The sequence below is a fragment of the Micrococcus sp. UYEF5 genome (assembly GCF_040546065.1).
GTDB classification, from domain to species: domain Bacteria; phylum Actinomycetota; class Actinomycetes; order Actinomycetales; family Micrococcaceae; genus Micrococcus; species Micrococcus luteus.
Map to the genome: position 1 here is coordinate 1 of NZ_JBEPNB010000005.1, position 114,025 is coordinate 114,025.

The following is a 114,025-nucleotide window of genomic DNA, read 5'->3' on the forward strand; positions in this document are numbered from 1 at the left end:
GACCAGCAGGGCCACCGCAGACGGCGCGGTGCCCGCGGCGGGCGCCCCGTCAGCCTCGACGCGGACGCCTACAAGGGCCGCAACGTCATCGAGCGCCAGTACGCGCACCTGAAGCAGTGGCGGGGTCTGGCGACCCGGTATGACAAGTACGCGATCATCTACAGGGCCGCTGTGGTCCTGAATGCTGTGATCGCATGGTCAAAACGATTGTCAGACATGCCCTAGGCGCTCGTGCACAGCGCGGACCGTCGGATTGCGCCATGCCTCGACCGTGACCATGAGCCAGTACTCCATCCGGTGGTGGAAGACGTTCGGCAGGATGGGGACCAGGTCGGGGTCATCGCCTGCGCAGAAGTCGGGCAGCAGCCCGATGCCGGCCCCGGCCCGGGTCGCCGCCACTTGGGCCATGACACTGGTCGAGCTGGCACCGGTCCGCATGTGTCGAAGCGACTCGCGCGCGGCGTCCAGGGATTCGGTGCTCAGTTCCGTCTCCACGTAGTAGACGAGCGGGTGGTCGCCTAGGTCGGCCAGGTCCTGTGGAGCACCGTGCCGTCGGACGTAGTCCTCGGACGCGTAGAGCCGGAGTTCGTAGTCGCGGAGGAAGCGGGTCAGGGCACGGGACTGCCCGGGGTGGCCGACGGTGACCACCATGTCCAGGTCCGTGTGTGACGTGCGGCCCCGCGCCGGGTTTGTCCGGATCTGGACCTGCAGGCGGGGATGAGCGGTTTGGAGCTCGGCGATGCTCGGCGCCGCGAATGCCACGGCGAAGGCCTCTGGAACTCCGAGACGGATGACCCCGTGAAGGTCGCCTCGGTGCCGACCCGTCAGAGGCTCCACGGCGGCTTCGAGCGCGCGCGCGGCAGCGAGCGCTTTTTCGCCCAGTGGCGTCACCTCCATCCCTGCAGGACCCCGGACGACGACCCGGCCGCCCAGGGCCGCCTCGAGCGCCTTCAAGCGGCGTGTGACCGTCGTCCGATTCACCTGCAATTCCTCTGCAGCTGCATCGAGGCGACCCTCTCGGACAACGAGGAGGAGGGTGACCAGCCCTTCCATCTGGGTGACGGCTTTCCAGCGCTCCATCGGCTGATGATGCACGAACGCACATCATCTGTGCAATTTCCCCTCTCGCAGATGCATTGATACCCACACACACCCCCCTTAGTGTGAGCTGCACCACAGCATGGCAACGCAGGAGGCTGGATTGAGATGACTCGTTTCGCGTGGATCGGACTCGGGAACATGGGTGCACCCATGGCTGGCAACCTGGTCGCGTCCGGCCATCCAGTCAGGGGTTACGACCTGAGTGACGCGGCGCGGGAGGACGCGCGGAGGGTGGGCGTGGACGTCGTCGGCTCCATTGCGGAGGCGGTCGCCGACGCCGACGTGGTGGTGACGATGCTTCCGAAGGGCCAGCACGTGCGCGACGTGCTCTCCCAGGACGGCGGGGTGTTCAGCAACGCCCGTCCGGGGACGCTCATCATGGACTCGTCCACCGTGGACATCGAGACGTCCCGCTGGTGTCACGAGGAAGCGCCCAAGCATGGCGTGCGCTTCGTCGATGCCCCGGTGAGCGGGGGCACGTCCGGGGCCGCTGCCGCGACCCTCGCGTTCATGATCGGCGGACGCGAGGCCGATGTCGCCGAAGCCCTGGAGCACGTGAAGCCGATGTCGGGCAAGGCGTTCGCCGCGGGCGGGCCGACGGCGGGCATCGCCGCCAAAATCGCCAACAACATGATGCTGTTCATCACGCAGATGGCGGCGTCCGAAGGGTCCCAGCTCGCGAAACACCTGGGACTGGACCCGAAGACCTTTTGGGAGATCACGACGGCCTCATCCGGCATGTCCTGGTCGCAGCAGACGTGGTATCCCGTCGCGGGGGTCGTTCCGAGTGCCGCCGCCAACAACAACTTCGAGGCCAGCTTCCGAGCGGACCTGGCCATCAAGGACGTCACCTTGGCGGTGGATGCGGGTAAGGCCGCTGGCCTTCACCTCGAGGCGGCGTCTCTCGCCCAAGAGCAACTGCACCGGCTGCGTGACGAAGGTCTGGGTGACAAGGACTGCACCCTCGTCGTGAAGTACGTGACGCCTGGCAAGAGCCAGGCCGAGATCTGAACGATTCCCCGCATACACGCAGGAGCTGAGCATGACCACCATGTCCGCAGGAAAGACCACCGTCATCGAACACTTCATCGGGGGGAAGGCTCGGGGCGGCGACCGCACCACCCCCGTTTACAACCCGGCGACGGGCCAGCAGATCGCTGAGCTCGTCCAGGCGCCGTCGTCCCGGGTCGACGAAGCCGTACGGGACGCGGTGCGTGCACAGCGGGAGTGGCGGCGCGTCGGGTTGGTGAAGCGTTCGAAGATCATGTTTCGGGCCGGGGAGATCATCAACGCGCGGAAGGACGAGCTGGCTCGGATCATCACGAGAGAACACGGCAAGGTCCACTCCGACGCACTCGGCGAGATCGCGCGGGGGATGGAGAACGTCGAGTTCTGCGCCGGGCTCCTGCATCACATGAAGGGAGAGTTCGCCGAGCAGGTGGCCGACGGTGTCGACGTCAAGCAGATCCGGCAGCCGGTGGGGGTGGTTGCGTGCATCACGCCCTTCAACTTCCCTGCCATGGTGCCGCTCTGGATGTTCACCACGGCGATCGCTGCCGGCAACGCCGTCGTCCTCAAGCCGAGCGAGCGCGACCCTTCAGCCGCCAACTGGCTGGCTGAGGTCTTTCTGGAGGCGGGCCTGCCTGAGGGCATCCTGAATGTCGTCCACGGCGACAAGGAGGCGGTGGACGCGCTCCTCAGCCACCCGCAGGTCAAGGCTGTCTCCTTTGTGGGTTCAACGCCGGTGGCCCATCACATCTACACGACGGCCGCGAACGAGGGGAAGCGCGTTCAGGCTTTGGGCGGGGCCAAGAACCACATGGTCGTCATGCCGGACGCCGACCTCGAGAGCGCGGCCGCCGCGGCTGTCTCGGCCGCCTTCGGTTCTGCCGGCGAGCGCTGCATGGCGATCTCGGTGGCGGTGGTGGTGGGCGACATCGCCGACCAGTTCGTCGACCGGGTCACGGAACTGGCCCGGGCACTCGTCGTCCGTCCGGGCGACCAGCCCGAAGCCGAGATGGGCCCGCTCATCACCCGCGACGCGCTGGAGCGGGTCACGTCCTATGTGGACGGCGCCGCGCAGGAGGGTGGAACGCTCGTGCTGGACGGGAGGACCCACGACGTGCCGACCGAGGGCTTCTTCATTGGGCCCAGCATCGTCGACCATGTCCGGCCGGGCATGAAGGTCTACGACGACGAGATCTTCGGCCCCGTGCTGGCGGTCGTGCGCGTTGACACGTATGAGGACGCGGTCGACCTGATCAATGAGAACCGGTTCGCGAACGGCACGTCGGTGTTCACCCGCGATGGGAAGACCGTGCGCTCGTTCGAGTACGACATCGAAGTCGGCATGGTCGGGGTGAACATCCCGATCCCCGTCCCGGTGGGCTCGTTCAGTTTCGGAGGCTGGAAGGACTCGCTGTTCGGGGACACGCACATGTACGGCCCCGAGGGGTTCAACTTCTACACCCGGCGAAAGGTCGTCTCCTCACGTTGGCCCGAGGCCAGCGAGTCCCAAGTCGACCTCGGGTTCCCCTCCCACTGAGCCGTCGGCTCACTGACAACCTCGTGAGATGAACACTCCATGATCATCGGATTCCTGGGCATCATCCTCTCCTTGCTCCTCCTCATCACCATGGCCTACCGGGGGACCTCGGTGGTCATCGCGGCCCCGGTGTGCGCCGCCGTGGCGATGGTCTTCTCGGGGGCGCCGTTCCTGGCGACATACACGGACATCTTCATGCCCGCGCTGGGCAAGTTCATCACCAGCTACTTCCCGATCTTCGTGACCGGAGCGATCTTCGGACGGCTGATGTCGATCACCGGGTACGCCCGCGCCGTCGCCCAGGTCATCACCCGGTGGCTGCGCCCTCAGCGGGCCATCCTGGCGACGGTGTTCACCGCCGCCATCCTGACGTATGGCGGCGTAAGTGTGTTCGTGGCCGTGTTCGTGATGTTCCCCCTCGCGAAGGAACTCTTCCGGATGGCTGACCTGCCGCGGCGGATGATCCCCGCCACGATCGCGCTGGGCATCCTGACCTTCACGATGACGGCCCTCCCGGGGACGCCGCAGATCCAGAACATCATCCCGGGGCAGTTCTTCGGCACAGGCACGTTTGCCGCGCCGATCATCGGCGTGGTGGGAAGTGTCCTGATGCTCGGCCTCGGCATGGTGTGGCTGCACTTCCGGGTCGGACGGCTCGTCGCGGCCGGGGAACGGTTCGGCCACCTGACCGACCTGGAGCGGGCGGCGGGTGTGGGTGAGGCGAACGCGGGGAAGGCCGCCGGCCCGACCGGTGACGCCGCCGTCGGCACTCTGGTGAAAGAGTCCGAGGCCGGGGAGGTGCTCCTTCCCGAGCCACGGAACGCGCTGCTGCCCTTCCTGCCGATCCTGGCGGTCTTCGTGGTCAACCTGCTGGCGACGACGGTTGTCTTCCCGGCCATGGACTGGGGGTATCTCCAGGAGGAGAAGTACGGTGGGGCCACTCTGGCCGGCCGGTCTGCGGTCTGGGCCGTCCTCTCGGCACTGCTGGCCGCCGTGGCGATCATCGTCCTGCTCAACGTCCGCCACCTGCGTGTGATCTGGGAGAACTTCATCGTCGGCGCCCAGCGGTCACTGGTGCCCATCTTCAGCACCGCGTCGGAGGTAGGCTACGGAGCGGTCATCGCCTCTCTGGCGGCCTTCGCCATCGTCAAAAATGGCATCCTAGCCCCCGGTATGAACGCCCTGGCGGCGACGGCGATCTCCACTTCGGTCATCGCCGGCATCACGGGTTCGGCTTCGGGCGGTATGACGATCGCGTTGAACGCCATCGGGGAGGACCTCCGATCTCTGGCGGTCGAGCAGGGCTACAGCCTCGAATTGCTCCACCGAGTCACCGCGATGGCATCCGGGGGGCTCGACTCGATGCCCCACAACGGGGCAGTGATCACTCTGCTCCTCGTGTGTGGCATGACGCACCGCGAGTCGTACAAGGACGTGGCGATGATCACGCTCGTGATCCCCGTACTGGCCGTCGCCGTGATCATCCTGGGGGCACTCGCCGTCGGCTGACGCCGACCCGATCCCTGCCCGGCGCCGCGCATCGTGACGGGCGGCTGAACCTCTCCGATCAGCCGCCCGTCACCGGCTGTTCACCGGACGGGCCGGCTGTGGCCGGAGGGGGGCCACCCGGCCGACACCCGGATCTGGCCCACTGGAGCGGTCATCCCCCCCCGGAAAGGACCGTTCCATGACCTCCGTCCGTCGTCACGCCGCCCGCGGCCTCGTGGCCCTCGCCGCCGCCGTCGCCGTCAGCGCCCCGCTGGCCGCCCCGGCCGTCGCCGCCCCCGCCGCAACGGAGACCCCGGCCGCCGCGCAGTCCGTCACGGGCAAGCCCGTAGTGCGTCCCGACGTCGTGGGTCATCGTGGTGCCTCCGGCTACCGCCCCGAGCACACCCTGGCCGCCTACGAGCTGGCCGCCGCCCAGGGCGCGGATGTGATCGAGCCGGACCTGGTCTCCACCAAGGACGGCGTGCTCGTGGTCCGCCACGAGAACCTGATCGACGGCACCACGGACGTCGCCCAGCGACCCGAGTTCGCGGACCGCAGGACCACCAAGGTCGTCGACGGCGTGGCCCTCACCGGCTGGTTCACCGAGGACTTCACCCTCGCCGAGCTCAAGACCCTGCGCGCCAAGGAGCGCCTGCCGCAGGTCCGCCCCGAGTCCGCGTCCTACGACGGCCGGTACCAGGTGCCCACCTTCGAGGAGGTGCTCGAGCTGCGGGAGCGCCTCTCGGCCCGGCACGGCCGCGAGATCGGCGTCATCCCCGAGATCAAGCACCCCACCTACTTCGACTCCATCGGCCTGTCCATGGAGGAGCGCGTCGTCGAGCTGCTCGACGAGCACGGCCTGAACAAGCGCAACGCCCCCGCCACCGTGCAGTCCTTCGAACTCGCCAACCTGCGCGATCTCAACGAGAACCTCGGCCTCAAGGCCGAGACGGTGTTCCTCTCCAGCGTCACCGGCGCACCCTATGACTCCGTGGCCGCCGGCGACGAACTCCGCGACTACGACTTCTACGAGACCGCCGCGGGCATGCGCGAGATCCGCGCGGCCGGCGTCGACACGCTCGGCCCGGCCTTCGCGCAGATCATCACCAAGGAGAAGGACGGCTCGATGGGCGAGGAGACCGCGTTCGTCTCCCTCGCCCACCGCGCGGGCCTCGAGGTGGTGCCGTACACCTTCCGCGCCGAGAACCAGTTCCTCTACACGGAGTTCCGCTCCTCCACGGACCGGAACGCACAGGGCGACATGGTCGGCATGATCCAGCCGTTCCTCGACGCCGGCATCGACGGCTTCTTCACCGACCACCCCGACCTCGGCGTGCAGGCCGTGGACGTCTGGATGCAGGGCAAGAAGGAGCACCCGGGCCGGGGCGTCGGCAAGACCGCCCAGCGGGGCCTGAAGGTGCGCTGACCCCGTCCCGACCGGAGACGACGCCGTCGCGCCGCCCGGCCCGGTGGGGGGCGCGGCGGCACGCGTGTTGCGTCGACCGATCCCGGCGGACCCGAGGTCTTCCGGCAGGGTCCCTGCGGTGCTTACCTTGGCGCTCAAGACCGGTGGACCCGGTGACGTGGACGGCCAGAAGGGCCGGCCATGAGGGACGCCGACCCGGACGAAGGAAGGCACAGCATGACGACGAACACGCCGAAGAACGCCCACGGCTCCTCAGCCGAGGGCCGTGACGCCAAGGACCAGGCGAAGGGCAAGGCCCAGCAGGCCGCGGGCGAGGCCCAGGGCCAGGCGAAGGCCGTGGCCCACGACGCCAAGGACAAGGCCCAGGACCTCGCGGCCACCGCCAAGCACGAGGCCGGCCAGGTGAAGGACGAGGCCGCTGACCAGGTGCAGTCGCTGGTCGGCTCCGCCCAGGAGCAGGTCGGCGCGCAGGTGCAGACCCAGCAGGAGCGGCTCGCGGGCCAGGTGCGCAGCTACACCGACGACCTGCACCGCGTGGTCTCCGGTGAGCAGCCGCAGACCGATTTGGTGCGCCAGGGCGTCGCCTCGGTGGCGGACCGTGCCGAGGCCCTGACCCAGCGCCTGGAGACCGCTTCCCCGCAGGACCTGCTGCAGGACGTGCGCGGCTTCGCCGCTCGCCGTCCGGGCACGTTCCTGGCCCTCGCCCTGGGCGCCGGGCTGGTGGCCGGTCGACTGACGCGCGGCATCCGCGACGCCGCCCAGCCCGACTCCACCGCCTCCACCTCGCCGCGCCGTCACGAGACCCGTCCGGACGCGGTGCACGCGGACGTGACTCCGCACCACCTGGACTCGCAGGCCCCGGCCTACTCGAGCGATTCGCTCTCCCAGGCCGACGGCCGCGTCGCGGACGGCGCCGGGCCCCGCCGCGCGGCCGGCGTCGGGGACGTCCCGTACGGCACGCAGGCACCGGTCCAGCAGGGCCTGACCGCCGAGCGGCCGTTCGACCAGACCCGGCCCGGGGGTGACGCATGAGCACCGCCCACGAGCCGTTCCGCGACGCGACGCCGCACTCCGGCGCGCACACCCCGCCGCCCACGCAGGCGGAGTCCCGCGCCGAGCACGAGAGCCTCGGCGAGATGTTCCAGAGCCTGTCGGCCAAGCTGTCGACGCTGGTCAGCCAGGAGATCGCCCTGGCCAAGGCCGAGGCCACCGAGTCCGCGAAGAAGGCCGGCAAGGGGGCGGGGCTGCTGGCCGGCGCCGCCGTCGGCGGCTTCTTCCTGCTGATGTTCCTGTCCCTCGCCCTGATGTACCTGCTCGACGTGTTCCTGCCGATCGGCTGGGCCGCGCTGATCGTGGCCGTGCTGTGGGGCATCGTGGCGGCCGTGCTGGCCGTGCAGGGCAAGAAGGACATCGAGAAGATCAAGGGTCTGCCGCAGACCCAGGAGACGCTTCAGGAGATCCCCGAGACCCTGAACCCCGCGAAGGAGACGCGATGACCACGAGCAACAACCCCGATGAGATCCGCGCCGACATCGAGCGCACGCGCCGCGAGCTCGGCCAGGACGTGGACGCCCTCGCCGAGAAGGTGAGCCCCACGAAGGCCGTGTCCCGGCAGACCAACCGCATCAAGGACGGCTTCATCCACGCGAAGGAGAACATCATGGGCTCCCCGGAGCAGCACCGCCACGAGCCCTCGCTGGGCGATCGCGCCCACGGGGTGATCGACGACGCCCGGGCCTCCGCGTACGACGCTGCCGGCCAGGCCCAGGACCGCCTGGGCGATGCCGGCGACCGCGTGTCCGAGTGGGCCGACGACGCCCAGCTCGCCCTGCAGCAGGCCCCGGCTCAGCTGCGCGGCCGCACCGCGGGCAACCCGCTGGCCGCCGGGCTGATCGCCTTCGGCGCCGGCCTGCTGCTCAGCTCGCTGATCCCCGCCTCACGCGTGGAGCAGCGCGCCGCGGAGGGCCTCAAGGAGCAGGCCGCCCCGCTGGTGGACGAGGCCAAGCAGGCCGCCCAGCAGCTGCGCGAGGACCTCGAGCCCGCCGCCCGCGAGGCCGCCGGGAGCGTGAAGGAGTCGGCTGCCGAGGCCGCGTCCCACCTCAAGGAGCAGGGCACGGACACGGCGCAGGACCTCAAGGCGGAGTCCCAGGACGCCGCCCGCCAGGTGAAGGACACCGCGAAGGACGCCTGAGCCCGACCCGAGCACGACGCCGGCCGGTCCCGTTGACGGGACTGGCCGGCGTCGCGCGTGGTGGGGCCGAATCCGGCCCGCGGCTCAGGCCTTGGACCAGATGCGCGTGGTGAGGCGGAAGTCCTCCCCGAGGCCCCGTGCCTAGACTCGGAGGGTGACCCCTCTCGACCGCGTCCCCGACCAGCGCCCCGTCCCCGCCGGCACCGGCCTGACCCTCGAGGACGCCCTCCCCGCTCCCGTGACGGCCGAGGCCGACGGCGTCTCCGCGCGCCCGCGTCTGGCCCGGACCGTCGCCGAGATGCGCTCCGCTCTCCGTGAGCTCGTCGCCCACGCCACGGACGACGGCGACGCCGAGCCCGTCACCGTCGGCCTGATCCCCACGATGGGCGCCCTCCACGGCGGCCACGCGGCCCTGGTGCGGCGGGCCCGCGCCGAGAACGACGTCGTCGCGGTCAGCATCTTCGTGAACCCGCTCCAGTTCGGCGATCCGGCCGACCTGGAGCACTACCCGCGCACCCTCGACGCGGACCTGGACCTGCTGGCGGCGGCGGGCGCCGACGTCGTGTTCGCCCCGGACGTGCAGGAGATGTACCCGGGTTACCCGGACGCGCCGATCGTCACCGTCTCCGCCGGCCGCATGGGGGAGGTCCTCGAGGGCGCCTCCCGCCCGGGCCACTTCGACGGCGTGGCCACCGTCGTGGCGAAGCTGTGGAACATCGTGCGCCCGGCGGCGCCGGTCCTGCGCAGCTACTTCGGCCAGAAGGACGCGCAGCAGCTCACCGTCCTGCGCCGCCTGGCCACGGACCTCGACATCGACGTCGACGTCCGCGCCGTGCCCATCGTCCGCTCGCCCGAGGGCCTCGCGCTCTCCAGCCGCAACACCCGCCTGGACGCCGCGGGCCTGGAGCACGCGCTCGTCCTCAGCCGCGCCCTGCGCTCCCTGGCCGACGCCGCGGCGGCCGGTGAGCCCGTCGACGTCCAGGCCGCGCGCCGGATGGTCGAGGACGAGCCGGGCGTCGAGCTGGACCACCTCGTGGTGGTGGACCGGGACACCTTCGCCGAGCTCGGTCCGGAGCTGCTGTGCCAGCCGCTGCGCCGCGAGGCCCTCGCCCTCGTGGCCGCGCACGTGCCGCCCGTCCGGCTGATCGACACCATGGTGCTGCCCGCCGCGGGGCCGCTGCCGTGACCCCGGAGCGTCTCGCCGCCGCCTTCGACGGCCCCTCGCCCGCGCTCGCCGCGACGCTGCTGGGGTGCCGGCTGACCGTCGTCGCCCCGGACGGCGCCGTCACCGTGCGGCTGACCGAGACCGAGGCGTACGGGAACGCGGGCGCAGACCCCGGCGCCCACTCGTTCCGCGGTCGCACCGAGCGCAATGCCGCGCTGTTCGGGCCGCCGCGGCGCACGTACGTGTACCTGAACTACGGCATCCACCGCTGCCTGAACCTGGTCGGCCACCCCGAGGGGGAGGCCGGCGGTGTGCTGCTGCGTGCGGCCGAGGTGCTCGCGGGAGGGGACCTCGCGGTGGCCCGCCGTGGCCGGGACACCGGCCCCAAGCTGCTCTCCGGCCCGGGCAACCTCGGCCAGGGCCTCGGCATCACCCTGGAGATGGGCCACGCGCCCGTGGAGATCGTCGCCGCGCCGCCGGAGGTGGCCGACGACGGTGGCACCTCGGCCCGCCTCGCCGCGCCGGCCGCGCCCGCCCGGTTCCTCCTGGCTCCGCCCGCGCCCCGCGATCCGGCCGAGCCGCCGACCGAGGTCGTGACGGGCCCGCGCGTCGGCGTCTCGGGGGAGGGCGGCTCCGTGCGCTTCCCGTGGCGGTTCAGCGTGGCCGGCCACCGCAGCGTGTCCGCGTTCCGGCGTGGGCGCAACGTGCCGGACTGACCCCCAGACCTTGTCGGCCGCCCCGGCCCCGTGCCTAGGTTGATGCCATGACCGAGATGAACAAGACCGCCCACGGCGAGACCCAGCAGACCGTCACCCGCACCATCGACGCCTCTGCCAAGGACGTGTTCGACTTCCTGACCCTGCCCGCGAACCACGCGAAGTTCGACGGCTCGGGCATGGTGCAGTCGGACGACAAGACCCAGCGCATCCAGAAGGTCGGCGACGTGTTCACCATGAACATGCACGCGGAGCACATGGGTGGCGACTACCAGACGGACAACCACGTGGTCGCCTACGACCCGAACAAGCTGGTCGGTTGGAAGACCGCCCCCGCCGGCACCGAGCCCAAGGGCTGGCAGTGGGTCTACCGGCTCGAGGACAACGGCTCCGGCAGCACGGACGTGTCCCTCACCTACGACTGGACCGACGTGACCGACCCGGAGCTGCTGGAGAAGAACCTCTTCCCGATGGTCTCCGAGGAGCAGATGGAGGAGTCGCTCGCGAAGCTGGCCGCCGAGGTCGGCTGACCCCCCGCTTCACGACGGCGGCCCCCGGGCCGGCCGTCCCCACGACGACGGGCACGCACCCGACCAGGGTGCGTGCCCGTCGTCGTGTCCGGTGTCACGGCTAGAGTGCCGTGCGAGACCGTCCCACCCCCCACGTCCAGGAGGATCCGCCGTGACCGCCACCGCCGAGCCCGAAGTCCCGTCGCCGCGCGAGGACCTGTACCGCCACGTCAACGCCGGGTGGCTGGACACCCACGAGATCCCCGCGGACCAGGGTGCCTACGGCGCGTTCCTCGAGCTGCGGGACGCGGCCGAGCTCGCCGTCCGGCACCTGTGCGAGGACGCCGTGCGCGAGGTCGGCGCGGGCTTCGACCCCGCCCAGGCGCGCGTGCAGGCCACGGCCGCGGCCGGCGCGCACCGGGACGCCCCGCTCGCGCCGCTGGATGCGGAGGACACGGAGGGCATGGAGCATCCGGAGCTCAAGCGCCGGATCGCCGCGCTGTACGCCTCCTTCATGGACGACGAGACCGTGGAGGCCCGCGGCCTCGAGCCGATCGCCTCGGACCTGGCGGCGGTGGCCACCGTGTCCACCCCCGCGGAGCTGCTCGCCCTGTCCGGGCGACTGCAGCGCCAGGGCGTCTCCGGCCTCATCAACACCGGCGCACTCAACGACGCCGGGAACCCGGACCGCATGCTCCTGCACCTGCTCCAGGGCGGCCTGGGCCTGCCGGACGAGTCCTACTACCGGGACGAGGCCTACGCCGAGATCCTCGCGCAGTACACCGAGCACACCGGCCGCCTGCTGACGCTGGCCGGGATCGGCGCGGACCGGGACGAGGCCGCCGCGCTGGGCGTCCGGGTGGTGGAGCTGGAGAAGCGCATCGCCGCCCTGCACTGGGACCTGGTCCGCACCCGGGACGCCGTGGCCCGCTACAACCCCATGACCCACGACCGGCTGACGGAGCTCTTCCCCCTGGCCGACGCGTGGCTCGAGGGCGTGGACGCCGCCGGCGAGCGCGCCGCGGAGGTCGTGGTGTGGCAGCCGGACTTCCTCTCCGGTGTGCAGGGGCTGCTCGAGGGACCCGAGGCCGCCGACCTCGAGGACTGGCGTCACTGGCTGATCCTGCAGGTGCTGCGCTCCTTCGCCGGCTTCCTGCCGGACGCGTTCGTGCAGGAGAACTTCTCCTTCTACGGCCGCCGCCTGGCCGGCACCGAGGAGGTCCGCCCCCGCTGGAAGCGCGCGGTCGCGTTCGTCAACGGGGCGGCCGGCGAGGACGTGGCGCAGCTCTACGTGGCCCGCCATTTCCCGCAGGGCCACGTGGCCGCGATGGACGAGCTCGTGGGCCTGCTCCAGGAGGCCTATCGCCGGTCCATCGAGGAGCTCGAGTGGATGGGCGAGGAGACCCGTCAGCGGGCGCTCGAGAAGCTGGCGATGTTCCGCCCCATGGTGGGCTACCCCTCGAAGTGGCTGGACTACTCCGCCCTCGAGGTCCACGCCGGCGACCTGCTGGGCAACGCCCGCTCCTCCTCGGAGCTCGAGTGGGAGCGGGACCTGCGCAAGATCGCGGACGGGCCGGACCCGGAGGAGTGGCACATCACGCCGCAGACGGTGAACGCGTACTACTCCCCGCTCGAGAACGCCATCGTCTTCCCGGCCGCCATCCTGCAGCCCCCGTTCTTCGACCCCGAGGCCTCGATGGCCGCGAACCTGGGGGCGATCGGCGCCGTGATCGGCCACGAGATCGGCCACGGCTTCGACGACCAGGGCTCGCGGTACGACGGCGCCGGCCGGCTCGAGGACTGGTGGACCGAGGAGGACCGCGCGGCGTTCACCGAGCGCACCTCCCGGCTGGTGGCCCAGTACAACGCGCTCTCCCCGGCCGAGGCCCCGGACCACCGCGTCAACGGCGAGTTCACCCTCGGGGAGAACATCGGCGACCTCGGCGGCCTGGGCATCGCCCACCGCGCCTTGGAGATCTGGCGGGACGAGGGCGACGGCGCCTCCCTCGACGCCGCGGCGGGGGACCGCGAGTTCTTCACCGCCTGGGCCACCGTGTGGCGTCAGCTCACGCGACCGGAGGCCATGGTCACCCGCATCGCCTCGGACCCGCACTCGCCCAACGAGTTCCGCTGCAACCAGGTGGTCAAGAACATCGACGCCTTCCACGAGGCGTTCGGCACGCGCGAGGGGGATCCCATGTGGCTGGCCCCGGAGGAGCGCGTCACCATCTGGTGATCCCGCCCGCCGGCCGGGCCCCGCGGGTCCGGCCGGCGGCTCACTCGGACTCGGCGGGGTCCTGCATCCGGGTCTGACGCTCGGCGGCCAGCCGGTCCAACAGGCGCGTCAGCGTCCGGATGTCCTCGCGGTCCCAGCGCGCCAGGTCGTCGCGCAGCCCGCGACCCGCCGGGCCGCCACGCACCGCGTCGAGGCGGGCGAGCCCCTCGGGGCTGGCGCTCAGGAGGGCGGAGCGGCGGTCCCGCGGGTCCGACTCTCGGGTGATCAGCCCGGCGGCCTCGAGGTCGCGGACCATGCGGGAGACCTGGGCGCGGTCCACCAGCAGGCCCTCGGCCACGGCCGAGGGCGTCATGGTCCCCTCGTTGGCCAGCATCATGAACGCCTTCATCGCCCCGACGGACAGGGCCGGGCTGAGGGCCGCCGCGTAGCGGGCCATCACCTGGCGGTGCTGCAGGACCAGACGCGAGAACGCCTGCTCGAGCCCCTGGACGGCGGCCTCGAAGCCCGCGTCGTCGCCGCCTCCGCCCGAGTCCGGGGCGCCGTCAGCCACGGCGGGCCCGGACCAGCGCGGTGACGACGGCCGCCAGCAGGGCCGTCCCCGCCACGGCCAGCGCCGCGGGGACGACGGGCCGGCCGGCCACCGGCGACGCCGTCGCCGGGCGCTCGGCCGCCACCGCCCGGGACTCCTCCGGGTCCTCGGCCGGATGCTGCCCCTGCGCCGCGGTCACCACGGGGATCGGACCGGTCGCGGGCAGCGTCTGCATGGCCTCGGCCGTGGAGTGGGTGGCCAGGTCGGCGCGGGTGGCGTGGAGGCGCTCGGAGGTGGTCATGCGACCCAGCGGGATGTTCGGCAGGAACAGGATCGCGATCAGCGCGACGATCGCGAGGGGCACGCCCACGAGGAACGCGTGGGAGATGCCGGTGGCGTAGACGTCCTCGAAGATCGAGCGCAGGCCGTCGGGCATCTCCGCCACGCGTGGCAGGGTGCTGGACTGCAGGCTCTCGGACCACTCGGCGGCGTCCGGGCCCAGGCTGCGCAGGGCCGCGGCGAGGTCCGCGCGGCGCTCCTCGATGCGGTCCGGGACCACGTTGGACACCACGGCGCCCATCACGGCGACACCGATGCTGCCGCCCAGGGTGCGGAAGAAGGTGACGCCGGAGCTGGCGACGCCCATCTGCCGCGGGTCCGTGGTGTTCTGCACCACGAGCACGAGGTTCTGCATGGTCATGCCGACGCCGGCGCCGAGCAGGAACATGTAGAGGGACACCAGCCAGAAGGAGGTGTCGTAGTGCAGGGTGCCGAGCAGGGCGGTGCCGGCGATCAGCAGGACGGCGCCGATCACGAGCCAGCGCTTCCACACGCCGGTGCGGGTGATGAGGCCGCCGATCACCGTGGAGGACACGAGCAGGCCGAGGATCATCGGGATGGTCATGAGGCCGGCCTGGGTCGGCGTCGCGCCGCGGGCCAGCTGCATGTACTGGGCCAGGTAGACGGAGGAGCCGAACATGGCCAGGCCCGTGGCGATCGAGGCGATCGTCGCGAGGGTGAAGGTGCGGTCGCGGAAGAGGGTGAGCGGGATGAGCGGCTCGGCGACGCGCAGCTCGGTCACGACGAACAGGACGGTGGCGACGGCGGCGCCGCCGAGCATCCACGCGGTGGTGGTGCTGGCCCAGTCGAAGTCGCGACCGGCGCTGGTGACCCAGATCAGCAGCAGCGCGGTGGCCGCGGTCAGGAACACGATGCCGAGGTAGTCGATGGACACCTTCTGGCGCTCGCGGTGCGGGAGGTGGAGGGTGCGCTGCACCATCACCAGGGCGACGACGGCGAAGGGCACCGCCACGAAGAAGTTCCAGCGCCAGCCCCACAGGTCGGTGATCACGCCGCCGGCGAGCGGGCCGCCCACCGTGGCCACGGCCATCACGGCGCCGAACAGGCCCATGTAGCGGCCGCGCTCACGCGGGCTGATGATGTCCGCCATGATCACCTGGCTGAGCGCGACGAGGCCGCCGCCGCCCAGGCCCTGCACGGTGCGGCAGACGATCAGGAAGGTCGGATCGTGGGTGAACCCGGCCGCCGCGGAGGCGGCGACGAAGATCGCCAGGGCGACCTGGAAGAGGACCTTGCGGTTGACGAGGTCGGCCAGCTTGCCCCAGATCGGGGTGGCGATGGCCGTGGCGAGCAGGGCCGAGGTGATGACCCAGGTGTAGGCGGTCTGGTCGCCGCCGATGTCGTGGATGATCACCGGCATCGAGGTCGAGACCACCGTGTTGGCGATCATCGAGACGAACATGCCCAGCAGGAGGCCGGTCAGGGCCTGGAGCACGGAGCGGTGGCGCGCGGCGTCGGCGGCGGCGCGCTCGAGCGAGGGGGCGCCGGCCGGCGCGACGGCCTCGGGGGCGGGGGAGGTTGGGGTCATGGGGTCCTTCGGCGGGAGGGGCGGCGCGGTGATTGACATGAGTCAATGATTGACGAGAGTCAATCATAGGGGGCGTCGCCCCGGGCTGCACCCGCCATCCGCGGTTAGCCTGGTCACGCCGGACGACGCCGCGTCCTCCCCCCGATCCGAGAGTGAGGCCCCGCCGTGACCCCCCGTTTCCTGCTCATGACCCGCCTCCCTGAGCCCGGGCTCGGGATGCTGCGCGAGGCCGGAGAGGTGGTGGACGGCGCCGACGTCGGAGGGGACGCCGCGCTCGCGCGGCTGGTGGCCTCGGGGGACTACGACGTCGTCGTCGCGGCCCTGGACCAGAAGTTCACCGCCGACGTGCTCGCCGACGCGCGGATCAGGGGCATCGCCAACTACGCGGTCGGCTACAACAACGTGGACGTGGCCGCCGCGACGCGGCGGGGGATCGCCGTCGGCAACACCCCGGACGTGCTCACGGACGCCACCGCGGACATCGCGATGCTCCTGATTCTCGGTGTGACCCGCCGCGCCCCCGAGGGTGAGCGGATGGTGCGCGAGGGGCGGTTCCACGGCTGGGCGCCGGACCTGCTCGTGGGCCGGGACGTGCGCGGCGCGACCCTGGGCCTGGCCGGTTTCGGGCGGATCGGCAAGGCGGTGGCCGAGCGTGCGCTCGCCTTCGGCATGGACGTCGTGTTCGCGCCGCGGCCGCCCGCGCACCGGGAGGTCGCGGCCGCGGAGCTCGGCGACCTCGCCGGCCGCGTCCGTCAGGTCCGCTGGGAGGAGCTCGTCGAGGCCGCGGACGTCCTGTCCCTCCACGTGCCCCTGACGGACGACACCCACCACCTCGTGGATGCGGACGTGATCGCGAAGATGAAGGACGACGCCGTCCTCGTCAACACGGCCCGCGGCCCCGTGGTGGACGAGGCGGCCCTCGTCACGGCCCTGCGCGAGGGGCGGCTCTTCGGCGCCGGTCTGGACGTCTACGAGGACGAGCCCGCCCTCGCCCCGGGCCTGGCCGAGCTGGGGAACGTGATGCTCCTGCCGCACCTGGGCTCCGCCACCCGGGACACCCGCGCCGCGATGGCCGAGCTGGCCGCGCGCAACGCGATCGCCATGGCCACGGGCGCGGAGGTCCCGGCCCTCGTCAACCCCGGGGTGCGCGGCTGACCGGCGGGGCGCCGTCGGTAGACTCGGGGACCGTGACCACCCAGAACTCCGCCTCCGCCGCCGTCGACCACCACGATCAGCAGGCCGTCCGCGCCGCCAAGCGTGAGCAGCTGCTCGCCTCGGGCCGCGAGGCCTACCCCGTGCAGGTGCCGCGCACCCACGCGCTGGCCGAGGTGCGTGAGCGGTTCGACGGCCACGAGCCTGACTGGGCCTCGGGCGAGACCGTGTCGGTGACCGGGCGCGTCGTCTTCCTCCGCAACACCGGCAAGCTCTGCTTCGCCACCCTGCAGGAGTCCGGCGCGGACGGGGAGGCCGTCCGCCTCCAGGTCATGGTGTCCCTGGCCGCCGTCGGTGAGGAGTCCCTGGCCGACTGGAAGAAGGTCGTGGACCTGGGCGACTTCCTCTCCGTCACCGGCGAGGTGATCGTCTCGCGCCGCGGCGAGCTGTCCATCATGGCCTCGGCATGGGAGATGGCCTCCAAGGCGCTGCGCCCCCTGCCCGTGCTGCACGCGGACCTGAACGAGGAGACCCGCGTCCGCCAGCGCTACGCGGACCTGATCGTGCGCGAGGAGGCCCGCCGCATGGTCTACACCCGCGCCAAGGTCACCTCGGCGGTGCGGCGCACCCTCGAGGGCCACGGCTACGTGGAGGTGGAGACCCCGATGCTCCAGCTCGTCCACGGCGGCGCCCTCGCGCGTCCCTTCGAGACGCACCTCAACGCGTTCGACCAGCCGATGACCCTGCGCATCGCCACCGAGCTGTACCTCAAGCGCGCCGTCGTCGGCGGCATCGACCGCGTGTTCGAGATCGGCCGCGTGTTCCGCAACGAGGGCGTGGACTCGACCCACTCGCCCGAGTTCACCACCCTCGAGTCCTATGAGGCGTGGGCGGACATGCACGTCATGGCCGAGCGCATGCAGGAGATCATCCTCAACGCCGCGGACGCGGTGGGCGCCGGGCGTCGGCTCGAGACCGCGAAGGGCGTCATCGACCTCGACGGCGAGTGGGCCTGGGTCGCCGTGTACCCGGGGCTGTCCGAGGCCGTGGGCCGCGAGATCACCCCGGAGACGGACGCCGAGACGCTGCGGGCGATCGCCGCGGAGCACGAGGTCAAGGTGGACCCCGCGTGGGACGCGGAGAAGCTCGTGATCGAGCTGTTCGGCGAGATCGTGGAGCCCACCCTGATGAACCCCACGTTCGTGTACGACTACCCGCCGGCCGCCCAGCCGCTCGCGCGCCCGCACCGCTCGGACGACCGGGTCATCGAGGCCTGGGACCTGATCATCGGCGGCATGGAGCGCGGCACCGCGTTCTCCGAGCTGATCGACCCCGTCATCCAGCGCGAGCGCCTGACCGCCCAGTCGGCGATGGCGGCCGCCGGCGACGACGAGGCGATGCAGCTGGACGAGGACTTCCTGCGCGCCCTCGAGTACGGCGCCCCGCCCATGGGCGGCATCGGCCTGGGCATCGACCGCCTGGTGATGCTGTTCACGGACGCCGGCATCCGCGAGACCATCCTCTTCCCGCTGCTCAAGCCGGAGGCCTGACATGGCCGACTTCTGGGACTACTTCTCCGTCCTCGCCCCCTCGATCGGCCTCGGGCTCATCTTCTGGCTGGTGATGCGCTCCCTGCTGCGTTCGGACACGGGCGAGCGCGAGAGTCAGGCCCGCCGGCTCTCGGGCGCGGACGCGCGGGCGGCCCGCGAGGAGGCCGAGGCCCGTGAGTGGGCGGCCCGACGCCGAGCCGAGGGAGGGCCGGGGGCTGATCCGGAGGACCGCGCCCGGTGAGATTCCTTCCCCGGCGTTGAAGAGTCCTTCTGCCCGGCTTTGTTGCGGTATTCTTGAATCACCACAAGTGCACGGCCGGAATCGTGAGCACGCGGGAAGAAGCCCGAGAGCGAAGACCGGAACCCAGGGACACGCGCACGAGAGAAGAAAGTGGGAATCACCGTTGGCACAGAAGGTAGAAGTGGTCCTCGTGGATGATCTTGACGGTTCGCCTGCAGATGAGACCGTGAACTTCGCATTGGACGGTCGCAATTACGAGATCGACCTGTCGAAGGAGCACGCCGCGGAACTCCGTGAGTTCCTGAAGCCCTACATGAAGAAGGGCCGCGCCGTGGCACCGCCGTCGCCCAAGGTCGAGGCCGCCCAGATCCGCAAGTGGGCGGCCGAGAACGGCTACGAGGTCTCGAGCCGGGGCCGTCTGCACCGCGACGTGGTGGAGGCCTACCGCAACGCGAAGCGCAAGTGAGCGTCCCGCCCGGGTGCTTCGAGGAATCGGCGTCCCCGGGCCTCGTTCCGGCCCCTCCCGACGACGGCCGGGCCGCTTCTCCCGCTGGCGAACAGCCGCGCGGCACGCGGTCCGGGTGCGTAGTGTCGACCACGACCGTACGCAAGGAGTGTGCCCATGTTCGAGAGATTCACCGACCGCGCCCGTCGGGTGGTCGTGCTCGCCCAGGAAGAGGCGCGCATGCTCAACCACAGCTACATCGGCACCGAGCACATCCTGCTCGGACTGATCCACGAGGGTGAGGGCGTCGCAGCCAAGGCACTGGAGTCCATGGACATCTCCCTGGGCGCCGTGCGAGAGAAGGTGCAGGAGGACATCGGCCAGGGCCAGCAGAACCCGCCCGGCCACATCCCCTTCACGCCGCGCGCCAAGAAGGTGCTCGAGCTGTCCCTGCGCGAGGCGCTGCAGCTCGGCCACAACTACATCGGCACCGAGCACATCCTGCTCGGCCTGATCCGCGAGGGCGAGGGCGTGGCCGCCCAGGTCCTCGTGCAGCTCGGCGCGGACCTGAACCGCGTCCGTCAGACGGTCATCCAGCTGCTCTCCGGCTACCAGGGCGGCGCCCAGGGCGGCAAGGAGACCGCGGGTGCCGGGGTGGGCCAGGGCGGCGAGGCCGGCCAGAACGCCGGCTCCGTGGTGCTGGACCAGTTCGGACGCAACCTCACCGCGGCCGCGCACGACGGCAAGCTGGATCCCGTCATCGGGCGTGCGGGTGAGATGGAGCGCGTCATGCAGGTGCTCTCCCGCCGCACCAAGAACAACCCCGTGCTCATCGGCGAGCCCGGCGTCGGCAAGACCGCCGTCGTCGAGGGCCTGGCCCAGGCGATCGACCGCGGCGACGTCCCGGAGACGCTCAGGGGCAAGCAGCTCTACTCGCTGGACCTCGGCTCCCTCGTGGCCGGCTCCCGCTATCGCGGCGACTTCGAGGAGCGCCTGAAGAAGGTGCTCAAGGAGATCCGCACCCGCGGGGACATCATCCTGTTCATCGACGAGATCCACACCCTCGTCGGGGCGGGCGCGGCCGAGGGCGCGATCGACGCCGCCAGCATCCTCAAGCCGATGCTGGCCCGCGGTGAGCTGCAGACCATCGGCGCCACCACGCTGGACGAGTACCGCAAGCACATCGAGAAGGACGCCGCGCTCGAGCGCCGCTTCCAGCCGATCCAGGTCGCCGAGCCGTCCGTCGAGGACGCCACGGAGATCCTGCGCGGCCTGCGGGACCGCTACGAGGCGCACCACAAGGTCTCCATCACCGACGGCGCGCTCAAGGCCGCCGCCGGCCTGGCGGACCGCTACGTCTCCGACCGGCACCTGCCGGACAAGGCCATCGACCTGATCGACGAGGCCGGCGCGCGTCTGCGCATCCGTCGCATGACCGTGCCGCCGGAGATCAAGGCCTACGAGTCCCGGATCGCGGAGGTGCGCACCCAGAAGGAGGCCGCCATCGACGGCCAGGACTTCGAGGGCGCCGCCCGCCTGCGGGACCAGGAGCAGCAGCTCGGGGACGAGCGCCGCGAGAAGGAGCAGGCGTGGCGCACCGGCGCGGACGCCGACGTCGCCACGGTGGACGAGGACCTCATCGCCGAGGTGCTCTCCAAGTCCACCGGCATCCCGGTGTTCAAGCTCACCGAGGAGGAGACGGACCGCCTGCGCAACATGGAGGAGGAGCTCCACCGCCGCGTGATCGGCCAGGACGAGGCGATCAAGTCCCTGTCCCGCGCCATCCGCCGCACCCGCGCGGGCCTGAAGGACCCGAACCGCCCCTCGGGGTCGTTCATCTTCGCCGGCCCCACCGGCGTCGGCAAGACGGAGCTGGCCAAGTCCCTCGCGGAGTTCCTCTTCGGGGACGAGGACGCGCTCATCACGCTGGACATGTCCGAGTTCCAGGAGAAGCACACCGTCTCGCGTCTGTTCGGTGCCCCTCCCGGCTACGTGGGCTACGAGGAGGGCGGCCAGCTCACCGAGAAGGTCCGCCGCCGTCCGTTCTCCGTGGTGCTGTTCGACGAGGTGGAGAAGGCCCATCAGGACCTCTTCAACTCCCTGCTGCAGATCCTCGAGGACGGTCGCCTGACCGACTCGCAGGGCCGTGTGGTGGACTTCAAGAACACCGTGATCATCATGACCACGAACCTCGGCACCCGGGACATCTCCAAGGGCGTCATGACCGGCTTCCAGTCGGCCACGGACACCACCACCGGGTACGAGCGGATGAAGGGCAAGGTCAAGGAGGAGCTGCGCCAGCACTTCCGCCCCGAGTTCCTCAACCGTGTGGACGACGTGATCGTGTTCCCGCAGCTGCAGAAGCACGAGATCGTGCAGATCGTGGACCTGTTCGTCTCCCGTCTCGGCAAGCGCCTGGCGGAGCAGGACCTGTCCATCGAGCTCACCCAGTCCGCCAAGGAGCTGCTCGCGGACCGCGGCTACGATCCGGCCATGGGTGCCCGCCCGCTGCGCCGCACCATCCAGCAGATGGTGGAGGACCAGCTCTCGGAGAAGATCCTCTTCGGCGAGATCCCGGCCGGCTCCCTCATCACCGTGGACGCCACGGGCGAGGGGGAGGGCGCCGAGCTGACGTTCGCGTTCTCCGGCGGCCGGGAGGCCCTGGAGGGTGCGGACCTGGCCGAGCTCGAGTCCGGTGCCGGCGATCCGGTGGACGCCGACCGCTCCGTGTGACCTGCGGGGTCTGACCCACGACGTCGGACCGCGCGTCCGGTGCCCACGGCCCGCCGCCTCCTCCCCTCGGGGAGGAGGCGGCGGGCCGTCGTCGTGCCCCCGCGGGACGCCGGGGCCGAGGTCCGCGACACCGCCGCCGGCATCAAGGACGGCCTCTCGACGGACCGCTGAACCGGCCCGCCTCCCCGCAGGCACGAGAGGGGTTCCCTCGCGGCGGGATCGGTGCCACTGTGGTCTGTGACCGCTCGACGGTGGTCCTGTCTCCGCCTCGACCCGGCGCTCGCCGGGACGGCCGCGGAACAGCCCCGAGAAGAAGGAGGCCGCCCATGGGTATCGGTGACCTGAACAACCTCGCAAACCAGCACTCGGACAAGATCGACGAGGCCGTGGACAACGCTCAGGAGCAGCACGGCGATAAGCTCGGCGAGCACGGCGACACCGTGAACAAGGGTGTCGACGGCGCGCAGGAGAAGTTCCTGTCCGGGGACGAGGGCGAGCAGCAGGCCTGAGCCTGCCGTCGACGCCGCGGGAGCCCTCGCCCGGTCCGCCGGGACGGGGGCTCCCGTCTGTCCGGGGTCGGGATGTCCGTGCCTAGACTGGACCCCATGCCTGCCGACCGCCCCCTCACCCTCCGCTCGGCGCGGACCCAGGACGTCCCGGTCATCCAGGCGCTCGTGGAGCCGCTGGCGCGGGAGCGCGTGCTGCTCCAGAAGGAGGCGGTGGCCTACTACGAGGCCATCCAGGAGTTCGTGGTCGCCGAGGAGGCGGACGGGACCCTGGCCGGCTTCGGCGCCCTCCACGTGATGTGGCAGGACATCGCCGAGGTCCGCACCCTCGCCGTCTCGGAGGCCCACCGGGGGACCGGCGTCGGGCACCTGATCATCGAGGAGCTGCTGGACCGTGCGCGGGCCGTGGGCGTCGAGCGGGTCTTCTGCCTGACCTTCGAGGTCGAGTTCTTCCGCCGGCACGGTTTCGAGGTGATGGCGGACCAGTCCGCCGTGGACCCGGAGGTCTACGCGGAACTGCTGCGCTCCACGGACGAGGGCGTCGCCGAGTTCCTGGACCTCGCCCGGGTCAAGCCGAACACGCTCGGCAACACGCGGATGATCCGCCGCCTCTGAGCCGCCGCACCGCGGGCCGCCCCAGGCCCCGGCGAGGTCAGGCCGGGAAGGTGAGGCCGCCGTCGGCGCCCCGGGCCAGCAGCCCGTCCGACACGAGCCCGGCCACGCACCGCGCCCACTGCGCGTCCTCGGGGCGGTGCGACCCGAGCCGCCCCCCGGCCACGACGACGGCGGGCACCTCCGCCTCGGCCACGCGCCCGTGCTCGCGGACGGCGGCCATCACGGCCCCGCGCACCTGACGGTCCGTGCCGGCCCAGGCCTGGCCGCGCGGCACCTCCACCGGCGGCGGGGAGCCCGCCGCGACCCACGCGCACGTCTCCGCCAGGGGGCAGCGCTCGCAGGCGGGGGAGCGGGCGGTGCAGACGAGGGCCCCGAGCTCCATGACGGCCGCGTTCCACGCGTTGGCGCGGGTGGGGTCCTCGGGCATGAGGGCCTGGGCGCGGCGCATCTCGGCGCGGGTCAGCGACCTGCCGGGCAGGGCCTCACCCGCGACCGCGCGCGCGATCACCCGGCGCACGTTGGTGTCCACGACGGTCTCGGGGATGCCGAACGCGAAGCTCGCGACCGCCGCGGCCGTGTACTCGCCGATGCCGGGCAGGGCGCGCAGGGCGGCGGGGTCGGCCGGCACCCGGCCGTCGTGGCGCTCGACGACGGCCCGGGCGGCCTCCTGGAGGCGCAGGGCCCGGCGCGGGTAGCCGAGCCGGTCCCAGGCCGTGAGCACGTCTGCGGTGGGGGCGGCGGCCAGGTCCGCGGGGGTGGGCCAGCGCTCCAGCCACTCCCGCCAGCGGGGCAGCACCCGCACGACCGGGGTCTGCTGGAGCATGATCTCCGAGACGAGCACGCCCCACGGGGAGCAGTCCGGGCTGCGCCAGGGCAGGTCCCGGGCGTGGACGGCGAACCAGCCCAGCATCGCGTCGTGCAGGTGCGGCACGTCCACCGTGGGCGGGACGAGGGGGGCGGGCGCGGGCATGGCGTCCACTGTAGGGTGCGCCGCCGCCTACCCTGGATCGCATGCCGTCTCGTCCGACTTCCCCCGGGTCGAAGCCGTCCCCCGCCGTCTACCGCCGCCGGCGGCTCGTGGCCGCCCTGCTCGCCCTCGTGCTCCTGCTCCTGGTGGGGTGGGCCGTCGTGGCGCTCGTCCGAGCCGGGATCGGCGCCTTCTCCTCCGAGGACGCCGACCCCTCCGCCGCCCCGACGCCGGTGCACTCCCCGTCGCCCGCCCCGGCCACGGACGCCGAGTCCAGTTCCGCCTCGCCTACCGTGGCCCTCGAGGACGCCGCCGAGTGCCAGCCCTCGGATCTGCGGATCGCCGCCTCCGCGGACCGGTCCGAGTACCAGCGGGGCGAGGAGGCCGAGCTGCGCCTGGGCATCACGAACCTCTCCTCGACCCCGTGCCGCACGGATGTGGGCACGGCCCGGCAGGAGTTCACGATCCGCACGGCCGAGGGCGACGACGTCTTCTCCACCCGCATCTGCCAGGCGGACCCCGCGGAGGCCCAGCGGGTGCTGTACCCGCACGAGGAGCTCACCGCCGTGTACCGCTGGTCCGGCCGCGCCTCGAGCCAGGACTGCGGCCGCCTCGGCGCTCTCGCGGAGCCCGGGCCCCATCTGCTGACGGTCAGCCTCGGCGACGTCACCTCCCGCCCCGTCGCGCTGAAGATCCTCGAGGAGCTCGCCCCGGGGGCCCAGGACGGCGGCTCCTCGGCCGCCCCCTCCTCGGCCACCCCCTCCTCGGCCACCCCCTCCTCGAGCGGCAGCGCCTCCCCGTCGGGGTCCGCCTCCGACCCGGCGTCGGCCTCGACCACCGACCCGTCGCCGTCATCGTCCCGCTGAGCCGGCCGCGCCGTCAGCGGCCGGGGCCGGCCTCCGGATGCGCGGCCGGGCCGCCGCCGGTCCACGTGGGGATCGTGGCGAGGGCCTCGCCGATCGAGCCGACCTCCGCCACCGTGAAGCCCGCGGGGACGTCCCCGAGCGGCTCGGGGGAGCGGGGGACCAGGGCGCGGGTGAAGCCCAGGCGGGCGGCCTCGCGCACCCGTCGCCCGATGCCGGGCACGGGGCGCACCTCCCCGGCCAGCCCGAGCTCACCGACGGCGATCATCCCCTGCGGGACGGGGGCCGAGAGCTTCGCCGAGGCCACGGCGACGGCCACGGCCAGGTCCGAGGCGGGCTCCGAGAGTCGCACGCCGCCCACGGTGGCCACGTAGCAGTCGTCCTGGGCGACGGCGAAACGGGCCCGGCGCTGGAGCACGGCCAGGAGCATGTTCACGCGCGCCGCGTCCACGCCGGAGACGGTGCGGCGCGGGCTGCCGCCGGCGGAGGGGGTGAGCAGGGACTGCACCTCGGCCACGAGCGGGCGCCGGCCCTCGAGCGTCACCGTCACGCACGTGCCCTCGACCGGCTCCGAGACGCCCGAGAGGAACAGACCGGAGGGGTCGTCCAGGGACTCGATGCCGTCCTCCCGCAGGTCGAAGCAGCCGACCTCGTCCGTGGGCCCGAAGCGGTTCTTCACCGCACGCACCAGGCGCAGCCGTGAGTGGCGGTCCCCCTCGAACTGGCAGACCACGTCCACGAGGTGCTCGAGCAGCCGCGGGCCGGCGATGGTCCCGTCCTTCGTCACGTGGCCCACCAGGACCGTGGTGATCCCCTTCTCCTTGGCCGTGCGGATGAGGCTGGCCGCCACCTCGCGCACCTGGCTGACGCCCCCGGCGATCCCGTCCACCTCGGTGGACTGCAGGGTCTGCACGGAGTCCACGATCACCAGCTCCGGGTCCGTCCGCTCGATCTGCCCCAGTGCCCGGCCCAGGTCCGTCTCCGCCGTCAGACGCAGGGTGTCCGCGATCGCCCCGATCCGGTCTGCGCGGGAGCGCACCTGCGCCGCCGACTCCTCGCCCGTCAGGTACAGCACCGAGCGCGGACCGCCGCCGCCCGCGCCGCGCGCCGTCTGGGCGGCCACGTCCAACAGCAGCGTGGACTTGCCGATGCCCGGCTCGCCGGCCAGCAGGATCACCGCGCCCGGCACGAGGCCGCCGCCGAGCACGCGGTCCAGCTCACGCACCCCCGTGGAGCGGAACGAGGCCAGCGTGGCGTCCACGTCCGCGATGCGCGGCGCGACCTCCGCGACCGTGGCCGCGCGCGTGCGACCGGTGGTCGACGTCAGCCCGATCTCCTCGACCGTGCCCCACGACTGGCACTCCCCGCAGCGGCCGACCCACTTCACGGTGGTCCAGCCGCACTCGGTGCAGCGGTATCCGGGGGCACGCTTCGGGGCGGTCTTGGTGGCCATGCGCCCACTCTAGGAGCCGAGGCGGACGCGTTAGCCGGCACCGCGCGCGGTCCGACGTCGGCCGCCGGGGCCGTGCGCCGCCGTCGGGCTCAGACGCGGGGCAGGTAGCCGCGCGCCTCGTCGTGCTCGGCGCCCGTGGCCTCGATGAGGTCCACCATCATGGGCCGCAGCAGCATCACGAGCGCCTCGCCGTGCACGGACCCGCCGCCCAGCTGGTGCGGGTCCAGCGCGGACGCGGACGCCCCCAGGGCGTCCCGCGCCACGGACAGCGAGCGATGGCGGCCCTCGGCCTGCGGCTCCACGAGGGAGCGGTGCAGGATCTCGACGGCGTCCGCGGCGTCGTCGAACCAGGCGGCCAGGCGCTCGCGGTCGTCGTCGTCGAACACACCCTCGTCCAGGACCGAGACCACCCGCCGGGCCACGATCCGCAGGGAGCGCACCGCCAGGTCCGAGCGGTCCGCCGCGTTCACCGCGTCCTCCACGAAGGAGCGCGAGGAGCGGTGCAGCGGGTTGAACACGGTCTGCTCATGCGTGACGCGCAGCTCCTTGCGCAGCGCCTCCAGCGTGGTGTGCGTGCCGCGGCTGGCCACGAGCGCCATCCAGGCGGTGCGGGAGTCGTTCTCCCGCAGGGCCCGGGAGAGGTCGCGCAGCACCGTGGCGATCGAGTCGTAGAGTCCACCCAGCTGACGCACCGCGGGACGGCGCACGTCCTGGGGCGAGAGGAACGTGACGAGCAGGGCCAGGACGCCGCCCACGATCGCGTCCTGGCTGCGGACGAACGGCCCTCCCGTGCCGGTGGGCAGGAGGACCACGAGGACGGACTGCAGGGACATCTGCATCGTGAATGTGGCGCCGGAGTCCAGGAACCGGGCCACCATCACGGACACGAACAGGACCACCGAGGCCTGCCACAGGCCGCGGCCGAGCCCGACCATGAGCAGGTCCCCGATCAGGATGCCGACGGTGCAGCCGACGGCGACCTCGGCCACCTTGCGCAGCTTCGGCTCCCGTTGGAAGCCGAGGGCGATCAGCAGGGAGGTGGAGGCGAACAGGGGCTGCTGGTGGCCCAGGATGGTCTCCGCGAACCAATAGGCGCCCACCGCGCAGACCGCGACGAGGGCGGCCTGGCCCACGGAGGAGCGGACGCGGGACCAACCCGCACGGGCGCGCCGACGCAGGAAGCGGCCGAGGCGCTCCCCGCGGGTCTGGGGGTCGACCATCGGCACCGTGCCCGTGGCGGTGGCGAAGCGGTCCGTCATGCGGCCAGCCTAGTCCGACGCCGGGGAGCCCTCGCCGTGCGAGGCTCAACCAAGCATTGTGGTCCACGGCACAGATCATTCCTGCGAATGCCGCTCCCGTTCACCATCTGTTCACCCCGGCCGAGCACTCGATTCACCTCTGGACCGTACGGTCGGGTGCGGTGCAGAACCGGGCCAGCCGGACGCTCTGCCCTCACCGTCGTCATCCGATTGAAAGAGGCTCTTCGTGAAGGCTCACCGCTTCGGCCGCTCCGCCGCCCTCCTGTCCGTGGCCGCCATCGCCCTGACCGCCTGCTCCTCCGCGGACAGCGGCAACGGCGGCTCCGATGCCTCCGGCTCCGCCGGGGGCGAGCAGGGCACCACCTCCGAGGTCCAGGGCAACCTGGTCGGCGCCGGCGCCTCCTCGCAGGAGGCGGCCATGACCGCCTGGACCCAGGGCGTCACCGAGACCGCTCCGAACCTGACCGTGCAGTACTCCCCGGACGGCTCCGGTGCCGGTCGTGAGAAGTTCCTCGCCGGCGCCACCTCCTTCGCCGGCTCCGACGCGGCCCTCAAGGAGGAGGAGGCTGAGTCCGCCAAGGAGAACTGCGGCGACGAGGGCGCGTTCCACGTGCCGGCCTACATCTCCCCGATCGCCGTGGCCTACAACCTGCCGGGCGTCGATGAGGTCAAGATGGACGCCGAGACCATCGCCAAGGTGTTCTCCGGCGAGATCAAGAACTGGAACGACGAGGCCATCGCCGCGCAGAACGAGGGCGTCGAGCTGCCCGACACCCCGATCACCGTCGTGCACCGTTCCGACGACTCGGGCACCACCGAGAACTTCACCGCCTACCTCACCGAGGCCGCCGGCGATGCCTGGTCCTATGACGAGGTCGAGACCTGGCCGTCCGACATCACCGCCGAGTCCGCCCAGGGCACCAAGGGTGTCGTGGGCCTGGCCTCCCAGACCGAGGGCGCCATCACCTACGCCGACGCCTCCGCCGTGGGCGAGCTGGGCACCGTGTCCGTGAAGGTCGGCGAGGAGTATGTGAAGTACTCCGCCGAGGCCGCGGCCGCGACCGTCGAGAAGTCCGAGGCCAAGGAGGACGGCTCGATCGAGCTCGACCGCGCCACCGACGAGTCCGGCGTGTACCCCGTCGTGTTGGTCTCCTACCACATCTACTGCAACCAGTACGAGTCGCAGGAGACCGTGGACCAGGTCAAGGCCTTCGCCGAGTACGTCGTGTCCGAGGACGGTCAGAAGACCGCCGAGGAGTCCGCGGGCAACGCCCCGATCTCCGAGGACACCCGCAAGAAGGCCATGGAGCGCATCGAGGCCATCTCGGTCAAGGGCTGATGTCGCTTCTTGTCGGCTGACCCGCCGCCGCTTCGGCCGCCGGGCCCCACGGGCCCGGCGGCTGAAGCCGCGTCAGGGCTCTCGTTCGTCGCGGCCCGTCCATCACCACGCACGTCGATCTGAGGGAAGGCACTGTGTCCTCAACCACCAACGAGGCGGCACCGAAGCCGTCCAGCCTGCGCGGCCCCCGCCGCGGAGCCGCCGGAGACAAGCTCCTCTCCGGCGGGGCCCTGGCGGCCGCCGTCCTGATCCTGCTCGTGCTCGCCTTCGTGGCGGTCTTCCTCCTGACGGAGGCATGGCCTGCCCTGCAGCCGGGTGCGGAGCTCGTGTCCGCGGACTCCTTCTTCCAGTACGTGTGGCCGCTCATGGCCGGCACCGTGATGGTGTCGATCATCGCTCTGCTCATCGCCACCCCGGTCGCGATCGGTGTCGCCCTGTTCATCTCGCACTATGCGCCCCCGCGCATCGCGCAGTCGGTGGGCTTCGTGATCGATCTGCTGGCCGCGATCCCCTCCGTGGTCTACGGCGTGTGGGGCTGGCTGACGCTCGCTCCGCTGATGGTGCCGATCTACGGCTGGCTCAACGAGAACCTGGGCTTCATCCCGTTCTTCGGCGGCTCGGCCACCACCACGGGCCGTACCCTGCTGACCTCGGGCGTCGTGCTGGCCGTGATGGTCCTGCCGATCATCACCGCGCTCTGCCGTGAGATCTTCACCCAGACCCCGAAGCTCCACGAGGAGGCCGCGCTCGGCCTCGGCGCCACGCGCTGGGAGATGATCAAGATGACCGTGTTCCCGTTCGCCCGGGCCGGCATCATCTCCTCGATCATGCTCGGCCTCGGCCGCGCGCTCGGCGAGACCATGGCGGTCACCATGGTGCTCTCCGGCGGTGTCTTCTCCTGGTCGCTCGTGGAGTCCGGCAGGAACCAGACGATCCCGTCGGAGATCGCGCTCAACTTCCCCGAGGCGTTCAACATGCGCCTGCACGAGCTGATCGCTGCCGGTCTCATGCTCTTCATCATCACCCTGGCGGTGAACATGATCGCCCGCGCGATCGTGAACAAGCACAAGGAATTCTCGGGAGCCAACTGACATGAGCACTGTCTCGACTTCTCCCCGGGCCACCGAGGACAGCGTGACGCCGCGGCGTCATTCCCTGACCGAGGGTCAGAAGCCCGGCTGGACCTGGATGGCCGTCGCAGCTGCCGCGGCCGTCGTCGCCGCCGGCCTGACCGTGCTGCTCAGCGGCGCCTTCAACGTGGTCGGTTTCGTGATCATCGCCGCCATCCTCTACATCGCGGGGCTCTACGTGGCCACCCGCGTGATGGAGAACCGGCGCCGCGCCGCAGACGGCCTGTGTCGCAACCTCGTGTGGCTGGCGTTCCTCGTGGCCCTGGTGCCGCTGGTCTCCGTGCTGTGGTCGGTCCTCTCCGCCGGTCTGCCGACCCTGATCGCCAACCCGCAGATCATGGCGTACGACATGAAGGGCATCACCGGCATCGACGACTCGGCGTGGGTGGAGGACGGCAAGCCCGCCGGCGGGCTCGCGGGCGGTTTCGGCCACGCCCTGATCGGCACCGTCGTGATCACGATCATCGCGACCCTGATCTCCGTGCCGATCGGCATGCTCACCTCCATCTACCTGGTGGAGTACAGCCGCGGCGGCTGGTTCTCCCGCGCCATCGTGTTCTTCGTGGACGTCATGACCGGCATCCCCTCGATCGTGGCCGGCCTCTTCGCCTACGCCGCGATCACGTGGGTCCTGACCCTGGTCACCGGCAGCAAGTCCACCGCACTGCAGTCCGTGCAGATGGGTCTCACGGCCGCGATCGCGCTCTCGGTGCTCATGATCCCCGTGGTCGTGCGATCCACGGAGGAGATGCTCCGTGTGGTGCCCAACGAGCTGCGCGAGGGCGCCTACGCCCTCGGCGTGCGCAAGTGGCAGACCATCGCCAAGGTGGTCCTGCCCACCGCGATCTCCGGCATCGCCTCCGGCGTCACCCTGGCCATCGCCCGCGTGGCGGGTGAGACCGCGCCGATCCTCGTGACGGCCGGCTTCGCCACCAGCATCAACTGGAACCCGTTCGACAACTGGATGACCGCGCTGCCGGTGTACATCTACCGCCAGCTGGTCGCCCCGACCTCGCCTACGGCGGCGGACCCCTCGACCGCCCGCGCCTGGGCAGCCGCCCTGCTGCTCGTGACCATCGTCATGCTGCTCAACCTGGCGGCACGGTTCATCGCCAAGGCGTTCGCCCCCAAGAAGGGCCGGTGAGGCCCGGCCGCCCGGAATCCCCCGGGCGGCCGGCCCCGACCCCGTCGCACCCCCCCAGAGACTTCCACGAAGGAACAGAACCACTCATGTCCAAGCGCATCCAGGCCGTCGACGTCGATGTCTTCTACGGCAAGTTCAAGGCCGTCGAGGGCGTCAACATCGACATCGCCCCCCGCTCCGTCACTGCCTTCATCGGCCCCTCCGGCTGCGGCAAGACCACTTTCCTGCGCAGCATCAACCGCATGCACGAGGTGCTCCCCGGCGCCACCGTGGACGGCAAGCTCCTGCTCGACGGCGAGGACATCTATGGGCCCGGTGTGGACCCGGTCCGCGTCCGTTCCCAGATCGGCATGGTCTTCCAGCGTCCGAACCCGTTCCCCACGATGTCCATCCGCGACAACGTGCTGGCCGGCTACAAGCTCAACGGCACCCGCCTGAACAAGTCCCGTGCGGACGAGCTCGTGGAGAAGTCCCTGCGCGGCGCCAACCTGTGGAACGAGGTCAAGGACCGCCTCGACAAGCCCGGCTCCGGCCTCTCCGGCGGTCAGCAGCAGCGTCTGTGCATCGCCCGCTCCATCGCGGTGCAGCCCGACGTGATCCTCATGGACGAGCCCTGCTCCGCGCTCGACCCGATCTCCACCCTCGCCGTCGAGGACCTGATCAACGAGCTCAAGGAGGAGTACACGGTCATCATCGTCACGCACAACATGCAGCAGGCCGCGCGCGTGGCGGACAAGACCGCGTTCTTCAACATCCAGGGCGTCGGCAAGCCCGGCAAGCTGATCGAGTACGACGACACCGACGTCATCTTCAACAACCCCTCGAGCCAGCAGACCGAGGACTACGTCTCCGGCCGCTTCGGCTGAGCCGTCCCGCGCTCCGTCCCCGACCCCGTCCGGCCGCACGCCGGGCGGGGTCGCGGCGTCTGCGGGGCCGGGCGTCGTCGTCGGGCGCGGCCTCAGGCCAGCGGGACGAGGGCCAGCGTGCCGAGGAGGCCGAGAAGGGCGCAGGCCACCGGCGTGAGCACCCACCAGCCGACCACGCGCAGCACGGTGGGCCAGCGCACGGACGCGTAGGTCTGCGTCTGGCCGGCGCCCACGATGGCCGCCGTCGCCGTGTGGGTGGAGGACAGGGGCAGGTGGAACACCAGGGATCCGACGAACAGCAGGCCCGCGGGGATGACGGCGGCCACGGACGCCCGCAGGGGGTCGAGGCGCACGAGACGCTCGGTGAGGGTCCAGGCGATCCGCCAGGCGCCGCCCAGCGTGCCGAGCCCGACCGCGAGGGCGAACAGGAACGCGCCCCCCACGAACTCGGCCGTCAGGGCGTCCGGCGCCAGGACGGACCCGGACCCCACCAGCACGGCGGCCCACAGCACCCCCATGCGCTGACCGGCCTGCAGGCCGTGGCCCATGGCCATGGCGCTGGCGGAGATGCCCAACGCGACGCGGGCCCGGTGCTGGACGTTGACCGTGGTGCCCCGGGTGGCGAGCCGCATGGCGGGGGCGGTGAGCAGGCGGGCGAGCGCCCACGCGATCAGGGGCGAGAGCAGCAGGCTGAGCAGCACCTCGGCGCGGACGAGGTCGAAGATGGTGAGGGCGACGTCGATGTCCAGACTCAGGCGCACGGCGAGGTGGCTGCCCGCCAGCGCGGAGATCAGCGCGTGCGTGCTGGAGCCGGGCAGGCGCCGCCACCACAGCAGCAGACCCCACACGAGGGTCACCACGCAGGACACGCCCACGGCCAGGGGGCCGATCTCGCTGCGCACCGCGGGCGAGGTGAAGTAGTGCACGCTCAGCGTGATGAGCCCGATGCCCAGCAGCGCGCCCACGGTGTTGACCGCTCCGGTCAGGAGGAGGGCCCCGCGCGGTGTCAGCGCCCGGTACCGGACAGGCAGCGCCGCGGCGTTGGGGGCGTCGCGGAACCCCATCAGCGCGCCGACGGCGCACAGCAGCACGAGGACGACGGCGAGCCCCGCGGTCACGGCGCCTCCACCGGCTCAGGACTCACGGACGAGCACCATGCCCAGGTCCATGTTCACGCGGGAGAGGGCCTCGAGCGCCGCGTGCAGCGCCCAGGCGACCTCGCGCTGGCGGTTGTAGTCGCGCTGCAGCAGGTCCATGCCGAGGTCGGCGAGCCACTCGACCATGATCCGCTCCGTGCGGCGGGAGGCGCGCAGCAGCTGCATCCACGTGGCCTCCAGGGCGTCGAGGTCGCGCATCTCGGCGGCGCCGCGGGCGAGCAGCTCGGCCTGCCGCCCCACGGTCTCGAGGACGTCGAGGGCGTGCGTCGGCAGCTCCTCGAGGTCGGCCCGCTGGATCAGCACGCCCGCCGACACGACGCGCCGGGTGGTCGCGTGCACGCCGCTGGCCAGCCGGTAGAGGTCCTGACGGGGCAGCGGAGTCACGTAGGCGCTGCGCAGCGCGGTGAGGAAGGCCATGAGGGTGGCGCTCGAGGACGAGTCGAGCTCCTCGAGCTCACGGGCGGCACGGTCCGCCTCGGGTCCGCGGGTCCCCGCGACCTGGGCCACCAGATGCACGGACCGGTGCAGGGCCTCGGCGAGGTCCGCCATGTGGCGCAGCGCCGGGGTGTCGCGCGTGAAGAGCCAGGGCATGCGGGGGGACATGGGCAGCGGTCGCTCTCTCGTCGACGGGTGGCGAAGGGGTCGACGACGACGCCGGACCGGGAACGCCTCTCGGCGGAAGGCCGCTCGCAGCGGCTATGTGTTGGAGCCCGGGGTTACCAGCGGCCCGGCGCCGTCCCCATCAGTCTAGCGATCCGTCCCGAAACGCTCGACCCGCCGCCTCCAGGGCGTCGGCGGTGCTGACCAGGCGCGCGGCCCGGCGGGTGAGGGCGGCGGCGCGGTCCGGGGCGGCGGCCTCGGAGCCCTCGGCGTGCTCGACCTGGCCCAGGGCCACGACGCGGGCGTAGGCGGCGGCGCGCTCGAACGCGACGTCGATCTCGGAGCGGTAGGCGCCCGTGAGGATCGTGTCCGTGAGGCGGCGCAGCTCGGCCGGCCCCGGCGGCTCGACGGCGCCCGCCACGACGCGCGAGGCGTAGGCGGCATGCCCGGCGCGGTACCAGGCGGCCCAGCGCTCGCCGTCGCGGGTCGTCGCCTCCTGGAGTGCGTACAGGCGCCACAGGGCGCCGGCGAGCGAGACGGGCGGGGCGTCCGCCCACAGCTCGGCGAGCGTCTCGACGCCGAGCTCGCGGACCAGCCCGACCAGCCGCTCGACGACGGCCGGGTCCTCCTCCGCGCGGCCGCCGGCCACGAGGGCGTGGGCCAGGCGCGAGGCCGCCGCGGCCACTTCCTGCGGGTCTTCGCCGCCGGCGAAGTGCGTGAGCTCCTGCGGCTCCGAGAGGCGGGGCCGGTGCGGGCGCAGCACGCCCGCGGCGCTCGAGCTGGCGCCGCGGCCGGCGGGCAGGCGGTGACGTGCCATGGGCGGGCTCCCTTCGAGGGCGCATCGGGGTGGGGATGTGGTCGCCGGAGGCGGCGGCCCCGTCCACGGTAGTGCCCCGGGCGCCTGGGCTACCATCGGAGGGCACCCGTGAGGGTCGCCGTCGTCGGCCGCGCGCCGTCGTCGTCGGCCGCGGGTGAGGGCCTTTAGCTCAGCTGGCAGAGCATCGGACTTTTAATCCGCCGGTCGCGGGTTCGATCCCCGCAGGGCCCACCCGAGAGCGGCCCCTGACCAGGCATGACGCCCGGTCAGGGGCCTCTCCCTAGGATGGAGCCATGAGCCCCACGCCCACACCAGTCACCGAGACGATCAGTTCCGGCCACAGCGTGGTGTGGTCGCGCCCGCCGGCGGAGCGCGCGGGCACGGACCTGGTGCTCGTGTTCCACGGCTACGGCTCCAACGAGGTCCGCGCGGCGCGCCGCCACTTCCCGATGCTCCCGGAGCGGTGCACCGGCCTGGCGGTGCGCGGCGGCTTCGAGATCGACGAGACGGCGTCCGAAGGCCCGGGCGACCCCGGCGCGCACGGCTGGTTCCTGCTCGACCTGCTGCTGCAGTCCGACTTCGCCCAGGTGCTCGCCGCCGCCCACCGCGTGTTCGACGTGCTCTCCGCCGAGGAGGTCGTGGCGGCCGGCTTCCGCACGGTCTCGGTGCTCGGCTTCTCCCAGGGCATGGCCATGGCGACGACGGTCCTGCGTCTGCGCCCCGAGGCGTTCACCTGCGGTGTGGGCCTGAGCGGCTTCGCCGTCGACAACGAGCTGCTGGCCATGCTCGACTCCCCGGCCGAGGGACCGGGCCCGCGCCCGTTCTTCTGGGGCCGGGACGCCGAGGATCCCGTGATCCATCCGGACGCCGTCGCCCACACCCGCGCGTGGGCCGAGGAGCACACCCGCCTGACCGTGCGCACCTACCCCGGGATCTTGCACGGGACCGGCCCCGACGAGGTCCGTGACGTGCGCATCTTCCTCGAGCACTCCCTGCGCGCGGCGACGCCCGGGTCCTGACCGCGGGGGTCGCGCGCCGATACTGTGGCGCGCATGGCAAAGAACTCGACGATCGGCCGGTACGCGTCCGGGAAGGTGAAGGACTTCGGGCTGAAGTCGGCACTCGATGAGAACGGCGAGCCCACGGAGGGCTTCGAGAAGGCCCTCTCCACGGTGTTGGCGGTCCAGCGCCCCCTGGTCCTGAAGAACATCCAGCGCATGGCGGCGAAGCACCCGGGGGAGAGCCCGGAGCGTCTCGCCGAGCGGCTCGGGCAGCAGTACCTGACCACCGTCACGGGGGCCGGTGCCGCCGTGGGCGGCACCGCGATCGTCCCGGGCATCGGCACCGTGGCCGCGCTCGGCCTGTCCGGTGTCGCGGTCGCCGGCTTCATGGAGGCCACCGCCCTCTACGCGCAGTCCCTCGCCGAGCTGCACGGCATCACCACGCAGGACCCGCAGCGCGCCCAGGCCCTCGTCATGGGCCTCATGCTCGGCGACGACGCCAAGGAGCTGCTCCGCGAGGCCGCCGCCAAGGCCGGCCGTCCCTACGACCCGCAGTCCAGCCTCAACGCGCTCGCGGGCACCGCATCGGGCACCGGCATCAGCGCGTTCGTGGTGGATCGCCTCAAGAGGACGTTCATGCGCAAGATGCGCCTGCGGCAGGGTGCCGGCTTCGTGGGCCGCGCCGTGCCGTTCGGCGTGGGCGCCGTGATCGGCGGCGTGGGCAACCGCGCCATGGGCAAGGCCGTGATGGAGAACGCCGCGGAGCTCTTCAGCCCCCTGCCGATGGTGATCCCCGGCGAGATCCGCGAGGGCGCCGCACAGGGGCGCGCCGAGGGGGAGTCGGCGGGCGCCAAGGACGACGGCGGCGTCTTCGGCGCGATCCGTCGCGCCCTGCCCGGCGGCAAGGACGAGAAGGACGACAGGCAGAAGAAGGGCAAGCCCGCCGCCTGACGGCCCCGCCCCCGCGCGTCCGTCGCCCCCGCCCCCGCGCTTTCGAACGTGAGAGAGGCCCTATCTCACGTTCGAAAGCGCCCATTCGCCCCATGTCACGTTCGAAAGTGCGGGGCAGCGGGTCCGTCTCAGAGGAACAGTGTCGCCACCCCGTGGATCGCCAGGCCCGCGAGCGCGCCGACGACCGAGCCGTTGATGCGGATGAACTGCAGGTCCTTGCCCACGAACAGCTCGAGGGTGCGCGCGGTCTGCTCGCCGTCCCAGCGGGCGACCGTCTCCTCGATCACCCCGGTGAGCGCCGGGCCGTAGGAGCTCAGCGCATACGCCGCGGCGCGGCGGGCGTGGCCGTCCACGCGGTCGCGCAGCTCGGGGTCCTCCTGCAGGCGGGCGCCGAGGTCGCGCAGGGCGGCCACGAGCGCGCGATGCAGGTCGGAGGACGGGTCCTCGAGCGCGTCCAGGAGCGAGTCCCGCAGGGAGACCCAGGCCCGCCCGGCCCACGCACGCAGCCGTTCGTCCGCGAACAGGTTCCGCTTGAACCGCTCCACCGAGGCGCGGGTGGCCGGCTCGTTCCGCATCTCGTCGGCGAGGCGGTCGAGCCAGTCGTCGACGGCGCGGCGGGCCTCGTGCTCCCGGTCGCGGCGGATGCCGGCGAGATACTTGAGGGTCTCGGCGTGCAGTCGCTCGGCGAGGAGGCGGTCCACGAGGTCCGGGCTCCACTCGGGGGAGCGACGGCGCACCGTCTCGACGAACAGCTCGGGGTGGGCGGCCACCCAGTCCCCGGTGTGGGCGACCACGAGGTCCACCACGCGCTCGTGGTGCCGTCCGGCCACCACGTCCTCCAGCACGCCCGCGAGCGTGGGGGACCAGTCCGGGGCCACCATGTGGCGTTCCATCAGCTGGCGCAGCAGCTCCTGGACGGCGTCGTCGTCGGCCGCGGCCATGGCGCCCCGGGCCGCCGTGGCGATCTCCCGGGCGGTGCGGGCCGCGTTCTCCTCACGTCGCAGCCAGCCGCCGGCGACCTCGGCCACCTTCAGTCCGTCGACCTTCTCGTGGGCGACCTCCGAGTCCAGGAAGTTCTCCTGCACGAACTCGGTCAGCGCGGCGCCGAGCTGGTCCTTCTTCCGCGGGATCAGGGCGGTGTGCGGCACGGGCACCCCCATCGGGTGGCGGAACAGCGCCGTGACCGCGAACCAGTCCGCCAGCGCGCCGACCATGCCGCCCTCCGCGGCGGCGCGCACGTAGCCCCACACCGGGTGGGTGTCCTGCAACGGGAACGCGACCACGAACACCACGGCCAGCAGGATGAGCAGCCCCAGGGCGACGGCCTTCATGCGCCGCAGGCCCGCCGCGCGTTCGAGGGCGCCGGCGCTGAGCAGCTGCTGGGCGGGGTCGGGGGAGAGGGACACGGGAGGCTCCTGATCGCGCGCACCGAATGGTCCCCACCAGTTAACCAGCCGGGCACCCTGCGGTGACGTGGCCGGCACTCGCGCTCCCTAGCCTGGCCGCGTGCCCGCTCTCGTGATCGCACACCGCGGTGCCTCCGCCGCCTTCCCCGAGCACACCCGCGCCGCCATGCTCCACGCCCTCGCCGTGGGCGCGGACGGTCTCGAATGCGACGTCCAGCTCACGCGGGACCGCGAGGTCGTCTGCTGGCATGACCCCACCGTGGACCGCACCTCGGACGGGCGCGGCGCCGTCGCGGACCACACGCTGGATCGTCTGCGCGGCCTCGACGTCCTCTCGTGGCACGCCCGGCGTCCGGGGGCCGAGCCCGCCACGACGACGGCGCCGCCCGCCGTGTACGGCGGCGCGGGGGAGCAGGTGCTCACCCTGGCCGACCTCCTGGCGATCGCGACGGCCGCGGGCCGGCCGCTGCACCTGGCCGTGGAGCTCAAGCACCCCTCCCCGTTCGGGCACGAGCTCGAGGAGCGGGTGCTGCGGGAGCTGCTGCGGGCCGGCTGGGACCCGGAGACCGGCCGGGTGGGTCAGGTGCAGGTGTCCCTCATGAGCTTCCACCCGGACGCGCTGCGCCACGTGGCGCCGCTGGCCGGCACGGACCCCCTCTGCCCCCTGATGGACCTCATGCCGACGGAGCTGCCGACCCGGCTCGCGCGGGGGCCGCTGAGCCGGGCGGCGGTGCGTGCGGCGGCGCGTCAGTCGCTGGCCGGGTCCGAGGCGCTCGTCTGGCGCGGCCGGGCCGGGCTGGCGGGGCCCTCCGTGGCCTACGTGCGGGAGCACCTGGCGGACGTGAAGGCGTGGCTGGCGGCGGGGCGGCGGCTGCGGGTGTGGACCGTCGACGAGCGCGAGGACGCCGATTTCCTCCTCGCCCAGGGGGTGCAGGAGCTCACCACCAACCGTCCGGAGGACGTGCTGCGCTGGGTCCGCGAGCGGGCCGCCGCGCGTCGGGAGTGGGTGCCCACCGGGGCCTGAGGGCGCCGTGCCGCACGCGCAGACGCGGCCTGCGTTGCGTTCCTGCCCGCGCTTGTGGCTATAGTCACGTCCAGGAGCGTGCCCGAGGTCACACCCGACGGCGCGGTCCCCTCGCACCCGCGTCTCGGCTGAGACCTCTCCCGGAGGAGCCCCCATGGCCACCCGTCTGCGTCACCGACTCCTGTCCGCCGCCGCGCTCACCGCGGCCGGCGCCCTGCTCGTCACCGGCTGCGCCCAGAGCCAGCGCGACGGCGGCGGCTCCGGCGGCTCGGGCGGGGGCGACGCCGCCCAAGTGGACGGCTCGTTCATCTTCGCCGCCTCCTCCGACCCGAAGACCCTGGACCCGGCCTTCGCCTCCGACGGCGAGACCTTCCGGGTCTCCCGTCAGATCTTCGAGGGCCTCGTGGGCACGAAGCCGGGCACCGCGGACCCCGCGCCGCTGCTGGCCGAGTCCTGGGAGTCCTCGGAGGACGGCCTGACCCACACGTTCCAGCTGAAGGAGGGCGTGACCTTCCACGACGGCGAGCCGTTCAACGGGGAGGCCGTGTGCGCCAACTTCGACCGCTGGTACAACTTCACGGGCATCCAGCAGTCGGAGACCCTCTCGTACTACTACGGCAAGCTGTTCCGCGGCTTCGCGGACAAGCCCGAGGACGCCGTCTACAAGGAGTGCGAGGCCACCGGCGAGCACGAGGCGAAGATCACGCTGGCGCAGCCGTTCGCGGGCTTCATCTCCTCCCTGTCCCTGCCGGCCTTCGCCATGCAGTCGCCGAAGGCGCTCGAGGAGTACAAGGCGGACGAGGTCGGCGGCACCGCCGAGTCGCCCCAGATGTCCGAGTACGCCCGGGCACACCCCACCGGCACCGGCCCCTACAAGTTCGAGTCCTGGAGCGTGGGCGAGGACGTCAAGCTCACCGCCAACGAGGACTACTGGGGCGAGGGCGGCGAGGTCACGGACATCACCTTCCGCGTGATCGACGACCCGGTGGCCCGCCGTCAGGCGCTCGAGGCCGGGGACATCGACGGCTACGACCTCGTGGCCCCCGCGGACACCGCGGCCCTGTCCGAGGCCGGCTTCAACGTGGTGGCCCGAGACCCGTTCACCATCCTCTACCTGGGCCTGAACCAGGAGAAGGAGGAGCTCCAGGACGTCCGGGTGCGCCAGGCGATCGCCCACGCGATCGACAAGGACGCCCTCATCGCGCAGACCCTTCCCGAGGGCACGGAGCCCGCCACCCAGTTCATCCCGAAGTCGGTGAACGGCTACAGCGAGGACGTCACCACGTACGAGCACGACCCCGCCAAGGCCAAGGCGCTGCTCGCCGAGGCCGGCTACCCGGACGGCTTCACGATCGACTTCAACTACCCCACCGGCGTCTCGCGCCCGTACATGCCGACCCCCGAGCAGGCGTTCTCCAACCTCTCGAGCCAGCTGGCCGAGGTGGGCATCACGGTGAACGCGAAGCCGGCCAAGTGGAGCCCGGACTACCTCGACCAGGTGCAGGGCACCGCGGACCACGGCATCCACCTGCTGGGCTGGACCGGCGACTACAACGACACGGACAACTTCGTGGGCGTGTTCTTCGGCCAGGAGAAGCCCGAGTTCGGCTTCACCGACGAGGAGCTGTTCTCCGCCCTCGAGGAGGCCCGCCAGATCCCGACGCTCGAGGAGCAGACGCCGAAGTACCAGGAGATCAACGAGCAGATCTCCGAGATCGTCCCGGCGGTCCCGCTCGCCCACCCGGCCCCGTCGCTGGCCTTCGACAAGCGCGTGGCCTCCTACCCGGCGAGCCCGGTCAACGACGAGGTCTTCAACGAGATCGACCTGACCGAGTGAGCCCGGCGGGCCGGGGACGACCCGCCCCACCGGCGACGACGGCGCCGCGCCCCGGCGCCGTCGTCGCGGGCCCGCCCGCCACCGCCCGTCCCTCGCACCGACCGGCCCGGCCCCCGCGCCGGCATGGAGGCCCCTCGTGCTCAGACTCATCGGCAAGCGCCTGCTGCTGCTGATCCCCACCCTGTTCGGACTGTCCGTCCTGCTGTTCGTGTGGGTCCGCAGCCTGCCCGGCGGCCCCGCCACCGCCCTGCTCGGCGACCGCGCCACCCCCGAGGCCGTGGCCCGGGTGAACGCGGCGTACGGCTTCGACAAGCCCCTGCTCGAGCAGTACGTCACCTACATGGGGCGGCTGCTGCGCGGCGACTTCGGCACGTCGACCATGACGAATCGGTCCGTGGTCGAGGAGTTCGCGGACCGCTTCCCGGCCACGCTGGAGCTCTCGATCTTCGCGATCGTGTTCGCGGTGGCCATCGGCATCCCGCTCGGCTACTGGGCCGCCCGCCATGTGGGCCGGTGGCAGGACGACGTCGCCGTCGTGCTGTCCCTGATCGGCGTGGTGGTGCCCGTGTTCTTCCTGGCGTTCATCCTCAAGTGGGTGTTCGCGGTGAAGCTGGGCTGGCTGCCCACGGACGGCCGGCAGGACCCGCGGATCGACGCCACCCACTACACGAACTTCTACGTGTGGGACGGCATCATCACCGCCGAGTGGGACGCGGCCCTGAATGCGCTGACCCACCTGGTGCTGCCCGGCATCGCGCTGGGCACCATCCCGCTGGCGATCATCGCGCGCATCACCCGCGCCTCCGTGCTGGACGTGCAGGACGCGGACTTCGTGCGCACGGCCCGCGCCAAGGGCCTGGCCCCGCGCCTGATCCGGGACCGGTTCATCATGCGCAACGCCCTGCTGCCGGTGAGCACCACGCTCGGCCTGCAGCTGGGCCTGCTGATCTCCGGGGCGGTGCTCACCGAGACGGTGTTCGCGTTCAACGGGATCGGCCGGTTCCTCGCCCAGGCGATCTTCCAGCTCGACTTCCCGGTGCTGCAGGGCTTCATCATCTTCATCGCCCTGCTCTACTCGCTGATCAACCTGGTCGTGGACGTCTCCTACGGCCTCATCGACCCGAGGGTGCGTGTCTCATGAGCGTGAACCTGCCCCCCAGCCCCGGCGGCGGACCCACCGAGCACGCCGTCGACCACGCGCTGGCGCCCGTCGAGGCCGGGGCCACCCAGGCGTCCACCGAGGCCGCCGCGGACGCCCGCGGCACCTCCGTGTGGGGCGCCGCGTTCCAGCGGCTGCGCCGCAACCCGGCCGCGATCGCCGGCACCGTGATCGTGCTGCTCTTCGTGCTCGTGGCCGTCCTCGCCCCGGTGCTGGCCCCGTACGCGGGCACGGCCACACCCGGCATGCGCGAGATTCGCCCCACCCACGTGCCCGGCCCCGGCGAGGTGGCCGGCTACCCGCTGGGCCTGGACCGCTTCGGCGGGGACGTGCTCTCCAAGCTGATCTGGGGCGCGCAGGCCTCGCTGCTCATCGGCGTCATCTCGACGGCGTTCGGCCTGGCCGGCGGCATGCTGCTCGGCCTGCTGGCCGGCACGTTCGGCGGCTGGGTGGACTCCGTGGTGATGCGCGTCGTGGACATCCTGCTCTCGGTGCCCAACCTGCTGCTGGCGGTGTCCATCGCGGCGATCCTCGGGCAGACCCCGTTCGCGGTGATGATCGCGATCGGGGTGGCGCAGGTGCCCGTGTTCGCGCGGCTGCTGCGTTCCTCGATGCTCACGCAGAAGGGGTCGGACTACGTGCTCGCGGCGCAGACCCTCGGCCTCTCGCGCGGGCGGATCACGATGTCCCACGTGCTGCCGAACTCGCTGGGCCCCGTGATCGTGCAGGCCACGCTCACCCTGGCCACGGCCGTGATCGACGCGGCCGCCCTGTCCTTCCTCGGCCTCGGCGGCGGCCGCCCCGAGACCGCCGAGTGGGGCCGCATGCTCACCTACGCGCAGGCCGAGCTGGGCATCAACCCGTGGCTCGCGTTCCTGCCCGGCCTGTGCATCGCCATCACCGCGCTCGGCTTCACCCTGCTGGGCGAGTCCCTGCGCGAGGCCCTCGACCCGACCTCCCGGAGGCGCTGACCATGGACCCCAAGCACGACGACGGCGCGCCCGGCCCCGGTGCGACGCCCGCGGTCCCCGCGGTCGGCGCCCCGCTGCTGGAGATCCGCGACCTGGATGTGGAGTTCACCACCCAGCAGGGCACCGTGCAGGCCGTGGAGGGCGCGTCCCTGACGCTGCCCGCCGGCGGGACGCTGGCGATCGTGGGCGAGTCCGGCTCGGGCAAGTCCACCACCGCGATGGCCGCGATCGGCCTGCTGCCGGGCAACGGCCGGGTCACCGGCGGGTCCGTGCGGTTCGCGGGCGAGGAGCTCGTGGGCCTGTCCGACGCGAAGATGCGGCGCATCCGCGGTCGGCGCATCGGCCTGGTGCCGCAGGACCCCATGTCCAACCTCAACCCGGTGACGCGCGTGGGCCAGCAGATCGGCGAGACCCTGCTGACCCACGGGCTGGCCACCAAGAAGGACGTGGCCGGCAAGGTCGTGGAGGTCATGGAGCGCGCCGGCATCCCCGAGCCGGCGCGGCGGGCCAAGCAGTACCCACACGAGCTCTCGGGCGGCCTGCGCCAGCGCGTGCTGATCGCCATCGGCCTGGCGTGCCGTCCGCAGCTGCTGATCGCGGACGAGCCGACGTCGGCCCTGGACGTGACCGTGCAGCAGGTGATCCTCGACCAGATCGGCGAGATGACCCGGGAGCTGGGCAGCTCGGTGCTGCTGATCACCCATGACCTCGGTCTCGCGGCGGAGCGCGCCCAGCAGCTCGTGGTGATGCACCGCGGGCGCGTGGTGGAGTCCGGCGACGCGCGGGCCATCCTCGAGGACCCGCAGCACGCGTACACCCGGTCCCTCGTGGCCGCGGCGCCGTCCGTGGCGGCGGCCCGGCTGCTGCCGGAGGCGTTCGACCCCGCGCCGGCGGCGCTGAAGGAGGACGACACGGCGGCGCTGTCCACCGTGGCCCTGGCCAAGAAGGACCTCACGCCGCTCGTGGAGATCCGCGACCTGACGAAGGTCTACCCGGTGCGCGGGCACGAGGACTTCACGGCCGCCAAGGACGTGTCCCTGAAGATCCCGCGCGGGAAGACCGTCTCGATCGTCGGCGAGTCCGGCTCCGGCAAGACGACGACGGCGCGCATGCTGCTCAAGCTGATCGAGCCGACCTCGGGCGAGATCAGCTTCGAGGGCAAGGACGTGCTGGCGCTGAAGGGGGAGGGGCTCAAGGACTTCCGGCAGCGCGTGCAGGCCGTGTTCCAGGACCCCTTCTCCTCGCTCAACCCCTCGTTCACGGTGGGCCGGATCATCGAGGAGCCGCTGCAGACGTACCGGCGGGGCAACGCCAGGCAGCGGCGGGCGCGCGTGCTCGAGCTCATGGACCAGGTGGCCCTGCCCTCGCACTTCCACCGCCGGTACCCGGCCGAGCTCTCGGGCGGGCAGCGCCAGCGCGTGGCGATCGCCCGTGCGCTCGCGCTGAACCCCGAGCTGATCGTGTGCGACGAGCCGGTCTCCGCGCTGGACGTGCTCGTGCAGGACCAGATCCTCACGCTGCTGCGCCGCCTGCAGGACGAGCTGGGGCTGAGCTACCTGTTCATCTCGCACGACCTCGCGGTGGTGCGCCTCATCTCGGACTACGTGTGCGTGATGAAGGACGGCGAGGTGGTGGAGGCGGCCAGCTCGGAGGAGGTCTTCACCAACCCCCGGCACCCGTACACCCGCCGCCTGCTCGCCTCGATCCCGGGCAACGAGCTGGGCATCGCCGTCGAGGCGGACGGCACCCACGTCTGAGCGCTGACCGGGCCGGACGGTCGGGTGCAGAAGCGCCCCGTTCGTGTCGACCGAGCCGCAGCGACATCACCGCCGGGCGGACCGGCGGTGATGTCGCTGGGCGTCGGTCGGACGGTCGGGCGCGGTGCTCAGCGGGCGAGCTCCCACGTCAAGCGGGCGATCGCCTGCTCCTCGTCCGTGGGGACCACGAGCACCGGGATCGCCGACTCCGGCGCGGAGATCGTGTGGGGCCCGGCCACGCGGGCGCGGTTGGCCTCGGCCTCGTAGGCCACCCCGAGCGCCTCGAGCCGGTCGAGCACGCGCGCCCGGAACGGAGCCGAGTTCTCGCCGATCCCGGCGGTGAACACGATCGCCTGCGCCCCGCCCACGGCCACGTGGTAGCCGCCCACGTACTTGGCCAGCCGGTAGGAGGCCACGTCCAGGGCGTTGCGGGCGCGGCCGTCCCCGGAGGCGGCGTTCTCCAGCACCTGGCGCATGTCCGCCTCCCCGGCCAGGCCCAGCAGGCCGGAGCGCCTGTTCATGAGGGTGTCCAGCTCCTCGGCGTCGTAGCCGTGGTTCCGCATGAGGTGGGTGACCACGGAGGGGTCCAGGTCGCCGGAGCGGGTGCCCATCACCAGGCCGGCCAGCGGGGTGTAGCCCATGGAGGTGTCCACGGAGACGCCGTCGCGGATGGCGGTGGCGGAGGCGCCGTTGCCCAGGTGCAGCACCACGGCCCGGAACTCCCCCCGCGGGATGCCCAGATGCTCCGCGGCGAGGCCGGTGACGAGGTCGTGGCTCGTGCCGTGGAAGCCGTAGCGGCGGATGCCGTGCTCCGTGTAGACCTCGTCCGGCAGGGCGTACTGCCAGGCCTCGCGGGGCATGGTCTGGTGGAACGAGGTGTCGAACACGACCACCTGGGGCATGTCCGGCCAGCGCTCGGCCATGGCGCGCAGCCCCTGGGCGGCGGCGGGGTTGTGCAGCGGGGCCAGCGGGGCGAGGCGCTCGATCGCGCGGATCACCTCGTTGGTCACCCGGGCCGGGGCGGTGAACCGCTCGCCGCCGTGGACCACGCGGTGGCCGGCGGCGTCGATGGTGCGCCCGCCGGTCGCCTCGGCCAGCTCGGCCTCCACCTGCTCGAGGGCGGCGGCGTGGTCCGGCACGCCGGAGCCGGGGACGCCGATGCGCTCCACCAGGCCCTGGGCGAGGACGGGCACCGGGGCGTCCGTGCCGTCGTCGGCCAGCTCACGGAGCTGGTACTTCAGGGACGACGAGCCGGAGTTGATGACGAGGACGAGCACGGGGGACTCCTTCCGGGGCGTCAGCCCTGGGCCTGGGCCTGGATGGCGGTGATGGCGACGGTGTTGACGATGTCCTCCACGGTGGTGCCGCGGGAGAGGTCGTTGACGGGCTTGTTCAGGCCCTGCAGCACGGGCCCGACGGCGACCGCCCCGGAGGACTGCTGGACGGCCTTGTAGGTGTTGTTGCCGGTGTTCAGGTCCGGGAACACGAACACGGTGGCCTGGCCGGCCACCTCGGAGCCGGGCATCTTCGAGGCCGCGACGGAGGCGTTGACGGCGGCGTCGTACTGCAGCGGGCCCTCCACCTTCAGCTCGGGGGCGCGCTCCCTCACGAGCTCCGTGGCGGCGCGGACCTTGTCCACGGACTGCCCGGAGCCGGAGGCGCCCGTGGAGTAGGAGAGCATGGCGACGCGCGGGTCCACCCCGAACTGGGCGGCGGTGGCCGCGGACGCCACGGCGATGTCCGCGAGCTGCTGCGCGTCCGGGTCCGGGTTCACGGCGCAGTCGCCGTACACGAGGGCGCGGTCCGGCAGCAGCATGAAGAACACCGAGGAGACGATCGAGACGCCCGGCTTCGTCTTCACGAACTCCAGCGCGGGGCGGATGGTGTTGGCGGTGGTGTGGGCGGCGCCGGAGACCATGCCGTCCACGTCGCCCAGGTGGACCATCATCGTGCCGAAGTAGGCGCCCTCCTGCATGACCTCGCGGGCGCGCTCGGCGTCCACGCCCTTGTGGGCGCGCAGCCGGGCGTACTCCTGCGCGTAGCGCTCCAGGTCCGGGGAGTCGGCGGGGTCCACGAGCTCGATCCCGCTCAGGTCCACGCCCTCGCGGGAGGCCAGCTCCCGCACGGCGGCGGCCGGGCCGAGCACCACGAGGTCGCAGACGTCGCGGCGCTGGAGGATCTCGGCGGCGCGCAGCACGCGGGCATCCTCGCCCTCGGGCAGCACGATCCGGCGGCGGTCCGCGCGGGCGCGGGAGACCAGCTCGTGCAGGAAGCGCAGAGGGGTGACGACGTCGGTGCGTGGCAGGTCGAAGCGGGCCAGCAGCTCGTCCCCGTCCACGCGCTGGTGCCAGGTGCCCAGGGCGGCGGCGGTCTTGCGGGGCTGGGCGCTGGAGAGCTCGGAGCGCACCCGGGAGACCTTCGCGGCGGTGGTGAACGTGTCGTCGTGGGTGACGAACACGGGGAAGGCCGCGCCCAGGTAGAGCCGCTGGAGCTGGCGGTTCGGGAGGATGCCGTTGGTGAGGATCATGCCGGAGGGGGTGGGGAAGTCCGGGGTCAGCGAGGAGGCCACGGTGGCCAGGATCGCGTCGGAGCGGTCGCCGGAGACGATCACGAGCGCGCCCTCGCGCAGGACCTCGAGGAAGTTGCCGCCCTCCATGGAGACGGCCTTGACCTCGGCGACGTCGCGGTCCAGCGTCTCCTGCCCGGCCATCTGCTCGAGCCCGAGCGCGTCCGCCACCTCGGCCACCGAGGGGTGCGCGAGCTCGGTCAGCTCGGGCAGCACGTACACGGGCCAGGCGTGGCGGCCGGGGCGCACGGCCGCGCCGACGGCGTCGAGGTCACGGGGGTCCGCGCGGTTGACCATGACGGCCAGCAGCTCGACGCCGGCGTCGTCGAGGGTGCGCCGGGCCAGGTCCACGACGTCGGCCGCCTGCTCGGGTGTCAGGTCCGCGCCGGAGACCACGGCGACCACGGGGGTGCCGAGGTTGCGGGCGAGCTGGGCGTTGAGGTCGAGGTCGGCGGCCGGGTCCGGGCTGATCAGGTCGGTGCCCTCCACCACCACGACGCCGCCCGCCGCCCGCATGGCGTCGTACTGCTCCACGCAGCGCTGCTGGACCTCGTCGCCGCGGCCCTCGGCCATGAGGGTGCGGGCCTCGGCCGCGGTGAGGCCGCCGCGGGCCTGCTCCGGGGAGAGGCCGTACTGCTCGCGCATCAGCAGCACCATGGGGTCGGTCTCCACGTCGTCGCCGGGCACCACGGGGCGGAAGTAGCCCACCGTGCCGGAGCGCCGGTACAGCGAGTCGGCCAGGCCCAGGCTGACGAGGGACTTGCCGGCGCCGGTGGACGTGGTGGAGACGAAGATTCCCTGGGGCATGGCGGACCTTCCGGTGGAGGACGGGGCTCGTCGTTCACGGTACCGAGGCCGCGGCGTCGGGGCCCGTCCCGGCCGACGCGGATCGACGTGAGTGAGGCGTGTCTCTCACGCGCGTGACACACATGACTGCACTCGCCCCGTCAAGCATCAAGGACCCTCCCATGGCAACGAGAGCCGACCGCGGCCGCCCCGTGCACAACCCCGACATCATCGGGTTCACGGACGCCGAGCTCAACGAGACCCCCATCCGGCCGAAGTGGAACTCGCTGGGACCCGGCATCGTGGCGGCCGCCACGGGCGTGGGCGCCGCGGACCTCGTGGCCACCCTCACCGCCGGCTCCCGCTACGGCTACATGCTCCTGTGGGCCGTGATCCTGGGCGTGATCTTCAAGATCGTGCTCGTGGAGGGCGTGGGCCGCTGGTACCTGTCCACCGGCAAGACGATCTTCCAGGGCTGGCGCACCCTCGGGGCCTGGACGTCCTGGTACTTCGGCCCGTACATCCTCATCTGGGGCATCGTGTACGGGGCGACGGCGATGTCCTCCACCGCCCTGCCGCTCGCGGCGCTGTTCCCCGGTGTGGACAGCAAGGTGTTCGCGATCGCCGCGGGCCTGATCGGCCTGGGACTGGTCTGGCTGGACAAGTACCGGCTCATCGAGTGGCTCATGACGGTGCTGATCGGCGTCATGTTCGTGACCGTGCTGCTCTCCGCGGCGCTGACGGCCCCGAACCTGGGCGAGATCCTGGCCGGTCTCGTGCCGCGCCTGCCCTCCGGCGACCCGGACGTCATGTTCTACGTGCTCGGCCTCGCCGGCGGCGTCGGCGGCACCATCACGCTCGCGGCCTACGGCTACTGGCTGCGCGAGAAGGGCTGGAACGTCCCGAAGTACCTGAAGGTCATGCGGTTCGACAACGCGACCTCGTACATCCTCACGGGCATCTTCGTGATCGCCACCATGATCATGGGCGTGGAGCTGCTGCACTCGGCGGGGCTGGCGATCTCCTCGGGCGACAAGGGCCTGCTCGACCTCGGCGGCGTGCTGGCCGAGCGCTACGGCTCGGTGTGGTCCACGGTGTTCCTCATCGGATTCTTCGCCGCGTCCTTCTCCTCCCTGCTGGGCGTGTGGCACGGCGTCTCGCTGATGTTCGCGGACTTCTGGACGAACTTCCGCCGGCCCGCCGCGGAGCTGGACCAGGACGACGCGCCGTCGCTGTCCTCGAAGCCCGGCCGCTTCTTCCTGCTGTGGCTGACCCTGCCGCCCATGGCGCTGCTGTTCCTGGACCGGCCGATCTTCCTGATCCTGCTCTACGGCACGCTCGGCGCCCTGTTCATGCCGTTCCTGGCCGTGACCCTGCTGTTCCTCAACAACACGAAGGACGTGCCGCGGCAGTTCCGCAACGGCTGGGTCCGCAACACCCTGCTGGGCCTGAACGCGGCCGTGTTCGTGGCGATCGGCGTGAACGAGCTGATCAAGGCCCTGCAGCCGGTGCTCGGGGGGTGAGCCGGCGGCGGGGGCGGGGCACACTGGTGCCATGATCGTCGCCTTCTCCGTCGCCCCCTCCGGCCAACCCGCCGACGCCGAGCACCTGCCCGGCGACGCGGACACCGCGTCCGTGCACCGGGCGGTCGCGGCCGCCGTCGCCGTGGTGCGCGCCTCCGGCCTGCCGCACCGCACCTCCTCGATGTTCACCGAGATCGAGGGGGAGTGGGACGAGGTGATGGAGGTCGTGCGCGCCGCCGTGGACGCCGTGTCCCCGTACGGCACACGCGTCTCGCTCGTGCTGAAGGCGGACATCCGCCCCGGCCACACCGGCGAGCTGGACGGCAAGCTCGAGCGTCTCGAGTCGGCCCTCGCCGAGGACGAGGAACGGCGCGCCGCCCCGGCCCCGCACGACGGCGACGCCGGGTGACCCCCCTCCCCGCTGCCCCCCGGACGCTTTCGTTCGAGAAACGGCGGCGTGTCGAGGCGCTTTCGTTCGAGACATGGCCGCCGCGCCGGCGGCCCGGAGGAGCAGTCCGTGCCTGAGCCCGTGGCCGTGCGCCCCGCCGCACCCGGGGACGTCGAGGCGCTGCTGCGCGTCAAGGCGCGGTCGTGGCGGGAGGCCTACGGCGCGCTCCTGCCGTCCGCGTACCTGGACGCGATCGAGGCCCGGATCCCGGAGGACGTACCCGCGTGGACCGCGCTGATCGGACCGGACCGAGACCTCTGGGTCGCCGACGACGGCGGCCGGCTGCTCGGCGTGGCGCTCGCGGGCCCGCGTCGCTCGGCGGCGGAGACGGGCCGGACGGGCGCAGACGACGCGGCCGCATCGCCCGCCGACCTGCCCGATGTGGAGCTCATGGTGCTCTACGTCCTGGCCGAGGCGTACGGGACCGGCCTGGGAGCGCGCCTGCTGGACGCCGTCGTCGGGGAGCGTCCCGCGATGCTGCGCGTCCTCGCCGAGAATCCGCGGGCCGTGGCGTTCTACGCCAAGCACGGGTTCGCGGCCGTGGGGGCGCCGGAGCCGATGACCGGCCCGTGGGCCGGCCTGCACGAGCAGCTGATGGTGCGCCGTCGCCCGCACGACGGCGGTGCGGCGTGAGCCGCCGGTCGTCGGCGCGCCGGGGCCGGGCCGCGGGCGGATCCGCCGGCCCCGCCGGGATCGAGCCGGGCGTCCACGCGATCACCCACGGCACCGCCGAGATCCGCGAGGACGCCTTCGAGCCGGACGCGTTCATCCTCTACGTCAACGGCGTCGAGTCCTCGCCGCTGGACCCCGAGCGCCCCGAACGCATGGCCTTCGAGTACATGCGCTGGGCCGCCGCGGCCGTCCGGGCGCACTGGCCGGAGCCCACGCCGCTGCGGGCCCTGCACCTGGGCGGCGCGGGCTGCGCGCTCGCCCGCTGGGTGGACCACGCGTACCCGGGCTCCCACCAGACCGCGGTGGAGATCGACGCCGGCCTGGCCGCCCTCGCCCGCGAGCGCTTCGGCCTGCCCCGCGCCCCGGCCCTGCGCATCCGCGTGGCAGACGCCGCCGAGGTCCTGGCCACGGCCCACCCGGCCAGCCGCGACCTGATCATCCGCGACGTCTTCGCCCCGGACCCCACGGACCTGACCGGTGCCCGCCACATCACCCCGCCGGGCCTCACCGGCCTGGACGCGGCCCGCGCCGCCGCGCGGGTCCTCGCCCCGGGCGGGCTGTACGTGCTCAACGTGGGCGGCGGGCCGGACCTGACGTCGGTGCGGGCGGACGTGGCTGCCGTCGTCGCCGCGTTCGAGCACGTTGAGGTGATCGCGGATCCGCCCATGCTCAAGGGGCGGCGCCGCGGCAACGTCATCGTGGCGGCCTCGGACGCCCCCGTGGCCCGCCCCGCCGCGGACGCCCCGCCCGGCTCCGACCCCCGCGACCGCCTGGCCCGTGCCCTGCGCATGGACGCCTTCCCAGCCCGGCTCGCGGAGGATCCACGCGGCTTCCCCGCGGGCGTCGCGCCCGGGATCACGGGACTCGTCCCGGGCCCCGAGGCGTAGACTGGAGGCACTCGGCCGGGTCCGCCCGGGGCCCGTCGAGCCTGACTCGAGGAGGTCGCCATGTCCGCCCAGACCCAGCCCGCCGCCACCCGCCGTGAGGACGCACCGCTCGGCGTCCTGGTGGGTGTGGACGGCTCCGACCAGTCCGTCTCCGCCGCCCGCTGGGCCCAGCGCGAGGCCGGCCTGCGCGGCGAGCCGCTGACCCTCGTCACCGCCTACTCGATCCCCGCGTACTGGGGTTACGGCGCGGACGCCGGCGGCGCCGTCCTGGACGACTCCCGCCTCCGTGAGGGCGTGCAGGCCCTCCTGGAGGAGGTCGCCGGCAAGCTCGACGCCGACGGGGTGCGTCCGGAGCTGCGTGTGGAGATCGGGGACGCGGCCGGCGTCCTCGTGGAGCTCTCCGCCGAGGCCTCCCTGCTCGTCTCGGGCGCGCGCGGCCGCGGCGGCTTCATGGGCCGCCTGCTCGGCTCGGTGGCCGCCGCGCTGCCCGGCCATGCGCACTGCCCGGTCGCCCTCATCCCCGCCGGGGTCGAGGCCAGCCGCGCGGGGGACAGGACCGCCGTCGTGGTGGGCGTCGACGGTTCCGAGCAGGGCCGTGCCGCCGCTCTCGAGGCCGCTGAGGAGGCCCGCCTCCGCCAGGCGCCGCTGAAGCTCGTGTGCGCCGTCCCGCCCCTGGGCGCGAACGCCGCGTGGCTGGCCGTCAGCCTGGACGAGGAGGCCCGCGAGCGGGAGCTGCGCGAGCGCCTCGACGCCGGCGCCGCGTGGATCAGCTCCGAGTTCCCCGGCCTCGAGGTCCTCACCGAGCTCGTGGACGGCACCCCCGTGGACGTGATGGTGGACCAGACCGCCACCGCCCGCCTCACCGTGGTGGGCACGCGCGGTCTGGGCGGCTTCGCCGGTGCGATCGTCGGCTCCACGAGCCGCGGCGTCGCGGACCACGCGAAGGGCCCGGTGCTCGTTGTCCCGTTCCGCGAGGACGTCCGCCTCGGCCGCCGCGCCTCGTTCGGCCCGGTCCAGGACCAGCCGGAGTCCTGACCGGCGTTCAGCCCCAGCCGAGCTCGTGGAGGCGCTCCTCGGAGATGCCGAAGAAATGCCCCACCTCGTGCATGACGGTGACGGTGATCTCGTCCTCGAGCTCGGCGCGGGAGGTGCAGTGGCGGGTGAGTGGACCGCGGAACACCACGATCCGGTCCGGCAGCTGCCACGCGAGCTCGGCGCGCTCGGTCAGCGGCACGCCCTCGTAGAGGCCGAACAGCTCGGTGGCCGGGTCCTCCCAGCGCTGCGGCTCGTACTCGTCCTCCACCACCACGACGACGTTCGTCAGCAGCCGTGCCAGCTCGTCCGGGATGCGGGTGAGGGCCGCGGAGACGGCGTCGTCGAACTCCTGCTCGCTCATCCACGTGGCGGCGGGCTGCTCGGGCGACGGGCGGTGGTCCACGGCGGCTCCTGGGGGTGCGGGGCTCCGCGGTGCGGAGGGCGGCCGGCCGGCGGCCGGACTTGCCGGAGGGTGTGCGGCCACCATAGACTCCCAGGGTCCACCTCGGGAATCTCGACATCGGACCTGCCCCTATCGTCTAGAGGCCTAGGACACCGCCCTTTCACGGCGGCGACACGGGTTCGAATCCCGTTGGGGGTACGCAGAACGGCCGCCCTCGGCGGCCGGAACGGCACGTGGAGCGTGGATTTGCACGACGCTCGGAGGCTCTGCTAGAGTTTCCACTCGTTGCGAAAGCGGCGAGAACAACAGAACATGGCCCTGTAGCGCAGTTGGTTAGCGCGCCGCCCTGTCACGGCGGAGGTCGCGGGTTCAAGTCCCGTCAGGGTCGCTCGGATCGTCCGATCACCGGCATTCGGAAACGGAGTCCGGTGACGCATGGTCCTGGTGACGAAGGTCGCCGGGCTCTGTAGCTCAGTTGGTAGAGCGTACGACTGAAAATCGTAAGGTCACCGGATCGACGCCGGTCGGAGCCACCACTTCGAGAAGGCCCCCCGCAGACGCGGGGGGCCTTCGTCGTCCGGGGCGACGGGCCGCTGACAGGCGGCGACGCGGTGGGCACACTGGGTCGATGCCCGATTCCCCCTCCCCCCGCGCGACCGGCGGCGAGACCGCGCTGGTGGTGATCGACGTCCAGCACAGCTACTTCGAGCATCCCGCGCTGGCCGCCCATCAGGCCGAGCTGACGGCGGCGGTCGTGGAACTGCTCCGGACCGCGCACGAGGCCGGCCGTCCCGTCTTCCTGGTGCGGACCGAGCACGCGCGGGACCGCTCCACGTGGACGTTGAACATGCTGGCCGACGGCGAGGGCTTCGCCTTCCCGGGCACCCGGCAGGCCGCTCTGCTCGACGGGGTCGCGGCGGCCGCCCCGGACGCCGTCGAGGTCGTGAAGACCCGGGACTCCGCCTTCCACGGCACCGGACTGGCGGCCGAGCTGCGGGGCCGCGGGGTGGATCGGCTCCTGCTGTGCGGCGTCTCCACCCACAGCTGCATCGCCGAGACCGCCACGGCCGCGTTCGCCCTCGACTTCCACGCCGCGATCGCGACGGACGCGATCGCCTCCGAAGAGCCGGCGCTGGCCGCCGCGATGCTCGACTTCCTCCGCGCCGAGATGCGTCAGCCGCTCCTCGGGCAGGACGAGGCGCTCACCCTCCTGCGCACCGGCCTCGTCCCCGACCGGGGCTGAGGGGCGGTCACAGGATCTCGACGTCGCCCTCGTCCGCACGCGTGCGGTCCTGGGCGTCCTCCTCGATGTGCATGGCGGCGGACTCCGCATTGCGCAGGGAGTCCGGGGCACGTCCCTCCCCGGCCCAGTGCTGCGGGTCGTCCGAGCCGCCGCGCACGGGCTGGCCGTCGCGGCCGTCCTGCGGCGCGGGGTCGCCGGCGGCGTTGGGATCGGCGAGCAGGTCCGTCTCGAGCTCTCGTTCGTCCTCGCGGTCCTCGAAGGGGACGTCGGTCATGGTGCGGTCCTTCCTCTCGCGGGCGGGCCCGTCCGGCGCCGCCGTCGTCGTGGTGTCCCACACCCTAGTGAGGCCGCCCACGCCTCACCAGGGGATGCCCGCGCCGGGGCCGTGGGCGCGGTCACCCCGCCGGGTGAGACCGTCCACTCGGCCGCGTCTCAGGCAGGGAGCCGGCGTGCGGGACCACGTAAGGTCGGGAGGATGAGCGATCCGACACCGCCCTCGACCGAGCCCATGATCCCCGAGCAACCCGGGAACCATCCGTCCTCGGCGACCGCCCCCGACGCCGGCGTCGCCCCTGCCACCTCCGCCGCGGCCGCCCGCGACCGCGTCCTGCTGCCGTGGGTGTTCTGGCCCTCCGCGGTCATCGTGCTCTCCTTCGTGGGGGCCACGCTGCTCGCCCCCGACCAGATGACCGTGGGCATCGGCCTGGTCCAGCAGGCCATCATCACGAACTTCTCGTGGTGGTACGCGCTCGTCGCTCTGTTCTTCGTGCTGTTCTGCGGCTACCTCGCGTTCTCCCGCAAGGGCGGGATCACGCTGGGCAAGCCCGATGAGAAGCCCGAGTTCTCTACGCTGTCCTGGTTCTCCCTGCTCTTCGCGGCGGGCATGGGCATCGGCCTCGTGTTCTTCGGCATGACCGAGCCGCTCATGCACTTCACCGATCCGCGGCCCGACGTGGCGGCCGCCAACCCCACCCAGGCGGAGGCCGCCCAGTCGGCGCTGGCCACCACGTTCCTGCACTGGGGCCTGCAGCCCTGGGCGATCTACGCGGTGGTGGGCGTGGCGGTCGCGCTGGCCATCCACCGGCGTGGCCGTCCCCTCGCGCTGCGCTGGGCCTTCGAGCCGCTGATCGGCGAGCGCCGCGTGCGCGGCGGCTGGGGCCACCTGATCGACAACATCGCCCTCATCGGCACCGTCTTCGGCGTGGCCACCTCGCTGGGCCTCGGGGTCACCCAGATGTCCGCGGGCCTGCGCGCGCTGGGCATCGTGCCCGAGGACAGCCCCTGGCTCGAGTACGCCATGATCGGCGCGGTCACCTGCGTGGTGCTCTACACCGTGGTCTCCGGCGTGGAGCGCGGCATGAAGTGGCTGTCCAACACCAACCTGATCCTGGCCGCCGGCCTGCTGCTGTTCATCGCGATCGTGGGACCCACCGCGTTCCTGTTCAAGGAGATGGTGCAGTCCCTCGGCTCCTACATGCAGTACTTCTTCGCGAACTCGCTCAACGTCTCCGCGTTCTACGGCGCCGAGGGCGACGCGTGGCAGGCCGGCTGGAGCGCGTACTACTGGGGCTGGTGGATGTCCTGGACGCCGTTCGTCGGCATCTTCATCGCCCGCATCTCGCGCGGTCGCACCGTGCGCGAGTTCATCGCCGGCGTGCTGCTGGTGCCCACCATGGTGGGCGTGGTCTGGTTCGGCATCCTGGGCGGCACCGCGATCTTCCTCGAGACCACCCGCCCGGCCGGGTACACCTCCGTGGTGGGCGCGGACGGCGCCATCGACTCGAACACCGCGCTCTTCCAGGTGCTCGAGCAGCTGCCCGCGGGCACGATGCTCGTGGTCGGCGCCATCATCCTCTCGGGCATCTTCTTCATCACCTCCGCCGACTCGGGCTCGCTCGTGATGGGCATGCTCGCCACGGGCGGCGACGTGAACCCGAAGGCCACGGTGAAGATCTTCTTCGCCATCGCCACCTCGCTCATGGCCGCGGCCCTGCTGGCCGCCGGCGGCCTGTCCGCGATCCAGGTCCTGGCCATCACCATCGGCCTGCCGTTCTCCGTGATGATGCTGCTGATCTGCCTGGCCACGTTCCGCTCGCTCGGCTACTCCGTGGCGCGGGTGGAGGCGGTGCGCCGCCAGGCCATGCTGGCCTCCATCAAGGACCGCCTGGGCCTCGAGTCCGACGACGACGAGGTGGTCGACTCCGGCCCCGTGGCGGCCTCGCAGTGGTGGGCCTCGCTCAGCCGCGACCACCAGCAGCGGATCGCCGATGCGGCCGCCGGCGTCCCGGCCTCGGAGGGGCCTCGCCGCACCCGGCTGCGCCGCCACGAGCACTGACGTCCGCCCCCGGGCGCCCTCCCGGCCCCGACGAGAACGGCCCCTGTCCCGCGCGGGACAGGGGCCGTCGTCGTCGTGGGGGTCAGTCCTCGTGGGACTGGCGGGTGCGGACCACCGGCAGGGTGCCGGTGCGGCTGTGGGCCGCGGCCGACGTGCGGGTGCCCGTGACGAACCAGGCGAGGGTCAGGACCGCGACCCACACGAGACCGATGATGAGCGCGCGGCGCGAATCCGGGATGGTAGCCATGGTGATCACCACGGTGGCCACAAACGCCAGGCCCAGGTAGGTGCCGACGTTGCCCAGCGGCATGGGGAAGGGGGACGGCTCCGCGCCCTGCTCCGCGACGCGCCTGCGCATGGCGCGGTGGGACAGGAAGATCATGGCCCAGGTCAGCACCACGGCGAACGAGGCGACGCCGGCCACCAGGCTGAAGGCGTTCGGGTCCACGGTGATCAGCACCGCGCCGAGCACCATCACGCCCAGCGTCACGGCCACGGACAGCCACGGCACGCCGCCGCGGTTGGTGTGGGTGAAGGCCCGGGGCGCCTGGCCGTCATGGGCCATCGCGTAGAGCAGGCGACCGGACGCGTAGATGCAGGCGTTGATCGCGGAGACGGCGGCCGTGAGCACCACGAAGTTCAGCAGGTGCGGGGCGAAGGGGACGCCGAGGCCCTCGAAGATCTGCACGAACGGGCTGGCCTTGCCGTCCACCTGGTTCCAGGGGACGAGGGCCATGATGACCGCCATCGTCAGCACGTAGAACAACAGGATGCGGATCGGCACCGTGTTGATGGCCTTGGGCAGCACCTTCTCCGGGTTCTTGGCCTCGCCCGCGGCCACGCCGAGGGTCTCGATGCCGCCGAAGGAGAACGTCACGATGGTGAGCGCGGTCAGCACGCCCAGGATGCCGTGCGGCAGGAATCCGCCGTGGTCCACGAGGTTCGCCAGGCTGGCTTGGGTGCCGTCCGCGGTGGAGGCGCCGGTGAAGAGCAGGATCACACCGCCGAAGATCATCGCCACGATGGCCCCGACCTTCACGAGCGTCAGCCAGAACTCGGCCTCGCCGAAGTTCCCGACGTGCGTGAAGTTGATCAGGCCGACCACGAGGATCGTGGCGGCGACCCAGGCCCAGGCCGGGACCCCCGGGAACCAGAACGCCATGTACGTGGTGATGGCGGCGGTGTCCGCGATGATCACGACGGCCAGCTCGAAGACGAAGGTCCAGCCGGTCACGTAGCCGGCGAAGGGGCCGAGATAACGGGAGGCATAGGCGGCGAAGGAGCCGGAGACGGGCTCACGGAGCGTCATCTCGCCGAGGGCGCGCATCACGAGGAACACGGCGGCGCCGGCGACGAGGAAGGACAGGATCACGCCCGGCCCGGCGGCCTGGATGCCGCCGGCCGAGCCGTAGAAGAGGCCGGTGCCCACCGCCGTGCCCAGGGCGATGAACATGATGTGCCGCTGGCTCAGGCCGCGGTGCAGCTGCCCGCGGTCCGTGGTGGCCGCGTCGGGCTCGGCGACGCGGGAGCCGGAGGGGGAGGTGCTCACGTGAAGTCTCCGCTCGAAGGGGGTGGATCAGGACACGCCATGGTGACTCGTGACACAGCGTTCATGCCACTTTGTCCGGTGTGATGCGAGTCATCGTGGACGTTACGTCGAGTTCATCCGACCGTGCCGGATGATGTGGCCTCGGCCACCGCTGATTCCTCGCGGAAGATCTGTGGCGCCCCGGCGGGTCCCGGGGCGTGCCCGGCTCAGTCCATGAGCAGCCACGCGGCGGCGTCGTGCGCGAGCTGCCCGTCCTGCACGGCCTCTGCCTCCTCGAGGGAGAACAGGGCCCGGGAATGGCCCGCGGGCAGGTCGACGGGATCGGTCGACAGGTTCGCCATCACGAGCACGGTGCGCGCCGGGATCGGCTCGCCCGAGCCCAGGTGCCGGCCACCGCCCGAGGTGACCGTGAACGCCAGCACCCCGCGTGCGGGGTCGTGGTGCTCGGACCACGCGAACGTGCCCGTGCCCAGGTCGAGCTCGCCGCGGATCTGCAGCAGACGCCGGTACAGCTCGAACACGGAGCCCTCGACGCCGACCTGCCGGTCCGCCGCCAGCGCCCGGAAGGACGCGGGCTGGGGCAGCCACGGCGCGGCGACGCCCTCGGCGGCGGACGCGGGGCCGTCGTCGTCCGCGGGGGTCGAGAAGCCGTAGGACGTCTCGTCCGCGGCCCACGGCAGAGGGATGCGGCAGCCGTCGCGGCCGGGCTCCTTGCCGTCCGTGCGGAAGAAGTACGGGTCCTGGCGATGCTCGGCGGCGAGGGTGGTGTGCTCGGGCAGGCCCAGCTCGTCGCCCTGGTAGATGTACGCGGAGCCGGGCAGGCCCAGCTCCACCATCGCGGCGGCGCGGGCCCGACGGCGACCGACCGCCTCGTCTGGCTGCTCGTCCTCGGCCGTGATGCCGGCGGGGTAGGAGCTCGGGTCGGCGAGGCCGTAGCGGGAGGCGTGGCGCACCGTGTCGTGGTTCGAGAGCACCCAGGTGTTCGGGGCGCCGACCCGGCCGGCCTGCTCGAAGGACCGGTCGATCGCGTGGGTCAGCGAGGCGGCGTCCCAGCCGGCCATGAGGTAGGTGAAGTTGAAGGTCTGGTGCATCTCGCCGGGGCGGACGTACCGGAACATCCGCGAGAGCGGGGCCACCCACGCCTCGGCCACCATCATCGGCTCGTGGTCGTAGGAGTCCAGGACCCGCCGCCAGTCCCGGTAGACCTCGTGGACGCGGTCCTGGTCCATGAACGGGGTGAGCGGCTCGAAGGTGTCCGGGTCGAACGTGGGGTCGGCGTCCTCGCCCGCGTCCGTGACCATGCCCATGCGGGAGTGCTCGGCGTCCGGGTAGCCGGGCTGCTTGATGAGCCCGTGGGCCACGTCCACCCGGAAGCCGTCCACGCCGCGGTCCAGCCAGAACCGCAGGATGGAGCGGAACTCCTCGCGCACCTCCTCGTTCTCCCAGTTCAGGTCCGGCTGCGTGGTGTCGAACAGGTGCAGGTACCACTGGCCCGGGGTGCCGTCCGCCTCGGTCACACGGGTCCAGGCCCCGCCGCCGAACGTGGACTCCCAGTTGTTGGGGGGCAGCTCGCCGTGCTCGCCGCGGCCCTCGGCGAAGTGGTAGCGGGCGCGCTCGGGGGAGCCGGGGGCGGCGGCCAGGGCGGCCTGGAACCACGCGTGCTCGGACGAGGTGTGGTTCGGCACGAGGTCCACGACCACGCGGATGCCGGCCTCGTGCGCGGCGGCGATCATCTCGTCCGCGTCCGCGAGCGTGCCGAACCGCGGGTCCACGGCGCGGTAGTCCGCGACGTCGTAGCCGGCGTCGTGCTGCGGGGAGAGGTAGAAGGGTGAGAGCCAGATCGCGTCCACGCCGAGCTGGGCCAGGTAGTCGAGGCGCGAGGTGACGCCGCGCAGGTCGCCCATGCCGTCCCCGTCCGCGTCCGCGAAGGAGCGCGGGTACACCTGGTAGATCACGGCGTCCACCCACCACGGGGTGACGGGCCGGTTCCGGGCTTCCGAGGGCGGGGTGCTCAGGCGCTGCGTGGTCATGGGATCCACCCTAGGCCCGACGCCGGGGCGCGCGCCCCGCGTGAGCGGCGTCGGCGGCGTGGTGTGCGTCTCGAGCACCCGGGTCGGCCCCACCCCGGTGCGCCGGCGGCCGGCTCAGGTCAGCCGGGCCAGCATCCCGACGGCGGCCCAGCGACGGTTCAGCCGTTCCTGCGCGACGCCGGCGGTCGCCTCGTCGCCCTCCTCGAGGGCGTCGATGAGCGTCCACAGGTCGAAGACGGAGTCGTCCGGCCACACGTGCCGCGTGAGGCCGCCGTAGTCCAGCTCGACCCACGAGTCGGGGTGGAACGCGCCGAGCCACTCCACCATCACCGTGAGCTCGCCGATCAGCTCCGCATCCGGGGCGTGCCGCGCGAGCACCGCGGCCGCGTGCCCGGCCCGCTCCCGGGCGGCCACGATCGGGGCGCGCCGGTACGCCGTGCGCTCGCTGTCCACGAGGCGCTGCACGGGCTCCTCGGGGTCGAACACCGTGAGCCAGCCGTGCGGCACACCCCACGTGGCCGTGCGCGTCTGCACGCGGTGGTGCTCCGGCGCACCGTCCTCGTCCTGCGGGTCCTCGACCGCCGCGTCCGGGTCGGGGGAGAGGCCCCACTCGTCCTCGAGCGCCACGAGCGCGCGGCCGCGGTTCATGGCGCGCGCCGCCGGCGGGATGGCGGCCTCGTGCAGCCGCGGCAGCATCGTCTCCTCGAGCATGGCTGCGGCCATCTCGGCGCGCAGGCCCCGCTCGTCCGGGCAGTAGAAGGCGGAGCGGTGCTCGTCCTGGAGGACCCGCACGAGGTCGTCCTCACCGGGCTCCGGGAACGGGTCGGCCACGGGCCGGGCCAGGCGACGCCGGGCCCGCTCCGCCGCCTCGGCCTCCACCTCGGCACGGGTGCGGTGGCCGCCGGCGATCAGCCGCGCCTGGACCGCGTCCGGGAACGCGGCCAGCGGCTGGAAGACGCGCAGGTGCGCGGTGCCGCGCGCGACACCCGGGGGCGGGCCGCCGTCGTCGTGGGTCATCGCGGGCTCGTCCGTGGTTCAGCCCAGCTCGACGACCACGGGCGCGTGGTCCGAGGCGCCCTTGCCCTTGCGCTCCTCGCGGTCGATCCAGGCGTCCGTGACCGTCCGTGCGAGGGCGGGGGAGCACAGCTGGAAGTCGATGCGCATGCCCTTCTTCTTGGGGAAGGCCAGGCCCGTGTAGTCCCAGTACGTGTACACGCCGGGGCCGGGGTGGCGCGGGCGCACCACGTCCACCAGCCCGGCGTCCTCGAACGCGCGGAACGCCGCGCGCTCGGGCGGGGAGACGTGCGTGTAGCCCTCGCGCTGGAACAGCTCGATGTCCCACACGTCCTCGTCCTGCGGAGCGATGTTCCAGTCGCCGGTCAGGGCGAGCCGGGTGTCCGGGTCCTCGGCGAGGCGAGCGGCCGCGTGCTCCTGGAGCACGCGCAGCCACTCGAGCTTGTAGCCCATGTGCTCGTTCTCCAGGCCGCGCCCGTTGGGCACGTACAGGCTCCACAGGCGGACCGGGGCGACGCCGTCGGCCGCCTCGGCGCCCACAGTCGCCCCGATGGCGCGGGACTCCTCCTGCGGGTCCACGCCGCCCTTGCCGAAGTGCGGCTGGCCGGGGAAGCCGCGCTGCACGTCGCTCAGGCCGACGCGGGAGGCGATGGCCACGCCGTTCCACTGCGAGGTGCCGTTGTGCACCACCTCGTAGCCGGCGCGCTCGAAGAGCTCCCACGGGAAGTTCTCGTCCCGGCACTTGGTCTCCTGGATGGCCAGGACGTCGATGTCATGGCGCTCGAGGAAGGCCTCGACGCGGTCGGCGCGGGCACGGAGGGAGTTGACGTTCCAGGTGGCGATCTTCACCCGGCCAGGCTATCGAAGGGCGCGGACACCGTGGGATCGGCGCCTCAGCGCCACCAGTCGTCGTGGATCGTCACCGGCGTGGTGCGCTTGTGGCGGCTGCGGAGCCAGATGCCCTCGAGCTTCTCCGCGACCTCGGTCGGGACGTCCTTGCCCTCGAGGTAGTCGTCGATGTCCTCGTACGTCATCCCGAGTTCGGCCTCGTCCGTCTGGCCCGGCGTGCCGTCCAGCAGGTCCGCGGTGGGCACCTTGTTCCACAGGGGCTCGGGGGCTCCGAGTTCGCGGCCCAGCGCCCGCACCTGCCGCTTGTTCAGGCCGGCCAGCGGCAGGACGTCCGCGCCGCCGTCGCCGAACTTCGTGTAGAACCCGGTGACGGCCTCGGCCGCGTGGTCCGTGCCGATCACCAGCTGCCCGTGGGCGCCGGCCACCGCGTACTGGGCCGTCATGCGGATGCGGGCCTTCACGTTGCCCTGGTTGTAGTCCGAGATCGGCTCCCCCACGGCCTCAGCGAAGGCGGCGGCCAGACCCTGCACGGCCTCCGCGATGTTCAGGGTGACGTCCTGATCCGCACCCACGAAGTCCATGGCCGCCCGGGCATCCGCCTCGTCGTGCTGCACCTTGTAGGGCAGGCGCACGGCGGTGAACCGGGGGTTCTCGCGGGAGGGCACGACGTCGGCGCCCACCCCCGCCTCACCCGGCGGAGTGGTGTCGGGGCCGCCCAGGGCGACGGCGTCCGTGACGCCGAGCTGGGCGCGGCGACGCTCGACGGCGAGCTGGGCCAGCCGGCCGCCCACGGTGGAGTCCACGCCGCCGGAGATGCCCAGGACGAAGCCGGACGCGCCCGTGGCCGCGAGGTAGTCGGCGAGGAAGGCCACGCGCCGTTCGACTTCGGCCGCGGGGTCGATCTCAGGGAGGACGCACTGCTCGGCGATGATCCGCTGCTGGAGTTCACGCATGCCGGTCAGCGTAGGACCGGCGCCGCGCACGGGGACAGGGGCGACCGGCGACGGCGGCTCACGCGTCCGGGTGCCCCAGGTTGCGGGCGGTGCGGCGCAGGACGCGGACGGCGTCGTCGATCTGGTCCCGCGGGACGTCCGCCGTCGCCTCGGCACGCAGGGCCTCGACCGCCTCGCCGACGCGGGCGCCCGCGGTGCGGCCCGTGGCGGTGAGGGTGTAGAGGTCGCCCTCGACCGTCACCCAGTGGGACTCGACCAGCTCCTCGATCTGACCGGACACCGCGCCGCGCTGCTCCTCCTCGAAGCCGGCCTCGAGCTCGGCACGGGACTGCGGGGCCACCGTGAGGGTGTTCAGCAGCTGCCACTGGGCGCGGGTCAGGCCGTGCTCCTCGAGGCTCTCGGCCACGCGCGCCGCGATCAGGCCCTCGGTGAGGGTGAGCCAGTGCGCCAGGGGCAGGCCGGAGGGGTGCTGGACGGCGGTGTCATCGTGCGGAATCTCGCTCATAACCCGAGCCTAGCCAGGCCGGGACGGAAGCGGCAGGGGTGGCCGGGCCCGCACTAGCATGGGCGGCATGACCGACGCGCAGACCCCCACCGTCCCCACGCCCCAGCAGGACCGCGAGCGGCTCAAGCAGCTCATCCAGGAGCTGGCCGTGGTGCACGGCCGGGTGACCCTGTCCTCCGGCAAGGAGGCGGACTACTACGTGGACCTGCGTCGTGTCACCCTGCACCACGAGGCCGCCCCGCTGATCGGCCGCGTGATGCTGCGCCTGCTCGAGGAGAACGGGATCGGGTGCGACGCGGTGGGCGGGCTGACCATGGGTGCGGACCCCGTGGCCACCGCGATGATGCACCAGGCCGGCGCCGCGGGCCGCGCGCTCGACGCGTTCGTGGTGCGCAAGGCGCAGAAGTCGTACGGCATGGGCCGGCAGGTGGAGGGCCCGGGCGTGGACGGGCGCCGCGTCGTCGTGCTGGAGGACACCTCGACGACGGGCGGCTCCGCGCTCACCGCCGTCGAGGGCGTGCGCAACGCGGGCGGCGACGTCCAGGCCGTGGCTGTGATCGTGGACCGTGCGACCGGCGCCGCCGAGCGCGTGGCCGAGGAGGCGGGGGTGCCGTACCTGTACGCGTTCGGCAAGGACGAGCTCGGCCTCGACTGAGCCTCGGCCGGCCCCGCGCCGCCCGCCTAGAGCCAGTCCGCGCGCTTGAACAGCACGAACAGCGTGAGGGCCACCGCCAGCATGAGTCCCAGGGCGAACGGATAGCCGAACGTCCAGTGCAGCTCGGGCATGCCGTCGAAGTTCATGCCGTAGACCGAGCCCACCAGCTGCGGCGCGAAGATGATCGCCGCCCAGGACGAGATCTGCTTGACCTGTTCGTTCTGGGCGATCGACTGCTCGGCCAGCCGCTTCGACGCCAGCGTCGAGTCCAGCTCGAGGGCGTTGTTGAGCATCTGGCGCATGGTCGTCACGCGCTCGTTGATCTGGACGGCGTGGTCGTGGACGTCGCGCAGGCGGCGCAGGTTCTCCACCTCGAGGCGCGCCTGATCGCTGAGCTCCTCGTCCTCCCAGGCGTGGGCGTCGTCGCGCGGGGGCAGGCCGTCGGCGTCGAGGCGGCGGGTGTCCTCGTGCAGGCGGGTGCGCACCTCCTCCTGGAGCTGCTCCACGATGGACGGCAGCGCGCGGATGGCGTGCTGGAAGTTCAGCACCTCGCGGGAGAGCTCGTAGATGCGCCGGGAGACGTGCCCGTCGCCGGCGAAGACCTGGTCCTCGATCTCCGCGATGTCCTGTTCGAGGCCGTCGGCCACCGGGAAGTAGTCGTCCACGACACGGTCCAGGATCTCCAGGGTGACCTGCCACGGCCCCATCGCGAGGCGCTCGCGGCCCTCCGTCTCCAGGGACCGTCGCACGGCGGCCAGGTCCGGCTCCTCCGCGTGACGCACCGTCACCACGTAGTGCTCACCGGTGAAGACGCTCAGCTCGCCGAACTCCACGGTCTCGGTGCGGTCGACGTAGCGGGCCGGGTGCAGGACCATGAACGAGTCCTCGCCGTAGCGGTCCAGCTTGGCGCGCTCGCCTCCGGCGAGGGCGTCCTCGACGGCGAGCGGGTGCAGGCGCAGCTCCTCCGCGACCGCTTGGAGCTCGGCCACGTCCGGGCGGTACAGGCCCAGCCAGGCCATGCCGCCGGTGCGCTCGCACTCCTCCCAGGTGTCCTCGAGGGTGGAGGGGGCGTGGACGCGCCGCCCGTCCACGTACACGGCGTTGTCGATCATGCTCACCCGGACATTCTCCCCGACGGCGGCCCCCGGCGGATTCCAGGATGCGCGCGCTACGGTGGCGCCATGAAGACTCCGCGTCATGCCCCGCCCGTCGTCCGCGACGGCAAGACCCTCCTCCCCGCCCACGCCGTCTCCACGGCCCCGGTCACCGCGTTCGGTCTGATCGGCGGCTACCTGACCGCCCGTGAGACCGGCATCCGCCCGCTCGGCGGCGTCGTGCTGGCCGCCGCCGGCCTGTACGCCGGGCGCACGTGGCTGGCCAAGCGTGGGCCCGCCGTCGCCGGTGGCCTGGCCGCCCTGTACCTCGGCGGCTTCGGCGCCTCCCACCCGCTGGCCAAGAAGATCGGTGCGTGGCCGGCGGTGCTCTCCGTGGCCGCGGTGTCCGCCGGGGCCGCCTGGGCCGCCGTCGACCGGTCCGAGGCCGGCCGCTGAGCGAGCCCGCGCCGGCCGAGGACGGCGCCGCGCCCCGCGAGGTCGGCGTCGGCCCGTGGACCGGCCCGTGGCCGGAGGACCCCCGCTACGACCCGGAGCTGCTCGCGCACGGCGACCGCCGCAACGTCCTCGACCGCTACCGCTATTGGCGCCTCGAGGCGATCGTCGCGGACCTCGACGCGCGGCGGCACCCGTTCCACGTCGCCATCGAGAACTGGCAGCACGACCTGAACATCGGCACCGTCGTGCGCACCGCCAACGCGTTCAACGCCGCCGGGGTGCACATCATCGGGCGGCGCCGCTGGAACCGGCGCGGCGCCATGGTCACCGACCGCTACCTGCACGTGCGCCACCACGAGACGGTGGCGGCGTTCACGGAGTGGGCGGCGGGGGAGGGGCTGCCCGTGCTCGGCGTGGACCTGTTCCCCGAGTCGGTGCCGGTGGAGACCTTCGACTTCCCGCGTGCCTGCGTGCTCGTCTTCGGGCAGGAGGGGCCGGGGCTCTCGGCGGAGGTGCGGGCGGCGTCGAGCGCGGTGTTGTCCATCGCGCAGTACGGCTCCACCCGTTCGATCAACGCGGGCGTGGCCGCCGGCATCGCGATGCACGCGTGGATCCGGCAGCACGCGGCCGTCCCCTGAGTCCGGCGCGAGCCAGACGATTCCGCGCTGAAAGGAGCCTCTGGACCGCAGATTCGTCTGGCTCGCGGCGCAGGATGGCGCAGGACCGCGCAGGACCGCGCCGACGACGTGCGGCGTGACGGCCTCAGCCCGCGAAGGGCCGGGCCGGCAGGCCCGTCACCCCCGGGCGGACGGCGAACAGGGCCCCGGCCAGCGGGTCCTCGCCGCGCTCCAGGTTCTCCCAGGAGGTGGTGATGTAGAGGGTGCCGAGGTCGTCGCCGCCGAAGGTGCACGCCGTCGTCTTCTGCACGGGCACCTCGACCACCTCGTCGAGCGTCCCCTCGGGCGTGTACCGGTGGATCTGCCCGTGGCTGATCACGGCCACCCAGATCCCGCCCTCGGCGTCCACGGTGAGTCCGTCCGGCTTGCCCTCCCCGTCGAGCACGTCCACGAGCACGCGGCGGTTCGTCAGGCCCTCCTCGCGGGAGTAGTCGAACACGGCCACCTGCCGTGTGGGGGTGTCGTTGTAGTAGGCCCGCGTGCCGTCGGGGCTCCACTCCAGGCCGTTGGACGTCGTCGCGCCGGTCAGCACGACGTCCACCTCGCCGGCGCCGCCGTCGGGTCCGGGGGCGAGCCGGTAGAGGTTCGCGGCGCCGGGGGTCTTGGCGTACGCCATGGTGCCGCAGTGGAACCGGCCGTCCGGGTCGCAGCCGCCCTCGTTCATCCGGATCCCGGCGTCCGCGCCCCACAGCTCGGGCAGCGTCGTCAGCTCGCCCTCGGGCGAGATCAGGGCGAAGCCCCGCTCCACCGCGACGACGGCGCCACCCCCCGCACGCGGGCGCAGCGCGGCGGCCACGTCGCCGACGTGCGTGCGGTCCACCGTCCCGTCGGTGCGCAGGGACAGGACGTCCCCGGCGAGCATGTCCACCCAGCGCAGGCCGCCGCCGGCGGTCACGCCCTCGGCGGCGCTGCCCCACGAGGCGGCCCAGACGGGGCCCTCGCCGTGGTAGGCGATGGGATCGGTGACCTGCTCGGCGCGCATGACTGCTCCTTCGGTGGGCGGGACGGTCCTGGCCCCGACGCTAGCCGAGGCTCAGAACCACCCGCACGAGTCGGCGGTCCAGCGGTCGGCGAGGGTCGCGTCCAGGAACGCCCCCATCCGCGGCAGCGAGGCCACGTGGCCGCCCACGTGGGTCGGGGTGAGGAGCGGGTCGAAACGCACCCGCGCGCCCTCCGCGCACCAGCGGCGGCCCAGGTCGCGGCCGGTGCGGTACGGGATGACGTCGTCCGTGACGGAGTGCGCGATCATCACCGGCACGTCCGGACGGCGGCCCGGTGCGCCGATCCGCTGCTCGGCGAGGATCCCGGCCAGCTCGGCATCGGAGCGGACGAGCTCAGGGAAGTCCTGCCCCGTGTGGGTCAGTGTGGCGGAGTCGAGGTGCGCGTAGGCGAGGCTGCCCACCATGCAGGTCTCGGCCGCGCCGGCGAGGGCCGTCAGGCCGGTCTCGTTGAGGTGCGTGGCCGGGTCCACGTCGTACGCGGCGAGCTGCCCGGCCATCGCGTAGAGCAGGAAGGCCGCGTACAGGCCGCCGTCGATCCGGTCCGCGACCTGCACGAGGTCGGCCGGCGGGGCGCCCACGTAGGCGCCCTTGAGGTCCAGCTCCGGGGCGTAGTCGGACGCGAGCTCGGCGGCGGCCGCGGCCGCCCCGCCGCCCTGCGAGTAGCCCGCGAGCGCGACCGGCGCGGTCGCGGTGACGCCCGACCCCGACACCTGGGCGGCCGCGCGCACCGCGTCGAGGACGGCGTGCGCCTGGGCCTCCCGGACCATGTAGGTGTGCGTGCCCGGGGTGCCCAGGCCCTCGTAGTCGGTGACGACCACGGCGTGGCCGCGACTCAGCAGGGAGGTGATCCCCACGCCTTCGTACTGTTCGCCGGTCGAGAGGGTCCGCGAGGGGGCGCAGCGGTCCGCCGCCCCCTGGGTCCCCACCGCGTAGCTGATCACGGGACGCTCGCCGCTGCCCGTCCAGGGCGCGGTGGGGGTCAGCACGGTGCCGGTCACGGCGATGGGTCGGCCCTGGGCATCCTGCGAGGCGTACATGATGCGCGTGGCGTGCGCCGGCACCTGCACCAGCCGCACCGGGTCCAGGTAGAAGGCGGTGGGCTCGGTGCGGATCAGGGCGCCGGGGGTCGCGGGCACGGTGGCGGGCGGCAGGTAGAAGGGGTCGTCGGCCGAGGCCGCCGCCAGGGTGTCCCGGGCCGCGTTCCAGCGGGCGTCCTCGGCCGTCGTGGCCGGCTGCGAGAGGTCCGCGACGGCGGAGCTCACCTCCGGTGCGTCCGGGGCCGGGGCGGACTCCTGGGCCAGGGCCGCGTGTGGCGCGCCGAACCCGGCGACGACAGCCAGGGCGGCGGCCAGGGCGAGGGGGCGGGAGGGGCGGTGGGCGGGGGCCATGGCGGTCTCCGGTCTCTCGGATGCGAATGTGACGCCGCTCACCCTAGGCAAACGGCGGGGTCGTGCCCAGGCCGGCGTCGCCGTCGGGTCCGGGACCCTGGGGCGGGTCCGGCCGCGCGGATAGGATGTGCCCGAGGGTGTCGCGCTCGCCGCGCTCCCCCGCCTGCCCGAGTCGACGACGCCTAGGAGCTGCAGCATGCCCATCGCATCCCCGGAGAAGTACGCCGAGATGATCGACGCCGCCAAGAACGGCGCCTTCGCCTTCCCGGCGATCAACGTCACCAGCTCCCAGACCCTGAACGCCGCCATCCGCGGCTTCGCCGAGGCCGGCTCGGACGGCATCGTCCAGGTCTCCACCGGCGGCGCCGCCTACTTCTCCGGCTCCTCCGTGAAGGACATGGTCGCCGGCTCGCTGGCCTTCGCCGCGTTCGCGCGCGAGGTCGCCAAGAAGTACTCCGTGAACATCGCCCTGCACACGGACCACTGCCCCCAGGACAAGCTCGAGGGCTTCGTCCTGCCCCTGCTGGACGCCTCGGAGGCCGAGGTGAAGGCCGGGCGCGACCCGATCTTCAACTCCCACATGTGGGACGGCTCCGCCGAGACCCTCGAGGAGAACCTGCGGATCGGCCGCGAGCTGCTCGCGCGCACCCACGCCAACAAGCAGATCCTCGAGGTGGAGATCGGCGTCGTGGGCGGCGAGGAGGACGGCGTGGCCCACGAGATCAACGAGAAGCTCTACACCACCGTCCAGGACGGCATCGCCACGGTGGAGGCCCTCGGCCTCGGCGAGCACGGTCGCTACCTCACCGCGCTGACCTTCGGCAACGTGCACGGCGTCTACAAGCCGGGCAACGTGAAGCTGCGCCCGGAGATCCTGCAGGAGATCCAGCAGGCCGTGGGCGAGAAGTTCGGCAAGGAGCGCCCGTTCGACCTCGTGTTCCACGGCGGCTCCGGCTCCGCCGCCCAGGAGATCGCCGACTCGGTGGAGTACGGCGTCGTGAAGATGAACGTGGACACGGACACCCAGTACGCGTTCACCCGCCCGGTGGCCGGGCACATGTTCGAGAACTACGACGGCGTCCTGAAGGTCGACGGCGAGGTCGGCGACAAGAAGCAGTACGACCCCCGCGTGTGGGGCGCCAAGGCCGAGGAGGCCATGGCCGCCCGCGTGGTCCAGGCCTGCACCGAGCTGAACTCGGCCGGCAAGAGCATCGGCTGACCCCGCCGTCCGCCGCGCCGGCCCGCACCCTCGCGTGAGGGTGCGGGCCGGCGTCGTCCTCAGCCCTCCCGCTCCTCCTGGGCCTGGAGGAACTCGAAGACCTCGCGCTCGTCCACACCGGGGAAGGTCTGCGTGGGCATGGCCGCCAGCAGATGCGCGTGCATGCGGGCCGCGGGCCACACGTGCCCGCCCCACGCGGCCTCGAGCTCGGGGTCGGGGCGGCGGCAGCAGCGCGGATCCGGGCACGTGGAGGTGACCCGGTGGCGGGTGTCCGCGCCGCGGAAGTACCGGGCATGCTCGAACGGGGTGCCCACGGAGAGGGCGAACAGTCCGTCGGGGCCGTTCTCGATCATCGAGGTGCACCAGAACGTCCCGTTGGGCGAGTCCGTGTACTGGGCGTGGGCGCGGAACCGGTCGTTGCGGGAGAACGCCTGCCGTGCGCCCCACTTCCGGCACGCCTGCTGGCCCTCGATCGCACCGGTGTGGTCGGCGGGGAACACGATCCCGTCATTCTCGTAGGCCTTGTGGATCACCCCGGTCTCGTGGACCTTCTGGAAGTGGCAGCGGATGCCCAGGTCCACGGTGGCCAGGTTGGTGAACCGGTGCGCGGCGGCCTCGTAGGAGACGCCGAACGCGTCCTTCAGGTCGTCCACGGACAGGTCCCGGCGCTTCTGGGCGGCCCGCAGCAGCGACGACGCCGCCCGCTGCGGCATGAGCAGCGCGCCCGCCAGGTAGTTCACCGCCACACGCTGGGCGAGGAAGTCCTCGTAGTCCCGCGGCTCGCCGTGGCCCAGGACGGCGGCGGCGAGGGCCTGGAGCACCACGGTGCGGCGGTCATGGTCTGAGGAGCGGGAGCCGCTGATGTGAATGCGCCCGTGCTTGAGGTCCGTGACGGAGCGCGTGGAGTGCGGCAGGTCCGGGACGAAGCGCAGGGTGAAGCCGAGGTGCTCGGCCAGCTCCGAGACCGCGTGCAGGCCCAGCGGCCCGCCCGTGTGGCCGATCGCGTCGAGCAGCCGATGCGCCTCGGCCTCGAGGTCGGGGTAGTGGTTGTCCACCGCGCGCATCTGGGCGCGCAGCTGGGCGTTGGCGCGGCGCGCCTCCTCGGGGGTGGCGGCCTGCTCCTCCAGGCGACGGCGCAGCTCGGCCTCCAACCCCGCGATCACCTCGAGGACCTCGGTGGGGGTGCGGGGCCCGATGCGCAGCGGCGGCAGGCCGAGGGAGGCGTAGTGCTCCGAGCGCGCGAACCGTTCGACCTCGATCTCCAGTTCGGCCCGCCGGGTGGGGGCCCGGCCGGTGAGCAGGTCCTCGACCGGCACGCCCAAAACCTCGGCGATCCGCTGGACCAGCGAGAGCCGCGGCTCGCGGCGGGCGTTCTCCACGAGGGACAGGTGCGAGCCGCTCACTCCCGTGCGCTCCGCGAGCTGGTCCAGGGTGAGGCCGGCCTGCTTGCGCAGGTGCCGAACGCGGCGGCCCAGCGCGACGGCGTCCACGGTCGCGCTGTCCTCGGGAAGCGGGCGGGTCATCATGCGCGGAACTGTAGACGGAACCGGGGAGGAGATCACGTGTTTCGGAAAGAAAGTCACATTCTTGACAAGCGGGGGGCCGTTGCCGTGATCCAGGCCACATGGGGGCGCAAGGACCGTCACGTTCTGACCCAGTGGCAGGAACAGCCGGAGTTTCCACCGATTTTGTGCTCCAGAGGGCCTTGCCCGGGGCCAAGGTGGATGTCAACGGCAGCGACGGACACGTCGCACCGAACCCTTCACGAACCGGACCGATCCTCAGGAGGACGTCATGACCACCCAGCCCCACCACTCCACTCCCGCCTCCGCCGAACAGCTCCAGCACGACTGGGACAACAACCCCCGCTGGGCCGGCGTCGAGCGCAGCTTCACCGCCGAGGACGTCGTCCGTCTCCGCGGCCGCATCCAGGAGGAGCACACGCTGGCCCGCCGCGGCGCCGAGAAGCTGTGGACCCAGCTGAAGGACGAGAACGCCCGCGGTGAGTTCACCAACGCCCTCGGCGCCCTCACCGGCAACCAGGCCGTCCAGCAGGTCAAGGCCGGGCTGCGCGCCATCTACCTCTCCGGCTGGCAGGTCGCCGCGGACGCCAACCTCTCCGGCCACACGTACCCGGACCAGTCCCTGTACCCGGCCAACTCCGTGCCGCAGGTGGTGCGCCGCATCAACAACGCCCTGCTGCGCGCGGACCAGATCGAGCACGCCGAGGGCGTCAGCAGCGTCGAGGACTGGCTCGTGCCGATCGTGGCCGACGCCGAGGCCGGCTTCGGCGGCCCGCTCAACGCCTACGAGCTCATGAAGTCGATGATCACCGCCGGCGCCTCCGGTGTGCACTGGGAGGACCAGCTGGCCTCCGAGAAGAAGTGCGGCCACCTCGGCGGCAAGGTGCTCATCCCCACCGGCCAGCACATCCGCACGCTCAACGCCGCCCGCCTGGCCGCCGACGTCGCCGACGTGCCCAGCGTGATCATCGCCCGCACTGATGCCGAGGCGGCCACCCTGATCACCTCGGACGTGGACGAGCGCGACGCCGAGTTCATCACCGGTGAGCGCACCGCGGAGGGCTTCTACAAGGTCCGCAACGGCGTCGAGCCCTGCATCGCCCGCGCCAAGGCCTACGCCCCCCACTCGGACCTGATCTGGATGGAGACCGGCACCCCGGACCTCGAGCTGGCCCGGAAGTTCGCCGAGGCCGTCAAGGCCGAGTTCCCGGACCAGATGCTGGCCTACAACTGCTCGCCGTCGTTCAACTGGAAGAAGAACCTCGACGACGACACCATCGCCAAGTTCCAGCGCGAGCTGGGCGCCATGGGCTACACCTTCCAGTTCATCACGCTGGCCGGCTTCCACGCCCTGAACCACTCGATGTTCGACCTGGCCAAGGGATACAACGAGCGCCAGATGTCCGCGTACGTCGAGCTGCAGGAGCGCGAGTTCGCCGACGAGGCCCGCGGCTACACCGCGACCAAGCACCAGCGCGAGGTCGGCACCGGCTACTTCGACGCCGTGTCCACCGCCATCAACCCGGACAGCTCCACGGTGGCCCTGGCGGGCTCCACGGAGTCCGGCCAGTTCCACTGATCCGCTCAGCCGAGACCGCGAGGAGGCAGTCCCATGAGCCCGCAGACCACGACCCCCACCCTGCACGAGATCCATGCCGACGACGTTCGGGAGCACACGCCCCTGCCGCATGACGTGAGCACCCAGGCCATCCCCGTCGTCATCCCCGAGGGCGCCGCCCCCGTGGTGACCGTCCACGGGCCGGTCGACGGGCGGCAGGCCGAGATCCTCACGGACGAGGCGCTGGCGTTCCTCGGCCGCCTGCACCGGCTGGCCGAGGACCGCCGCCGGCGGCTGCTCGAGGAGCGGGAGTACACCCAGCGCCGCATCACCGACGGATGGAACCCGCACTACCTGCGGTCCACCCGCCGGGTCCGCGAGGACGACTCCTGGCGTGTGGCGCCGCTGGCCCCCGGCCTGCAGGACCGCCGCGTGGAGATCACCGGCCCCGTGGATCGGAAGATGACGATCAACGCCCTCAACTCGGGCGCCTCGGGCTGGCTCGCCGACTTCGAGGACTCCTCGACGCCGTCCTGGGACCGGATGCTGGACGGGCAGGTCAACCTGTTCGACGCGATCCGCGACCAGATCGACTTCACCTCCCCCGAGGGCAAGGAGTACCGGCTGCGCGAGCGCGAGCTCACGGACCGGCCGACCATCATCGTCCGCCCGCGCGGCTGGCACCTCATCGAGGACCACATCCGTGTGGACGGCGAGCCGATGGCCGGCGCCCTCGTGGACTTCGGCCTGTACTTCTTCCACAACGCCCACGAGCTGATCCGCCGCGGCCACGGCCCGTACTTCTACCTGCCCAAGCTCGAGTCCCATCTCGAGGCGCGGCTGTGGAACTGCGTGTTCGTGGCGGCGCAGGACGAGCTGGGCATCCCCCAGGGCACCATCCGGGCCACCGTGCTGATCGAGACGATCACCGCGGCGTTCCAGATGGAGGAGATCCTGTACCAGCTGCGCAACCACGCCGCGGGCCTCAACGCCGGCCGCTGGGACTACATCTTCTCCATCATCAAGAACTTCCGGGACCGCGGGGCCGAGTTCGTCCTCCCGGACCGCTCGGAGGTGACCATGACCCAGCCGATGATGCGGGCCTACACGGAGCAGCTGGTCCGGGCCTGCCACCGGCGCGGCGCCTCGGCGATCGGCGGCATGTCCGCCGTGATCCCGGACCGCCGGAACGAGGAGGCCAACGCCGCCGCGCTGGAGAAGGTGCGCGCGGACAAGGCCCGCGAGGCCGGCGACGGCTTCGACGGCTCGTGGGTGGCGCACCCGGACCTCGTGCCGGTCGCCCGGGAGGAGTTCGACGCCGTGCTCGGCGAGGCCCCGAACCAGATCCGCACCCGCCGTCGCGAGGACGTGGAGCCGGACGAGGCCGCCCTGCTCGACGTCGCCGCGACCACGGGCTCGGTGACCGAGGCCGGCGTGCGGATGAACATCGAGGTCGGGATCCGCTACATCGAGTCCTGGCTGCGGGGGAACGGCGCCGCCGCGATCCACGGACTCATGGAGGACGCCGCCACGGCGGAGATCTCCCGGTCCCAGATCTGGCAGTGGGCCCACAACGGCACCGGTGTGCAGCTGACCGAGGGCGGCGTGCGGACCGCCAACCGCGGCTGGATGGAGCAGCTGATCCGCGAGGAGCACGCTCGGATCCTCGCCGGCCCGCTGCCCGAGGGCCACCGGTTCGAGGACGCGGTGCGCGTGTTCTGCGAGTCGGCCCTGCCGCCGGAGTACCCGGCGTTCCTCACCCTGGGCGCGTACCGCCGGCACTTCGCCAGTCAGGACGACGCCGCGGCGAAGGCCTGATCCGCCGGGCCCCACGACGACGGCCGGTCACCTCACGAGGTGACCGGCCGTCGTCGTGCCGGGACGTCAGTCCCCGGACGTGGAGGGGGACGGCGAGGCCGAGGCCGAGGCCGACTTCGTCGGTGACGGGCTGGCCGACGCCGAGGCGGACGCCTCCGCGGCCCGCTGGGATTCGGCGGCCTCCCGCGCGGCGCCCTGGAACGGCCGCGGCGGCTGGCCGGGGGCCACGGGGCCGGGGGCGCCCTCGGGGCGGTCGATCGTGGACTGGTTGTTCAGCAGCTCGTCGGGCACGCGGCCGGTGGGGATCTCCCGGGCCTGGGCCAGGGTCTCCTCGTCCATCTGCGCGTTCAGGAAGAACGGCGAGCTGAGCTTGATGACCTCCTGGAAGTCCCCGGCGTCCTTCAGCACGGTGTCCGCGAGGTGGTCGCGGGTCTCGGTGACGAGGGTGGTGCTCTGCGCGACCGGCGAGTTCTTCACCTGGGTGAGGCCGCCGTTGGCGTCGCCGAAGCCCTCCATGGAGCCCATGGTCACGGAGACCATCTCGCTGCCGTCCTCGGAGCAGGCCCACGCGGTGCGCTGGGGCAGCAGGGGGGCGCCGTCCTGGCCGCCGACCATGCCGGGGCGCAGCAGGGCGAGCAGCCCCTTGCCGGTCTTCGGGTCGAACGTGTACTCGTCCGCCACGGCGGCGGGCTCCTCCTGGCACCACTCCAGGCGGGAGCCGTCGAGGTTGTGCTGGTAGTGGACCTGCGCCAGGGGCATGCCGGGGCTGTACTCGAAGTAGCCGTTGTAGACGCAGGTGAGGAACTCGTGGGTCTCGTCCTGCGAGGCGAACAGCTGCACGATCTCGATGTTCGAGCTGTCCGGGATGTGCGTGGCGACGGCGTCCAGGGTGCGCTGGTCCAGGACGTCGCGCGTGCAGTCCATCACGGAGACGGTGTCGTTGCGGACCGCGGCCGTGTTCTTCCAGGCCTCGGTGGCGGCGCCGTCCTTGATGCCCGGGCCGACGGTCTCGAACGCCTGACGCGGCTCGGCGCGCGGGGTGCCCTCGGCGGACTCCGACGCGAGGGCCTCACGGACGCGGGACGCCGCGGCGGACGCGGGGTCGGTGGGGCTCTCCGTGGCCGAGCCGGCCGCGGCCGAGGCCGCCGATCCGCTGGGCGCCGCGGCGGTCGACGAGGCGGGCTCACCGGACTGGCCGGCCGAGCCGCAGCCGGCCAGGGCGAGGGCGAGGGCGGCGACGCCGACGGCCAGCGGGGCACGGCGGCGGGCGGGCGCGGGGTGGGTCATGGAGGCTCCTTCGACGGCATCGGCGGCCCGGCCCCGGGAGCGTGGGGCTGCGGACGGACGCTGCGCCTACGGTACCGGACCGTCCTGGACGCGGGGACGGCGACGGCGACCCGTCCGGCGTCCGGCGCCGTCGATAGACTCGGCCGCGACCGCATCGTCCGCGAGGAGAAGAGGCATCCCATGTCCGAGTCCCTGATCGGCAAGAACCTGATGGAGCCGCCGGCCACGCACCTGCCGGAGGAGCCGGAGGTGCTGGCCCGGCTCGAGGCCGGTGACCTGCCCGAGGACATCGTGCCGGTGGCGCCCGAGTCCTCCCTGGTGTGGGCGCTCATGGCGGAGGACGCGTGGGCCGAGGGTCGGACCGTGGACTCCTATGCGTACGCCCGCGTCGGCTACCACCGGGGCCTGGACGCGCTGCGCCGGGCGGGGTGGCGCGGCGCCGGCCCGGTGCCGTACGCCCATGAGCCCAACCGCGGCTTCCTGCGCGCCCTGTACGCGCTGGGCCGCGCGGCCGCCGGGATCGGGGAGTCCGAGGAGGTCGAGCGCATCCGCACCTTCCTGCGGGACTCGGACCCCACGGCCGCGGAGCAGATCGAGGCCGACCAGGGCCGCGCCCAGGGCTGAGCGGAGCCGTGGCCAAGCTCTACTTCCGCTACGGGGCCATGAACTCCGGCAAGTCCACGGGCCTGCTGCAGGCCGCCTTCAACTACGAGGAGCGCGGCCAGCGGGTGCTGCTGGCCAAGCCGGAGGTCGACGTGAAGGGGGAGGGCGACGTCGTGTCCCGCCTCGGTGTGACCCGCGCCGTGGACTTCCTCGTCCCGGCGGGAGCGGACGTGCGGGAGCTGTTCCGCCGGCACGCCACCGGTGACGACCCGGACGCCCTCGTGGGGCACGTGGAGGCTCCGCCCGTGGCGTGTCTGCTCGTGGACGAGGCACAGTTCCTCGAGCCGGCGCAGGTGGACGACCTGCTGCGCATCGCCGTGCTCGACGGCGTCCCCGTGATCGCCTACGGGCTGCGCACCGACTTCCGCACCCGCTCCTTCCCGGGCTCCGCGCGGCTGCTGGAGCTGGCGCACTCCCTCGAGGAGCTGAAGACCATCTGCCGGTGCGGCCGGAAGGCGGTGTTCAACACGCGCAAGGTCGTGGACCCGACCACGGGCGCCGAGCACTTCGTGTTCGAGGGGGACCAGGTGGCGATCGACGGTGTTCAGGTGACCTACGAGTCTCTGTGCGGCACGTGCTACCTGGCCGAGTCCGGCGGTGCACTGGGCTGAGGCGGCCATTGCCAGGCAACTGCCAGGCTGCGTGACGGCTGCGCCCATGCTCGGTTCGTACGGTGGAACCACTTCATCGAGGTGCGAGTGATGAAGGTGCGAGTGATGACAGGCGAAGGGCCCCGGTGATCCCGGGGTCCTTCGTCTGTCCGGACCCGGCCCGCATCGGCCGGCCGGCTCAGAGCGAGACGAGCAGGAGTGTGCCGCCGAAGACGAGCCCCGACGCGAGCAGCACGACCGTGGTGTACCCCAGGATGTCGCGCATCTTCAGGCCGGCGATCGCCAGAAGGGGGATCGCCCAGAACGGCTGGATCATGTTGGTCCACTGGTCGCCGTAGGAGACGGCCATGATGGTGATGGCCGGGTCCACGCCGAGCGCGTCGCCGGCCTGGAGCATGATCGGGCCCTGCACGGCGAACTGTCCGCCGCCGGAGGGGACGAAGAAGTTCACGAGGCCCGCGGCCAGGAACGCCAGCAGGCCGAACGTCACCGGGTTCGAGATCGCCACGAAGGCGTCCGAGAGCACCGCCACCAGGCCGGTGGTCGTCATCATGCCGAGGATGCCCGCGTAGAGGGGGAACTGCAGCAGGATCTCGCCCACGTTGGACGCGGCCCCCTGGGTGAGGCCGATCAGCTCGTGCGGGCTGCGCACCAGCAGCAGGATCAGCGCGAGGAAGGACCAGTTGACGATGTCCAGGGTGAGGGTGCCGCCGCCGACGAAGTGCATCACCAGATAGGTCACGAGCATGGCGCCGACGAGGAGCGTGGGGACACGGGAGGCGTCGAGACGGTCCGCCGGCGTCTCGATCTCCGGTGCGGACACCGCGTCCTGGTCCCGCGCGTCGATCTCCAGCTCCACGATCCGGTCCCCGGCGCGCGGGGCGACGAGGAACAGGGCCAGGGCCACGACGAGCACGGTCACCACGGCGGCGGTGATGTTCCACCAGGAGAAGGTGGTCTCCGAGACCGGGACCGTCCGGCCGTCCAGGCTCTCCGTGAGGAACGAACCGGGGGTGGCGGCCGTCAGCGGGCCGGAGCCCGAGTACCCCATGTGCCACACCACGAACCCGGAGAACCCGGCGGCCACCAGCATCGGGAAGTGCAGGACCAGCCCGCGCTCACGGGCCTGCGCCGCGACCTCCTTGGCCAGCAGCGCACCGACCACCAGGCCCAGGCCCCACGTGATGAGGGAGGCCGCCGCCGCCACCACGAACACGAAGATGTAGGCGGCCAGGGGCGTGCGGGGAATGCTGGCGAGCCGGGCGAGCAGGCGGCGCACCGGACCGGTGTTCGCCAGGATGTGGCCGAGCATGAGCACGAGCGCCATCTGCGTGATGAACGCCAGCAGTCCGGACAGGCCGTCACCCCAGCCCACGACGACGTCGGCCGGCCCGGCCGGAGTGAGCAGCGAGGACCTCCTCTGTTGTGAGGCGGGCCTCGGCGCTGGAGATGGCCTAGGGCGTGTCTGAGAATGGCTCCAGGGACCCGCTGAGATCCGGGGAGCCATGTCCCGGTTGCACGTCGTCTCCGATGCCCGATCGGAGCTGATCGCCCCGCTGCTCCAGACCGCACGGGCCGGCAGGGTCGACCCTTCTCGAATGTCCACACGATGGTCGAAGCGATCATCTGCCGGTGCAGGTGCGGGACTCCGTGGCGGGATCTGCCCGAGGTCAACGGGCCCTGGCAGACCGCGTGGACCTGGCATCGACGCAGGGTGTGGGCACTGGTCTGTCCGGGGGCTGACTCGAGGACTCTTGTTCGTACCCTGTCTGTCATGGCCACCCCTCTCCTGGAGCTCGCCGCGAGTCGAGGCGTCTGCTTCCCGCTGCGAGCCCGCCGGCTGACCCTCACTCCGTTCCGGGGTCTCGATGCGCCCGCCGTGTGGAGCTTCTGCCGTCTCGAGCAGGTGTGGTCGTGGACCTCCGGCCGCCCGGAGAGTGAGAACGCGCTGCGCGAGTCCTACCTCGGGGCGGGGGACCGCCTCACCGTGCGGGCCGGAGACGTCATTGTCGGTGTCGGGAAGGTCGCGGTGCGGGACGCGTGGAGTCAGGGCGGCCCGCGGGAGGAAGGCCGGGACGCCCAGGCCGAGATCGGCTGGACGATCGATCCGCGCCAGGCCGGGCAGGGCTATGGCACCGAGCTTGCGCGAGCCCTGCTGGGCTTCGCGTTCGACGATCTGGGTGTGCGACGCGTGGAGGCTCATGCCTTCGCGGACAACGCTCCGAGTCTGCGCATCATGGAGAAGGTGGGGATGCGTCACGAGGGCACGTTCAAGGAGGAGTCTCTGCATCTCACGCGCGGCTGGGTGGATGGTGCCACCTACGCGATGCTCGCCTCGGAGTTCCATTCGCCCCTTACGCAGGAGTGATCCCGGCGGCCACGACCGCATGATCTGCCGCTCCACCGCCGAGGGCCGTGTGCCAGCAGGGGGCTGTGAGCCGGGTGGGGAATGAGCGTGAGTGGCGGTGGCGCATCGGTGTGGCGTCTGCCCTGGTGGGTTCGACCGGTGTGTTCGCGGGGCTGCGGCAGGACCTGGGGCTGGGCTGGGGTCTGACGCTGGTGGCCGTCACGGCCCTCGGAGCGATGCTCGCCTTGCGAGGGGTGCATCACCGGGTCGAGGCGGAGCAGGCTCGCCGCAACGTGTTCGACGCCGGAGCCGGCTCCACCGCGTGGGTGATGCTGCTGATGGGGGCCGCGGTCATTCCGGGGCTGGCGCTGAACGTGATCGGCGACGCCGGCGTCCGGGCGGTCGTGGCCGGTCTGCTCGGCGCGGTGCTCGCTGCCGCCGCCCACGGCATCCTCGCGGCGACGACGACGCTCGAGGAGCAGCCTCGGCCCGAGCCGGTCCCTCTGGACCGGCGCAGGCGCTGACGTCGGGGTCATGGTCCCGCGCTCCTGAACACTGTTCAATGAACACTGTTAGAGTCCCTCGGGTCAGACCCGCCCGGGGCCGAGCCCCGCCCACCGGAGAGGCCATCATGACCGCCACCCAGGACGCCCCCGCCGTCGACCCCCGCCCCGCCGCCCTCGACCCCGAGGCCCTCGTGGACCGCGTCGAGGCGGGCCACCGCCTCACCGCTGAGGAGGCCGTCGCTGTGCTGGACGCCCCGGACGCGGACACGTTCCGCATCGTCGCGGCGGCCTCGCGCCTGCGCGAGAAGCACTTCGGTCGCACGGTCAAGGTCAACTACCTGGTCAGCCTCAAGACCGGCCTCTGCCCGGAGAACTGCACCTACTGCTCCCAGCGTCTCGGCACCGAGGCCGAGATCCTGCGCTACACGTGGCTCAAGCCGGAGGAGGCCGTCCGCCAGGCGGGCCTGGGCATCGCCGGCGGCGCCTCGCGCGTGTGCATGGTCGCCTCCGGCACCGGCCCCACGGATCGCGACGTCGACCGCGTGGCCGGCATGGTCGGCGACCTCAAGGCCCAGCACCCGGACGTCGAGGTGTGCGCGTGCCTCGGCTTCCTCAAGGACGGCCAGGCCGAGAAGCTCAAGGACGCCGGCGTCGACGCCTACAACCACAACCTCAACACGGCCGAGTCCCACTACGAGTCCATCTGCACCTCCCACACCTACGAGCAGCGCGTGGACACCGTGCAGCGCGCCGGCGCCGCCGGCCTGTCCTCCTGCAGCGGCCTGATCGCGGGCATGGGGGAGACGCACGAGCAGCTCGTCGAGGCCGTCCTCGCGCTCCGCGACCTGGACTCCGACTCCATCCCCGTCAACTTCCTCATGCCCTTCGACGGCACCCCGCTGCAGGGCCACCAGCAGCTCACCCCGCTCGAGTGCCTCCGGATCCTCGCCATGGTCCGCCTGGCCTGCCCGGACAAGGAGCTGCGCATCGCCGGCGGCCGCGAGATGCACCTGCGTTCCCTGCAGCCGGTCGGCCTGCAGGTGGCCAACTCGATCTTCCTCGGCGACTACCTCACCTCCGAGGGCCAGGACGCCGAGGCGGATCTGCAGATGATCGCCGACGCCGGCTTCACCGTGCTCGGCGCCGAGGAGCGTGCACAGCAGGCCGCGGCCGACGACGGCGCCCCGGCCGGCGGCTGCTGCGGCGGCACGGACGACGCCGGCCCGTGCGGCTCCGGTGCGGCCGTCACTGCGGAGGCCGGGGCCGCAGAGGACGTCCGCCCCGACACGGGCGCCGAGGGCACCGTGAAGCCCGAGCTGCGCCGCCGGGGCGCGGGCACGGCCGAGCCCGCCAACGCCTGAACCCGCGCTGACCGCCGTCGTCGGGAGCGTGCTCAGCGAACGGCGCGGATCCGCCGCACCACGCACACCACGATCACCGCGAGACCGGTGACCGCGCTGACGGCCACGAGGGCGAGGCCGCCCACGATGCCGACGTCCATCGCGGTGCTCGTGCCGAGCAGGTCCATGAGCACCGGGGTCGTGGCGCCGGAGTCCGGGTGGTCGCCGCCGTCGGGGAAGATGATCGCGGCCAGCGCGAAGGACCCCCAGGAGACGCCCAGCAGCGTGTGCAGCAGGCGCCCCAGCCGGATGCCGCCCCGCTGCTCATCCTGCGGGTTCACGCGGGGCAGGAGGAACAGGCTTCCCACCAGGACCATGAGGACGAGTTCGTGGGGCAGGGCGCCGAAGACCATGTAGATGACCGTCATCCAGCCGTTCGCGCCGAAGTTGGAGCGCAGGGCGAGCGCGATCAAGGGCAGGGCGAGGAGGGCCAGCGCCCACGGCAGCACGGCCCAGGGACGCCACGTGCCCACGCTCGGACCCTTGCGGGTGGGGGTCGGGGAGGGGAAGTCCGAGTGCTGGGTGTGGGGCGCTGCGGTGCTCATGGCGTCAGCGTAGCCAGAGGGTGGCATCCGTCACGCTGGTAGGATTCGGGGGTACGGCCTCCGTGCGCACCGCAAGGGGGCGTTTTCCATGTACGGGCCGGTCCGGGACGACCCGCCGCCCTGAGGAGAGATGCAGATGCCAGCGATCGCGATCGTCGGAGCCCAGTGGGGCGACGAGGGCAAGGGCAAGGCCACCGACCTGCTGGGCGGGCGAGTGGACTACGTCGTCAAGCCGAACGGCGGCAACAACGCCGGGCACACCGTCGTCGTCAACGGGGAGAAGTTCGAGCTCAAGCTGCTGCCCGCCGGCATCCTCTCGCCCAACGCGGTGCCGGTGATCGGCAACGGCGTGGTGGTGAACCTGGAGGCGCTGTTCGAGGAGATCGACGGGCTCGAGTCCCGCGGCCACTCGTGCGAGCACCTGAAGATCTCCGCCAACGCCCACCTCGTGGCGCCGTACCACCAGACCATGGACAAGGTGACCGAGCGGTTCCTGGGCAAGCGTGCGATCGGCACCACCGGCCGCGGCATCGGCCCCACCTACATGGACAAGGTGGCCCGCCTGGGCATCCGCGTGCAGGACATCTTCGACGAGTCGATCCTGCGCCAGAAGATCGAGGGCGCCCTGCGGCAGAAGAACGAGCTGCTGGTGAAGCTCTACAACCGCCGCGCCGTCACCGTGGACGAGATCGCCGAGTACTTCCTGGGCTACGCGGACCGCCTGCGCCCCATGGTCGTGGACTCCGTGAACCTGCTCAACGACGCCCTGGACGAGGGCAAGGTGGTGCTCATGGAGGGCGGCCAGGCCACCTATCTGGACGTGGACCACGGCACCTACCCGTTCGTGACCTCGTCCAACCCGACCGCCGGCGGCGCGGCCGTGGGCGCGGGCATCGGCCCCACCCGCTTCTCCCGCACCATCGGCATCGTGAAGGCCTACACCACGCGCGTCGGCGCCGGCCCGTTCCCCACGGAGCTCTTCGACGAGATGGGCGAGCAGCTGCGCACCACCGGCGGCGAGTTCGGCGTGAACACCGGCCGCCCGCGGCGCACCGGCTGGTACGACGCCGTCATGGCCCACTACGCCGCGCGGATCAACGGCTTCACGGACTACTTCCTCACCAAGCTGGACGTGCTCACCGGCATCGAGAAGATCCCGGTGTGCGTGGCCTACGAGGTGGACGGCGTGCGCCACGACCGCATGCCCATGACCCAGACCGAGTTCCATCACGCGAAGCCGGTGTACGAGCACTTCGACGGGTGGACCGAGGACATCTCCGGTGCCCGCGCGTTCACCGACCTGCCGCTGAACGCCCAGCGCTACGTGGAGGCCCTCGAGAAGCTCTCCGGGTGCCGGATCTCCGCGATCGGCGTGGGCCCGGGCCGCGACCAGGTGGTCCAGGTCCGGGACCTCATCGAGGACTGACCCGGCCCGCCGCCCCGGCCCGGCCCGCCCTGGCCTGCACTTTCGAACGTGAAAGAGGGCGAATGGGCGCTTTCGAACGTGAGATAGGCCCTATCTCACGTTCGAAAGCGCCCGGGGGTCCGCCGGTCAGTCGGCCAGGCGGCCCGTCGTCGGGAAGCGGTCCCACACGCGGTGCGCGGGCAGCAGCTCCGTCAGCCGGCTGACGGCGGAGGCGCCGTCCGCCGCGGACTCGACGCCCTTGCCGGACACCTGGGCGGCCGCGAGGACGGCCTCCGCCGGCTCGAGGGCGAGGATCGCCTTGGAGTGGCGCCACATCTCCTGCAGCACCTTGACGACGCGCGGGTCCACCGCCTCGGAGTCGGCGGCGCCGGCCTTCTGGTCCAGGCTGGGGGCGGCGTCTGCGGCGGGGGCCGCCGGCGAGGCCACGACCACGGCATCCAGCTCGATGGACGCGGCGGTCAGGTAGGTCCGCTGGGCCACGATCTCCCCGGCCACGGGGCCGCCCTTCGGTGCGATGACCAGCGGGACCATGCCCGCACCGTGGATGCCCTGCACGAGGGCGTCCAGCTCCTTCTCGTCCACGGACTCGCCCACCACGACGCCGACCTGACGGCCGTCGAGCGGCCACGCCCCGCCGATCTGGGACAGCACGGGGGAGGGCTGCACGTCGGCCGGGGTCTCGGTCGGCGCGGGGACGGGGATGCCCAGGCCGTCCGCGACCTGCTGGGCCAGTCGCGTGTCGATCGCGGCGAGGTGGGCCAGCTGGCGCTCTCGGATGGTCTGCTCGTAGCACTTGCCCAGCTCGAACGTGTACGCCTGCGCCACGTGCTCGCGCTCCACCTCGGAGAGGGAGAGGAAGAACAGGCGCGCCTGCGAGAAGTGGTCGTCGAAGGACGCGGCGTGCGCGCGCTCCTTCACCGAGGCCGGCAGCGGCTCCGGGTGCTCGATGAACGCGTGGTCGTCCGCGGGGGTCTCGTACGGCAGGCCGCCGTCGAGCGAGTTGGGCCGGTACGGCGCCACGCCGCGATGCACGGCGCTCTGGTGGAAGCCGTCACGCAGCATGTCGTTGACCGGGGCGTGCGGGCGGTTGATCGGCAGCTGGTTCCAGTTCGGCCCGCCGAGGCGGGTGAGCTGCGTGTCCAGGTAGGAGAAGAGGCGGCCCTGCAGGAGCGGGTCGTTGGTGACGTCGATGCCGGGCACGAGGTTGGCCGGGTTGAAGGCCACCTGCTCCGTCTCCGCGAAGTAGTTGGACGGGTTGGCGTTCAGCGTCATGCGGCCGAGGGGCTGCACGGGGGCGAGCTCCTCCGGGACCAGCTTCGTGGGGTCGAGCAGGTCGATGCCCTCGAACATCTGCTCCTCGTTGTCCTCGAACACCTGCACGCCGAGCTCCCACTCGGGGAAGGCGCCGGCCTCGATCGCGTCGGCGAGGTCACGCCGGTGGAAGTCCGGGTCCATGCCGTTGGTGAGCAGCGCCTCCTCCCAGGTCACGGAGTGCACGCCGAGCATCGGCTTCCAGTGGAACTTGACCAGCACGGTGGAGCCGTCCGCCGCGATCAGGCGGTAGGTGTGGACGCCGAAGCCCTCCATCATGCGGTAGGAGCGCGGGATGCCGCGGTCGGACATGTTCCACAGGGTGTGGTGCTGGGCCTCGGTGTGCAGGGACACGAAGTCCCAGAACGTGTCGTGCGCGGACTGCGCCTGCGGGATCTCGCGGTCCGGGTGCGGCTTCACCGAGTGCACCACGTCCGGGAACTTGATGGCGTCCTGCACGAAGAACACGGGGATGTTGTTGCCCACCAGGTCCCACGTTCCCTCGTCCGTGTAGAACTTGGTGGCGAAGCCGCGGGTGTCGCGGGCCAGGTCCATGGAGCCGCGGGAGCCGGCCACGGTGGAGAAGCGGACGAACACCTCCGTCTCCTTGTCCTTGGCGAAGAGTCCGGCCCGGCTGATCTTCGCGGCGGTGCCGTAGCCGCGGAACACGCCGTGGGCGCCGGCGCCGCGGGCGTGGACCACGCGCTCGGGGATGCGCTCGTGGTCGAAGTGGCTGAGCTTCTCCCGCAGGTGGTGGTCCTGCAGCAGGGTGGGGCCGCGGCGGCCGGCCTTGAGCGAGTGGTCCGAGTCCTGCAGGCGCACACCGTGCGCGGTGGTCAGGTACGGGCAGCCCTGCGCGGCGGTCGCGGGGTCGGCGCCGGTGTCCTGGCCGGTGGGGGAGACCTGTGCCGGACCGCGCTGGTCCGGGGCCGGGACGGCCACGGGCTGGTCCGGGTGGGTGAGGGCGGTGTGCTCCTCGAGGTCGGGGGTGATCGGCCCCGGCGTGCCGGGGATGTCGGGCTGCTGGGTGGTCATCGCGTCTGCTCCTGTGGTGTCGACGTGCCGCGCGGTGCCGCGCGGATCGGGGGCGGAGGACGACGGCGGCCGATGCGGGCCGACGTCGTGCCCGGTCCCCAGCGTGGCGGCTGGCCCCAGCGCTGACCAGGGCTGACGGCCACCGGCAGGGGCCTGGCTACCCTGGGGGCATGAGGATCAGCGTCGGACAGTTCGGGCCCGTGGGCGACGTCGAGGAGAACCTGGCCGTGATGGCCCGCCTCGCCGCCCGCGCCGCGGGCGAGGGGGCGGACCTCCTGGTGCTGCCCGAGGAGGCCATGCTCGGGGCCCGCGAGGTGGGGGAGGAGTTCCCCGACGCCGTCGCCGCGGCCTGGGAGCCGTTCGCCGCGGGCCTGGCGGCGCTGGCGCGTGAGCACGGGATCGCCGTCGTCGCGGGCGGCTACGAGCCGGGACCGGACCGGCGTCCCTACAACACGCTGCTGGCGGTGGGCGCGGACGGCGCCCGGCTGGGCGCGTACCGCAAGCTCCACCTCTACGACGCGTTCGCGCACCGCGAGTCGGACCGGATCACCCCCGGCGACGGCGGCGTCGCGGCGATCGAGCTCGGCGGGCTCCGCCTGGGCCTGCTCACCTGCTACGACCTGCGCTTCCCCGAGCTGTCCCGGCGTCTGGCGGTGGAGGGCGCGGACGTGCTCGTGATCCCCGCGGCGTGGTTCTCCGGCGAGCACAAGGTGGACCACTGGCGCACCCTGCTCAAGGCCCGCGCGGTGGAGAACACGGTGTGGGTGGCCGCGGCCGACACGTGCTCGGACGGCACCGTGGGCCACTCGATGATCGTGGACCCGCTGGCGCTGCCCGTCGCCGAGCTCGCCGACGAGCGGGAGGCCGTGGTGACCGCGGAGGTCACCCGCGAGCGGATCGACGAGGTCCGGGAGTTCCTCCCCTCGCTCGCCAACCGCCGCACCGACGTCCTCTGAGCCGCCCCCCGCCCGGCGGACGGGTCACCATTACCCCCTCGGGCTGGGAAAAGCCTAAAATCACGTCAGACGTGCAACCAGACGGGCGCCCCGGCGCTCGGAACGCGCCCCGCCCGGGGCGGGACGGGAGATCAGAGATGACCATCAACGCCGACGGCAGCCACGCCGTCCAGCCCCACGCCGCGAACGCCCACACCGCCCCGGCCCGCCCCGTGCGCCACGCCGTGGTGGAGGAGGAGGTGCTCGAGCCGCTGGGCCCGGTGGAGGGCTGGGGCTTCACCAACCGCGTCATCCTCGTCTCGGTGCTCGTCGTGATCATCGGCAACGTCGTGCGCGTGCTCACCGGCGACCTGGGTGATCCGAACGGCTCCGTGGCGCTGGGCGAGACCGGCCACGGCTGGGTCGTGCTGGTGCAGTCGTTCATGTTCGGCCTGGTGGGCGGCGCCCTGGCGGGCGCGGCCGGCTACCTGGTCGTGCTGCTGATGGGCGGGGCTGCCCGCTCCGTCGTGCGCTACGTGGTCGGTGGCGTGGTCGGCGGCTTCCTCGGTGCCGTGGGCCTGTTCGCGGTGTTCTCCAACACCGTCCTCTACGGGGCGGGCCTGCACCTGTTCTGGATGCTGCCGGTGGCGGGCCTGCTCGGCGGCCTCTGGGCGGGCGTCGTCTCCTCCCGCCGCTGATCCCCGCAACCGGCGCCTCGGGCGCCGGCCGCAGAGAAAGGCCCCGGTTCCGGCTCTCGCCGGGCCCGGGGCCTTCTCCGTCATCACTCGCACCTTCGATGAGGTGGCTTCAGCCTACGAACTCGCCTTGGGCTTTCCAGGGGAGTCGGCTGGGCGTTTCCTGGGAGTGTCGGCCGCCCCGAGCAGGTGCGCCAGCTCGTGGGTGGCGGCGACGAGGGCCGCCCCGCACCGGTCCGCCAGCTCGTCCGTGCAGCGGTAGGCCGGCACGAGCGTGCTGAGTGCACCGACCACCGTGCCCGCCACGCTGATGGGGGCGGACAGCGAGGTGACGTCCTTCTCGACGGAACGGGTGCGCAGCGTGTAGTCCCCCGCGGCCACGCTGCCGCGCAGGGCGTCGCCCACGGCCGTGCCCGCCAGGGGGACGGTGCGTCCGACCCAGTTCGTGTGGCGGACCGAATGCGTGCCCTCCACGATCGCCAGGTAGACGGCGGAGTCCGGAGGGGTCGTCACCGAGAGGTAGACGGATTCGCCCGTGGCGGCCACGACGTGGTCCATCGGCCCGCGGGCCAGCTGCACGAGCGAGTCCCGGGAGAAGGCCCGCGCCCCGAGCTGGATGAGGCGCACGCCGGGGCGGTAGGCGCCGTCGTCGTCGCGGGCCACGAAGCCGGATCCCTCGAGGCTGCGCAGCAGGCGCAGCGCCGTGGACGCCGGCAGCTCCGTGGCACGGGCGGCCTCGGTCAGGCTCAGCCGGGGCTGCTCGGTGACGGCGGCGAGCAGGTCCAGGGCCCGGTCCACGGTGCGCGTCGAGGCGGTGGGGGTGGTGGTCATGACAGGGAGCGTAACGGGTGCGGGACACACGGATCGGGCTTGCGCGTGAGCCGAGTCACTGTTTCAATGTTCGGAAAGTGCATGCCGAGCCGTGAAATCACAGGGGCCACTCGTCCCGGCGGCGCACGCACCCCGTCGAGAGGAACTGCCATGGCCGTGGGCTTCACCCAGCACGACCCGTCCCGCACCATCCGCGCCCCGCGCGGCACCGAGCTCTCCGCCAAGTCCTGGCAGACCGAGGCCCCGCTGCGGATGCTCATGAACAACCTGGACCCCGAGGTCGCCGAGCGTCCCGAGGACCTCGTCGTCTACGGCGGCACCGGCCGCGCGGCCCGCTCCTGGGAGGCCTACGACGCCATCGTCGCCACCCTCAAGGACCTCGAGGAGGACGAGACCCTCCTGGTGCAGTCCGGCAAGCCGGTGGGCGTGTTCCGCACCAACAAGTGGGCCCCGCGCGTGCTGATCGCCAACTCCAACCTGGTGGGCGACTGGGCCACGTGGCCGGAGTTCCGCAAGCTCGAGGCCGAGGGCCTCATGATGTACGGCCAGATGACCGCCGGCTCCTGGATCTACATCGCCACCCAGGGCATCCTGCAGGGCACCTACGAGACCTTCGCCGCGATCGGCCGCAAGCGCTACGACGGCTCCCTCAAGGGCACCCTCACCCTCACCGGCGGCTGCGGCGGCATGGGCGGCGCCCAGCCCCTGGCCGTCACCCTCAACGGGGGCGTCTGCCTGATCGTGGACGTCTCGGAGGACCGCCTGCGCCGCCGCGTGGGCAAGCGCTACCTGGACGAGGTGGAGACGGACATCGACAAGGCCGTCGAGCGCGTCATGCAGGCCAAGCGCGACGGCGAGGCCGTCTCCGTGGGCCTCGTGGGCAACGCCGCCGAGGTGTTCCCCGAGCTGCTCGAGCGCCAGAAGGCCGGCACCGTCGAGATCGACATCGTCACCGACCAGACCTCCGCGCACGACCCGCTGTCCTACCTGCCGATCGAGATCGACGAGAAGGACTGGCACGCCGAGGCCGAGGCCGACCCGGACACCTTCACCAAGAAGGCCCAGGAGTCCATGGCCCGCCAGGTCGAGGCCATGGTCGGCTTCCAGGACATCGGCGCCGAGGTGTTCGACTACGGCAACTCCATCCGCGACGAGGCCCGCAAGGCCGGCTACTCCCGCGCGTTCGAGTTCCCGGGCTTCGTCCCGGCCTACATCCGCCCGCTGTTCTGCGAGGGCCTCGGCCCCTTCCGCTGGGCCGCGCTCTCCGGCGACCCGGAGGACATCCGCGTGACCGACGAGGCCCTGAAGGAGCTGTTCCCCGAGAACGAGCACCTGCACCGCTGGCTCGACGGCGCCGCCGAGTTCGTGGAGTTCGAGGGCCTGCCGGCCCGCATCTGCTGGCTGGGCTACGGCGAGCGCCACAAGGCCGGCCTGCTCTTCAACCAGCTCGTGGCCGAGGGCAAGGTCAAGGCGCCGATCGTGATCGGCCGCGACCACCTCGACTCGGGCTCCGTGGCCTCCCCGTACCGCGAGACCGAGTCCATGCTGGACGGCTCCGACGCGATCGCCGACTGGCCGCTGCTCAACGCGCTGACCGCCACCTCCTCCGGCGCCACCTGGGTGTCGATCCACCACGGCGGCGGCGTCGGCATCGGCCGCTCCATCCACGCCGGCCAGGTCGGCCTGGCCGACGGCACCGAGCTGGCCGCGGCCAAGCTCGAGGCGCTGCTCACCAACGACCCGGGCATGGGCGTCATCCGCCACGTCGACGCCGGCTACTCCCGGGCCGTCGAGGTCGCCGCCGAGCGCGGCGTCCGTGTGCCCATGGAGGCCACGATCCGGGACTGACCCCGGTCACGTCGTCGGACGGCGACGGTGCCGCCGCGCCGTCGCCGTCCGACGGCTTCACCGCCGCGAGCCGGACGGGCGGACGCCCGTCCGGCTCGCGATCGAAAGGACACCACGATGGACTCGTCCCGCCCCGCAGACCACGAGCTGCACACCGACACCACCGCGATGGCCGCGATCGAGGCCGACGCGCCCCGCCCGCCGGCGCGCTGGCGCATGATCGTCTACTCGGCGATCGGCATCGTCATGTTCTTCGTGCCCGTCACGATCAACGGGGCGAGCTCCATCCCGCTGGACCACCTGGTGACCTGGGTGCGCGGGCTGCTCGGCCCGGCCGACCGCTGGGTGGGCATGGCCATCATCGCCGCCGGCGCCGTGTACCCGTTCGCCTCGGGCCGCTGGCGCACCAGCACCACCCGGACGGTCTTCGCCTTCCTCGCCGTGCTCGGCCTGGTCGCCTCGGCGATGGTCGTGTTCGGCGTGGGCCCGAGCTGGATCCTGGACGAGAGCATCGGCCCGTTCCTGATGGACAAGCTCGTGGTGCCCGTGGGCCTGATCGTCCCCATCGGCGGCGTCTTCCTGGCCCTCGTGATCGGCTACGGCCTCATGGAGTTCGTGGGCGTCTACCTGCGCCCGGCCATGCGGCCGATCTGGCGCGTGCCCGGCCGCGCCGCCGTCGACGCCGTCGCCTCCTTCGTGGGCTCCTACGCCCTGGGCCTGCTGCTGACGAACCGCATGTACACCGGCGGCCGCTACACGGCCCGCGAGGCGGCGATCATCGCCGTCGGCTTCTCCACGGTGTCCGCGACCTTCATGGTGATCGTGGCCAAGACGCTGGGCCTGATGGACATCTGGCTCTGGTACTTCTTCGGCACCCTCGCGGTGACGTTCGCGGTCACCGCCATCACCGTGCGCATCCCGCCGCTGAGCCGCATCCCTGACGAGGTGTACCCCGGCGCGGTGCACTCTCCCGAGCAGGCCGTCACCCGGGACCGCTTCCGCGTGGCCCGTCGCGCCGCCGAGCAGACCCTCGCCGAGGCCCCGTCCCTGCCGAAGAACATCTGGGTCAACTTCCGGGATGGACTCGTGATGGTGCTCCAGATCCTGCCGTCCATCATGTCCGTGGGCCTGATCGCCCTGGTCCTGGCCACGTACACGCCCGTGTTCGAGTGGATCGGCGTGATCTTCTACCCGCTGTTCTGGGCGCTCGGCTACTCCGACCCCGGCCTGCTGGCCTCGGCCTCCGCCACCTCGATCGCCGAGATGTTCATCCCGGCCACGATGGCGGCCGGTCACGAGGACCTCGTCGCCCGGTTCGTGATCGGCGTCGTCTGCGTCTCCGCGATCATCTTCTTCTCCGCGGTGGTTCCTGCCATCCTGGCCACGGACATCCCCGTGAAGATGTGGCACCTCCTGGTGATCTGGGTCGAGCGCGTGGCGCTCACCATCGTGCTGGCCACGCCGCTGGCCCACCTGGTGGCCGCGCTCACCTGAGGCCCGCCCCACCGGCCCACCCCCGTCCGTCCCGCAGAGAGGCCCCCATGCGCTCCACGCTCATCACCGACATCGCCGAGCTGACCACCGTCGACCCCGAAGGGCGGGTGCTCACGGACGCGGCCGTCGTCGTCGAGGACGAGCGCATCGCCTGGATCGGCCCCGCCGCGGACGCCCCGGAGGCGGACGACCGGGTGTCCGTCGAGGGCCGCGCCGTGCTGCCGGGCTGGGTGGACTCCCACACGCATCTCGTGTTCGACGGGGACCGCTCCGCCGAGTTCGAGGCCCGCATGGCCGGCGAGTCCTACGCGGCCGGCGGCATCGGCGTGACCACCTCCGCCACCCGCGCCGCCTCGGACGCTCGCCTGGCCGAGCTGGTCCGCGGCCGGGTGGCCGACGCGGTGGCCGGCGGCACCACCTACCTCGAGACCAAGACCGGCTACGGGCTCACCGTGGCGGAGGAGGCGCGCCACGCGCGCCTGCTGGCCGGGCTGCGCGAGGAGGGCCTCGTGGACGAGGTGACCTTCCTCGGCGCCCACCTCGGGCCCCCGGGCCGGGACGCGGAGGACTACCTCGACGACGTCGTCGGGCCGATGCTCGAGGCCGTGCGGGAGCACGCGGGCTGGGTGGACGTGTTCTGCGACACCGGCGCCTTCGACGCCGAGCAGACCCGCCGCGTGCTCGCCGCGGGCGTGGCGGCGGGACTGGGCGTGCGCCTGCACGGCAACCAGATCGAGCAGGGCCCGGGCGTGGGCGTGGCCGTGGAGTTCGGCGCCGCCTCCGTGGACCACGTCAACCACCTCTCCGACGCGGACGTCGAGGCCCTCGCCGGCACCTGGACCGGCTGGGACCGCGCCTCGGCCACCGGCACGCCCGGCACCGTGGCCGGCTGCCTGCCCGCGTGCGACCTGTCCACCCGCGCCCCGCTGGCGCCCGCGCGTCGTCTGCTCGACGCCGGCATCGAGGTCTCCCTGGCCTCGAACTGCAACCCGGGCACCAGCTACACCACGTCCATGAACTTCAACGTGGGCACCGCCGTGCTGCAGATGCACCTGACCCTCGCCGAGGCCGTGCGCGCCGCCACCCTCGGCGGGGCCCTCGGCCTGCGCGCGCAGGACCGCGTCGGCAGCCTCGAGGTCGGCAAGCGCGCCGACCTGCACGTGCTCGACGCCCCCGCCGCCATCCACCTGGCCTACCGCCCCGGCATGCCGCTGACCCACGCGGTCTGGCGCGCGGGCCGCCGGGCCGTCTGATCGACCGACAGCAAGGAGAACGCATCACCATGACCACCCCTCCCGTCACCGTCACGCTCGGCACGTCCGGGGCCACCCTGGACGACGTCGTCGCCGTGGCCCGCCACGACGCCCGCGTGGTGCTCGCCGACGACGTGCTCGAGACCGTCGGCGCGGTGCGCCGCCACGTCGAGGCGCTGGCCGAGGCCGAGACCCCCACCTACGGCGTGTCCACCGGCTTCGGCGCGCTCGCGGACAAGCACATCCCGCTCGAGTCCCGCGCGCAGCTGCAGAAGTCCCTGATCCGCTCCCACGCCGCCGGCATGGGCCCCGTGGTGGAGCGCGAGGTCGTCCGCGCGCTGATGTTCCTGCGGGCCACCACGCTGGCCTCCGGCCGCACGGGCGTGCGCCCCGTGGTGGTCGAGACCTTCGTGGCCATGCTCAACGCGGGCATCACCCCCGCCGTGCGCGAGTTCGGCTCCCTGGGCTGCTCCGGTGACCTCGCACCGCTCTCCCACGTGGCCCTGGCGCTGATGGGCGAGGGCGACGTCGTCGGGACGGACGGCGCGCTGCGTCCGGCCGGCGAGGCGCTCGCCGAGGCCGGGATCGAGCCGGTCGAGCTGCGGGAGAAGGAGGGCCTGGCCCTCGTCAACGGCACCGAGGGCATGCTCGGCATGCTCATCATGGCGCTGGCCGACCTCGAGGAGCTCGCCGACACCGTGGACCTCACCGCCGCGATGTCCGTGGAGGCGCTGCTCGGCACCGACCGCGTGTTCGTGCCGGAGCTGCACCTGCCGCTGCGCCCCCACCCGGGCCAGGCGACCTCCGCCGACCGGATGCTGAAGATCCTGGCGGGCTCGCCGATCGTGGCCAGCCACAAGGAGGGCGACTCCCGCGTGCAGGACGCCTACTCGCTGCGCTGCGCCCCGCAGGTGGCCGGCGGCCTGCGCGACACCCTCGCGTACGTGCGCACCGTGGCCGAGCGCGAGCTCGCCGCCACCGTGGACAACCCGGTGGTGCTCGACGACGGCCGGGTGAGCTCGAACGGCAACTTCCACGGGGCGCCCGTGGCGTACGTGCTGGACTTCCTGGCCATCCCGGTGGCCGACGTCGCGAGCATGTCCGAGCGCCGCACCGACCGCATGCTGGACCCGGCCCGCTCGCACGGGCTGCCCGCGTTCCTCGTGGACGACCCGGGCGTGGACTCCGGCATGATGATCGCCCAGTACACGCAGGCCGGGCTCGTCTCGGACATGAAGCGCCTGGCCGTGCCCGCGTCCGTGGACTCCATCCCGTCCTCCGCGATGCAGGAGGACCACGTCTCCATGGGCTGGCATGCTGCCCGCAAGCTGCGCTCGGCCGTGGAGAACTTCCGCCGTGTGCTCGCCGTCGAGCTCGTGGCCGCCGCCCGCGCGATCGAGCTGCGCGCCCCGCTGCAGCCCTCCGCCGCGACCGGTGCCGCCGTCCGCGTGATCCGCGAGGCCGGCGTGCCCGGCCCCGGCCCGGACCAGTACATGGCCCCGCAGCTGGCCGCCGCCGAGCAGGCCCTGCGCGACGGGTCCGTGCTGGCCGCCGTGGCGGAGGCGCTCGCGGGCGTATCCGCCGATGCCGAGCCGCAGGACCTGGCCGAGGAGTCCGAGGGCGCCGAGGCCGAGGGGCACTGACGCCACAGCGTGGTCCGACGCCGCAGAGTGGTGGGGGCCCCCCCCCCGGGGGGGGGCGGGGGGGGGGGGGGGGGGCCCCGGGGGGGGGGGGGGGGGGGGCCCCCCCCCCGGCGCCCCCCCGCCGCCCCCACCCCCCGGCGCCGCCCCCGGGGGGGGGGGGGGTGGGGGGGGGTTTCCGCGCCAACCCCCCCCCCAACCCGCCCCCAAACGCAGGGTCAGCGCCCCCGGGTCAGCGCTGCGGGTACTGGCGCAACGTCTCGCCCACGTAGATCTGGCGCGGGCGGCCGATCTTGGTGGCCGGGTCCTCCATGAGCTCGCGCCACTGGGCGATCCAGCCGGGCAGGCGGCCCAGGGCGAAGAGGACGGTGAACATCTTCTCCGGGAAGCCCATGGCCTTGTAGATCACGCCGGTGTAGAAGTCGACGTTCGGGTAGAGCTTGCGCTCCACGAAGTAGTCGTCGGCGAGGGCCTTCTCCTCGAGGCGCTGGGCGATCTCGAGCAGCTCGTCGTTGCCGCCCATCTTGCCCAGGATGTCCTCGGCGGTCTTCTTGATGATCTTGGCCCGCGGGTCGTAGTTCTTGTACACGCGGTGGCCGAAGCCCATCAGGCGGACGCCGTCCTCCTTGTTCTTCACCTTCTCCATGAAGTCCTCGGGCGTGATGCCCTCCGACTTGATCCTCCGGAGCATGTTCAGCACGGCCTCGTTGGCGCCGCCGTGCAGCGGGCCGTAGAGGGCGTTGATGCCGGCGGACACCGAGGCGAACAGGTTGGCCTGGGTGGAGCCGACCAGGCGCACCGTGGAGGTGGAGGCGTTCTGCTCGTGGTCGGCATGCAGCATGAGCAGCAGGTCGAGTGCCTTGACCACGTCCGGGTCGATGTCGTATTCCTCGGCCGGCACGCCGAAGCACAGGCGGAGGAAGTTCTCCACGTAGTTCAGCGAGTTGTGCGGGTACATGAACGGCTGGCCCAGCGACTTCTTGAACGCGTAGGAGGCCAGCACCGGCAGCTTGCCCAGCAGACGCACGGTGGAGATGTGGACCTGCTCCGGATCGTGCGGGTCCAGGGAGTCCGGGTAGAACGTGGACAGCCCGGACACGGAGGAGGACAGCACCGGCATGGGGTGCGCGTCCCGCGGGAAGCCGTTGAAGAACAGCTTGAGGTCCTCGTGCACCATGTTGTGGCGCAGGATGTTGGTCTCCCAGGCCTCCAGGGTCTCCTTAGACTCGGGCAGCTCGCCGTAGATCAGCAGGTAGGCCACCTCCATGAAGGAGGAGTGCTCGGCGAGGTCCTCGATGGCGTAGCCGCGGTAGCGCAGGATGCCCTGGTCGCCGTCGATGAACGTGACGGCCGACTTGGCGTTCGCCGTGTTCATGAAGCCCGGGTCGTAGGTGACGTCGCCGGTCTCCTTCAGGAGCGGGGCGATGTTGATGCCGTTGTTGCCCTCTGTGGCGTGCTCGACGCCCAGGTCCAGGCTCTGCTCGCCGACGGTCAGCCGGACGGACTCGTGATGGGTCACGGGTGTGCTCCCTCGTCTTCTCTTCTCGATGGCCCGGGTTCGCGCGTCCGTGTGGGCGCGCCCACACGGGGACGACTCTGCTCCAAACTATCAAGGACCGGCCCGGGGCGCGCGATCGCTTCCCCCGACGACGGCCCTCGGCCCCGGCTCAGCCGGTCCGCGGCCCGCGGGCGGTGAGTCTCGCCGCGGCCCGGGCGACCGCCTCGTCCGTGGCGGTGATCGCGACGCGGACGTAGCCGTCGCCGCCGGCACCGTAGAACACGCCGGGCCCGGCGATGATGCCCAGGCCCGCCAGGTCGCCCAGCAGGTCCCACGAGTCCTGCGCCGTGGCGTGGGCCGGGTCCAGGTCCGCCCGCCGGGTCCACAGGTACAGCCCCGCCTCGGAGTGGTCCACCGTGTGGCCGGAGGCCTCCAGCGCGGTACGCAGCGCGTCCCGACGGCGGCGGTAGCGGTCCTTCTGCTCTGCGACGTGCCCGTCGTCGGCCAGTGCCACGGCCATCGCGTGCTGCACCGGGGCGGGCACGATCATGCCCGCGTGCTTGCGGGTGTTGACCAGGGTCGCCACGAGCTCCGGATCCCCCGCGGCGAACGCGGCGCGGTAGCCGGCGAGGTTGGACTGCTTGGACAGCGAGTAGACGCTCAGCAGGCCCGTCAGGTCGCCGCCGGAGACCTCGTCGGACAGGATGCAGGGCACGACGGCCCCGTCCCACGCGTCCCAGCCGAGCTCGGCGTAGCACTCGTCCCCGCACACCACGGCGCCCACGGCACGGGCGGCGTCGACCGTGCGGCGCAGCGCCGCGGCGTCCAGCACGGCACCGGTGGGGTTGGCCGGCGAGTTGGTCCACACGAGGCGCACCCGCTCACGCACCTCGGGCGCCAGGGCGTCGAGGTCGTCCGCGGCCACGGCCTCCGCCCCGGCCAGCAGCGCGCCCACCGCATAGGTGGGGTAGGCGGCCTCGGGGTGGACGACGACGTCGCCTGCGCTCAGCCCGAGCAGCGTGGGCAGCCACGCGATGAACTCCTTCGACCCGACCGTGGGCACCACGGCCGCCGGGTCCAGCCCGGGCACCCCGCGGCGCCGGGCGTACCAGTCGACGACCGCGCGACGCAGGGCGTCCGTGCCGTGCGTCGTCGGATAGCCGTGCGCGTCGGCGGCCTCGGTCAGGGCCCGGCGGATCAGGTCCGGCGTCGGATCCACGGGCGTGCCGATGGACAGGTCCGCGACGCCGTCCGGGTGGGCGGCGGCACGCTCACGGTAGGGGGTGAGCGTGTCCCACGGGTAGTCCGGCAGCGTCAGCATGGGGCTCAGGCGTCGGCGTTCTGCAGGGGCAGGGCGGAGATGATCGGGTGGTCCTTGGCGATCATGCCCAGCTTGGCGGCGCCGCCCGGGGAGCCCAGGTCGTCGAAGAACTCGACGTTGGCCTTGTAGTACTCGGCCCACTCGTCCGGGGTGTCGTCCTCGTAGTAGATGGCCTCGACGGGGCACACCGGCTCGCACGCACCGCAGTCGACGCACTCGTCCGGGTGGATGTAGAGCATGCGCTCACCCTCGTAGATGCAGTCCACGGGGCATTCGTCGATGCACGCCTTGTCCTTGACGTCCACACACGGCAACGCGATCACGTAGGTCATGGCTGACCGTCCACCTCTCTCTGGGCACGGGGTTGCGGGGCTGCGGTCCAGGGTACTCGCTCCCCCGGACGCGTTTCGCGGGCGGTCACAGTCGCCCGGCGGGGGCGCGTGGCGCCGTCGGCGGCCCCTGCGGGTCGGCGGTCCAGCCGCCGGCCCACGGCCAGCAGGACCAGGCCGAGCGCCGGCTGGCCGACGTTCCAGGCCACGGAGGCGACGACGGCGCCCGGCGCCGCCGCCCACAGGCCGGCCGTCCAGGACACCCCCAGGGCGTCGTCCACCGGCAGGCGCTGCAGGGCCAGGACGGCGGTGAACGCGCCGGCGACGACCGCGGCCCCCGCCGGCAGGGCGCGCCCGCCGCGGTCCGCGCGTCGGACCATCCACCAGCGCTGCGTCGAGCCGACGAGCACGAGCGCCAGCACCGCACCCCAGGGCAGGGTCCAGCCGCCCGGCAGGGAGGCCAGGTTCAGATGGACGGCGGTGCCGAGCGCGCCGGCGACGACGCCGAGCAGCGTCCCGCCCACCACGTCGGCGGGCCGGGCGCGGCGGCGGGGGCGATCAGGCACGGGCGCGGGCGCGCGCGGCCTTCAGGCGCTCGTTGGCGTCCAGGACGACCTTGCGGATGCGGATGTCCTCGGGGGTGATCTCCACGCACTCGTCCTCGCGGGCGAACTCGAGGGACTCCTCCAGGGTGAGCCGGCGCGGGGGCGTCAGGCCCTCGAACGACTCGGAGGAGGCCGCACGCATGTTGGTGAGCTTCTTCTCCTTGGTGATGTTCACGTCCATGTCGTCAGCGCGCGAGTTCTCGCCCACGATCATGCCCTCGTACACCTCGGCGCCCGGCTGCACGAAGAAGGTGCCGCGCTCCTGCAGGTTGATCATGGCGAACGGCGTGGCGGAGCCCGCCCGGTCGGCCACGAGGGAGCCGTTGGTGCGGTACTCGATCTCACCGGTCCACGGCTCGTAGCCGGCCGCGTAGGAGGAGGCGATGCCCGCGCCGCGGGTCTCGGTGAGGAAGCGGGTGCGGAAGCCGATCAGGCCGCGGGCCGGGACCAGGAACTCCATGCGGATCCAGCCCGTGCCGTGGTTGGACATCTCCTGCATGCGGCCCTTGCGGGCGGCCATGAGCTGCGTGACCGCGCCCATGAACTCCTCGGGGATGTCGATGGTCATGCGCTCCATCGGCTCGTGGACCTTGCCGTCCACGGTCCGGGTGACCACCTGCGGCTTGCCCACGGTGAGCTCGAAGCCCTCGCGGCGCATCTGCTCCACGAGGATGGCCAGGGCGAGCTCGCCGCGGCCCTGCACCTCCCACGCATCCGGGCGCTCGGTGGGGAGCACCTTGAGCGAGACGTTGCCGATCAGCTCCTTGTCCAGGCGGTCCTTCACCTGGCGGGCCGTGACCTTGGCGCCCTTGACGCGGCCGGCCAGCGGGGAGGTGTTGATGCCCACGGTCATGGAGATGGCCGGGTCGTCCACCGTGATCAGCGGCAGCGGCTTCGGGTTCTCCGCGTCGGTGAGGGTCTCGCCGATCATGATGTCCTCGATGCCGGCGACGGCGACGATCTCGCCCGGGCCGGCCTCCTCCGCGGGCACGCGCTCGAGGCCCTTGGTGGCCAGCAGCTCGGTGATCTTCACGGTCTTCAGGGCGCCGTCCTGGCGGGCCCACGCGACCTGCTGGCCCTTGCGGAGGGTGCCGTTGAAGATGCGCAGCAGCGCGAGGCGGCCGAGGAACGGGGAGGCGTCCAGGTTGGTGACGTGCGCCTGGAGGACCTCGCCCTCGGTGTAGGACGGGGCCGGGATGTGCTCCATGATCACGTTGAAGAGGGCCTCGAGGTCCTCGGCCTCCGGCAGGGCGCCGTCGGCGGGCTGGGTCAGGGAGGCGCGGCCGGCCTTGCCCGAGGCGTAGACGACGGGGACGTCCAGCACCGAGTCGAGGTCCAGGTCCGGGTCCTCCTCGGCCAGGTCCGAGGCCAGGCCGAGCAGCAGGTCCATGGAGTCGGAGACGACCCCGTCGATGCGCGCGTCCGGGCGGTCCGTCTTGTTGACCACGAGGATCACGGGCAGCTTGGCCGCGAGGGCCTTGCGGAGCACGAAGCGGGTCTGGGGCAGCGGGCCCTCGGAGGAGTCCACGAGCAGCACGACGCCGTCCACCATGGACAGGCCGCGCTCCACCTCGCCGCCGAAGTCGGCGTGGCCGGGGGTGTCGATCACGTTGATGGTGACGGTCTCGCCCTCGGGGGCGGACGGGCCGGAGTAGAACACCGTGGTGTTCTTGGCGAGGATCGTGATCCCCTTCTCCTTCTCCAGGTCCCCGGAGTCCATGACCCGCTCGGCGACGTCGCCGTGCGTGTTGAAGGCACCGGTCTGGCGCAGCATGGCGTCCACCATCGTGGTCTTGCCATGGTCCACGTGGGCCACGATGGCCACGTTGCGCAGATCGGAGCGGCGGGTTTCGGTCGAGGTCATGGGCGTCCTGTCCGGTTCGACATCAAAGGGGTGGAGGCACACGACGACGGCGGCCCCCGTGCGATTGTACGCGCAGGGGCCGCCGTGGACAGGCGGGCCGGTGGGCCCGGGGTCGGCGGCGGGACGCGCCCGCCGCCGACCCGCGCGGTCAGTAGACGCCCTCGCCGAGGGAGGCGAGGAACTCGCGGCGCTCCTGGCGACGCTCCGCCTGCTGGTCCGGGTCCGGCACGGGCGCCGCCGCCAGGAGGCGACGGGTGTACTCCTCCTTCGGACGGTGGAGCACCTCCTCCGTGGGGCCCTGCTCCACCTGGCGGCCGTCCTTGAGGACGAGCACCTTGTGGGCCAGCATGTCCACCACCGCGAGGTCGTGGGACACGAACAGGCACGCGAACTCGTAGCGCTGCTGCAGCTCCGCGAACATGTCCAGCACGGCGGCCTGGACGGACACGTCCAGGGCCGAGGTCGGCTCGTCCGCGATGAGCACCTGGGGGTCCAGGGTCAGGGCGCGGGCGATCGAGATGCGCTGGCGCTGACCGCCGGAGAGCTCGTGCGGGTACCGGTTCACCACGGAGCGCGGCAGACGCACCGCGTCCAGCAGCTCCTCGGCGCGGGCCAGGCGCGAGCGCCGGTCCCCCACCTTGTGCACGACCATCGGCTCGGTGATGATGTCGCCGATCGGGAACCGCGGGTCCAGCGAGGCCGCCGGGTCCTGGAAGACCACGCCGATGTTCTTGCGCAGGGCGCGCTGCTCGGCCTTGGGCATCGTCGCCAGGTCGTGGCCCTGGATGCGCAGCGAGCCCTCCGCGATGGTGAGCAGGCCGAGGACCGACTTGGCGATGGTGGACTTGCCCGAGCCGGACTCGCCCACCAGGCCCAGGATCTCGCCCGGGGCCACCTGGAAGCTGACGTCGTGGACCACGCGGTTCTTCTTGCCGCGGTGGTCGTACTCGAGGTGGAGGTTCTCCGCCTCGATCGCGTACCGGGCCTGCGTCTGCGTGGCCGTGACCGGCTCCGGCTCTGCCACCTCGAGGGGCTCGCCGAGGCGCGGCACCGCCGAGAGCAGCTTCTGGGTGTAGGGGTGCCGGGCGTGCTGGAGCACCTGGTGCACCGAGCCCTGCTCCACGAGCTCCCCGTGGAGCATCACGCACACGCGGTCCGCCATGTCCGCGACCACGCCCATGTTGTGCGTGATGAGCAGGATGCCGGTGTTCATCTTGTTCTTCAGGGAGCGCAGCAGCTCCAGGATCTCGGCCTGGACCGTCACGTCGAGCGCCGTGGTGGGCTCGTCCGCGATGATCACCTTCGGCGAGCAGCTGATCGCCATCGCGATGACGATGCGCTGGCGCTGGCCGCCCGAGAACTGGTGGGGGTACTGCTTGAGGCGGGTGGCGGCGTCGGGGATGCCCACCATGGTGAGCAGCTCGACGGCGCGCTTGTCCGCCTCGGTGCCGTAGGCGATGCCGTGCAGCTCGAGGGCCTCCGTGAGCTGGTCGCCCACGGTGAGGACGGGGTTCAGGGCCGTCATGGGCTCCTGGAACACCATCGCCACCTCGTCGCCGCGGATGTCGCGCAGCTGCCCCGGGGTCATCGTGAGCACGTCGCGGCCGGCCAGCTGCACCGAGCCGGTGATGTCCGCGTTGCCCGGGAGCAGGCCCATGGCGGTGGCGCTCGTGACGGACTTGCCGGAGCCGGACTCGCCCACGAGGGCGACGACCTCGCCGGGCTTGACGTCGAACGTCACGCCCTTGACCGCGTGCACCTCGCCGAACTCGGTCGCGAACTTCACGTCCACGTCGCGGAAGGCGAGCACTGGCTCGCCGCCCAGGTCGTCGTGGCGGGCCACGACGCCCATCGCGCTCGTCGCGGGGCCCGGAGGCACGCCGCCGGCGCCGGAGGAGCCGGGCACGGCGGCGCCGCGCGCCTCGAGGTCGGCCGACGACGCCGCGTGCGAGCCCTGCCCGCCGGCGGTCACGTCGTTCTGGTTCTTCTTGCCGAACATGGATCGGCCTTTCTTGTCGTTCGCGCTCATCGCTGACCGTCCTCGTCCGCGTCGGAGATCCGTGCGGATCCGCCGGCCGCCTCCACGGGGGCCTCGATCCGGCCGGCCGTCGGGGCCGCGGCCAGACCGCCCGCCGTCGTCGCACCGGCCTCGGTGGCGGCCGCGCGGCGGCCGAAGAAGCGGGGCCTGCGGTGGGCGCCCGCACCCTGGCGCGGGTCGAAGGCGTCGCGCAGGCCGTCACCGAGGAAGTTCACGGACAGGGCGATCGCGAGGATGATCATGCCGGGCCACCAGAACAGCCACGGACGGGTGGTGAACGCGTTCTGATAGTCGGAGATGAGCAGGCCCAGAGACGAGTCCGGCGCCTTCACGCCGAAGCCGAGGAAGGACAGCGAGGTCTCCAGCAGCACCGCGCCCGCGATGGCGAACGTCGCGTTCACGACGATCACGCCGATCGTGTTGGGCAGCAGGTGCTTGAAGATCAGGCGGCCCGGCTTGGCGCCCATGGCGACGGCGGCCGCCACGAACTCCTTCTCGCGCAGGGACAGGACCTCGCCGCGCACGAGGCGGGCCAGGGACGTCCAGGACACGAGGCCGAGCACCACCGCGAGCGGGAGGATGCCCATCTTCATGCCGCTGGCCATCTGGCCGAGCACCGCGGCGAGCACGAGCAGCGGGATGACGATGATCAGGTCGGTCAGGCGCATCAGCACGGAGTCGACCCAGCCGCCGAAGTAGCCGGACACGGCGCCGACGACCGCGCCGATCACGGTGGAGAGCAGGCCCACGATGGCCGCGATGATCATGGACTGCTGGGTCCCGCGCATCACGAGGGCGAAGTAGTCCTTGCCCGTGGTGTCCTGGCCGAAGGGATGCTCGCCCCAGCGGATGCCCTCGCCCCCGAAGGCCTGCGGCACGACCGAGAGCGTCGGGCGACCGCCGTTCACCACGGAGGCCGCGGCCGTGTAGGACTTGTCCCACCAGCCGGGGATGCCGGCGAAGCCGATGGAGGAGAACGCCATCAGCGTGATGAAGACCAGCACGATCAGGGAGATCATCGCCGCCTTGTGGCGGAAGAACCGCTTGCGGACCAGGGCACCCTGGGAGTAGGACTTCCCGGCCTTGGCGCGGAGCTTGGCGTCCTCCGCCTCCGCGAGGTCGAAGATCTGCTTCTCGTCGAGCTGCGCGCCCGTCGTCGAGGAGTTGTTGGTGGTCATCTGGCTCACACTCGAATCCGGGGGTCGAGGACGGCGTAGAGCACGTCCGCCACGAGGTTCATCAGCACGGCGGCGGTGCCCGTCACGAGGAAGAACGCCATCACGGGCATGGGGTCCACGTCGCGCAGGCCGGTGGCGAACAGCTCGCCCATCCCCTTCCAGCCGAACACCTGCTCCGTGATCACGGCGCCGCCGATCAGGCCGGCGAAGTCGAAGGCCATGATCGTGGTGATGGGGATCAGGGAGTTGCGGAACGCATGCTTCAGGATCACCTGGCGCTCCGGCAGGCCCTTGGCGCGCGCGGTGCGGATGTAGTCCTGGCGCGAGACCTCGAGCATGGAGGAGCGCGTGTACCGCGAGTACGTGGCCACCGAGATGATGGTCAGCAGGATGGTGGGCAGCAGCAGCTGCGCACCGCGGTCCAGGAACACCACCCAGAAGTGGGCGTCCAGGTTCGGGGTGCCCGAGCCGATCGTGGAGATCGGGCGCGGCTTGACCTTCAGGAAGGTCGGCCAGTAGTTCATCAGGTGCTCCGCCACGATCGCCACGCCCATGATCAGGGCGGTCACCAGCGAGGCGGACACGGCCGAGCCCTTGGAGAAGCCGCCGAGCAGGCGGCCCACCAGGATGGCCACCAGCACGAGGATGACGCCGAGGCCGGCCAGCAGCAGCGCGGACGGCGTCCGCCACAGCAGGCTGTAGGTGGCGTAGTAGGCGACGAGGCCGATCGCGGCCGTGACCAGGGCGGCCTTGAGGACCGATCGGTTGCGCAGACCGGAGATCACCGCGGTGGCGCCGACGGCGGCGGCCAGGCCGATGACCAGCTGCACGACCGGGCCCATCTGCGGATGCCGCCAGAAGTCGACGGCGAACAGCACCCAGCCGGCGAGCAGGATGAACGCGGCGGTGGCGCCGAACGTGAAGGCGCGCCGCCTGAGGTCGCCCGCCATGACGGCCTGCAGGACCAGGCCCGCGAGGACGGCGACCCCGATGAGGAGGGGCCAGTTCAGCTCAGGGCTGCGGATCCAGTCGTTGAACCGGATCCCCATGTACTCCTTCAGGAGGACGGCCGCCCAGAACACGGGCAGCGAGAAGAAGAGGAAGATCAGGAACGTGACCACGTAGTCGAGACCGGAGTACTGGCGGATCGCGGTGATGATGCCGATCGCGATGCCGATGATGATCGCCAGGACGGTCGCGAGCACCACGAGGCGCAGCGTGGAGGCCGCGGCGTTGCTCAGCAGGTCACCGACGGACTGACCGTTCCGGCTGAGGCCGAGGTCGCACTGACCGGTGACGCAGCCGCCGATGCCCTGGAGCCAGTCCCAGTACCGGGCGTACCAGGGCTGGTCCAGCCCCATGAATTCGGTGCGGGCGGCGATGAGGGTCTCGCGGTTGGGGTTCTGTGACTCTCGCAGGTCCTGGAGGGGGTCACCCGAGTGGGCCACGAGGAAGAAGAGCAGGATCGACGCGCCGAACAGCACCAGGAGGGAGCTGCCGAGGCGCTTGAGGATGAATTTCAGCACAACAGGGGGTGACCTTCCGTGCGAGTGCAAGGGAAAGGGAGGGGTGCGGGTTCGCCGCGGTTCACGGCCAGAGCCCGGCCGGTGCCCGGCCGGGCTCTGTCCTCGATCCCGACGCCGGCGGTCCGCGGGAGGCGGACCGCCGGGTCAGAGGTCAGCGGGGCGTCACTCCTGGACGCGGACCCACTGCTCCACGTTCCACAGCGCACCCGACTGGGCGGCGGTGTCGCGCACGTTGGCGACGTCGGCCTTGTGGCCGACCAGACCCGGGTGAGCGTACAGCGGGATGGCCTGGAAGTCCTCCCAGAGCAGCTTCTCGATGGTCTTGACCTGCTCGAGCTGCTCGTTCTCGTCCAGCGAGGTGGCGAGCTTGTCCCAGGCCGCGTCCACCTCGGGGTTGTTGTAGCTCTGCTGGTTCTGGGCGCCGTCCGACTGGTAGATGTTCGCGCCGGAGGCCTTCTGGCCCGAGCCGGCCCAGGCGTAGAGGGCGGCGTCGTAGTCACCGGCCGGCATGACCTCCTTGAAGAACACCGGCGAGTTGGCGTCCTGCACGTCGAAGCCGGCCTGGTCGCAAGAGCTCTTGATGAGCGCGACGGTCTCGGTACGACGCTGGTTGCCGGCCTGGTAGCCGAGGCGGACCGTGGGCTTGGAGACGCCCGACTTCTCGACGAGCTCCTTCGCCTTCTCGATGTTCGGCTCGTCCATCTCCTTCGGGTAGGCCTCGTCCACGACCTCCTGGTACTTGTCCTGGAAGGGGAAGACCTCGCGCAGGTTCATGACCTGGGCGTCCGCATAGATCGGCTTGATCAGGTTGTCCACGATCTGCTGGCGGGGCAGGCAGAGGGCGAAGGCCTCGCGCAGCTCCGGGGAGTCCGCGAAGACGGAGCCCTCGCCGCGGTTGTAGTCCACGTGCTCCCAGGTCAGCTGGTCACCGGTCTGGACGTTGACGTCGTCGCCGAGGCCCTCGAGCTGCTGGAGGGTGTCCACGGTGGCCTGCGGCTCGATGACGTCGAGGTCGCCGTTCTGCAGGGCCTGCACGTGGGTCTTGGGGTCGGCGAAGCGGAGGACGAGCTCCTTGGTGGCCGCCGGGGTGCCCCAGTACTCGGGGTTGGTCTCGAGGGTGATGGACTGGCCGGCCTGCCAGCCGCCGTCCTTGAACTTGTAGGGGCCCATGGAGGGCACCAGCGAGGCGTCCGGCAGCTCGCCCGGGCTGAAGTCCCAGCCGTCGTTCCAGAACTCGGCCGCCGGGGTGAGCGCCTCGACGTCCTTCTCCTTCGCGGCGGTGACGAGCTCCTCGAAGCTCATGCCCGCCTCCTTGGCGACGATGTGCGCCGGCAGTGCGGTGCTGATGAGGATCTCCCAGTCCGCGTAGGGCTCCGGGTAGGTGACGGTGAACTCCTTGCCGTCGGCCTCGCCCTCGGGCGCCTCCGGGATGTACTTGCCCTGCTCGAAGGAGATCGAGTCGAACAGCGGGGTCTCGGAACCCTCCGCCTTGACCGTGTCGTTGTTCGCGGCCCAGTGGAAGATGAAGTCGCCCGCGGTGACGGGGGTGCCGTCGGACCACTTGGCGTCGTCGCTGATGGTGTACTTCACGGTCAGCGGGTCGTCCGAGGTCTTCTCGTACGTGCCGAAGTCCTCGTTCGGGATGATCGAGCCGTCGGTGCCGAAGTACCAGAAGGACGAGAACATGCGGTCCACGACGGCCGAGTTGTACGTGGTGTACGTGTTCGACTGCAGGCCGTTGTAGGACAGGAAGTCGTCGGCGCCCACCGAGTAGGCGATGGAGCCGTCCTGGGTCTCGACGTCGCCCAGGTCGGCCAGCCCCGGCCCGGAGGCCTCGGCGGTGAGCTTCTGGCCCTTGTCCCCTTCGATGACATTGCCGGCGCCCGAGTCGCCGCCCTGGCTGGCGGCGGAGCCGCTGTTGCTGGAGTCGCCCGCGTTGCCGCCGCCGGGGGCGCAGGCGGAGAGGATGAGGGCCGAGCCGGCGGCCAGGGCCGCAGCAGCGGAGAGCTTCGTGTACTTCATGGAAGGTGCTTCCGTTCATGAGAGGTGCAAGGACGTCCCTCATCCGCATCCCTGTGGGGATCCGATGATGTGAGACTACCCCGGGCCGTTCCGCCGAGACGGGACGTTCCGTGAGATGGACCACACTGTAGCGGGCACATTCCGATTCGCGAAAGTCCGGATCCGGATCAGTCTCAGCCGTGGCGCACAGCGGTCAGCGACGACGGTCCGCCAGCAGAGTCCGCACGGCCCACGCCCCGCCCATGCCGTGGACGCCGGCGCCCGGCGGGGTGGAGGCGGAGGCCAGATACAGCCCGGTCCGACCCGCCCGGTGCGGCCGGGGCGACGCAGTGGGGCGCAGGAGCGCGCGCGCTCCCGCGAGCGATCCCCCCGCGATGTCGCCGCCCACGAGGTTCGGGTTCCACACCTCCAGGTCGGCCGGGCGCATCGCGACCGCGGCCTGGATCCGGTCCCGGAAGCCGGGTGCGTGCCGCTCCACCTCCGCCTCGATCAGCGGACGGACGTCGCCGGGGTGGCCGTGGGGCACATGGGCGTAGGACCAGACGACCGTGTGCCCCCGGGCGGGCCCGGTGGCCCGTGTGGGGTCCGCCGCCTGCTGCTGACAGAGCATGACGAAGGGCCGCGCCGGCATCCGGCCGGCCGCGACGTCGTCCTCGGCCCGCCGGATCTCGGCGGCGGTCCCGCCCAGATGCACCGTCCCCGCGCCCGCGAGCCGGGCGTCGCGCCACGGGATCGGCCCGTCGAGCAGGAAGTCGACCTTGGACACGGACGGCCCGGGGCGCCACCGGCGCAGGGCCGCGGCGTAGCGCGGCGGCAGGCCCGTGCCGGCGACGCGCAGCACCTGGCGCGGGGTCAGGTCCAGCACGACGGCGTCCGCGGCGGGCAGCGCGCGCAGGTCCGTGACCTCGTGGCCCAGGTGCAGCCGCCCGCCGTGCGCCCGCAGCACCGCCACGAGCGACTCGACGATCGCCCCCGACCCGCCGCGCGCCACCGGCCAGCCCGAGCTCATCCCGAGCGCGCCGAAGAGCGCACCGAACGCCGCCGTCAGGGGCCGGCTCGAGGGCAGGATCGCGTGGGCCGCCGAGCCCGTGAACAGGGCGCAAGCGGCCGCCGTGCGGAACATCGCCCGGCCCAGCAGATCGGCCGGCCACGGGGCGCGCAGGCCGAAGCGGGCCATCGCCACCGGATGGGGCGGGGGTCGCAACACCGGGCCGAGCGCGCCCGCCAGGATCTCGTCGACGTGGTCGACCAGGGCCCCGTGCACGGCCCGCCAGGCCCGCGCGTCGACGCCGAGACCCACGGCGGTGGCCTCGAGGTCCCGGTGCAGGAGGGCGGCCGGCCCGTCCGGCAGCGGATGTCCCATCGGCACGGCCGGGTGCAGCCAGGCGAGCCCGTGGTCCGTCAGCCCCAGCTCCCGGAACACGGGGCTGGCGACGCCGAACGGATGGCCCGCCGCCCCGAGGTCCACCACGGTCCCCTCCCCCAGCACCGGCGCGGACGCGCACGCACCGCCGGGCACCGGGGCCCGCTCGAACACGTCCACCTCCCAGCCCTCGCGGGCCAGCAGGGCGGCGGCGGTCAGGCCGTTGGGTCCGGCGCCCACGACGACGGCGCGGCCCGGCTCGACGCCCCGGGGCAGCGCGAATCCGGGGCCGGCGGCGGTTTCGGTCATGGTCTCCTCCTGTGGTCCCTAGGATGGTCGCACCCCGCCCGCCGCCCGTCAGGAGGCCCTCTCCCGTGGACCCGTTCTGGACCGCGCTCGCTCTCACGACGTTCGCCGGACTGGCCACGGTGCTGGGCGGCGTCCTGGCGATCGTCGGACGCGAGCCCTCGGGCCGCGGGCTGGGGGCCGCCCTCGGCCTCGCCGCGGGCGTCATGCTCGCGGTCTCCTTCCTGGAGATGCTGCCGGCCGCCGTCGAGGGGCTGGGCGGGGCGGTCGGCCCCGCGGCGACCGCCGTCGCGGTGGCCGCCCTGACCCTCGGCGCAGGCGCCTACGTGCTGCTCGAGCGCGCCGTCCCCGACCCCGTCTCGGAGATGCCGGGCGACGTCGACGACCCGGCCGGCCTGGACCGGCGGCGGATGCTGCGCCTGGGCACGGTGACGGCCCTGGCGATCGGCCTGCACAATCTGCCGGAGGGCTTCGTCACCTTCGCCGGCACCCTGCAGGATCCGTCGGTGGGCCTCGCGCTGGCCGTCGCGATGGCCGTGCACAACGTTCCCGAGGGCGTGGCCGTGGCCGTGCCCGTGCGGCAGGCCACCGGATCGCGGCGCAAGGCCTTCGCGTGGGCCGCGTTCACGGGGATCGCGGAGCCGCTGGGCGCGCTGATCGGCTGGCTGCTGCTGGCCCCGTTCCTCACACCCGCGCTCCTGGCCGCCGTCTTCGCGGCCGTGGCGGGCGTGATGGTGACCGTGAGCCTCGACGCGCTGCTGCCCGCCGCCCGGGCGGCCGGGGGCCGCGCCGCGGCGCTGGGCGGCGTGCTGCTGGGCGTGGCCGCGATGGCCCTCTCACTGGACCTGCTCTCCTGAGCGCCGGGGGGCCGGTCAGTTCACGAGGGCCGGCTGCAGGACCGCCTCGGCCTCGCGCACCTCGCCGTCGGCGGTGCGCCACTGGACGGTGATCCGGTCCCCCACGTTGTGGTCGTTGACCAGGCGGGACATCCGGGAGGCGTCGTCGCCGACGGTCCGCCCCTCGATCTCGAGGATGACATCGCCCTCGACCAGGCCGATCTGCTCGGCGGCGGAGCCCGCGTCCACCTGCATGACCACGACGCCGACGTCGGGATCCGCGCCGACCATGATGCCCAGGGCGCCGTCCGCACCGATGCTCACGGTGTCCGTCTCCTCGCCCGAGAGGACCTGGTCCGCCACGTCGAAGGCCACCTCCAGCGGGATCGCGAAGCCGTCCACCTCGTCTGCGGTGGTCCCGTCGCTGGCTGCCACGGTCACGCCGACCACCTGGCCGGCGTCGTCCACCACCGGGCCGCCGGAGTAGCCGGGCACGACGTCCGCGTCCGTCTGGATCAGGCCGGACAGGCGCGCGTACTGATCGGTGCCCTCGGCCGCGGCCATGATCGAGCGGTCCGTGCCGAGCACGGTGCCGCGCACGGCCGTCAGATAACCCTGGCCTCCGCCGTTGCCGACGGCGGCCACCTGGTCCCCGCGCCGCACCGGGTCCAGCGAGACGCTGGCCACCGGCAGGTCTGAGACGCCCTCGACGTCGAGCACCGCGATGTCGTGCTCGGCATCGCGCCCGAGCACCGTGGCCGTGTGCCGCGCGCCGGTGTCCGCGACCACCACGTGCACCTCCGAGGAGTCCTCGACCACGTGGTAGTTGGTCACCGCCAGCCCGTCCGGGGAGAGCACCATGCCCGTCCCCGTGCCGGTGCGGGCGCCGAGGGCGGTCTCCACGAGGAGGATGCCCGGGGCGTCCGCGACCGGCTGGCCCGGGTCCAGGGACGATCCGTCGTGGGCCGATGCGGACCAGTCCACCGCCACACCGTCGTGGATGTGGGTCAGGCCCGCCGCGAGCTCGCCCGCCTCCCGGGCGGGGGCCTCGGCGGCGGGCACGGTCGGGGCGGAGTCCGCGGCGACGTCGACCATCCGGCCGGCGAGGAGGGCGGTGAGGCCCCCGGCCAGGACCAGCGCGCCGAGCACGCCGAACAGCGCGATGACGAATGCCAGGGGCGAGCGTCGTGCGCGCGGCGGCCAGCCCGGCGGCGTCACGCTCAGCCCCGGGCGGCCGCCAGGGCGGCCTCGTAGTCCGGCTCCTCGGAGATCTCGGGGACGAGCTGGGCATGACGGACCACGCCGTCGGCATCGACCACGACGACGGCGCGGGCCAGCAGGCCCTCGAGCGGACCGTCGGTCATGCGCACGCCGTAGTCGTCGCCGAACGACGAGCGGAACACAGAGCCGCTGCGGACGTGGTCGATGCCCTCGACCGAGCAGAAGCGCGCGGCGGCGAACGGCAGGTCCGCGGACACGGCCACGACGGTGGTGTCCCCGAGGTCCGCGACGCGGGAGTCGAACTCGCGGACGGAGGCGGCGCACACGCCGGTGTCCAGGGACGGGAAGATGTTCAGGATCACGCGACGGCCGCGCAGCTCCCGCAGGGTCACCGGGGACAGGTCCGCCCCGGTGAGGGTGAAGTCGGGGGCGGGGGCACCCACCTGGGGCAGCCCACCGACGGTGTGGACGGGGGTGCTCTTCATGTGGGTCGTCGCCATGGGGACAGCCTAGGATGGGCGCGGCCGGACGGGAGCGCCCCGCGCCCTGCTCGGCGGACGGCGAACACGGAGGGACCGACCATGACCGAGCCCATGACGTCCAACGTCACCGACACGGCGCTGCTGTTCGAGGGCGGGGGGATGCGCGCCGCGCTCACCTCGGCCGTGGTGGCGGAGCTGCTGCGCGAGCGGATCCACGTGGACTTCGTGGCCGGCATCTCGGCGGGCTCGTCCAACGCCGTGAACTACCTGTCCCGCGACCCGGCCCGTGCGCGGCGCTCGTTCGTGGACTTCGCCGACGATCCTCGGTTCGGCAACTGGCTGAGCTTCCTGCGCGGCAAGGGCCTGTTCAACGCCGAGTACATCTACGAGCACGCCGGCCTGCCCGAGGCGGACCTGCCCTACGACTTCGCCACGTTCCGCGCGAACCCCGCCCGGCTCGTGCTGGGCGGGTTCGACGCCGCGAGCGGCGAGACGCGCTGGTGGGACCGCTCCGACATGACCACCCTGACCGACCTGATGGTCCGCGTCCGCGCGTCGTCCACGATGCCGGTCCTCATGCCCCCCGTGCACGCCGAGGGCACCGTGTTCGTGGACGGCGCCCTCGGCGTGGACGGCGGGATCCCGCTGACCGCGGCGGAGGACGCGGGGTTCGAGAAGGTCCTCGTGGTCCTGACCCGGGAGCGCGGGTACGTGAAACGGCCCGAACGGTTCCCCTCGTTCTACCAGCGCACCTTCCGGCGCTACCCCGCCGTCGCGGACGCCCTGCTCACGCGCTGGCGCCGGTACAACGCGACCCGCGAGCGGCTGTTCGAGATGGAGCGGCAGGGACGGGCCTATCTGTTCGCGCCCGAGACCATGCCCATCGCCAACGGCGAGCGGTCCGTGGCCAAGCTGGCCGCCGCCCACGAGCTCGGCCTGGGCCAGGTGCGCCGCGAGATGCCGGCGATCCGCGCGTTCCTGGGGCTGCCGGCGTCCCGTTGAGCCGCGCCTGATCCGATCGGCGGGTCAGGCCTCGGCGCGGGCGGCCGAGTCCGGCAGGCCGAACACCGAGTCGAACGCGTAGGCGTACACCGCGGCGTAGACGAGGAAGAACACGAGGAGGCCGGCCTCGATGAGGAACGCCTCCCCCAGCCCGATGCCGAGGATCAGGGCCACCGCGGGCACGAGGAACACGATCAGCCCGCCCTCGAAGCCGACGGCGTGGGCCACGCGCACCCACCAGGGCCGGCCCGTGATGCCGAGGCGGCGTTCGAGGGTCTCGAACACCGAGTTGAACACGATGTTCCACAGCAGGGCCACGGTCGAGGACACGACCGCCACGGCGAGCGAGGGCCCGCCGCCGTTGCCGAGCGCCGCCAGGATCACGGTGGTGAAGAGGATGGCGAGCAGCTCGAAGACCACCGCGTAGACCACGCGGCGCAGCAGGGGCGTCCGGAACACGCGGCGGCGCACGAGCGCGTCCCGGCCCCCCGGGCCCCGCGGCACGTCGGAGGGCGGCGTCGACACGGGGTCGACGCCCGGGCGGGCGCGGCGGGTCTCGGACACGGCGCCCAGCCTAGGGCTGGCACCGCGGGGCGCCGAATCCGGCGGGACCGGCCGCCCGCCGTCGTCGCTCCTCGATGAGGGGCGGGCGCGCCTTCACCGCGCCCCGGCCGCCTGCCTAGAGTTCGAGGCATGAAGCTCACCGATGACCTGCTGCAGAAGTTCAACGACCAGATCACCCTCGAGTTCGAGGCGTCCATGGTCTACCGCCAGCTCGCGATCGCCGCCGACGACCTGGACCTGTCCGGGATGGCCGCGTGGCTGCGGCACCAGGCGGACGAGGAGATCGTCCACGCGAACAAGTTCATCGACCACGTCGCCGACCGGGACAGCTTCCCGACGATCGGCGCCATCCCGGCCCCGCCCGTGCAGGCCGGCCTGTCGGCCCTGGAGATCTTCCGGGCCGCGCTCGCACACGAGCAGAAGGTCTCCGAGGCGATCCGCGAGCTGTACCGGGCCACCGATTCCGCGGGCGACCTCAACTCGCGCCCGCTGCTGAACTGGTTCCTGGACGAGCAGATCGAGGAGGAGGCCACCGTCTCCGAGATCGTGGGCCAGCTCGAGCTCGTCGGCGATGACGGCTCGGGCCTGCTCCGCATCGACGGCCGCCTCGGCTCCCGTCCCGTGGAGACCACCGAGAACGACGCCTGAGCCCACCGGCGGCCTCGTCGGCCGCGCACGCACCGGCCCGGTCCCCCACGGGACCGGGCCGGTGCGTGTCCGTCCTCGCCGCTATGCTCGACCTGCGCCCTGCCTGCGCACCGACGCGCCCGTCGGCCCCACCCCAGGAGGAACCATGGTCGGACTCGTAGCCCTGCTCGACGACGTCGCCGCCCTCGCCCGCCTCGCCGCCGCGAGCGTGGACGACGTGGCCGCCGGAGCGGGACGCGCCGCGGCCAAGGCGGCGGGAGTGGTGGTCGACGACGCCGCGGTGACCCCGCAGTACATGGCCGGCGCGGCCGCGGCCCGCGAGCTGCCGATGATCTGGCGGATCACCAAGGGCTCCCTGCGCAACAAGCTCGTGTTCATCCTGCCCGCGCTGCTGCTGCTCGACTGGCTCGCCCCCTGGATCCTGCCGTGGCTGCTGCTGGCCGGCGGCACCTACCTGTCCTACGAGGGCGC

General features: G+C 72.4%; 100 protein-coding genes, 4 tRNA genes and 3 pseudogenes (1 of these 107 cut by a window edge). 65 read left to right on the forward strand and 42 right to left on the reverse strand.

The window, feature by feature from the left end:
- Positions 1-225, forward strand: a pseudogene (locus ABIB16_RS06275) (IS5/IS1182 family transposase); the annotation flags it as partial.
- Here ABIB16_RS06275 and ABIB16_RS06280 read toward each other — a convergent pair.
- Positions 211-1,080 (reverse strand): LysR family transcriptional regulator, encoded by an 870-nt coding sequence (locus tag ABIB16_RS06280; protein WP_354436120.1) that lies wholly within the window; start codon positions 1,078-1,080, stop codon positions 211-213. The pseudogene ABIB16_RS06275 and the gene ABIB16_RS06280 overlap by 15 nt on opposite strands.
- A 126-nt stretch (positions 1,081-1,206) precedes the next feature.
- On the opposite strand from ABIB16_RS06280, the gene ABIB16_RS06285 reads away from it, so the two are divergent.
- From ABIB16_RS06285 to ABIB16_RS06335, 11 genes are all read left to right on the forward strand, one after another.
- A complete protein-coding gene (locus tag ABIB16_RS06285; RefSeq protein ID WP_282963238.1) occupies positions 1,207-2,112 on the forward strand; it encodes an NAD(P)-dependent oxidoreductase in 906 nt (301 codons plus the stop codon).
- Between the two features lie 31 nt (positions 2,113-2,143).
- A complete protein-coding gene (locus ABIB16_RS06290) occupies positions 2,144-3,646 on the forward strand; it encodes a CoA-acylating methylmalonate-semialdehyde dehydrogenase (protein ID WP_502915457.1) in 1,503 nt (500 codons plus the stop codon).
- Between the two features lie 147 nt (positions 3,647-3,793).
- Positions 3,794-5,155: a GntP family permease gene (locus ABIB16_RS06295; RefSeq protein WP_354436157.1), complete on the forward strand. Its 1,362-nt coding sequence runs from the start codon at positions 3,794-3,796 to the stop codon at positions 5,153-5,155.
- A gap of 178 nt (positions 5,156-5,333) precedes the next feature.
- Positions 5,334-6,560 carry a glycerophosphodiester phosphodiesterase gene (locus tag ABIB16_RS06300; protein WP_044659881.1) on the forward strand — a complete coding sequence of 409 codons (1,227 nt, stop codon included), beginning with the start codon at positions 5,334-5,336 and terminating at the stop codon, positions 6,558-6,560.
- Between the two features lie 216 nt (positions 6,561-6,776).
- Complete coding sequence (locus ABIB16_RS06305; RefSeq protein ID WP_020625303.1) at positions 6,777-7,592, forward strand: CsbD family protein; 816 nt, start codon at positions 6,777-6,779, stop codon at positions 7,590-7,592.
- Positions 7,589-8,056, forward strand: coding sequence for a phage holin family protein (locus ABIB16_RS06310; protein WP_354436121.1), 468 nt, complete (start codon positions 7,589-7,591; stop codon positions 8,054-8,056). The genes ABIB16_RS06305 and ABIB16_RS06310 overlap by 4 nt, the downstream gene beginning before the upstream one ends.
- Complete coding sequence (locus ABIB16_RS06315; protein WP_036338457.1) at positions 8,053-8,751, forward strand: DUF3618 domain-containing protein; 699 nt, start codon at positions 8,053-8,055, stop codon at positions 8,749-8,751. Before ABIB16_RS06310 ends, ABIB16_RS06315 begins: the two co-directional genes overlap by 4 nt.
- A 154-nt stretch (positions 8,752-8,905) precedes the next feature.
- A complete protein-coding gene (gene panC / locus ABIB16_RS06320) occupies positions 8,906-9,937 on the forward strand; it encodes a pantoate--beta-alanine ligase (RefSeq protein ID WP_044658620.1) in 1,032 nt (343 codons plus the stop codon).
- A complete protein-coding gene (locus ABIB16_RS06325; RefSeq protein ID WP_230259968.1) occupies positions 9,934-10,632 on the forward strand; it encodes a DNA-3-methyladenine glycosylase in 699 nt (232 codons plus the stop codon). Before panC ends, ABIB16_RS06325 begins: the two co-directional genes overlap by 4 nt.
- 47 nt (positions 10,633-10,679) lie before the next feature.
- On the forward strand, positions 10,680-11,162 hold the full coding sequence (locus ABIB16_RS06330; protein ID WP_036314813.1) for an SRPBCC family protein: 483 nt from the start codon (positions 10,680-10,682) through the stop codon (positions 11,160-11,162).
- A 151-nt stretch (positions 11,163-11,313) separates the two neighbouring features.
- Positions 11,314-13,377, forward strand: a complete 2,064-nt coding sequence (locus ABIB16_RS06335) for a M13 family metallopeptidase (RefSeq protein ID WP_354436122.1) — start codon at positions 11,314-11,316, stop codon at positions 13,375-13,377.
- A 40-nt stretch (positions 13,378-13,417) separates the two neighbouring features.
- Here the strand turns inward: ABIB16_RS06335 and ABIB16_RS06340 are convergent, their stop codons facing one another.
- Together ABIB16_RS06340 and ABIB16_RS06345 are read right to left on the reverse strand one after the other, a co-directional pair.
- Positions 13,418-13,927, reverse strand: coding sequence for a MarR family winged helix-turn-helix transcriptional regulator (locus ABIB16_RS06340; RefSeq protein WP_354436123.1), 510 nt, complete (start codon positions 13,925-13,927; stop codon positions 13,418-13,420).
- A complete protein-coding gene (locus ABIB16_RS06345; RefSeq protein ID WP_044658624.1) occupies positions 13,920-15,794 on the reverse strand; it encodes an MDR family MFS transporter in 1,875 nt (624 codons plus the stop codon). The genes ABIB16_RS06340 and ABIB16_RS06345 overlap by 8 nt, the downstream gene beginning before the upstream one ends.
- 165 nt (positions 15,795-15,959) lie before the next feature.
- Between ABIB16_RS06345 and ABIB16_RS06350 the strand changes: the two genes are divergently transcribed.
- From ABIB16_RS06350 to ABIB16_RS06380, 7 genes are all read left to right on the forward strand, one after another.
- The gene (locus tag ABIB16_RS06350; protein ID WP_127435170.1) at positions 15,960-16,949 is read left to right on the forward strand and encodes a 2-hydroxyacid dehydrogenase; all 990 of its coding nucleotides are present in this window, start codon (positions 15,960-15,962) and stop codon (positions 16,947-16,949) included.
- Between the two features lie 32 nt (positions 16,950-16,981).
- Positions 16,982-18,496 (forward strand): lysine--tRNA ligase, encoded by a 1,515-nt coding sequence (gene lysS / locus ABIB16_RS06355; RefSeq protein ID WP_044658626.1) that lies wholly within the window; start codon positions 16,982-16,984, stop codon positions 18,494-18,496.
- Between the two features lies 1 nt (position 18,497).
- A complete protein-coding gene (locus tag ABIB16_RS06360; RefSeq protein WP_036384193.1) occupies positions 18,498-18,737 on the forward strand; it encodes a hypothetical protein in 240 nt (79 codons plus the stop codon).
- A 163-nt stretch (positions 18,738-18,900) separates the two neighbouring features.
- A complete protein-coding gene (locus ABIB16_RS06365) occupies positions 18,901-19,203 on the forward strand; it encodes a histone-like nucleoid-structuring protein Lsr2 (RefSeq protein WP_036314827.1) in 303 nt (100 codons plus the stop codon).
- 156 nt (positions 19,204-19,359) lie between these two features.
- Positions 19,360-21,915 carry an ATP-dependent Clp protease ATP-binding subunit gene (locus ABIB16_RS06370; RefSeq protein WP_230259970.1) on the forward strand — a complete coding sequence of 852 codons (2,556 nt, stop codon included), beginning with the start codon at positions 19,360-19,362 and terminating at the stop codon, positions 21,913-21,915.
- A gap of 326 nt (positions 21,916-22,241) precedes the next feature.
- Entirely contained in the window at positions 22,242-22,424 is a 183-nt protein-coding gene (locus tag ABIB16_RS06375) for an Rv0909 family putative TA system antitoxin (RefSeq protein WP_041104640.1), read from the forward strand.
- Positions 22,425-22,520: 96 nt separating this feature from the next.
- On the forward strand, positions 22,521-23,036 hold the full coding sequence (locus ABIB16_RS06380; RefSeq protein WP_002856080.1) for an amino-acid N-acetyltransferase: 516 nt from the start codon (positions 22,521-22,523) through the stop codon (positions 23,034-23,036).
- A 37-nt stretch (positions 23,037-23,073) separates the two neighbouring features.
- On the opposite strand, the gene ABIB16_RS06385 is transcribed toward ABIB16_RS06380, so the two are convergent.
- Positions 23,074-24,006, reverse strand: coding sequence for an iron-sulfur binding domain-containing protein (locus ABIB16_RS06385; protein WP_210079146.1), 933 nt, complete (start codon positions 24,004-24,006; stop codon positions 23,074-23,076).
- 41 nt (positions 24,007-24,047) lie between these two features.
- Between ABIB16_RS06385 and ABIB16_RS06390 the strand changes: the two genes are divergently transcribed.
- Entirely contained in the window at positions 24,048-24,869 is an 822-nt protein-coding gene (locus ABIB16_RS06390) for a hypothetical protein (protein ID WP_210079147.1), read from the forward strand.
- 13 nt (positions 24,870-24,882) lie between these two features.
- Here the strand turns inward: ABIB16_RS06390 and radA are convergent, their stop codons facing one another.
- Both radA and ABIB16_RS06400 read right to left on the reverse strand, forming a co-directional pair.
- Positions 24,883-26,319, reverse strand: a complete 1,437-nt coding sequence (gene radA / locus ABIB16_RS06395) for a DNA repair protein RadA (protein ID WP_210079148.1) — start codon at positions 26,317-26,319, stop codon at positions 24,883-24,885.
- A gap of 89 nt (positions 26,320-26,408) precedes the next feature.
- The gene (locus ABIB16_RS06400) at positions 26,409-27,578 is read right to left on the reverse strand and encodes an FUSC family protein (RefSeq protein ID WP_095695211.1); all 1,170 of its coding nucleotides are present in this window, start codon (positions 27,576-27,578) and stop codon (positions 26,409-26,411) included.
- Between the two features lie 226 nt (positions 27,579-27,804).
- Here ABIB16_RS06400 and pstS point away from each other — a divergent pair, with 226 nt between their 5' ends.
- The 4 genes from pstS (at position 27,805) to pstB (ending at position 32,057) form a co-directional block, all read left to right on the forward strand.
- Positions 27,805-28,917: a phosphate ABC transporter substrate-binding protein PstS gene (gene pstS / locus ABIB16_RS06405; protein WP_036384202.1), complete on the forward strand. Its 1,113-nt coding sequence runs from the start codon at positions 27,805-27,807 to the stop codon at positions 28,915-28,917.
- A gap of 134 nt (positions 28,918-29,051) precedes the next feature.
- On the forward strand, positions 29,052-30,008 hold the full coding sequence (pstC, locus tag ABIB16_RS06410; RefSeq protein WP_049147798.1) for a phosphate ABC transporter permease subunit PstC: 957 nt from the start codon (positions 29,052-29,054) through the stop codon (positions 30,006-30,008).
- A 1-nt stretch (position 30,009) separates the two neighbouring features.
- A complete protein-coding gene (pstA, locus tag ABIB16_RS06415; protein ID WP_036384203.1) occupies positions 30,010-31,191 on the forward strand; it encodes a phosphate ABC transporter permease PstA in 1,182 nt (393 codons plus the stop codon).
- 86 nt (positions 31,192-31,277) lie between these two features.
- Positions 31,278-32,057 carry a phosphate ABC transporter ATP-binding protein PstB gene (gene pstB, locus ABIB16_RS06420; protein ID WP_354436124.1) on the forward strand — a complete coding sequence of 260 codons (780 nt, stop codon included), beginning with the start codon at positions 31,278-31,280 and terminating at the stop codon, positions 32,055-32,057.
- Positions 32,058-32,149: 92 nt separating this feature from the next.
- On the opposite strand, the gene ABIB16_RS06425 is transcribed toward pstB, so the two are convergent.
- The 3 genes from ABIB16_RS06425 to ABIB16_RS06435 all read right to left on the reverse strand — a co-directional run bounded on the left by ABIB16_RS06425 (position 32,150) and on the right by ABIB16_RS06435 (position 34,631).
- Complete coding sequence (locus ABIB16_RS06425) at positions 32,150-33,175, reverse strand: inorganic phosphate transporter (RefSeq protein WP_002856097.1); 1,026 nt, start codon at positions 33,173-33,175, stop codon at positions 32,150-32,152.
- 15 nt (positions 33,176-33,190) lie between these two features.
- Positions 33,191-33,817 carry a hypothetical protein gene (locus tag ABIB16_RS06430; protein ID WP_129867084.1) on the reverse strand — a complete coding sequence of 209 codons (627 nt, stop codon included), beginning with the start codon at positions 33,815-33,817 and terminating at the stop codon, positions 33,191-33,193.
- Between the two features lie 139 nt (positions 33,818-33,956).
- Entirely contained in the window at positions 33,957-34,631 is a 675-nt protein-coding gene (locus tag ABIB16_RS06435; RefSeq protein ID WP_185194615.1) for a hypothetical protein, read from the reverse strand.
- A gap of 158 nt (positions 34,632-34,789) precedes the next feature.
- Here ABIB16_RS06435 and ABIB16_RS06440 point away from each other — a divergent pair.
- From ABIB16_RS06440 to ABIB16_RS06450, 3 genes are all read left to right on the forward strand, one after another.
- Positions 34,790-34,862 (forward strand) — tRNA-Lys (locus ABIB16_RS06440).
- Positions 34,863-34,924: 62 nt separating this feature from the next.
- On the forward strand, positions 34,925-35,650 hold the full coding sequence (locus tag ABIB16_RS06445) for an alpha/beta hydrolase (RefSeq protein WP_010079631.1): 726 nt from the start codon (positions 34,925-34,927) through the stop codon (positions 35,648-35,650).
- Between the two features lie 33 nt (positions 35,651-35,683).
- Complete coding sequence (locus ABIB16_RS06450; RefSeq protein ID WP_134417034.1) at positions 35,684-36,583, forward strand: hypothetical protein; 900 nt, start codon at positions 35,684-35,686, stop codon at positions 36,581-36,583.
- Positions 36,584-36,711: 128 nt separating this feature from the next.
- Here ABIB16_RS06450 and ABIB16_RS06455 read toward each other — a convergent pair whose 3' ends face one another.
- Positions 36,712-37,989: a DUF445 domain-containing protein gene (locus ABIB16_RS06455; RefSeq protein ID WP_354436125.1), complete on the reverse strand. Its 1,278-nt coding sequence runs from the start codon at positions 37,987-37,989 to the stop codon at positions 36,712-36,714.
- A gap of 100 nt (positions 37,990-38,089) precedes the next feature.
- Between ABIB16_RS06455 and ABIB16_RS06460 the strand changes: the two genes are divergently transcribed.
- The 5 genes from ABIB16_RS06460 (at position 38,090) to ABIB16_RS06480 (ending at position 44,737) form a co-directional block, all read left to right on the forward strand.
- On the forward strand, positions 38,090-39,013 hold the full coding sequence (locus ABIB16_RS06460; protein WP_354436126.1) for a glycerophosphodiester phosphodiesterase: 924 nt from the start codon (positions 38,090-38,092) through the stop codon (positions 39,011-39,013).
- Between the two features lie 154 nt (positions 39,014-39,167).
- Entirely contained in the window at positions 39,168-40,850 is a 1,683-nt protein-coding gene (locus ABIB16_RS06465) for an ABC transporter substrate-binding protein (protein WP_354436127.1), read from the forward strand.
- 136 nt (positions 40,851-40,986) lie between these two features.
- A complete protein-coding gene (locus ABIB16_RS06470) occupies positions 40,987-41,991 on the forward strand; it encodes an ABC transporter permease (protein ID WP_354436128.1) in 1,005 nt (334 codons plus the stop codon).
- Positions 41,988-42,980: an ABC transporter permease gene (locus ABIB16_RS06475; RefSeq protein ID WP_230259971.1), complete on the forward strand. Its 993-nt coding sequence runs from the start codon at positions 41,988-41,990 to the stop codon at positions 42,978-42,980. The genes ABIB16_RS06470 and ABIB16_RS06475 overlap by 4 nt, the downstream gene beginning before the upstream one ends.
- Before the next feature lie 2 nt (positions 42,981-42,982).
- Entirely contained in the window at positions 42,983-44,737 is a 1,755-nt protein-coding gene (locus ABIB16_RS06480; protein ID WP_354436129.1) for a dipeptide ABC transporter ATP-binding protein, read from the forward strand.
- 128 nt (positions 44,738-44,865) lie between these two features.
- Here ABIB16_RS06480 and ABIB16_RS06485 read toward each other — a convergent pair whose 3' ends face one another.
- A complete protein-coding gene (locus ABIB16_RS06485; RefSeq protein WP_061867612.1) occupies positions 44,866-46,014 on the reverse strand; it encodes an acetate/propionate family kinase in 1,149 nt (382 codons plus the stop codon).
- A 20-nt stretch (positions 46,015-46,034) separates the two neighbouring features.
- Positions 46,035-48,110: a phosphate acetyltransferase gene (gene pta, locus ABIB16_RS06490; RefSeq protein WP_354436130.1), complete on the reverse strand. Its 2,076-nt coding sequence runs from the start codon at positions 48,108-48,110 to the stop codon at positions 46,035-46,037.
- A gap of 161 nt (positions 48,111-48,271) precedes the next feature.
- Between pta and ABIB16_RS06495 the strand changes: the two genes are divergently transcribed.
- From ABIB16_RS06495 to ABIB16_RS06515, 5 genes are all read left to right on the forward strand, one after another.
- Positions 48,272-49,612 (forward strand): Nramp family divalent metal transporter, encoded by a 1,341-nt coding sequence (locus ABIB16_RS06495; RefSeq protein ID WP_354436131.1) that lies wholly within the window; start codon positions 48,272-48,274, stop codon positions 49,610-49,612.
- A 31-nt stretch (positions 49,613-49,643) separates the two neighbouring features.
- A complete protein-coding gene (locus ABIB16_RS06500) occupies positions 49,644-50,021 on the forward strand; it encodes a thiamine-binding protein (RefSeq protein ID WP_354436132.1) in 378 nt (125 codons plus the stop codon).
- Between the two features lie 108 nt (positions 50,022-50,129).
- A complete protein-coding gene (locus tag ABIB16_RS06505) occupies positions 50,130-50,693 on the forward strand; it encodes a GNAT family N-acetyltransferase (protein ID WP_354436133.1) in 564 nt (187 codons plus the stop codon).
- Positions 50,690-51,619 (forward strand): spermidine synthase, encoded by a 930-nt coding sequence (locus ABIB16_RS06510; RefSeq protein WP_044658645.1) that lies wholly within the window; start codon positions 50,690-50,692, stop codon positions 51,617-51,619. The genes ABIB16_RS06505 and ABIB16_RS06510 overlap by 4 nt, the downstream gene beginning before the upstream one ends.
- Positions 51,620-51,679: 60 nt before the next feature.
- The gene (locus ABIB16_RS06515; RefSeq protein ID WP_098093818.1) at positions 51,680-52,654 is read left to right on the forward strand and encodes a universal stress protein; all 975 of its coding nucleotides are present in this window, start codon (positions 51,680-51,682) and stop codon (positions 52,652-52,654) included.
- 7 nt (positions 52,655-52,661) lie between these two features.
- On the opposite strand, the gene ABIB16_RS06520 is transcribed toward ABIB16_RS06515, so the two are convergent.
- Positions 52,662-53,057, reverse strand: coding sequence for a metallopeptidase family protein (locus tag ABIB16_RS06520; protein ID WP_098093816.1), 396 nt, complete (start codon positions 53,055-53,057; stop codon positions 52,662-52,664).
- A gap of 125 nt (positions 53,058-53,182) precedes the next feature.
- Here ABIB16_RS06520 and ABIB16_RS06525 point away from each other — a divergent pair.
- The 4 genes from ABIB16_RS06525 to ABIB16_RS06540 all read left to right on the forward strand — a co-directional run bounded on the left by ABIB16_RS06525 (position 53,183) and on the right by ABIB16_RS06540 (position 54,300).
- Positions 53,183-53,255, forward strand: a tRNA-Glu gene (locus ABIB16_RS06525).
- A gap of 116 nt (positions 53,256-53,371) precedes the next feature.
- Positions 53,372-53,445, forward strand: a tRNA-Asp gene (locus ABIB16_RS06530).
- A 72-nt stretch (positions 53,446-53,517) separates the two neighbouring features.
- Positions 53,518-53,593 (forward strand) — tRNA-Phe (locus ABIB16_RS06535).
- Positions 53,594-53,685: 92 nt separating this feature from the next.
- The gene (locus tag ABIB16_RS06540) at positions 53,686-54,300 is read left to right on the forward strand and encodes a cysteine hydrolase family protein (RefSeq protein WP_115165509.1); all 615 of its coding nucleotides are present in this window, start codon (positions 53,686-53,688) and stop codon (positions 54,298-54,300) included.
- 7 nt (positions 54,301-54,307) lie between these two features.
- Here ABIB16_RS06540 and ABIB16_RS06545 read toward each other — a convergent pair whose 3' ends face one another.
- On the reverse strand, positions 54,308-54,574 hold the full coding sequence (locus tag ABIB16_RS06545; protein ID WP_049147831.1) for a hypothetical protein: 267 nt from the start codon (positions 54,572-54,574) through the stop codon (positions 54,308-54,310).
- 201 nt (positions 54,575-54,775) lie between these two features.
- On the opposite strand from ABIB16_RS06545, the gene ABIB16_RS06550 reads away from it, so the two are divergent.
- On the forward strand, positions 54,776-56,635 hold the full coding sequence (locus ABIB16_RS06550) for a BCCT family transporter (RefSeq protein ID WP_217565077.1): 1,860 nt from the start codon (positions 54,776-54,778) through the stop codon (positions 56,633-56,635).
- 82 nt (positions 56,636-56,717) lie between these two features.
- Here the strand turns inward: ABIB16_RS06550 and ABIB16_RS06555 are convergent, their stop codons facing one another.
- The 6 genes from ABIB16_RS06555 to ABIB16_RS06580 form a co-directional block, all read right to left on the reverse strand.
- A complete protein-coding gene (locus ABIB16_RS06555) occupies positions 56,718-58,184 on the reverse strand; it encodes an amino acid permease (protein WP_134416819.1) in 1,467 nt (488 codons plus the stop codon).
- Positions 58,185-58,390: 206 nt separating this feature from the next.
- Positions 58,391-60,214, reverse strand: a complete 1,824-nt coding sequence (locus tag ABIB16_RS06560) for a glycoside hydrolase family 13 protein (protein ID WP_134416818.1) — start codon at positions 60,212-60,214, stop codon at positions 58,391-58,393.
- Between the two features lie 114 nt (positions 60,215-60,328).
- Complete coding sequence (locus ABIB16_RS06565) at positions 60,329-61,231, reverse strand: DUF8083 family protein (RefSeq protein WP_354436134.1); 903 nt, start codon at positions 61,229-61,231, stop codon at positions 60,329-60,331.
- Positions 61,232-61,249: 18 nt separating this feature from the next.
- Complete coding sequence (locus ABIB16_RS06570; protein ID WP_049147818.1) at positions 61,250-62,077, reverse strand: exodeoxyribonuclease III; 828 nt, start codon at positions 62,075-62,077, stop codon at positions 61,250-61,252.
- 44 nt (positions 62,078-62,121) lie between these two features.
- The gene (nadE, locus tag ABIB16_RS06575) at positions 62,122-63,030 is read right to left on the reverse strand and encodes an NAD(+) synthase (protein ID WP_036340250.1); all 909 of its coding nucleotides are present in this window, start codon (positions 63,028-63,030) and stop codon (positions 62,122-62,124) included.
- 58 nt (positions 63,031-63,088) lie between these two features.
- Positions 63,089-63,535, reverse strand: coding sequence for a MarR family winged helix-turn-helix transcriptional regulator (locus ABIB16_RS06580; protein ID WP_354436136.1), 447 nt, complete (start codon positions 63,533-63,535; stop codon positions 63,089-63,091).
- Positions 63,536-63,593: 58 nt separating this feature from the next.
- Between ABIB16_RS06580 and pyrE the strand changes: the two genes are divergently transcribed.
- A complete protein-coding gene (gene pyrE / locus ABIB16_RS06585; RefSeq protein WP_354436137.1) occupies positions 63,594-64,190 on the forward strand; it encodes an orotate phosphoribosyltransferase in 597 nt (198 codons plus the stop codon).
- Between the two features lie 26 nt (positions 64,191-64,216).
- Here pyrE and ABIB16_RS06590 read toward each other — a convergent pair whose 3' ends face one another.
- Positions 64,217-65,302 (reverse strand): magnesium and cobalt transport protein CorA, encoded by a 1,086-nt coding sequence (locus ABIB16_RS06590; protein ID WP_502915467.1) that lies wholly within the window; start codon positions 65,300-65,302, stop codon positions 64,217-64,219.
- Between the two features lie 69 nt (positions 65,303-65,371).
- Between ABIB16_RS06590 and ABIB16_RS06595 the strand changes: the two genes are divergently transcribed.
- Together ABIB16_RS06595 and ABIB16_RS06600 are read left to right on the forward strand one after the other, a co-directional pair.
- Positions 65,372-65,740: a hypothetical protein gene (locus tag ABIB16_RS06595; protein WP_020626754.1), complete on the forward strand. Its 369-nt coding sequence runs from the start codon at positions 65,372-65,374 to the stop codon at positions 65,738-65,740.
- Positions 65,737-66,378 carry a TrmH family RNA methyltransferase gene (locus ABIB16_RS06600; protein ID WP_197458576.1) on the forward strand — a complete coding sequence of 214 codons (642 nt, stop codon included), beginning with the start codon at positions 65,737-65,739 and terminating at the stop codon, positions 66,376-66,378. Before ABIB16_RS06595 ends, ABIB16_RS06600 begins: the two co-directional genes overlap by 4 nt.
- Before the next feature lie 124 nt (positions 66,379-66,502).
- Here ABIB16_RS06600 and ABIB16_RS06605 read toward each other — a convergent pair whose 3' ends face one another.
- On the reverse strand, positions 66,503-67,399 hold the full coding sequence (locus ABIB16_RS06605; RefSeq protein WP_020626752.1) for an SMP-30/gluconolactonase/LRE family protein: 897 nt from the start codon (positions 67,397-67,399) through the stop codon (positions 66,503-66,505).
- A gap of 51 nt (positions 67,400-67,450) precedes the next feature.
- Positions 67,451-68,806 (reverse strand): lipase family protein, encoded by a 1,356-nt coding sequence (locus tag ABIB16_RS06610; protein ID WP_134416815.1) that lies wholly within the window; start codon positions 68,804-68,806, stop codon positions 67,451-67,453.
- A gap of 196 nt (positions 68,807-69,002) precedes the next feature.
- Between ABIB16_RS06610 and fbaA the strand changes: the two genes are divergently transcribed.
- Positions 69,003-70,025, forward strand: a complete 1,023-nt coding sequence (gene fbaA / locus ABIB16_RS06615) for a class II fructose-bisphosphate aldolase (RefSeq protein ID WP_020626750.1) — start codon at positions 69,003-69,005, stop codon at positions 70,023-70,025.
- Positions 70,026-70,084: 59 nt separating this feature from the next.
- Here fbaA and ABIB16_RS06620 read toward each other — a convergent pair whose 3' ends face one another.
- The gene (locus tag ABIB16_RS06620; RefSeq protein ID WP_134416814.1) at positions 70,085-71,551 is read right to left on the reverse strand and encodes a helix-turn-helix domain-containing protein; all 1,467 of its coding nucleotides are present in this window, start codon (positions 71,549-71,551) and stop codon (positions 70,085-70,087) included.
- A gap of 268 nt (positions 71,552-71,819) precedes the next feature.
- Here ABIB16_RS06620 and aceA point away from each other — a divergent pair, with 268 nt between their 5' ends.
- A complete protein-coding gene (gene aceA / locus ABIB16_RS06625) occupies positions 71,820-73,127 on the forward strand; it encodes an isocitrate lyase (RefSeq protein ID WP_129043255.1) in 1,308 nt (435 codons plus the stop codon).
- Between the two features lie 33 nt (positions 73,128-73,160).
- Positions 73,161-74,924, forward strand: a complete 1,764-nt coding sequence (aceB, locus tag ABIB16_RS06630) for a malate synthase A (protein ID WP_134416813.1) — start codon at positions 73,161-73,163, stop codon at positions 74,922-74,924.
- Between the two features lie 66 nt (positions 74,925-74,990).
- On the opposite strand, the gene ABIB16_RS06635 is transcribed toward aceB, so the two are convergent.
- On the reverse strand, positions 74,991-76,211 hold the full coding sequence (locus ABIB16_RS06635; RefSeq protein WP_036317305.1) for a hypothetical protein: 1,221 nt from the start codon (positions 76,209-76,211) through the stop codon (positions 74,991-74,993).
- Between the two features lie 180 nt (positions 76,212-76,391).
- On the opposite strand from ABIB16_RS06635, the gene ABIB16_RS06640 reads away from it, so the two are divergent.
- Positions 76,392-76,835, forward strand: coding sequence for a DUF3151 domain-containing protein (locus tag ABIB16_RS06640; RefSeq protein WP_230260464.1), 444 nt, complete (start codon positions 76,392-76,394; stop codon positions 76,833-76,835).
- 8 nt (positions 76,836-76,843) lie between these two features.
- Complete coding sequence (locus tag ABIB16_RS06645) at positions 76,844-77,485, forward strand: thymidine kinase (RefSeq protein WP_087115174.1); 642 nt, start codon at positions 76,844-76,846, stop codon at positions 77,483-77,485.
- 178 nt (positions 77,486-77,663) lie between these two features.
- Here ABIB16_RS06645 and ABIB16_RS06650 read toward each other — a convergent pair.
- A pseudogene (locus ABIB16_RS06650) lies at positions 77,664-78,893 on the reverse strand (short-chain fatty acid transporter); the annotation flags it as partial.
- A 97-nt stretch (positions 78,894-78,990) separates the two neighbouring features.
- Between ABIB16_RS06650 and ABIB16_RS06655 the strand changes: the two are divergent.
- From ABIB16_RS06655 to bioB, 4 genes and pseudogenes are all read left to right on the forward strand, one after another.
- Positions 78,991-79,196: pseudogene (locus tag ABIB16_RS06655) on the forward strand (transposase); the annotation flags it as partial.
- A gap of 63 nt (positions 79,197-79,259) precedes the next feature.
- Positions 79,260-79,853 (forward strand): GNAT family N-acetyltransferase, encoded by a 594-nt coding sequence (locus ABIB16_RS06660; protein WP_230260495.1) that lies wholly within the window; start codon positions 79,260-79,262, stop codon positions 79,851-79,853.
- Positions 79,854-79,978: 125 nt separating this feature from the next.
- A complete protein-coding gene (locus ABIB16_RS06665) occupies positions 79,979-80,356 on the forward strand; it encodes a hypothetical protein (protein WP_230260466.1) in 378 nt (125 codons plus the stop codon).
- A 107-nt stretch (positions 80,357-80,463) separates the two neighbouring features.
- Positions 80,464-81,699, forward strand: a complete 1,236-nt coding sequence (gene bioB / locus ABIB16_RS06670) for a biotin synthase BioB (RefSeq protein WP_354436139.1) — start codon at positions 80,464-80,466, stop codon at positions 81,697-81,699.
- Positions 81,700-81,731: 32 nt separating this feature from the next.
- On the opposite strand, the gene ABIB16_RS06675 is transcribed toward bioB, so the two are convergent.
- Positions 81,732-82,283 (reverse strand): hypothetical protein, encoded by a 552-nt coding sequence (locus ABIB16_RS06675; RefSeq protein WP_134416809.1) that lies wholly within the window; start codon positions 82,281-82,283, stop codon positions 81,732-81,734.
- 136 nt (positions 82,284-82,419) lie between these two features.
- Between ABIB16_RS06675 and ABIB16_RS06680 the strand changes: the two genes are divergently transcribed.
- Complete coding sequence (locus tag ABIB16_RS06680; protein ID WP_069941931.1) at positions 82,420-83,709, forward strand: adenylosuccinate synthase; 1,290 nt, start codon at positions 82,420-82,422, stop codon at positions 83,707-83,709.
- Between the two features lie 126 nt (positions 83,710-83,835).
- Here ABIB16_RS06680 and ABIB16_RS06685 read toward each other — a convergent pair whose 3' ends face one another.
- Positions 83,836-86,055, reverse strand: coding sequence for a catalase (locus ABIB16_RS06685; RefSeq protein WP_036335107.1), 2,220 nt, complete (start codon positions 86,053-86,055; stop codon positions 83,836-83,838).
- A 170-nt stretch (positions 86,056-86,225) separates the two neighbouring features.
- On the opposite strand from ABIB16_RS06685, the gene ABIB16_RS06690 reads away from it, so the two are divergent.
- Positions 86,226-87,011, forward strand: coding sequence for a carbon-nitrogen hydrolase family protein (locus tag ABIB16_RS06690; protein ID WP_036315777.1), 786 nt, complete (start codon positions 86,226-86,228; stop codon positions 87,009-87,011).
- A 137-nt stretch (positions 87,012-87,148) separates the two neighbouring features.
- Positions 87,149-87,688, forward strand: coding sequence for a hypothetical protein (locus ABIB16_RS06695; protein WP_036315779.1), 540 nt, complete (start codon positions 87,149-87,151; stop codon positions 87,686-87,688).
- 114 nt (positions 87,689-87,802) lie between these two features.
- Here the strand turns inward: ABIB16_RS06695 and ABIB16_RS06700 are convergent, their stop codons facing one another.
- Entirely contained in the window at positions 87,803-88,516 is a 714-nt protein-coding gene (locus ABIB16_RS06700) for an IclR family transcriptional regulator (protein ID WP_036315782.1), read from the reverse strand.
- Positions 88,517-88,666: 150 nt separating this feature from the next.
- On the opposite strand from ABIB16_RS06700, the gene hutU reads away from it, so the two are divergent.
- The 4 genes from hutU to hutH all read left to right on the forward strand — a co-directional run bounded on the left by hutU (position 88,667) and on the right by hutH (position 94,754).
- Complete coding sequence (gene hutU / locus ABIB16_RS06705; protein WP_354436140.1) at positions 88,667-90,364, forward strand: urocanate hydratase; 1,698 nt, start codon at positions 88,667-88,669, stop codon at positions 90,362-90,364.
- 117 nt (positions 90,365-90,481) lie between these two features.
- Positions 90,482-91,858, forward strand: a complete 1,377-nt coding sequence (locus ABIB16_RS06710; RefSeq protein WP_354436141.1) for a YjiH family protein — start codon at positions 90,482-90,484, stop codon at positions 91,856-91,858.
- A gap of 47 nt (positions 91,859-91,905) precedes the next feature.
- Positions 91,906-93,111, forward strand: coding sequence for an imidazolonepropionase (gene hutI, locus ABIB16_RS06715; RefSeq protein WP_354436142.1), 1,206 nt, complete (start codon positions 91,906-91,908; stop codon positions 93,109-93,111).
- A 29-nt stretch (positions 93,112-93,140) separates the two neighbouring features.
- Complete coding sequence (gene hutH / locus ABIB16_RS06720) at positions 93,141-94,754, forward strand: histidine ammonia-lyase (protein ID WP_041104432.1); 1,614 nt, start codon at positions 93,141-93,143, stop codon at positions 94,752-94,754.
- 229 nt (positions 94,755-94,983) lie between these two features.
- Here the strand turns inward: hutH and ABIB16_RS06725 are convergent, their stop codons facing one another.
- From ABIB16_RS06725 to ABIB16_RS06770, 10 genes are all read right to left on the reverse strand, one after another.
- Positions 94,984-96,270 carry a citrate synthase gene (locus ABIB16_RS06725; RefSeq protein ID WP_002855158.1) on the reverse strand — a complete coding sequence of 429 codons (1,287 nt, stop codon included), beginning with the start codon at positions 96,268-96,270 and terminating at the stop codon, positions 94,984-94,986.
- Positions 96,271-96,418: 148 nt separating this feature from the next.
- A complete protein-coding gene (gene dapC, locus ABIB16_RS06730; RefSeq protein WP_354436143.1) occupies positions 96,419-97,570 on the reverse strand; it encodes a succinyldiaminopimelate transaminase in 1,152 nt (383 codons plus the stop codon).
- Positions 97,571-97,575: 5 nt separating this feature from the next.
- Positions 97,576-97,902, reverse strand: coding sequence for a ferredoxin (fdxA, locus tag ABIB16_RS06735; RefSeq protein ID WP_002855160.1), 327 nt, complete (start codon positions 97,900-97,902; stop codon positions 97,576-97,578).
- Positions 97,899-98,465, reverse strand: a complete 567-nt coding sequence (locus ABIB16_RS06740) for a hypothetical protein (protein WP_078025860.1) — start codon at positions 98,463-98,465, stop codon at positions 97,899-97,901. The genes fdxA and ABIB16_RS06740 overlap by 4 nt, the downstream gene beginning before the upstream one ends.
- Positions 98,458-100,368, reverse strand: a complete 1,911-nt coding sequence (gene typA / locus ABIB16_RS06745; RefSeq protein ID WP_002855163.1) for a translational GTPase TypA — start codon at positions 100,366-100,368, stop codon at positions 98,458-98,460. Before typA ends, ABIB16_RS06740 begins: the two co-directional genes overlap by 8 nt.
- A 148-nt stretch (positions 100,369-100,516) precedes the next feature.
- Positions 100,517-102,397: an ABC transporter ATP-binding protein gene (locus tag ABIB16_RS06750; protein ID WP_354436144.1), complete on the reverse strand. Its 1,881-nt coding sequence runs from the start codon at positions 102,395-102,397 to the stop codon at positions 100,517-100,519.
- A complete protein-coding gene (locus ABIB16_RS06755) occupies positions 102,394-103,584 on the reverse strand; it encodes an ABC transporter permease (RefSeq protein WP_144826564.1) in 1,191 nt (396 codons plus the stop codon). The genes ABIB16_RS06750 and ABIB16_RS06755 overlap by 4 nt, the downstream gene beginning before the upstream one ends.
- A gap of 5 nt (positions 103,585-103,589) precedes the next feature.
- Positions 103,590-105,110: an ABC transporter permease gene (locus tag ABIB16_RS06760; protein WP_095694777.1), complete on the reverse strand. Its 1,521-nt coding sequence runs from the start codon at positions 105,108-105,110 to the stop codon at positions 103,590-103,592.
- A 162-nt stretch (positions 105,111-105,272) separates the two neighbouring features.
- Positions 105,273-107,132, reverse strand: coding sequence for an ABC transporter family substrate-binding protein (locus tag ABIB16_RS06765; protein ID WP_354436145.1), 1,860 nt, complete (start codon positions 107,130-107,132; stop codon positions 105,273-105,275).
- A 193-nt stretch (positions 107,133-107,325) separates the two neighbouring features.
- On the reverse strand, positions 107,326-108,804 hold the full coding sequence (locus ABIB16_RS06770; protein ID WP_354436146.1) for a phytoene desaturase family protein: 1,479 nt from the start codon (positions 108,802-108,804) through the stop codon (positions 107,326-107,328).
- A gap of 65 nt (positions 108,805-108,869) precedes the next feature.
- Between ABIB16_RS06770 and zupT the strand changes: the two genes are divergently transcribed.
- Entirely contained in the window at positions 108,870-109,658 is a 789-nt protein-coding gene (zupT, locus tag ABIB16_RS06775; RefSeq protein ID WP_252411416.1) for a zinc transporter ZupT, read from the forward strand.
- Between the two features lie 15 nt (positions 109,659-109,673).
- Here the strand turns inward: zupT and ABIB16_RS06780 are convergent, their stop codons facing one another.
- Positions 109,674-110,855 carry a S1C family serine protease gene (locus ABIB16_RS06780; protein WP_060973541.1) on the reverse strand — a complete coding sequence of 394 codons (1,182 nt, stop codon included), beginning with the start codon at positions 110,853-110,855 and terminating at the stop codon, positions 109,674-109,676.
- Positions 110,856-110,857: 2 nt separating this feature from the next.
- On the reverse strand, positions 110,858-111,358 hold the full coding sequence (gene tpx / locus ABIB16_RS06785; RefSeq protein WP_049147477.1) for a thiol peroxidase: 501 nt from the start codon (positions 111,356-111,358) through the stop codon (positions 110,858-110,860).
- Between the two features lie 81 nt (positions 111,359-111,439).
- On the opposite strand from tpx, the gene ABIB16_RS06790 reads away from it, so the two are divergent.
- Positions 111,440-112,342 carry a patatin-like phospholipase family protein gene (locus ABIB16_RS06790; RefSeq protein WP_049147475.1) on the forward strand — a complete coding sequence of 301 codons (903 nt, stop codon included), beginning with the start codon at positions 111,440-111,442 and terminating at the stop codon, positions 112,340-112,342.
- A 24-nt stretch (positions 112,343-112,366) separates the two neighbouring features.
- Here ABIB16_RS06790 and ABIB16_RS06795 read toward each other — a convergent pair whose 3' ends face one another.
- Positions 112,367-112,906, reverse strand: coding sequence for a PACE efflux transporter (locus tag ABIB16_RS06795; protein WP_041105039.1), 540 nt, complete (start codon positions 112,904-112,906; stop codon positions 112,367-112,369).
- A 129-nt stretch (positions 112,907-113,035) separates the two neighbouring features.
- Here ABIB16_RS06795 and ABIB16_RS06800 point away from each other — a divergent pair, with 129 nt between their 5' ends.
- Together ABIB16_RS06800 and ABIB16_RS06805 are read left to right on the forward strand one after the other, a co-directional pair.
- Positions 113,036-113,554 carry a ferritin gene (locus tag ABIB16_RS06800; protein ID WP_354403220.1) on the forward strand — a complete coding sequence of 173 codons (519 nt, stop codon included), beginning with the start codon at positions 113,036-113,038 and terminating at the stop codon, positions 113,552-113,554.
- A 145-nt stretch (positions 113,555-113,699) separates the two neighbouring features.
- Positions 113,700-114,025 carry the start of a DUF808 domain-containing protein gene (locus ABIB16_RS06805; RefSeq protein WP_354403221.1) on the forward strand. 622 nt of this gene lie beyond the right edge of the window, so the window shows 326 of its 948 coding nt (coding positions 1-326); it begins with the start codon at positions 113,700-113,702; the stop codon falls past the right edge of the window.

Bases quoted from the DNA above. Each gene is read 5' to 3' on its own strand.
- ABIB16_RS06755 (WP_144826564.1), bottom strand. From the start codon at position 103,584: ATGACCACCAACAACTCCTCGACGACGGGCGCGCAGCTCGACGAGAAG.
- ABIB16_RS06430 (WP_129867084.1), bottom strand. From the start codon at position 33,817: ATGTCCCCCCGCATGCCCTGGCTCTTCACGCGCGACACCCCGGCGCTG.
- ABIB16_RS06690 (WP_036315777.1), top strand. From the start codon at position 86,226: ATGAGGATCAGCGTCGGACAGTTCGGGCCCGTGGGCGACGTCGAGGAG.
- ABIB16_RS06635 (WP_036317305.1), bottom strand. From the start codon at position 76,211: ATGACCCACCCCGCGCCCGCCCGCCGCCGTGCCCCGCTGGCCGTCGGC.
- ABIB16_RS06640 (WP_230260464.1), top strand. From the start codon at position 76,392: ATGTCCGAGTCCCTGATCGGCAAGAACCTGATGGAGCCGCCGGCCACG.
- ABIB16_RS06680 (WP_069941931.1), top strand. From the start codon at position 82,420: ATGCCAGCGATCGCGATCGTCGGAGCCCAGTGGGGCGACGAGGGCAAG.
- ABIB16_RS06765 (WP_354436145.1), bottom strand. From the start codon at position 107,132: ATGAAGTACACGAAGCTCTCCGCTGCTGCGGCCCTGGCCGCCGGCTCG.
- ABIB16_RS06675 (WP_134416809.1), bottom strand. From the start codon at position 82,283: ATGAGCACCGCAGCGCCCCACACCCAGCACTCGGACTTCCCCTCCCCG.
- bioB (WP_354436139.1), top strand. From the start codon at position 80,464: ATGACCGCCACCCAGGACGCCCCCGCCGTCGACCCCCGCCCCGCCGCC.
- ABIB16_RS06710 (WP_354436141.1), top strand. From the start codon at position 90,482: ATGGACTCGTCCCGCCCCGCAGACCACGAGCTGCACACCGACACCACC.
- ABIB16_RS06800 (WP_354403220.1), top strand. From the start codon at position 113,036: ATGAAGCTCACCGATGACCTGCTGCAGAAGTTCAACGACCAGATCACC.
- ABIB16_RS06750 (WP_354436144.1), bottom strand. From the start codon at position 102,397: ATGAGCGCGAACGACAAGAAAGGCCGATCCATGTTCGGCAAGAAGAAC.
- ABIB16_RS06300 (WP_044659881.1), top strand. From the start codon at position 5,334: ATGACCTCCGTCCGTCGTCACGCCGCCCGCGGCCTCGTGGCCCTCGCC.
- hutI (WP_354436142.1), top strand. From the start codon at position 91,906: ATGCGCTCCACGCTCATCACCGACATCGCCGAGCTGACCACCGTCGAC.
- ABIB16_RS06310 (WP_354436121.1), top strand. From the start codon at position 7,589: ATGAGCACCGCCCACGAGCCGTTCCGCGACGCGACGCCGCACTCCGGC.
- aceB (WP_134416813.1), top strand. From the start codon at position 73,161: ATGAGCCCGCAGACCACGACCCCCACCCTGCACGAGATCCATGCCGAC.
- hutH (WP_041104432.1), top strand. From the start codon at position 93,141: ATGACCACCCCTCCCGTCACCGTCACGCTCGGCACGTCCGGGGCCACC.
- ABIB16_RS06580 (WP_354436136.1), bottom strand. From the start codon at position 63,535: ATGAGCGAGATTCCGCACGATGACACCGCCGTCCAGCACCCCTCCGGC.
- pstA (WP_036384203.1), top strand. From the start codon at position 30,010: ATGAGCACTGTCTCGACTTCTCCCCGGGCCACCGAGGACAGCGTGACG.
- ABIB16_RS06280 (WP_354436120.1), bottom strand. From the start codon at position 1,080: ATGGAGCGCTGGAAAGCCGTCACCCAGATGGAAGGGCTGGTCACCCTC.
- ABIB16_RS06345 (WP_044658624.1), bottom strand. From the start codon at position 15,794: ATGACCCCAACCTCCCCCGCCCCCGAGGCCGTCGCGCCGGCCGGCGCC.
- ABIB16_RS06290 (WP_502915457.1), top strand. From the start codon at position 2,144: ATGACCACCATGTCCGCAGGAAAGACCACCGTCATCGAACACTTCATC.
- ABIB16_RS06360 (WP_036384193.1), top strand. From the start codon at position 18,498: ATGGCCGACTTCTGGGACTACTTCTCCGTCCTCGCCCCCTCGATCGGC.
- tpx (WP_049147477.1), bottom strand. From the start codon at position 111,358: ATGGCGACGACCCACATGAAGAGCACCCCCGTCCACACCGTCGGTGGG.
- ABIB16_RS06565 (WP_354436134.1), bottom strand. From the start codon at position 61,231: ATGACCCACGACGACGGCGGCCCGCCCCCGGGTGTCGCGCGCGGCACC.
- ABIB16_RS06465 (WP_354436127.1), top strand. From the start codon at position 39,168: ATGGCCACCCGTCTGCGTCACCGACTCCTGTCCGCCGCCGCGCTCACC.
- ABIB16_RS06380 (WP_002856080.1), top strand. From the start codon at position 22,521: ATGCCTGCCGACCGCCCCCTCACCCTCCGCTCGGCGCGGACCCAGGAC.
- ABIB16_RS06305 (WP_020625303.1), top strand. From the start codon at position 6,777: ATGACGACGAACACGCCGAAGAACGCCCACGGCTCCTCAGCCGAGGGC.
- typA (WP_002855163.1), bottom strand. From the start codon at position 100,368: ATGACCTCGACCGAAACCCGCCGCTCCGATCTGCGCAACGTGGCCATC.
- ABIB16_RS06480 (WP_354436129.1), top strand. From the start codon at position 42,983: ATGGACCCCAAGCACGACGACGGCGCGCCCGGCCCCGGTGCGACGCCC.
- ABIB16_RS06315 (WP_036338457.1), top strand. From the start codon at position 8,053: ATGACCACGAGCAACAACCCCGATGAGATCCGCGCCGACATCGAGCGC.
- ABIB16_RS06595 (WP_020626754.1), top strand. From the start codon at position 65,372: ATGAAGACTCCGCGTCATGCCCCGCCCGTCGTCCGCGACGGCAAGACC.
- aceA (WP_129043255.1), top strand. From the start codon at position 71,820: ATGACCACCCAGCCCCACCACTCCACTCCCGCCTCCGCCGAACAGCTC.
- fdxA (WP_002855160.1), bottom strand. From the start codon at position 97,902: ATGACCTACGTGATCGCGTTGCCGTGTGTGGACGTCAAGGACAAGGCG.
- ABIB16_RS06695 (WP_036315779.1), top strand. From the start codon at position 87,149: ATGACCATCAACGCCGACGGCAGCCACGCCGTCCAGCCCCACGCCGCG.
- pyrE (WP_354436137.1), top strand. From the start codon at position 63,594: ATGGGCGGCATGACCGACGCGCAGACCCCCACCGTCCCCACGCCCCAG.
- ABIB16_RS06700 (WP_036315782.1), bottom strand. From the start codon at position 88,516: ATGACCACCACCCCCACCGCCTCGACGCGCACCGTGGACCGGGCCCTG.
- ABIB16_RS06605 (WP_020626752.1), bottom strand. From the start codon at position 67,399: ATGCGCGCCGAGCAGGTCACCGATCCCATCGCCTACCACGGCGAGGGC.
- ABIB16_RS06375 (WP_041104640.1), top strand. From the start codon at position 22,242: ATGGGTATCGGTGACCTGAACAACCTCGCAAACCAGCACTCGGACAAG.
- ABIB16_RS06610 (WP_134416815.1), bottom strand. From the start codon at position 68,806: ATGGCCCCCGCCCACCGCCCCTCCCGCCCCCTCGCCCTGGCCGCCGCC.
- ABIB16_RS06515 (WP_098093818.1), top strand. From the start codon at position 51,680: ATGTCCGCCCAGACCCAGCCCGCCGCCACCCGCCGTGAGGACGCACCG.
- pta (WP_354436130.1), bottom strand. From the start codon at position 48,110: ATGCCCCAGGGAATCTTCGTCTCCACCACGTCCACCGGCGCCGGCAAG.
- ABIB16_RS06545 (WP_049147831.1), bottom strand. From the start codon at position 54,574: ATGACCGACGTCCCCTTCGAGGACCGCGAGGACGAACGAGAGCTCGAG.
- ABIB16_RS06450 (WP_134417034.1), top strand. From the start codon at position 35,684: ATGGCAAAGAACTCGACGATCGGCCGGTACGCGTCCGGGAAGGTGAAG.
- ABIB16_RS06330 (WP_036314813.1), top strand. From the start codon at position 10,680: ATGACCGAGATGAACAAGACCGCCCACGGCGAGACCCAGCAGACCGTC.
- ABIB16_RS06295 (WP_354436157.1), top strand. From the start codon at position 3,794: ATGGTCTTCTCGGGGGCGCCGTTCCTGGCGACATACACGGACATCTTC.
- ABIB16_RS06500 (WP_354436132.1), top strand. From the start codon at position 49,644: ATGATCGTCGCCTTCTCCGTCGCCCCCTCCGGCCAACCCGCCGACGCC.
- dapC (WP_354436143.1), bottom strand. From the start codon at position 97,570: ATGCTGACGCTGCCGGACTACCCGTGGGACACGCTCACCCCCTACCGT.
- ABIB16_RS06435 (WP_185194615.1), bottom strand. From the start codon at position 34,631: ATGGCACGTCACCGCCTGCCCGCCGGCCGCGGCGCCAGCTCGAGCGCC.
- ABIB16_RS06390 (WP_210079147.1), top strand. From the start codon at position 24,048: ATGCCGTCTCGTCCGACTTCCCCCGGGTCGAAGCCGTCCCCCGCCGTC.
- ABIB16_RS06370 (WP_230259970.1), top strand. From the start codon at position 19,360: ATGTTCGAGAGATTCACCGACCGCGCCCGTCGGGTGGTCGTGCTCGCC.
- pstB (WP_354436124.1), top strand. From the start codon at position 31,278: ATGTCCAAGCGCATCCAGGCCGTCGACGTCGATGTCTTCTACGGCAAG.
- ABIB16_RS06770 (WP_354436146.1), bottom strand. From the start codon at position 108,804: ATGACCGAAACCGCCGCCGGCCCCGGATTCGCGCTGCCCCGGGGCGTC.
- fbaA (WP_020626750.1), top strand. From the start codon at position 69,003: ATGCCCATCGCATCCCCGGAGAAGTACGCCGAGATGATCGACGCCGCC.
- ABIB16_RS06400 (WP_095695211.1), bottom strand. From the start codon at position 27,578: ATGACGGACCGCTTCGCCACCGCCACGGGCACGGTGCCGATGGTCGAC.
- ABIB16_RS06475 (WP_230259971.1), top strand. From the start codon at position 41,988: ATGAGCGTGAACCTGCCCCCCAGCCCCGGCGGCGGACCCACCGAGCAC.
- ABIB16_RS06495 (WP_354436131.1), top strand. From the start codon at position 48,272: ATGGCAACGAGAGCCGACCGCGGCCGCCCCGTGCACAACCCCGACATC.
- ABIB16_RS06385 (WP_210079146.1), bottom strand. From the start codon at position 24,006: ATGCCCGCGCCCGCCCCCCTCGTCCCGCCCACGGTGGACGTGCCGCAC.
- ABIB16_RS06540 (WP_115165509.1), top strand. From the start codon at position 53,686: ATGCCCGATTCCCCCTCCCCCCGCGCGACCGGCGGCGAGACCGCGCTG.
- ABIB16_RS06285 (WP_282963238.1), top strand. From the start codon at position 1,207: ATGACTCGTTTCGCGTGGATCGGACTCGGGAACATGGGTGCACCCATG.
- ABIB16_RS06550 (WP_217565077.1), top strand. From the start codon at position 54,776: ATGAGCGATCCGACACCGCCCTCGACCGAGCCCATGATCCCCGAGCAA.
- nadE (WP_036340250.1), bottom strand. From the start codon at position 63,030: ATGCGTGAACTCCAGCAGCGGATCATCGCCGAGCAGTGCGTCCTCCCT.
- ABIB16_RS06590 (WP_502915467.1), bottom strand. From the start codon at position 65,302: ATGATCGACAACGCCGTGTACGTGGACGGGCGGCGCGTCCACGCCCCC.
- ABIB16_RS06620 (WP_134416814.1), bottom strand. From the start codon at position 71,551: ATGATGACCCGCCCGCTTCCCGAGGACAGCGCGACCGTGGACGCCGTC.
- ABIB16_RS06560 (WP_134416818.1), bottom strand. From the start codon at position 60,214: ATGACCACGCAGCGCCTGAGCACCCCGCCCTCGGAAGCCCGGAACCGG.
- ABIB16_RS06790 (WP_049147475.1), top strand. From the start codon at position 111,440: ATGACCGAGCCCATGACGTCCAACGTCACCGACACGGCGCTGCTGTTC.
- ABIB16_RS06660 (WP_230260495.1), top strand. From the start codon at position 79,260: ATGGCCACCCCTCTCCTGGAGCTCGCCGCGAGTCGAGGCGTCTGCTTC.
- hutU (WP_354436140.1), top strand. From the start codon at position 88,667: ATGGCCGTGGGCTTCACCCAGCACGACCCGTCCCGCACCATCCGCGCC.
- ABIB16_RS06445 (WP_010079631.1), top strand. From the start codon at position 34,925: ATGAGCCCCACGCCCACACCAGTCACCGAGACGATCAGTTCCGGCCAC.
- radA (WP_210079148.1), bottom strand. From the start codon at position 26,319: ATGGCCACCAAGACCGCCCCGAAGCGTGCCCCCGGATACCGCTGCACC.
- ABIB16_RS06685 (WP_036335107.1), bottom strand. From the start codon at position 86,055: ATGACCACCCAGCAGCCCGACATCCCCGGCACGCCGGGGCCGATCACC.